Genomic DNA, 113849 nt, shown 5'->3' on the forward strand with positions numbered 1-113849 from the left:
ACGCTGCCGGCGGTGCGCGAGCACCATGTCGACGTCGTGCCGCCGGTCTGGTTCTACGGTGGGCTGCCGGCCATCGCGCGCTTCGCCGAACTGATGACCGATCTCTCCAAGCGGGATTGCCCCCGTGGCTGATGCGAAACTGGCCGGATCGGGCTTGGCTGAATCAGGCTTGGCCGCCCCCGCGCCGCGCCGCTCGCGGATCGGCGGAACATGGCTCCTCATCGGCGCGGTGGCCCTCGTGGCCGGGCTCCTCACCCTGCGCATGCTCACGGCCGACATGCCGCTCGGCCTCGCGCTGAAAGCCCTGTGGAGTCCCGACTGGACCGACATCGCGCAGGTCATCCTGCATGAGAGCGTGCTGCCGCGGATCGTCACCGCATGGCTCGCCGGCGCCGCCCTCGCTTTGTCGGGGCTGGTGCTGCAGCAGGTGCTGCGCAATCCCCTCGCCTCGCCCTCGACGCTGGGCATCTCGGCCGGGGCACAGCTCGCCTTGGCCCTGGCCTCCCTGTTCGCGCCCGGCCTCTTCTCGCAGGGCCGGGAGGCCGTGGCGCTCACCGGCTCCGCCCTGGCGGTGCTGGCGGTCTTCGCGTTGGGGCGTGCCAAGGGCTTCGCGCCCCTGGGGCTGCTGCTGGCCGGGCTGGTGGTCGAGCTTTATTGCGGGGCGATCCAGACCCTCCTCGTCATCCTGCACCAGGAGCGGCTGTTCGGCCTGTTCGTCTGGGGTGCGGGCTCGCTCGCCATGAACGATTGGAGCGCGCCGGCCTATCTCGCGCCCCGCCTCGCCGTCGCCGCCCTTCTGGTGGCGCTGATGGCGAGGCCGCTCGCATTGCTCGACCTCGACGAGGCGAACGCGAAGAGCCTCGGGCTCTCCCTCGGCCGGGTCCGGTTCCTCGCCGTGGCCGTTGCGGTGGCGCTCGGCGGCTTCGTGGTGGCGGGGGTGGGCGTCATCGGTTTCGTGGGGTTCGCCGCGCCGATCCTGGTCCGCCTCACCGGCACGCGCACGCTGCGCGCCCGTCTCATCGCCGCGCCACTGCTCGGGGCGGCCCTGATCTGGCTCACCGATTCCGTGGTCCTGGCGCTCGCCCCCATCGCACAGGTGCCGACTGGGGCGCTGGCCTCCCTCGTCGGCGTGCCGATGCTGCTCTGGCTGCTGCCGCGCCTGCGCGGCGTCGGCGCGCTGCATCGCCCGGAGGGCGGCGCCTCGGCCCGGCTCACGCGGCCCTGGCGCCTGATCCTGGCCGGTGCGGTGTCGCTGGCCCTCCTCGTCTTCGTCGCGCTGACCCTCGGCCGCGACCCGGCCGGCTGGCACTGGAGCCTCGGGGCCGGGCTCGAAGAACTACTCCCCTGGCGCCTGCCCCGTATCGCCGCCTCGCTCGCCGCCGGCGCGATGCTGGCCATCGCCGGCACCCTGCTGCAGCGGCTCACCGGCAATCCCCTGGCGAGCCCCGAAGTGCTCGGGATCAGTTCCGGGGCCGCCCTCGGCCTCGTCGTCGTCACGATCGTCCTCGGAACGCCGGACCGGATGGCGCTGCTCGGCGCCGGCAGCCTCGGGGCCCTCGCGACCCTCCTGGCCATCGCGAGCCTCGCCCGCCGTGCCGACACCGTGCCCGAGCAGATGCTGCTGGCCGGCATCGGCCTCACCACCGGGTTCGGCGCCCTCCTCACCATCCTGATGATCAGCGGCGATCCCTCCGTGGTGATGCTGCTGGGGTGGACGGCGGGGTCCACGGCGCGGGTGGCGCCGGAGGATGCCGTCGCTGCCATCGCCATCCTCGTCCTCGGGGCCGCCTGCCTTCCCGCCCTGACCCGCTGGCTCGAGCTGCTTCCCCTCGGCGCTCCGACGGGCCGCTCGCTGGGGCTCGGCCTGCGCCGCAGCCGTCTCGTCATCCTGGCCTTGGCGGCGATCCTCACCACCGCGGCGACCCTGGTGGCGGGGCCGTTGAGCTTCGTCGGCCTCGTCGGGCCGCAGGTGGCGCGCTTGGCGGGCCTGACCCGGGCCGCGCCGCAACTCGCCGGTGCGGCCATCGCAGGGGCGCTGATCATGGTCGCGGCGGATTTCGTCGGACGGATGGCGTTCTTCCCCTACCAGCTCCCCGCCGGATTGGTGGCGACCCTCGTCGGCGGGCCGTTCCTGATGTGGCTGCTGGCCCGCCGTTGATCGTCTTTCGACAAGTTTTTTACGGCGCTTGAATTGAATTGTTCCAAAGAAGGGTTGTGTTTCTTAGGCAACGCCGCCGCAACTTTTGTCATTAAATCTCAACTTTGACTTGCTGACAAAGACGCTGTGTGGATTCGTCTTGTCGAGACCCGATCTTGTTTTTGAATCGTTCTACGCGATGCATCGACAAGGAAATCTCGTTCTTTACCAATCAGGTCTGCGCCGTATTTCCGACGATCAAGGTCTTCCCTATGTCTGATGGCATGTTGCTCTCTTCTGGCACGTTCTCTCACAAAGCCGTGAGTGGCATGCGCTGCCTCGCCGGCGTCTCGACCGTGGCGCTGCTCGCCATGGTTCCCGCCCTGTGGAGCGGGGAAGCCTTCGCCCAAGCCGCTTCGGGCGGCACGGCGGCGGTGCAGCTCGATACCTTGTCGGTGCAGGGCTCCGGCGCGGGTGTCGGCAGCGGCAGCACCAATGACAGCATCGTCGCGGCGAATTCCTACGTCGTGACGCGCAGCTCGTCCGGCACCAAGACCAACGCCAACCTGCGGGAGATTCCGCAATCGATCTCGGTGGTGACGCAGAAGCAGCTCGAGGATCGCGGCGCGCAGAACCTCGCCGATGCGCTCGCCTACACGGCCGGCGTCGTTTCCTCGCCTCAGGGCGAAGATGGCCGCTTCGACCAGCTCATCATCCGCGGCTTCGACCAGACCATCCGTGGCGTCTACCGCGACGGCCTGCGCCTGCCCGTCACCAGCTTCTCCGGCTTCCCGCAGGAGCCCTACGGGATCGAGCGCATCGACGTCCTGCGCGGGCCGACCTCGGGTCTCTACGGCCTGAACGATCCGGGCGGGCTCGTGAACTTCGTCAGCAAGAAGCCCCTCGACGTGCCTTTGCGCGAGATCTACGGCTCTTACGGCACCTACAACCGCAAGCAGTTCGGCTTCGACCTGAGCGGCCCGGCCAATCCCGAAAAGACCATCCTCTACCGGATCACCGGCTTCCTGCGGAACGGTGGCACCCAGGCCGATTACGTCGATCTCGACCGGGTCTACATCGCCCCGGCCGTCACCTTCCGGCCGTCGGCCGATACCAGCCTGACGCTTCTGGGCAATTACCAGAAGGATGTCTCGGGCGATAAGTACCGCTTGATCCCGCAATACTACACCAACGGGTCGAACCCGCTGAAGGCCAACCTGCGCGACCGCTTCCTCGGCGAGCCCGATTTCAGCCGGTTCAAGTCCGAGCGCGCCATGGCCGGCTACGAGTTCTCGCACCGCTTCGACAACGAATGGACCGTGCGCCAGAATCTGCGCTACGCCCATGCCAGCACCAACTACAACAGCATCTACCCGACCGGGCTGAACAATACGGCTTCACCCTCGCTCATCAACCGTTCGGCCCAGACCTGGCTGGAGGATTACGGCGTCTTCACCGTCGATACCCAGATCCAGCACGAGCACGTGTTCGACTGGTTCAAGAACACCGCCCTGCTCGGCATCGATTACAGCAACATCCAGAACAAGAGCGACCAGAGGGGCGGCCCGACCCAGGCCTTCTTCGATCCCAACTTCCTGCTCGGCGCCCCGGCGCCAGCGCTGGTCGGGCCGATCGACGTCCTCAACCCGACCTATGGCTCGGCCGTCGCCCCCCTGCAGAGGACGCTGTTGAGCCGGCTGTCGCAGGAGCAGACCGGCATCTACGCCCAGGATCAGGTGAAGTTCGGCAACGGTTTCCTGTTCAGCGCCAACGCCCGCTACGATTGGGTGAAGACGCGGACGGATGTGCAGAACCCCGCCCTCGATGCCGTGCGTACGACGCTGAACAGTATCGGCGTCGCAAACGCCATCCCGACCAATTTCGGGGTCACCCAGAATGCGGAATCGTATAGCGGCCGCGTCGGGCTGTCGTATCTCTTCGACAACGGCCTGACGCCCTACGTCGCGGCCGCGCGCTCGTTCAACGTGCTGCCGTTCTACATCCAGTCGAGCACGCCGAGCCCGATTGTCCCCATTGCCCCGGCCACCTACTCGATCGGCCCCGCCAAGCCCGAGATCGGGGAGACGGTCGAGGGCGGTATCAAGTTCCAGCCGCCCGGATCGAACAGCACGTTCCTCCTGTCGTATTTCGACACGAAGAAAACCAATGCGCTGACCTTCGATCCGACCGATCCGCTGCAGCAGGCCTATTACCAGACCGGCGAGATCGCGGTGAACGGCGTCGAGGTCGAGGCCACCGTGGAACTGGCCGAAGGGTTCCGCCTACTGAGCTCGCTCACCGCCCTCAACGCGCGGGTGACCAAGGATACGCCCCCGGACGCGCGGTTCGCGAGCACAGTCGGTAATCGTCCCATTCAAGTTCCGAACATCGTGATCTCGAACTGGGCCGACTATACCGTCCAGACTGGCGTGTTCCGTGGTCTCGGCTTCGGCTTCGGCGTTCGTTACATCGGCGACACGTTCGGCGATGCCGCCAACACCATCCGCGTGCCGGATTACTTCCTGATGGATGCGTCGATCCGCTATACCTACGACAACTGGCGCTTCCAGGTGGCCGCCAACAACCTCGCCGACCGGGTCTATGTCGGCACCTGCGCCCAACTCGGATATGTCGGCTGCAATTACGGCGACGGCCGCCGTATCACCGGCTCCGTCACCTACCGCTGGTAGGCGATACGCATCCGATGAGATCGGCCCCGGATCGAACGGTCCGGGGCTTTTCTTTTGGGCTGTTGCCGTCACGTCGTTGACGCGGTCTCTCGCCCTCGACTAGCCTGACGATGACGGTTCCCCTTCGGGGGATCAAAAGGGAACGCGGTGAGGGTCTTGAGCCCGATGCCGCGGCTGCCCCCGCAACTGTAAGCGGCGAGCCCATCATCAACACGTCACTGGAGGCTCCGGCTTCTGGGAAGACGATGAGAGGGCGTCGACCCGCGAGCCAGGAGACCTGCCGTCAGTCGTGGTCACACGCGAAACGCATCGGGCGGGGTGTCCTGGTGGGGTGTCGGGACCTGCGCTCGCGTGGGGATCGGCTTCGTTCGCGGTGACGTGCCACTGCGCTGAGCCGCGCCTGCCGTTCGCCCGCGATGCCCGATCGTCCCTGTTCCTTCCGTTACAGAATCGCTCCACAGCTTGCCCTCGGCGAGACCGTTTGGTCCTCCGCGCAGGCATTTTGCCCGGTTCGACGTATTGTAACGTTATAACATACGATCTAGCAGAAGGGGCGCGGCATTCGGCCAGCGATCACTCCGGTTTGCCCAAACGAACATGCCCACACAGGTCACCCACCGCGCCCCCGGGCGGATCTCGCCGGCCCGCGCCACCGCTTTCATCGCGTCACTCCTCGGCTCGACCCTGCTCGCGGGCGAGGTCCGGGGCCAGGATTCCATCGGCCAGAATGCCGTCACCCTCGACCAGCTCACCGTGGAGGGGAGCGGGGTCAGCCTGACTCGCGCCAACCCGGTCGGGCTCAACCTCTCGACCCCCTCCCGCAGCGCCAGTCGCCTCGGCCTGACGCCGCTGGAGACGCCCGCCAGCATCGATGTCATCAGCGGCGAGACCGCGCGCATCCGGGGCCAGAACACGGTGGTCGAGGCGGTGACGCAGAACGCCACCGGCATCACCACCATCGCGTCGCCCGGCAACGGCAACGGCGCCTTCTCCAGCCGGGGCTTCGCCGGCCCGAACTCGATCCAGCAGCTCTATGACGGCACGCGGCTGTTCGTGGGCGCCGGCACGGTGACCTTCCCGTTCGATACCTGGAACGTGGAGCGGATCGAGGTGCTACGCGGCCCGGCCTCCGTGCTCTATGGCGACGGCGCCATCGGCGGCGTGGTCAACGTGGTCTCGAAGAAGCCGAGCTTCACGCCGATCCATGCCGCCCGTGCCGCCACCGGGTCGGACGGGCTCGCGCGCCTCGCCGTCGATCTCGGCGGTCCAATCGGCGATGCGGTGGCCTACCGCCTCAATGTCAGCGGCAACCGCGACGGCGGCTGGACCAGCCCGAATGGGGATTTCCGCAACCTCGCGGTCTCGGGCGCGCTGCTGTTCCAGCTCAACCCCGATCTCGCCGTCACCCTCAGCCACGATCTCGGCTACCAGGAGCCCGCGCGCTACTGGGGCACGCCGCTGGTCAATGGCCGGATCGTCCAGTCCCTGCGCAACAACAACTACAATGTCGACGGCGCGAAGATCGTCTGGGCCGATAACTGGACCCAACTCAAGACCGAGTGGACGCCGAGCGCCGACATCACCATCCGCAACACCGCCTACCGGCTGCAGAGCCGTCGCCACTGGCTCGATGTCGAGCAGTACCGGTTCAATAGCGGTACGGGACGGATCGACAGGTCCGACTACCTCGAAATCTACCACAACCAGGAGCAGGTCGGGAACCGCTTCGACGCGGCCTTCAAGGGCAACCTGTTCGGCTTCCGCAACGAGTTCGCCATTGGGTTCGACGTCAACCACGTGGATTTCCGCCACACCAACAACTTCTCCAGCGCGGGCGGCGGCCTCGTCACCAGCGTCGATCCGTTCACCTACGATCCGGGCCTGTTCCCGGCCAATGGCCGCGCCAGCCCGGCCTATGCCACCAGCACCAACCAGGCCTCGGTCTTCGCCGAGAACCGGCTGATCCTCAGCGACCAACTCTCCTTCCTCACCGGAATGCGTTTCGACGCGCCGACCCTGCACCGGCGCAACCTCGCCACCGGCGACACCTTCGCGCGCTCGTTCGAGGCCCTGAGCTACCGGTTCGGCCTCGTCTACAACCCGACGCCGGATTCGGCCCTCTACGTGCAATACGCCACCGCCACCGATCCGGTGGGGAGCCTCATCAGCCTGTCGCAAACGAACGCCAATTTCGACCTCTCCACCGGCGAACAGGTCGAGGTCGGGGCCAAGGGCCTCGCGCTGAACGGCGCCCTCGAATGGACGGTGGCGGGCTACCGCATCGTCAAGGACAACCTGATCTCGGCGGTGCCGGGCCAGCCCAATGTCTCGACCCAGGTCGGCCGGCAATCCTCGCACGGGGTGGAGGGGGCGCTCGCCCTGCGCCTGCCCGACGGCTGGCGCATCGACGCCAACCTCGCCCTGCTCCACGCGCAATACGACGAGTTCCGGGAAGGGGCGGCGTCCTATGCGGGCAACCAGCCCAAAGACGTGCCCGAGCGCGTCGCCAATGTCTGGCTCAATTGGGCCTTCGCCCGCGACTGGGAGGCGCGGATCGGGCTGCAGAATGTCGGCCGGGTCTTCAGCGACTTCTCCAACACCGCGCCGCGGCCCGACTACACCCTGGCCCATCTCGGCCTCGACCATCAGGTCACCCCGGCCTCGCGCCTGAGCCTTCGCGTCTACAATCTGTTCGATACAACCTACGCGATCAGCGGCAACGCCGTGGACGGGATCGGCACCAACTGGATCCTCGGGCGCCCGCGCTCGTTCGAGGTCGCCTACAGCGTCGCGTGGTGAGCCTGTTCAAGCAGGGCAAGCGGTGGCTGGTCCTCGGCCATCGCTGGCTGGGCATCGGAACCGGGCTGCTCTTCGCCCTCTGGATCGGCTCCGGGCTGGTGATGCTCTATGTGCCGTTCCCGAGCTTGACGGAGACGGAGCGCCTCGCGCGTCTTCGCCCGATGGCGTGGGAGGCGGTCGCGGTCTCGCCGGACGAGGCGCTGACCGCCGCCGGGCTGCATGGCATGCCCCGCAGCCTCGATCTGGAGATGCGTGGCGACGAGCCGATCTACCGGATGTCGTCCGGCGACGGCCGCCGCATTACGCTCTCCGCGCGAACCGGTACGCTGGCGGGTCCGGTCGATGCCGAGGCGGCCCGGCGCCTCACCGGGGCCGGTCCCGGCGCGTCCGTGGAGGAGGTCGCGCGTGACCAATGGACGGTGACGGCGCGCTACGATCCCCTGCGGCCCTTCCACAAGGTCGCGTTGAACGACGCGGCCGGCACCGAACTCTACGTTTCGGAAAGGACGGGAGGAATCGTGCTCGACACGACGCGGTTCGAGCGTGGCTGGAACTGGGTCGGCGCCGTCACCCACTGGGTCTATCTCACGCCGCTGCGCGCCCGCGCCGACCTCTGGCGCGATGTGGTGCTCTGGGTCTCCGGCATCGCCGCCTTCACGGCGCTCACCGGCCTCGTCCTGGGGATCTGGCGCCTGCGCGTGAGGCGGCGCTACGCGCGAGGGCGCGTCACGCCCTATCGCGGGATGGCGCGCTGGCACCATTTCGCCGGGCTTATCGGCGGGATCGGCCTCACCACCTTCATCCTCAGCGGCTGGCTCTCGATGAACCCGAACCGCTGGTTCACCTCCCTCGCGCCGCCCGCCGACCTGCGCGAGGCCTATGCCGGTGCGGACAACCCGATCGGCCTCACGACCGGGAGCCTACGCGCGTTGGCCGCCGATGCACCCCTCGGCCTGCATCTCGCGCGGATCGGCGGACACTGGGGCGCGACGGGGCTCGACCGTGCCGCCATGCGGGCGATCGGAGACGCACCCTCAACCGCCTGGATCGCGGCGGCGGCGGGTCTCGCGATGTCGGGTGCGAGGCTGGAGGGCGTCGAGCGCCTGGATTCCCACGACCTCTACTGGTCGCCGCTCACGAGCGGGACGCTCCCCATCCTGCGCCTGCGCTTTGCCGATCCCGCCGCGACTTGGCTGCAAGTCGACCCGCAGAGCGGCGAGATCCTCAACCGGCTCGACCGCTCGGGCCGCGTCAACCGCTGGCTGTTCACGGCGCTCCACCGCCTCGACCTGCCGGTCCTCGTCGGCCACCCGCCCGCCAGGGACGCGGCACAATGGCTGCTCAACCTGCTCGCCGGAACCCTCGTGATGACAGGGCTCGTCATCGGCTGGCGGCGGCTCGTAAGCGGCCCGAAGGCCGACGCGCATTCCCCTCTCCCCGCCCGCGGGGAGAGGGCCGCGACGGCCCCGTCGTCGGCGCGGCGAGGCGGCAGCCGAGGGTGAGGGGGCTTATCCGAAGGAGCCACCCCCGGAGATACCCCCTCACCCTCGCCCTAACGGGCTCACGTCGCCTCCCGACGAGGGGAGGACGACGTCCTCTCCCCGCCCGCGGGGAGAGGGGGAACCCCGCCTCTTTTGAATAGGGACGTGCCCTCAGACTGTTGGACTCGAAGGCCGGCGCGCATTCCCTCTCCCCGTACGCGGGGAGAGGGCCGCGTCTCCCCCTCGTTGGGGAGCGCGGCGAGGCGGCAGCCGAGGGTGAGGGGGCTTGGCCGAAGGAGCCGCATCCGGAGATACCCCCTCACCCTCGCCCTGCCGGGCTCACGCCGCCTCCCGGCAAGGGGAGGACGACGTCCTCTCCCCGCCCGGCGGGGAGAGGGGGGGGCGCGTTCCCTATTGCTGCTGGGCCTGCTGCGATTGGCGCATGAAGCTGTCGGGCGTGCCGGTGCCGTCCGAGACGAAGCGGATGTCGCGTGGTTCGCGGCGGGGCGTGTCGACGGAGAGGAACACCATCGGCTCCTCCAGGATCTCCGGCACCGAATGCACCACGCCGCGCTGGAACATCACCAGCTTGCCCGGCCCAACCTCGACGGCGGGTTCGTCGGCGAACTTCATCATGCAGCGGCCGGAAAGAACGTAGAGATACTCGTCGCAGGAGGCGTGGCTGTGTGGCGGCGTCGGCGAATAGACCCGGAACACCCGCGCGCTCGCCGCCGGAACGTCGACGAAGCGATGGTCGGCCACCATGGTGGAACAGGCCTCCGGCAGGGTCGCCACGGCGGCGGCGACGTCGAACACCGCATGGGCGGCCGTGCTGGAATGTGTCGGGTCCTTGTCCATCGCGTGTCCTGGGGCTGTCCATCTGATTGCCGGCGCAGGATACCCACTTTTCGCGCCCGCCCCAACGACGATGCCGCGATGCGCCCCAGGAAGACGGGCCCGCCCCCTCAGGCGGCCCGCACGGTCGCGAGGAAGCGGGCGACGTCGGTGCCGAGGCGGTCCGCCTGGCGGGACAGTTCGGCGGCGGCCGAAAGCACCTGGCTCGCCGCCGCGCCGGTCTCCTCGGAGGCCTGGGCGACGCCGCCGATATTCGCGGTCACTTCGCTCGTTCCGCTCGAGGCTTCCGCGACGTTGCGGACGATTTCCTGGGTCGCCGCGCCCTGCTGCTCCACCGCCGCCGCGATGCTGGTCGCCACGACGTCGATTTCGCGGATGCGAGCGGTGATGTCGCCGATGGCGCTGACCGCCTCGCCGGTCGCCCCCTGGATCAGGCCGATCTGCCGGCCGATCTCGTCGGTGGCCCGTGCGGTCTGGTTGGCGAGTTCCTTGACCTCCGCGGCGACCACCGCGAAGCCGCGACCGGCCTCGCCGGCCCGCGCCGCCTCGATCGTGGCGTTGAGCGCCAGAAGATTGGTCTGGCCGGCGATCTGCGAGATCAGCACGACCACGTCGCCGATGCGGGAGACCGAGCCGTCGAGCGCCTGGACGAGGTCGGCCGTCCGGTTCGCTTCGCTGACCGCCCGGCGGGCGAGCTCGGCCGAGCCGTCGACCTGCCGGCTGATCTCGCTCACCGAGGTGCCGAGTTCCTCGGCCGCCGCCGCCACGGTGCCGACATTGGCCGCCGCCTCCTCGGCCGCCGCGGCGACGCTGGTGGATTGGGCCGCCGTCTGCGTCGCCGTGGCGCTCATGCTGCGGGCGGTGGCCTGAAGCTCGGTCGCCGAGGACGAGACCGTGGCGACGATGCCGCCCACCGCCGCTTCGAGTTCGTCGGCGAGGCTGAGCACGGCCTGCCGCTGCCGGGCCGCCACCGAGGCCGCCAGACGCTCCTGCTCGGCGCGATGCAGCCGGCGCTCGACGACGCTGTCGCGGAAGGCTTCCGCCGCCTTCGACAAGGCCCTGACCTCGCGCGGGCCGCCCTGGGGCACGGCGACATCCTCGTCTCCCCGGCCGATCGCATCGAGCACCGAGGCCATCCGGGTCAGCGGCCGGGCGATGGCTCCGCCCAGCCCGAAGGCGAGGCCCACCGAGAGCAGGAACGTGGCGAGGCCGGCGACCAGCCAGGCCAGTAGCGCGCTCTCCGCCCCCGTCCGGTTCGCAGCGGCGGCGGCGACCAGATCGGCGCTCAGGCGGTCCTCGACCCCCTTCAGGCCGTCGATCCGCTTCGACGCGAGCTGGAACCAGAGCGGCGCGTCGCGGAAGGACAGCGTTTCGCCCAAAGCCGTATCCAGCGCGAGGTTGCGCAGGCGCGCCGTCTCACGGGAGGCCTCGGAGGCCTCCACCGCGTCGAGCAGAGCCGCCTGGTCAGCCTCCGCTCCGGCGCGGAATCGCGCCTCGGCGGAGCTCTGTCCGCCACCCAGGCCGGCGAGCCGGACGAGGGCCTGCTGGTCGAGGCGACCCGCCGAGAAGGCGGCGGCCCCCGCCGCGCGCTCCTGGCCCGCCTGCTCCTTCAGGGTGAGGAAGGCCGAATAGGCCGAGGCCCGCCCCGCGATGGCGGCATTGCCGACGAGACCCGCCATCTCGCGGACGATGGCGAGCCCTTCCGAGACCAGTCCGGTATAGAAGGCGGCGGCTTGCGGCCCGGTCAGTTCCAGCGCGTCGATGCGACGGCGCTGGTCCGCCAGCCGGGCCAGATCCTGTTCGAGCGCCTGCCGGTGGCGTCCGAAGGCCGGATCGTCCAGGGCCGCTTTCACGTCGCGGATGCCGGCATCGGTCCGGCCGCGCTGGGCCGCGAGTTCGGGCGCGAACTGGCTCCCCGTCGAGCCGATGAACAGGCTCGACGCGCCGCGCTCGCGCTGGACCTCGTGCAGGAAGGCGCTGATCCGCGTGGCGAGGCTGGCCAGCGCCTCGACGCGGATCATCTCGTTGCGCTGCGTCGCCCGGTCAGAGACCGCGATCGCCGTCACGGCTCCGAAGGCGAGACAGGGTGCCAGGGCGACCGCAACGATGCGGGCGCGGAGCGTATTGAACCATCTGGAAGACATGCTGGCACCCTGATCTGCCGAGATGGCTCGATCCACTCGGCGAGAACGCATAAATAATGTTAAAGAATGTTATATACTTGAGGAATGAGTGTGGTCGATTGTGTGGAGACCGGTGCGTGCAAGCCTCCAAGTCGCACAACTGGTCCACTCCCCCTTGTGCGGGTTGATTTCCTGCGGAAAATACTTGGCGGTTGGCTTCCTGGCCGGATGTCGATCGCCTCGGGATAAGGCCGACACCGTCGTCAGGTCGTCCCTCCTCTCGGCTTCAGCGCCTCGGCCATCCGTCTCACCGCCGGTATGACGGCACGCTCCGGCACGCAGGCATAGCCGAGAAGCAGCCCCTGCTCGGCGCGCGCCGGATCGGCGAAATGCGGCGAGAGCGCCGTCGTGGCGATGCCGGCACGCGCGCAGGCTTCCACCGCCGTGAGATCGTCGAAGGCCGCCCCGGCCGGGGGCCGAGCCACCAGATGCATGCCGCCGTCGCGGGGCGGCACCTCCAGCAGCCCGCCGAGGAGGTCGCGGCCTGCCGCGACGAGGGCGGCCTGTCGCTGCCCGTAGAGACGCCGCGTCCGGCGCAGATGCGCGCCGAAATGGCCCTCGTCGATGAAGCGGGCGAGCGCGCCCTGTCCGAGGATCGAGGCGAAGCCTCCGCTGCCCGTGAGGGCGCGGCGGACGGGCTCCACCAGGGTTTCCGGCAGGACGAGGTAGCTCATCTGCAGGGCCGGCATGAGCACCTTGGAGACGCTGCCGACATAGAGAACGCGTCCGGCCCGGTCGAGGGCGTGGAGCGGCGCCAGCGGCCGCCCGGCATAGCGGTACTCGCCGTCGTAATCGTCCTCGACGATCCAGCCACCCTGCGCCTCCGCCCAGGCGAGGAGGGCGAGGCGGTTCTCCAGGCTCATTGTGGCGCCGAGGGGATGACCCTGGGCCGGCGTCACCACCGCCAGCCGCGCTCCGGGATCGATGGACCGCGCCCGCGCGATCGAGAATCCCGCCGCGTCGCAGGGCACCGGGACCGTGCGCAGGCCGGCGGCGTGCAGGGCGTGCGCGAGACCGGGAAAGCCGGGCTCCTCCATATACGCCGCCTCGCCGGGCTCGAGCAGAAGTTCGGCCAGGAGGCGGAGGCTCTGGCGGATGCTGCTCGTGACGATCACCGCCTCCTCGTGACAGGCGACCCCGCGCCCGGCCGACAGATAGGCGGCCAGGGCTCGGCGCAGGCGCGGCTCGCCCAGGGGATGGAGCAGGCTGGGAGGACCGGCCCGCCACTCGGCCTGGAGCAGGCGCGCCCAGGTTTCACGTGGAAACGCATCGAGGGCGGGACGGCCGAGGGCGAAGGCGTCGGGGATCGGAGGGGCGTCGCCCCGTGCCGAGGCCATGGCGGCCCCGCGGCGCGAGAGCACTGCCGTCGCGGGCGAGGGGCGGGCGGGGGAGCCCGGATTGCGTGGGACCAGGAGATCGTCGGGCAGGGTCTCGGCGACGCGGGTGCCGGAGCCCGCACGCGTGGTGAGGTAGCCCTCGGCCACGAGCTGCTCGATGGCGAGGAGGATCGTGCCGCGTGCGCAGCCGAGATCCTCCGCGAGACTGCGGGAGGAGGGCAGGCGCTCTCCCGGCGGCAGGCGGCCCGACAGGATCGCGTCGCGCACGGCCTTCCGCACGCGCCCGTGCAGGCTCGTCTCCACTCGACGGGGCCCGCCGGCCGGCGGCGGATCGAGGGCGAGCTGGAGAGGAAGGGGAGGGCGGCGCCGGGTCGTCGTCGAACTGGTCCAGTCGGGATGCGGAAACTGGATCTTCCGCATGATCCGCTTCACGTCAACAGAGGCGGCGAACATCACGCCCCGCCGAGGATCATCATGTACGAGCCGCCCCATTTCCGGAGCGACGATCTCGAAGCCCAGGCCGCCCTCATCCGCGCCTGTCCGCTCGGCCTGCTGGTGAGCACTGGAGCCGGCGGGCTGATGGCCAACCCGGTCCCGTTCCTGCTCGACCGCGAGGCCGGGGAGTCGGGCACGCTCCGGGCGCATCTCGCCCGCGCCAACCCGCACTGGCGCGACCTCGACGGGCTCGCCGAATGCCTCGTCGTGTTCCAGGGGCCCGACCGCTACGTCACGCCCTCCTGGTACGCGACGAAGCGCGAGACGGGGAAGGTCGTGCCGACCTGGAACTACGCCACCGTGCAGGCACGGGGCCGCCCGCGCGTCATCGAGGACGAGGCCTGGCTGCGCCGGCAGATCGACGACCTGACGCGGATGCGCGAGGCCGGACGGGACGCGCCCTGGTCGGTGGCGGACGCGCCGCCGGCCTTCACGGCGGCGCAGATCAGGGGGATCGTCGGCATCGAGATTCCGATTGCGCGGCTCACCGGCAAATGGAAGGTCAGCCAGAACCGCTCGGAGGCGGACCGCGCCGGCGTCGCGGCGGGCTTGCGCCGGGATGCGGGCGGCGACGACGCCATGGCGGATCTCGTCGACAGAATGGGACAGCGGGCATGAGCGAGCGCGTGAACCGTTACGGCCAGCCGATCGGCCCCGCCCTGCCGGAATGGAGCCCGCCGCCGCCCCCGCCGCGCGAGGCGTTGCAGGGCCGGTTCTGCCGGATCGAGCCCCTCGACGCCGAGCGCCATGCGGGCGACCTCTTCGGCGCCCTGGCGTACGACCCGGCGCGCTGGACCTACCTGCCCGGAGAGCCCCCGGCGGACGAGGCGGAGTATCGCGCGCGACTGGTCGAGATCGCCCGGAGCCGTGACCCGATGCATCATGCCATCCTGGACGCCGCCACCGGCCGCGCCCTCGGTCTGGCGGCCTATCTCAGGATCGAGCCGGCCCATGGCTGTATCGAGGTCGGCCATCTCCAGTTCGGCCCCGGCCTCGCCCGGAACCCCGCCGCCACCGAGGCGATGGCCCTGATGATGGCCCGCGCCTTCGACCTCGGATATCGCCGCTACGAGTGGAAATGCGACAGCCTCAACGCGCCCTCCCGCGCGGCGGCTCTGCGCTACGGCTTCACCTTCGAGGGCATCTTCCGCAACGCCATCGTCACCAAGGGCCGCTCCCGCGACACGGCCTGGTTCGCGGTGACCGATGCGGACTGGCCCCGCCTGCGGGAGGCCTTCGCCGCCTGGCTCGCCCCGGAGAATTTCGACGATGCGGGGCGCCAGAGGCGGAGCCTCGCGGCCCTGCGGGGGGGAAGCCCCTGAAGGCTCCCGTCGATCGCCATCGAGAGATCCAAAACCTCGCGGGTGACGCCAGCCGGCTCCCTCCGAAGGCCGGACATCGAACCGCATCCACATCCCGGCCGGTTCCACCCGCTCGAACCGGTCCAAAGCCGACCGGCCCGTCATTAACCCCTCGTTGAAGAAGTGCACCCTACGGTTGAGGAAGATCAGGCTGATTCCCCATCCGAGGAGGCGAGATTGATCAATACCGATGTCAATCGCTACGGCGCAACCCAGATCACGCTGGCGCAAGCGCTACGGAGCGAGCCGGCGGATCCTGCCAAGACCCCTGTTCCGAGCGGGGGCGAAACACGAGCCGCGGGGCCTGCCGTGGTGCTCTCGCTTTCACCCGCGGCGAAAGCCGCAATGGACCGCCTGAATGGCGATGGCGGTGCGAACGCGACGATCGTATCGAGATTGAATGAAGCGGGTCGTATGCCGCTTATGTCAGCACTGGCGGACGACTCCAATGCTTTCGAGAAGGCCCTTGAAGAGGCTGGAAACGCAAGAGAGGCTGTTATAACGAAATATTTTGATCTATTTAAGCAAAAAATGCACGATGACGCTGAGTTTGCCCCAGTATTTTCAGCGAGATCTCAACTTTCCGAAAAAGAAGAAAAATATAATAAATTGCTCACTATAAAACCTGTGCCGGCGGTTGTTCTAGAGGGTAAGGAGAAAGAGGCCGTTCTAAAGCTGGCCAGCGATCGAGGACTCTCCATTGGAGGATACGATACGCTGGGGTTCGGTGACGAAAATTTTCTATATATGATTTATAAGGACGGGACGGTAACAAAGAACGACGGTGATACTCCAACGTCCGAGCAATTTAAGCAGCAAATCCTTGAATCGTTAAAAGAGCAGATCGACCTCGCGCAGATCGACACCACTGACTACGAGAAGCGCACTGCTGTCAGAGACAAGGAGCTTGCGGAACTCTCCGCTCTGGTGCGTGATAACATGCCCGGCAGAAACTGAGATCGGTCCGGCAAGCGTTGCTTGCCGGACCGGAAGGTCGGGTGATTACCCGAAAAGATCATACAAATTGAGGATCTGCGTCGAGTCCTTGTTTGCGATGTAATCGACGCTGTCGGCCGAACTGAACCACGCGTTGACGACGACAGCATGGCTCAAATCTGCATCGTCCTGGGCGGCAAAGATCAAGTCGTTGCCATTCCGCAGGAAGTCCAGCGTACCGAGATCCGTTACGTTGCTGAACAGCAAGAGGTCGAGGGCTCCGGACGAGTCGTCGATGATAGTGAGTCCGACGCCATCATAGGAGAAGCTGTCGTCGCCTGAACCGCCGTAAAGGGTGACCGAGCCGGATGACGTGTCCAACAATGCGTCGTTGTCCGCTCCTCCATCGGCCTCGCCGCTTGCCGTATCGGCGAAGATGATCAGGTCGGTTCCGGCTTCACCGAGGATGAGGTTCAGGCCGGACGTGTCCGAGATCGTGTCGGCCCCCGAGCCTGCCGCAACCTGATCGTCGCCCGCGCCGCCGTGGATCGTATCGTGCTATCCACCGGGAGCATATGCGAGGAACGAAACCCAATAAGGGCCGCGGGACAGTCGACGTGCCGTCCATGTCCTCGAGACAATCCGGATCACTTCATCTTCGCTGGACGTGACCCGCCGCATTCCAAGGTCAATCCAGTCATCGAGAGGCTATTCATTGTCCAGCCTGCGTGATTAACGTCGGTGAAAACCAACATAATATACGAAATGGAATGTCATTCTGGCTGCATCATATGTTGTTGCGCCACAAATCGATTTTGGCTCGGATATCTATTAGTTAGGCACATCGTTCCACGGGCTTGAAATCCTTCCTGCGCTTTAGGGAGACGTTCCATGAGAGCACTGGTTTGGCACGGGACTCAGGATATCCGCTGCGATACGGTTCCGGATCCCAAGATCGAAGATGATCGAGATGCGATCATCAAGGTAACCGCTTGCGCGATCTGCGGTTCGGACCTGCACCTCTACGACCATTTCATGCCCGGCATGGAGAAGGGCGACGTCATGGGCCACGAGTTCATGGGCGAGGTCGTCGAGACAGGCAAAGGCGTCAACGGTGCGCTCAGAAAAGGTGAGCGCATCGTCGTGCCCTTCACGATCATCTGCGGCGAGTGCGACCAGTGCAAGCGCGGTTACTTCTCCGTCTGCGAGCGCACGAATCGCAACAAGGACATCGCCGACAAGGTTTTCGGGCACACCACCGCGGGCTTGTTCGGGTACACCCATCTCACCGGTGGTTACCAGGGCGGCCAAGCCGAATACGTCCGCGTGCCGTTCGCCGATAAGACGCACATCAAGGTGCCCGAGAATCTCAGCGACGAGCAGGTGCTGTTTCTCGGTGATATCTTCCCCACCGGCTGGCAAGCGGCGGTGCAGGCCGATATCCAGCCGACCGATACGGTTGCAATCTGGGGTGCCGGCCCCGTCGGTCAGATGGCGCTGCGCTCCGCCCTTCTCCTCGGGGCCAGACAGGTAGTCTGTATCGACAGCGTACCCGAGCGCCTCGAGATGGCGCGCGCCGGCGGTGCGATCACCATCGACAATAGCCAGGAAAGCACGGTCGAACGATTGAACGAGCTGACGAGCGGCAAGGGCCCGGAGAAGTGCATCGATGCCGTCGGCATGGAAGCGCATTCCCCCCGCGCCCTCGAACACGCCTACGACCGGCTGAAGCAGGCGGTGATGCTGGAGAGCGACCGCGCTGCAGTGCTGCGCGAGATGATCTACGTCTGTCGGCCCGCCGGAATCCTCTCGATTCCGGGCGTCTATGGTGGGCTCGTCGACAAGATGCCGATGGGAGCCCTGATGAACAAGGGTCTGACCATCCGCACCGGCCAGACCCACGTGAATCGGTGGACGGACGACCTCGTCAAGCGCATCGACGACGGGCAGATCGATCCCTCCTTCGTCATCACTCACCGGGCCAAGCTCGAACAAGGACCGGAGATGTACAAGACCTTCCGTGACAAGAAGGACAACTGCATCAAGGTGGTGCTCAGACCCTGATTGTGTCCCCGGCCCGTCTTGTTGACCGGGCTGGCTTGGCCCCACTGCGGCAGGGAGGACGTCCGCATGTCTCACCGCGACCAGAACCGCGCTTCCGGGCGCTCGACTCTGCCGAGTTATCTCGTCTCGGAGCCGCGTCGAAGACCCGATCCCGGGACGAGGGAACTCACCCGTGGGTTGGGTTGGTTCTCTGTCGGTCTTGGGCTGACCGAAGTGGTGTGTGCCGACGCCCTGGCTCGCTGGCTCGGGATGCCGCGCGTCGCTCCGGTCATCCGAGCCTACGGTGTGCGTGAACTCGTGCAGGGTGCCGGGATCCTGGGCTCGCATGATCCGACCCCTTGGGTGTCGGCCCGCGTCGCAGGAGACGCCCTCGATGTCGCTACGGTTCTGCCCGGGCTCGATCCGCAGAATTCGCGCAAGGACAACGTGTTGATCGCCCTTGTGGCACTCGTCGGCGTCACGGCCGTCGATGTGATCTGTGCGCGGAGCCTTTCGGAAGCACCCCTTGCCCCGTCCGACAAGGTCCGGCGAGATTACCGCCGCCGGAGCGGCTTCCCACGGCGTCCCGAGGCGATGCGGGGCGCGGCCCGTGACTTCAAGCCGCCACCCGACATCATCGGCCCCGAGGCGATGCGTCCCTGGGCGCTCACGAACGCCTGAACCCGTCCTACGGTCTACGGAATGCTGCCGCTCCGGGTCGAACGCAGCCCCGAGGGGCGGAGAACACGCACACGGTCACGCCCAACCACAGGTTCCTCCGTCACCCTGCTGACGGGCAAACAGCTCCCCCCAACCTCCACCCTGAAACGAGTTGATCTCGGCTGCAATGTAAGGAAGAAGAGGGCTCATCTTTTCCGAGTGCAGGCTCCGGGTGTTCTCATGAAATACTTATTAGTATCCAATGAGAGCTTTGGCCTCACCATCATCCGGCGGGTTTGATCGTGGGCGAACATCACAAGCACGCGTCGGTCGGAGTCGCGCAGGCGATCTTCGATGGGATGCCGTCCGCCGACCGGGCGAAGGTCGAGGCGGAGGCCGCGACCAAGGGCGTGAGCGCCCTGGAGATCGTGCGCCTATCCCTCGACATTTTGATCTCCGATGCCAAACCGGCGACCGCTGGCGGCGGAACGGGTCCGGCGCAGTAAGGGCCGTCGCGTCATGGTTCGGCCACGGCCGATGACGGGCCGCTCAAAGAGTCTCGTCGCGGGGGTGCTCCTGCTGCTGGCGGCCCTGTCCGGCCCCGCGCGGGCGCAGCGGGTCGAGGACGGGTCCGACGTCGTCATCGGCAAGGCCGTGGCGGCGACGATTCTCGGCATGGTGGGGGAGCGTTTCGGCGCGCTCGACTCGAAGGTGACGGCGTTGCGCAAGGCGGAGGGCGGGTGGATCTGTGGCTCGGTCAACGTGAAGAACCGGGACGGGCTCTATATCGGCGAGCGCGGCTTCGTGGCCGATCCGTCGAGCGCGTTCTTCGGCCGCGTCCCGGAGGGGCCGGAACTCCTCAACCCGCGCGCCGAGGGGTTCCAGGCCCTGGAGCGGACCAGGCAGCTGTATTTCACGATGTGCCTGGACTGAGAGCCCTTTTTAGGTGATTTTCCAAAGCTTCACCTCATCCTGAGGTGCCGCGGAGCGGCCTCGAAGGAGGGCTCCAGGGAACGCTTCGGTATCTGGAGGGCTCCTTCGAGGCCCTTCGCCGAAGCGAAGGGCACCTCAGGATGAGGTGGTCGGGTCGGACGATCGACTTTGGCGGACGACCGACATCAGCATGCACATCCGCTGAGACATTCGATCAAACCGGCTCGGTCATGGTACATCCCGAATCCGTCGGGACCGGCGACACCAAAGCCGGGCCTCGCCGTTATCCCCCCATGATGATGGACACGCCCCGCCTCGGTTTCTGCTGCAATTTCGTGCTCGACGACGATCCCGCCAGTTTCAAGACGCTGAAGGCCGCCCGCGAGGCGACGCTTCACATGAACCTGTCTCACACCACCATGAGTCATCTCGACAAGCTCGCGCCGTCGGCGCGGCGGGCCAAGCTCGAGAGCCTCGCCCGACACAACCTCGCGGCGCTGGAACGGCAGATCGCCTGGGTGGCGGCGCGGCCGCCCCTGGAGCGCCTGCTGCGGATGGCGAGCAACGTCCTGCCCGGCTACACCCACGAGGTCGCGCGGGCGATCTATGCAGAGCCCGAGATGGTCGCCCTCGTGGAAGCCGGTCTCGCGCGGGTCGGCGAGCGCGCGCGGGAGGGCGGCGTCCGCCTCAGCTTCCATCCCGGGCCGTTCTGCGTCATCGCCTCACGCAACCCCAATGCCGAGCGCAACGGCATCTCCGAACTCGAATACCATGCCGAGCTGATGGCGATGATGGGGTATGGCGCGGGCTGGCACCCGCATGGCGCCCATATCAACATCCATGTGGGCGCCCGCGACCCCGGCATCGACGGGTTTCGCGCCAGCCTGCCCAAGCTCTCGCAGACCGCGCGCGACCTGCTGACGGTGGAGAACGACGAGAACGCTTTCGGCCTCGACACCGTGCTGGACCTGGCCGACCGCGTTCCGGTGGTGCTCGACCTGCACCACCACTGGGTCCAGAGCGGCGGCGTCTATATCGAGCCCGATGACGAGCGGATCGCCCGCATCCGCGCCTCCTGGCGCGGCGTGCGCCCGATCGCCCATATCAGCCTCTCGCGCGAGGCTTTGCTGGAGGGGCACGACCCGGACACGCTGCCCGATTACGCCGCTCTGGTGGGAGCCGGGCACAATTGGCGCGACATCGCGGCCCATTCGCACCTGATGGGCAACCGGGCGCTCAACGCCCTCGTGGCCCGGCACCTCGCCTGGGCCGATTTCGAGATCGAGGCGAAGGGCAAGAACCTTGCCTCCACCGGGATCGCCGCCGAGATCGGGCAAGTGGAGGGCTTTGCGGGCGCCAGCGCTGCGGCCTGAGGCGAGGCCTCGCCGCGCGGGGATTTGGCTCGTCCCATACCAGACCTCGATGAGCTTGACTCATCGAGGTCTGCCCGCGCGACGGCGCGGCGGCGGTCGTCCGCCGGATCTCACTGATCCTGACCTATAGGTCAGGATCAGTGAGGCTTGGTATCAGCGGCGCGTCGGCTTCTGCATCTTGACGACGGTGCTCTTGGGGCGGCCGATCGGCTTCAGGGGAGCCTTGGCCTCCAGGGCGGCGCGGGCGAGGTCCTGGGGGCGCGGCGCGCCGTTCGCGATCCGCATCAGGGCTTCGGCCATCTCCTCGATGGTCTGGGCCGCCTCGCCCTCCAGCGTCTCCTCCGCCCGGATGCCGGGAAGTTCGGGCGCGATCTCCTCGGCGGCTTCGCGCAATTGTTCGATCAATTCGGCCGGCGAGTAACGGGAGGGAGGTGCATATGCCATTCCGCGACCATGGCAGCAGCCGGCGGCCTCGACAACCGGCCCAACGGACCAAGGGTCGATCTCACGGGAAGGGCGGGTTTGCCGTGGACGGTCCCGGGCCGGGATCGCAGACTCACGGTTTCCGTCGGTCGAATTCTGATGTCGAGGGCCTGATCACAGATTCGCTTCGGGCGGCAAAAGGATGTCGGCGGCGCGGCGGCACGCGGATAGTCCGACTCCCACCCGATCTCGCCGGAGAAGCCGACATGGGGTGTCGCCCGAAGCGGTTCTCCGGCCGGGTTGCGACGCTTTTACGCTCCACGGACCACCGACGTGCATTTCGGTTGCCTCATCAAGGACTTCATGCCTAACGTCGTTGCTTCGACGGGTTGGGTGACGAAGGATTTGGCTCGTTGGGTGCAGATGACACGACGGCTGAACCGGGCCTGCCGTACTTCTGCCTGACGACGTCGGGCTTGCCACCCGGAGAGGCCTTCGAGCGATGGCGCACGCTCCTTGCGCCGATGTACGAGGTCAGTCCGACGACGCGCTCCGCCGTCCTGCCTTTCGGCACCAACATCGCGTACCCGATCGACGACCTCGTCGCTCATCGCACCCTGCTCTCGACCCAGCGGCTCCAGCGCGATCGCCGACGTGTCGATGCCGGGTCCGACCAGTACACCGTCCAACTCTACAGGTCCGGCCGATTTCAGGGCACCGTCGCGGGTAAAGCGATCGCGGCCTCGGCCGGCACCGTGACCTTCATCGGCCGCCGTCACCTGCTCGATGGCATGCTCGACCGCGCCGATACGACCGGCATCGTCGTCCCCTGCGCCCGCCTCCATGGGTTGCCGCTGGAAGATCATGAGATGCTCTTCGATGCGGCCCGCAACCGGTTGCTCTCCGCCCGCATTCTGGACCTCTACCGTCGCTTGCCGACCACGCGCCTCGACGACGCCCCGGCTCTCGCCGTCGAGTTCGTCGGCTTCCTGCGCCGCCTGCTCGATCCCTCGCGGGCCAAGGACGTGCTCGAAGGCCGCGACCTCGATGGCGGCCTGATGGCGCTGGCCAGAATGATCGTGCAGGAAAACCTGTCCCGGTCCGACCTGTCGCCCGCCTTCATCGGCGGACAGATGCGGGTCTCGCGGGCCACGCTCTATCGGCTGTTCGAGCCGGAAGGGGGCGTGATGCACTTCGTGCAAGGCGAGCGCCTGAAGGCCATGCGCGACGCGCTGGCCGATCCGATGGAGACGCGCACCCTTGCCCGTCTGGCCGAGGTCTTCGGCTTCAGCAGTGCCTCGCAGCTCAGCCGCAGCTTCCGCAACCGCTTCGGCGCGCCGCCTCAGGCCTGGCGGGGCGAGCGTCGGGTGGTCCAGCAGACCAGCGGTCAGGGGACGGTGCAGCACGTCTGGAAGTGGCTGCGCGAAACGCGATGAGCTCCTCACCCGGGTGTGCCGACGAGTTCGACCGCGTAAGACGGCGGCCGCATCCCCCTCGCACCGGTCCGGCCTTCGGTTAGGCCCCGGCGGATACCCTGGACGATGCCCGCCGAGGGCGTTTCGTGCCCGGAAGCAGGTTGGCAGAAATCCATTCCTCACGGACAGGAGCCCCGTCCGGGTTGACGTGTGCCCTCTTATGTAACATCGTTTGCTACATGAGACGCGATAGCCGCCTGTCCGGCATTCTCCACGTATTGCTCCACATGGCCGAGGAGCCGGGCCCGGTGACCTCCGAGGTGCTGGCCGCCGCCATGCAGACCAATCCGGTCGTCGTGCGCCGCATCATGGCCGGACTGCGCGAGGCGGGCTTCGTCCGGTCCGAGCGCGGGCACGGTGGTGGCTGGACGATCGCGCGCGAACTGCACGAGATCACCCTTCGCGACATCTACGTCGCGCTCGGTTCGCCCGCACTCCTCGCCATCGGCAACCGCACGGAATCGCCGGGCTGCCTCGTCGAGCAGGCCGTGAACGCCGCCCTCGATACGGGCTTCCGCGAGGCCGAAGCGCTGCTGCTGGAGCAGTTCGGCCGCGTCACCCTCGCGGCCCTCAGTGCCGATTTCCACGCCCGTCTCGCCGCACGGGGCGGCACCCTCACCCTGGAGCAGGCCCATGGCATTTGACGTGATCATCGTGGGGGGCAGCTTCGCCGGCTTGTCGGCGGCGACCTATATCGCCCGCGGGCGACGCTCGGTCTGCGTGATCGATACGGGCAACCCGCGGAACCGCTTCGCGGCGGCCTCCCACGGCTTCTTCGGTCAGGACGGAAGCGACCCCCGGGCGATGATCGCGCAGGCGCGCGCGCAGCTCGCGGGGTACCCTCAGGTGACGTTCGTGGCGGGGGAGGTGGTGGACGCCCGCGTGGGCCAGGACTTCGCCATCGTCCTGGCGGGTGGAGAGACCCTGCACGCCGCCCGCCTCGTTCTCGCTCACGGTATCTCGGACGTTCTGCCGGACCTGCCCGGCCTTGCCGAGCGCTGGGGCAAGAGCGTCCTCCACTGCCCCTATTGTCATGGCTATGAATTCGCGGAGCGGAAGCTGGGGGTGCTCGCGCTATCGCCGATGTCCGCCCACCAGGCTTTGCTGATCGCCGAATGGGGGCCGACGACACTCTACCTCAACGGCGGTGATAGGCCCGATGAGGCAACGCATACCCGGCTCGTCCAACGGGGCATCGAGATCGAGCCGGCTCCGCTGGTCGCTCTCACGGGCGACGGCGATACGTTGTCGGGTGTGCGGCTCGTGGACGGCCGAACGGTCGCGGTCGATGCCCTCTATCTCGCACCGCGTTCACGCTTGAACAGCCCGCTCGCGGAACGTCTGGGTTGCGCGCTGGACGAGGGACCGTTCGGTCCGGTCATCCGCACGGATTCCAGCAAACTGACGACGGTGGCGGGTGTCTACGCTGCGGGCGACATCGCCCGCGCCCCCCATAGCGTGAGTTGGTCCGTGGCGGACGGTGTGACGGCGGGCGTTTCCGTGCACCAGTCCCTCGTCTTCGCAAGCCTGGCTGCCTGACCCCGTGCGGATGCTGTCGCACCTGCTTTTCACCTAACCCCGCCGTAGAGCGGACGGACGGGTTCCGATCCATGCCAGCCATGGAGACCGCCGTTCCAAACTGGAAAAGAACAACACGGTCACTCCATTGCGTGGATAGCCAGAGACCCTCTCGGCGAGGAGCTTTCAGCGCAAAGGGTGGGTCCTGGTTCGCCGCATGTGGGCTTTTCGCTCTCTGGGCATCGATCCGGCCCTTCACGCCAGCCCATCGTCATGGCCCCCGAGAAACCGAGCTGCCGGGAAACCGAGGGGAGCTAAAGGTCCTGAGCGGGACCGGTCGGGGCGGCGCGTGTCGTCCGCTCGCTCGGTCGCCGGTCCTCCGCTTTGGCCGCGCCAAGGGCTTGCTGCACGGTGGAGGACACGCGGTCAATTCGAGAAAAGACCGCGACGATGCGGCGGTCTTAAGCGAACCTTTGCCTTGTTCTGGCCTCTGGGGGTAGGAGACGTCGCGTTCCGAGGGGCGATCACCCGTGACCATACGGCCTCAACCATACCACGACGGCTCCGCGACAGAGGCGTCCCCCCTCGATGGCGCCGCCGTTCCGGAACGGCTGAGCCCGAAGGAACAGGGGGTGCTCAGCCTTGCCCTGCGCAAGGGAAGCGGCAACCCGGTCGACGATCTCCTCGCCGCCTCCGAGGCTCCCTCGCGCCAGATGGCGCTCCCGCTCTGGCTGCTGCTGGTCGGGCGCGACGCGGTTCACAAGCGGTGGGGCATCGTGACGGGGGCGGGGCTCGTCTGGACGGCGTTCGGCCTCGCGCTCGTGATCGACGCCTTCGACGGGGCCCTCCACATTCCCGACCGCTGGTTCGGTCTCCTCCTCGTGTTCGAGGCGGTGGGCTCGTTCGTCCGCGGCCTCGTCGCCACCGGCGCCGCGCGTCGGCTGCGCCTGCTCAAGGCGGTGCTCCTCCTCGTGGTGGCGGTGCTGACGATGCTGGCCTCGCCCGCGAGCACGTTCCTGCTCGCGATGCTGTTCGGGGCCGCCTTCCTGTTCGATGGCCTGTCGCGCTTCGCGCTCTCGAATGTGCTGCGCTTTCCGGGCTGGCGCCTGTCGGCGGCGCACGGGCTGTTGGGAGTCGCCCTCGGCATCGTCACGCTGCAACCCTGGCCCACTTGGTACGCCGGCACGGTCGGGTTCTGCATCGGGGCCTTCCTGATCCTGAGCGGGATCAAGGTGGCGATCCTCGGGCTGCGGTTGCGTCGCCCTCCCGTGGCGCCTGAACAAAACTTGGCTCCCGAGTCGCACTTAGTTCCTGAGCCGCCTTTGGCCGGGACCGGCCCGGAAGCGCTGACCGTCCATGTCTGGACGCCGACCGGAACGGCGTCGATCCCGGTCCGGCAGCGCCTGGTGCATCGCTACGTCATCTCGGTGAACGGGCACGGCCACATCTCCACCGGCCATGCCGCCCTGGAGCTCGGCGAGCCGGGCGAGGAGGGGGCGCTCTATGTGAGCCACTACCCCGCCGTGGAGATCGACCGCTCGCCCGACCATCTCCGCGCGACCCTGCGCGCCGGCCCGGAAAACGACGTGCCGGGCCGCTTCCTGCCGAGCTACCGCGAGGAGGCGGACGATTGGTGTGAGGCCACCGTGACGGTCACCCTCCACGGAATCGACGGTGCGCGCCTGAGGCGCTTCTGGGCCGCCTATCGTCGCGACACGACCTACAACCTCGTCGCGCGGAACTGCTCGACGACGGTGGCCTGTGCCCTCGACGCCGCCGTCGAGGGCGCGTTCAACCGGAACGGCAAGCCGTGGCGCACCCTCGCCCAGGCGGCGATGAGCCCGGAATTCTGGGCGGCCGCGCTCCTGCGCAACGGTGCGGGCGCGATGACATGGACGCCGGGTCTCGTGCTCGATTATTCGCGGGCGCTCAGCGCCCTGATCGATCCCGTCTCGCCGGTCCAGGCGATCGGCTGGAACGGCGTGAAGCGGCGGCTCCTGCGCAACTGGCGCGCCGAGGCGGTGGCGCGGATGCGGAGCCTCGCCCGACGGCGCTCGCCGGCGTCATAGGCCGGCGGAGGGCAGTGGGTCGGTCTGACATCCGATGGGGACGACCAGGCCCCGGAAGGTTCGGGCGACCCTGGCGCGATGGGGATATGCAGATCCCCATGGTACCCAGCCACAGCGTCGCCGTTTCAGCGTGCCGGAGCGACAAGAACCGCTTCCGCCGGTCGGTGACGACGGCCGGGTTCCATTCCTGCCGCTCGACGACCTCCACGTCGTCCGCCGCCATGGCACCGGCCGCCGGCCTTTCTCACGCACACGTCCTGGCGAACCGTATCGTATCAGGACGCGGATCAACGATGGCGGGTGGATAGAGCCGGCGCTTCCGCGTTTTTCCGTGGTGTCGTTGATTAGGTGGTCGAAGTCTGACGGACGGTACCCGTCCTGAGCGTCCGAGATGAGTGGGAAGCGGACGGTTCATCCACCCACAGTTAAAGACTTTCGCAACAGGAACGCATCCGCATCGCTACCCGGTTGACCCGGTCGAAGCGTCTGCTAATGATTTTCCATGAATCATATCAGGCGATGGAGAGCGGTATGACCAAGAGCGTGCGCATGAAGCCCATCATTAAGACCACCCGGAGCAAGGCAGTGGCCGTGAGGCCACAGGCGTCTATGCAAGTCCTGACGGACCAGTTCGGCATTGAAGTGGAGGACAAGTTCAAGATATCCGGCTCGTCGGGGTTTGTGAACGTCCACGTAGAGAAATCCGATGGCAGGGTTGTCTCTCACAAATTCAAGGCCAACAAGAATTTCCGGCAGATGACTGTCTACAACAAAAGCAATGTCGACGCGAATGAAAGGCGCGAAATCGTGGCGCAGCTCGATAGGGATGGGCATTCGCAAGCCGCCATCGCGGACCAGCTCGGCGTCTCTCAACCAACCATCTCTTTGGATTTAAAGAGGCTGAAGGCGGAGAAGAGACTCGGCTAATTTCTACTAGATAGATCATGAGAAAATTACGTCAGATTATTTGGGGCCTTGTTCAGATATCTACTGGCACAATGTGGGCGGTAATACTTGCGCGTCCACGCCCGTAGCTATGCCGTCAGCTGCACGCGGTATCGAGGCTCAGAACGCCTAGCAAATTAAACGCACCCGCAATCGCAAAGATAAGAGCAACGTAGGGTTGGGCAACGGTGCCCCGTCATGCTAGTTTGCCTGAAACTAGAGGGACCTCATGACCGTGCTGACAATTCCGGCTGCCCGTGTGAAACAGGGCGATCTTGTTCTGTATGCGACATCAATCAAAGTCAAAGATCTGACGCAAGATAAATTCTATTCGGTCGAAACGCTCGATCCCGACAATACTGACGATACCGGCTATCAGCGCCTCTTGAATACCACGCGGGCAAAGCGATTGGCCGACTACATCGTCAAAGGCCAGAACAGCCAGGACGCATTCCTTCCAACATCCATTCTCTTGGCGACGGACAAGTCGCTGCCGTTCGACCCTAAGACCAACACGATCACCATTGATACCGCTGCGGTAGGCCCGTTCAGCGTCGTGGATGGCCAGCACCGCGTCGAGGGGCTGAAGATGGCTGCGTTGAGGGATACTCGCGTCCTCGAATTCGAGGTGCCGGTTAATATCGCGGTCAACCTCTCGCGCATTGCGCAGATGTGCCACTTCCTGATCGTCAACACAACACAGAAGAGCGTCGATAAATCCGTCGAACAGCGCATCATTGCCCGTCTAACCGATGCCATCAACATTGAGGAGCTGCCGAGCCTACCTAAGTGGATCTCAAACATTGTCGAGCGCGGCGAGGTTGATAAGGCCGTCAAGATGGTTGCTTACTTGAATGAAACGCCCGACTCGCCTTGGTTCGGCAAAATCCTAATGGCGAACGACACATCGGATACCGCGACCGTCAATCAAAGGTCATTCGTTACGGCGATCGTCAAGTATGTCCTCACAGCCAACAACCCACTCTCGGTCATCAACGATTTCGAAAAAGAGAAAAAGATTTTTGCCAATTACTGGAGAGCGATTTCATCGGTAATCGATGATGAGAATGCAACAGTACTTTACAAATACAACGGTGTCGATCTGTTCTGCCGATTTTCCATTCCGTTCTTTATGAAACTACAGGAGCAGGGCAAGTACACCGTTCCATTTATGACATCGATGCTGTCCAAATGCTTCGATAACGTTGAGGGCGATTATGCTGGAGTTGGCCATTCCGAATGGTGGGCGAAGGGCGGAAAAGCTAGTTATCTTAATTCTGGCGCGATAAATATTGTTACTCAGGAGTTGGCGAAGGCGCTTCACAAGCAATCCATGGTTGGCGAGATCGAGATATGAAGGTTCATATTCTCAATCCGGCCCCGACTGTTCGTGAAGCCTTCCGCAGGGATAGGGAGCACTTCATCCCCGACTGTGCGGGTTGCTACGCGCTGACCACGTTCACGCAGGATGTTCTCTATGTGGGTCTTGCCACGAGCTTGCGTCGCCGGTTCGGTCAGCATCTCGACAGTCCTGAAAAGACCGCCATCACGCCACTTGGTCGGGCAATCTTGTTCTGGTGGCTCAAGACACCCGATACGAATAAAGTCGAGAGAACGTGGATGAACATACATATGATCGAGGAGGCGTCGCTGCCATTCCTTAATAAGGCCTACTCGCCGATCTCAACATAACCATCGATCAATCCACTCATTCAAATGATCGAAAGGGCTCCATTCTAGGCGTCCGCTGATTTGCATCATGGAACGGTTGGGGCGACCGTCTGCCATGGGTCGAAAGCGGACCCTGCGGCAAGTACCAAACGTCAGATGTTCCCCACTAGATCGATGTAGCCCGGTTCAAGTTGTTGTTCCAAGGCTTTACCTCATCCTCAGGCGCCCGCGTTAGCGGGCCTCGAAGGAGCCCTCCAGACACCGAAGCGATCCCTGGATGCCTCCTTCGAGGCCGCTACGCGGCACCTCAGGATGAGGTTAAGATCCTGGACAAGCAAATAAAAATAGGCCCTCGGCATAGGCATCGAGGCTGAAGATGCGTCTGTGCAAGTCCATGCCGAACAACTGAGATTGCGCATCATCGGCCTATACCCTTGGCTCGGATGACAGGGAGAGCCGTGTGGTCCCGCGGCCTGGCCCTTCGCCTCAGTGCGCCGGGCGGGTCGCGGCCAGCGCGCGGGAGATCGCCAGCATCACCGCCAGCGTGTCCTCTTCGTCCTGCTCGGCGCCGTGATCGCTGAGCTTGACGATCACGGTGCCGGTCTGGCGGTTGATGTAGATGTACTGGCCATAGACGCCGATGGCGGAGATGTCGTCGTCGCCCTCCGGCACGTGCCACCATTGCGCAGAGTAGGGCCAGCCGTCGACATCCCTGCGGGCCGGGGTCTCGATCCGCTCGATCCAGCGCGGGGGAACGATGTTCGTGCCGCCGACGCGGCCATGGTCGGCCACCATCAGCCCCAGGCGGGCGAAGTCCCGCGCCACGGCGTTGATGCAGCAGAAGGCCTTCTCCGTTCCCCCCGGCCGGTCGAGATTCCAGGTCGCGTTCGCCTCCGCGCCCATGGGCTTCCAGATCGCGTCCGAGAGGAGGTCGGCCAGGGGCTTCTTCTGAACCTCCGCGAGGATCAGGCCGAGGATTTCGGTGTCGATGCTACGGTATTGGCCGGTGCTGCCGGGCTTCGACGACAGGGTGGCGTGGTCGCGCACGAAATCGCGGATGTCGCGGGTGAGGTACATGCCGGCGGTCCCCACCAGGGGGTTCCACGGGTCGTAATTCTCCGGCACCGCGAGTCCGCTCGTCATGTCGAGGAGGTCGCGGACGGTGATGCGGCCGAAGGCCGGCTCGCCCCGCAGATACGGCAGCAGGGTCGCCACATGGTCCGTTTCGGCGAGCTTGCCCTCGGCGATCGTCTGCCCGACCAGCAGTGAGACCACCGATTTCGCCACCGACCAGGACGGGAACAGCGTCGCCGGCCCCGAACCGGGGCGGTACCATTCATGGACGAGGACGCCGTCCTGGGTCACCAGCAGGGCGTTGGTGTGGGTCGCCTCCAGCATCTGCGCCAGAGGAACATTGTGTCCCTTCCAGGGGACGTGGCCGAGAATCGCGCGGGGCCGGGCGGGCAGAGCGCGGGACGAGCGTCCGGCCGCCACCGCGCGGCTCGCGAACCAGGTGCCCACCGAGGAAGGCTCGACGATGGCGAGGGCCGCCAAGGTGACCGGGTTCGGCACGCCGAGCAGCGGCCCGATGGCGGCAGCCATCCCACCCAGCATCCCGGCGCAGATCAGCGTCCCGGCGAGCCAAGGCCGACGGAAGCGGGGCCGGAGGCGGTGCAATCTCGACATGACGCTCGGTACACCTCTTGGCCGGCCCCGGCCGCCGGCGGAGCCCTGTCCTTCAGTGAGGCGCGGTCTGGCCCGAGGCGAGGATCGTCACCCCGACGGCGATCACCGCGATCCCGATCATCATCGGCAGGGTGATCGGCTCCTGGAACAGGAGCGCGCCGCCGACCGCCGCGCCGACCATGCCGACCCCGGCCCAGATCGCGTAGACGATCCCGATCGGCAGCATGTTCATGCTGTTCGACATCAGCCAGAACGCCGTGCCGTAGCCCAGCACCACGACGATGGTCGGCAGCGGCTTGGTCAGGCCGTCGGCGGCCTTGAGGGCGAGGGTCGCCGTCACCTCGGCGCTGATGGCGAAGGCAAGGAGGAGGTAGGGGTTCATCTGCGAGGCGTCCGTGCGGGGGCAGGCTGAAAGCGGAATCCGTGGCCATCCGCATGGCGATGTCCGCGTCATGTCCGAGGCCGGCGGCGGAATCGCGCGGTACGGCCACGGATTTCAAAAGCACGGGGGCCGTTAATTTCGCGTGTCGGATGGCGCACGAAGGCCCGTCCGATGGCGGTCGAAACCGGGTGCGCGTGGCGGTGACGGTCTGCCGTTTTGGCACAACTGGTCCGGGCGGCCCGCGCCGAATTGGAAAGTCTGCCCGTCGATCGAGTCTTGCTCCGCTCGGGGTCTCACTGCACAGATTGGTCACAGACTGCGCGCGATTCTCCCTGGCCTTCCGGGACGGGAGAATCCGTGAGGAGCGTTCCGGCATGATCATCGTCACCACCGAAACCATTCCGGGTTGTACGGTCCGCGAAGTGCGAGGCCCCTGTTTCGGCGCCGTGGTCCGCAGCCGGGGCGCGGTCGGAAATTTCAGTGCCGGCCTGCGCTCCCTCGTCGGGGGCGAGGTCGGCGAATACAGCCGGTTGATCGAGGAAGCGCGCGGCCAGGCCATCGACCGCATGGCGCAGAACGCTGCTCAGCTCGGCGCGAACGCCGTCCTTACGATGCGATTCGACTCCTCCGAAACCGACCAGAACATGATGGAGGTCGTCGCCTACGGCACCGCCGCCATCGTCGAGCGCAACGCCTGACCACCGCATCCCGGCAGGTCGGGACGCTCACCCCTATCGCCTTGACAAACCTCGGGTTTCTGGCGGTCAGGCCCCATCACGTTCCTCTTCTCCAACCACGGAATCCGACACGATGCGCACGACCCTGACCGCATGTCTCTTCATCGCCCTCACGGGTGCGGCCCTTGCCCAGCAGGTGAACGAGCCGCCGATCCAGAGCCCGCAGGACGCCGCCTGCCGCGAGCAGGCCAGGGCGCAGGTGTTCAGCGCCGCCAACCCGAGCAATCTCAGCCTCTACGACCTCGGTTCGCAGATCTATCACGCCTGCATGGCCAGCTATCACACCACCGGCCCGAACCCGGACCGCAAGGAGCGCCGTTTCTGACACCGCACGCTTTCCGCGATTCCGGCCGCCTCCCGTTCACTTCCGAAGGATCTCCGCAGCATGCCGATGCCTGACCAAGAGATCCATGGCGGGCGGGAGACGAGCCGTCGCTCCGGCTTTCTCGTCCTCGCCGTGCTGCTGGCGCTCGCAGGTTCGGCGACGGCCGTGTCCGCCGCGCAGCCCTCGGCGAAGCTCTGCACGACCGAGAACTCCACTCCCGAGACGGCGGAATGCATGGAGAAAGCCCTGGAGGGCGCCGACAAGGCGCTGAACGCAGCCTACCGGAAGGCGCTCTCGGTGATCGACGCGGACGATAGCGGCAAGGATGCCAAGGCCAAGACGGAGTGGAAGGCGCAACTCGCCGCGGCGCAGCGTGCCTGGATCGCGTTCCGCGACGCCGATTGCGGGGCTCTGATCGTCAGCGAGTGGAACAGTGGCAGCGGGACCACAACGGCGACCTACGCGTGCCTCTACGACAAGACCGTCCAGCGGACTGGCGACATCCTGAGCCGCTACCCGCTTCACTGAATCCGGGCCGACCTTTCGCTCAGCGATAATCGGTGGGCGTGAGGCCGTGCCGGGCCATCTTGTCGTAGAGGGTCTTGCGCGGCGTGCCGAGGGATTCGGCGGCGATGCGGACGTCGCCGCCGGCCATGATCAGCTCCTCGCGGATCAGGCCTCGCTCGAACCGGTCGACCTGCTCGGCCAGGGTTCCGGTGCTGGCGGCCTCCGGTGAGGGCGAGTCGTGCTGGCCGAGGCCGAGGGCGTGACGCTCGGCGAAATGGCCGAGCTCGCGCACGTTGCCGGGCCAGTCGTGCCGGCGCAGGTGCTCCCGCACGGCCGGCGTGATCGGCGCGGGCTCGCGGCCGAAGCGCAAAGCGGCGCGGGTGAGAAACTCCTGGAACAGCAGCATCACGTCCTCGCGCCGCTCGCGCAGGGGCGGAATCGCGATCGTGATGACGTTGAGGCGGTGGTAGAGGTCGTCGCGGAAGGTGCCCTGCGCCGCCGCCTGGCCGAGATCGACCTTGGTCGCGGCCACCACGCGCATGTCGATGGCGCGGATCTCGTTGCTGCCCAACGGCTCCACCGCCCGCTCCTGCAGGACGCGCAGGAGTTTCACCTGCAGGCCCAATGGCATGCTCTCGATCTCGTCGAGGAACAGCGTGCCGCCCTGAGCGTGCTCGATCCGGCCGACCCGGCGCTTGAGGGCGCCGGTGAAGGCACCGGCCTCATGGCCGAAGAGTTCGCTCTCGACGACGCTGTCGGGTAGCGCGCCGCAATTCATCGCCACGAAGTTCCGGCTCGCGCGCCGGCTCCAGCGGTGCAGGGCGCTCGCCACCACCTCCTTGCCCGAGCCGGTCTCGCCGAAGACGAGAACGTCCACATCGGCATCGGCGACATCCCGCACGAGACGGCGCAGGCGCACCATCTCCGGGGAAATGCCGAGGAAGGCCGGGTCCTCCTCCACCGCCGCGTCCAGCCGGGCGCGCAGGGTGCGGTTCTCGAGAACGAGCCGGCGCCGTTCCAGAGCGCGGCGCGCCGAGGCGACGAGGGATTCGGCCGGGTAGGGTTTGGACAGGAAATCGTAGGCCCCGTCGCGCATGGCGCTCACCGCCATACGGATGTCGCCATGCCCGGTGATCAGGATGACCGGCAGTTCCGGATCGATGGCCTTGATCCGCCCGAACAGAGCAATGCCGTCGAGATCGGGCAGGCGCACGTCGGTAACCACAAGGCCGGGCGGATCGGCGAGGATGGCGGCCAGCGCAGGTCCGGCGGCCCCGAAGGTCTCCACCGTGAACCCATCGAGCTCAAGGCTCTGGCGGTTGGCGCGGCAGACATCCGCCTCGTCGTCGATGAAGACGACCCGTTCGGCCGACCCGCCCGCACCCTCTTCAACGCTCACGATGTCGTCTCCACGGGGGCTTTGGCCAGTTCCATCCGGAACACCGCCCCGCCGGCCGGATCGTCCAGGGCGTTCAGGCTGCCGCCGCAATCCTCGACGATTCCGCGGGCGATGGCGAGCCCGAGCCCGAGCCCATCGGACTTGGTGGTGAAGAAGGCGTCGAAGAGCTGGGCCCGAATGGCCTCAGGCAAGCCCGGCCCGGTATCGCGCACCTCGACCGCCACACGCTCCCCGGGCAGGTTCCGAACCAGGATGGAGACCCGTGGATCGGTGCTCCCCGCCGACGCGTCGAGGGCGTTCTGGAGCAGGTTGACCACGACCTGTTCGAGGCGCGGCCCGTCACCGAGAACGCAGAGGCCAGGGGCCGGCGTCTCCGCCGTGAGCGCGATCCCGGCCGCCTTCGCCCGTGCTTCCACCAGTTCCAGGCTGTTGGCGAGGATATCGGCGAGGGGCACGGGCTCGCGCCGGGGCGATGAACGCCGGGCGAAACCCTTGAGCTGCCGCGTCAGGCCGCCGATCCGGTCGGTGAGGCGGCCGATGGCGAAAGCGTTCTCCGCCGCTTCCTCACCCCGGCCCCGTCGGACCAGGATCGCCGCGTTGTCGGCGTAGGAGCGGATGGCGGCCAGCGGCTGATTGATCTCGTGCGCCATGCTGGCGGCGAACTGGCCCAAGGCCGCGAGCCGCCCGGCCTGAGCGAGTTCTCGGCCGAGGCGTTCGCGCTCGGCTTCCGCCTGCCGTCGCTCCTCCTCCGCCCTCCGTCGCTCTTCGATTTCCAGCCGGAGCATCCTGTTGGCGTCGGTGAGTTCCATCGTCCGCTCACGGACGCTCCTCTCCAACTCTTCCCGGCGCGTCGCGGCTTGAGCGAGGCGCTGGCGTGTCCGTCGCCGGCGGCCCGCCACGGTCGCGATCCCAATACAGGCCAGCCCGGTGCCGAGGGCGGCGATGATCCAGGCCTGCACCCGCTCGCGGTCCACGGCAGAACCCACCGGCGTCAGGGTATGGAGTCGCCAGTCGGTGCCTGGAATGGGGGCGTCGAGGGCCAGGGCGGTTCGCGCCGGCCGCGACCCCTGCCCGACGCGGACGAGGTCCTGCATCCCCCCGACGGGGTGGAGCGGAAGCGCCGTGAGCGGGGCGTCGCCGAATTCCAACGCCGCGCGGATGCGCTTTCGCTCGTCCTCGCCGACCTCGCGGAGGGTCGCGAAGTTCCACGTGGGATCACTCGCCACGAGGACGATGCCCCTTGCATCCGCCACGAACACCCCATCCCCCGATTGCCGCCACGCGGCCTCGACGTCGTGGAATTCGATCTTCACCACCACCACGCCGCCGGATTCGTCGATCCGCCGCGAGAGGTAGAGGCCCGCCCGGCCGCTCACCGTACCCAGGGCGAATTGCGATCCGGCGCCGCCGGTCATCGCCTGCCGAAAGTAGGGCCTGAAAGCATAGTCCCGGCCGAGAAAGCTGCGCTCCGACCCTGCATTGCTCGCAGCTACCGTGATCCCATCGGAGCGGATGACGTAGATCACCGCCGCGCCCGTGGCCGCCGCGATCTGAGCGAGCCGTCTGTTGACCCTGGTGACCAAGGGCTGCCCCGGCTCAGGACCCGCGACTGCTGCGATCTCAGGATCCGCGGCCAGGGCCAGCGGAAGCGAGGCCTGCTTCTGCATTTCGGCCCTCAACGCGCTGACCTGCAGCGCCAGGGCGGCCTGGGCCGTACGGCGAAGGTCCGTCAGCGCCCAGCGCTCGGCCGCCCGCCCAGCGAGCCATGCCCCAACGAGAACCAGGATCAGGCAGGCGACCGGAACGAGGGTGCGATGCCACCGCGCGCGCCATCGCGGTTCGGTTCCGCCGCGGAAAGAAGAATTCTGATTCACGTGCTTCGCATCAGTGCGATTTCCCGGACGGAATTTGGCGACTGAGTGCGGGATTTCGCACTGGGGCCGCGAATGGGAACCTCGCCGACAAGAGAAATATGTCTGGAATCAATGTCTTAACGAAATATTTCAGGAGTTCCCAAGCTGGCACGCGGGTTGCCATTCCTAGACCGAAACGCAGGCCTGCGCTGTTCGCAGGGCTGCAAGCCGAAGGGGCGAGTGTCCCGACGCCAAGACCAAGAGACGACGATGCCCGGACAGAACCGGCGCACCGATCCGACCCAGTTTTATCTATCTCCAGGGAGAAGCCCGCCATGGCCACCATACCGTCTCCGCTGACCGCGCCGCATGCGCCGGCAAAGCCGAAGCCCCTCTATCGCACGCTGTATTTCCAGGTGCTGGTCGCCGTGGCGATCGGCATCACCCTCGGCCACTTCTATCCGCAGGTCGGCGCGGACATGAAGCCGCTCGGTGACGCCTTCATCAAGCTCGTCAAGATGATCATCGCGCCGGTGATCTTCCTCACGGTCGTCTCCGGCATCGCCGGCATGACCAACCTGGAGAAGGTCGGCCGCGTCGGTGGCAAGGCGCTCATCTACTTCATCACCTTCTCGACCCTGGCCCTCATCGTCGGCCTGATCGTGGCGAACCTCGTCCAGCCGGGCGCAGGCATGCATATCGATCCGAAGACCCTCGATCCGAAGTCGATCGCGATGTACGCCGACAAGGCGAAGACGCAGTCGATCACCGACTTCCTCATGAACATCATCCCGACCACGGCGGTGGGTGCGTTCTCGGGCGGTGAAATCCTTCAGGTCCTGTTCTTCTCGGTGCTGTTCGGCTTCGGCCTCGCCTTCCTGGGTGATCGCGGCAAGCCGGTCCTCGACATCATCAAGGTGCTGTCGGAAGCCATCTTCGGCGTCGTCAACATCATCATGAAGGTCGCCCCCATCGGTGCCTTCGGCGCCATGGCCTTCACCATCGGCAAATACGGCATCGCCTCGCTCGCCAACCTCGCCTACCTCGTCGGCGCCTTCTACCTGACCTCGGCGATCTTCGTGCTCGGCGTGCTCGGCCTCGTCGCCCGCTATAACGGCTTCTCGATCATCAAGCTCATCCGCTACATCAAGGAAGAGCTGATGCTGGTGCTCGGCACCTCGTCCTCCGAGTCGGCCCTGCCTTCGCTGCTCGAGAAGATGGAGCGCGCCGGCTGCTCGAAGCCCGTCGTCGGCCTCGTGGTCCCCACCGGCTACTCGTTCAACCTCGACGGCACCAACATCTACATGACCATGGCGGCGCTCTTCATCGCGCAGGCCACGGACACGCCGCTCACCTATGGCGAGCAGGGCCTCCTGCTCCTCGTGGCCATGCTCTCCTCCAAGGGTGCGGCCGGCGTCACCGGTTCGGGCTTCATCACCCTGGCGGCGACCCTCGCGGTGGTCCCCTCCGTGCCCGTCGTCGGCATGGCGCTGATCCTCGGCGTCGACCGGTTCATGTCCGAGTGCCGCGCGCTCACCAACTTCATCGGCAACGCCGTGGCCTGCATCGTGGTCGCCCGCTGGGAAGGTGAAGTGGACGAGGTCAGACTCGCGGCGGCGCTGGGCGGCAACCCGATGCCTCTGGCAGCCGAGATGCCGGTTCTCCAGGCTGCGGAGTAACACCCGTACCGACTTCGAGCCGGGTGGCGATCCAGCCGGCTCGAAGTCGATCCGAAAGGGGCTGCCGGACCGCGATGGCCCGGCAGCCCCTTTCGCGTCGAGCATGGCCTCGGCTCCTCGATGCGATGGGTCACCCGAGGCCATTCCAGACGAGACACGTGCCAGAGATCGCCAGAAGCCCGTCCATCATGAACCGGAACGTCTCCGGGGCGAGGCGAAGCACGAAGGGCTTTGCCACGAACGCCCCCACCATGAGAGCCGCGCCCACGGCAAGGCCTCTGACGAAAACCGCGACCGGCAACGCGCCGGTTCCCTGGAAGGTCAGGGTCTTGGTCAGGTAGATTGCCAGCGACGCAGCGGCCTCCGTGCCGATGAACGCACCCTTGGTCAGGCCGTAGCCGATGAAGACCGGAACCGAGGCCGGGCCGGTCGAGGCGACGATGCCCGTCAGGAAGCCGATAACTGCTCCTGCAACAGCCAGGTGGGGGAGCTGCACTCTGACGAGGCGGTCGGCCAGCCAGCGGCGTCCGGGGATCATCGCCAGAAGGAACGCGCCGATCGCCAGATCGACGGCACGCGGCGGCAGGACCAGCATCGTGCGGGCGCCGAGCATGGCCGCCGGAATTCCAGTCGCCGCATAAGCGGCGACGGCCCGCCAGTCGACCTCTCGCCACCATGCCAGGATGCGGGAGAGGTTCGCCATCACGGCTGCGACCGCCATGATCGGGATGGCTTCCTTGGGCCCGTAGACATACGCGAGCACCGGCACCAGCATGATCGAGGAGCCGGTACCGATGATGCCGCTGACGACGCCCGCCACGAGGCCGATGGAGAGGATGAGAAGCAGACCCATCGGACGATTGTGCCCGGCCGAACCGGAAGTCCCTAGGGGCAATGCCTGACGTTGGATAACCTCGGCCTGCGAGCCTTTGCCGACGGAGGCCGGCTCGGACACTTTCCCGCCAGCGAACGTTCCCCTGCCTCATGCTGACCAGTCGGACCGATCTTGCCGATCTTGGCACCTTCCTCGCCATCGCTCGTCATCTGAGCTTCCGGCGCGCGGGGCTAGAACTCGGTGTCAGTGCCTCCGCGCTCAGCCATGCCCTCAAGGCGATGGAGGCTCGCCTCGGCGTGCGGCTGATCAACCGCACCAGCCGGAGCGTCACCCTGACCGCAACGGGCGAAGAGCTTCTGGCGTCGCTCGATGCACCCTTCGCGGCGATCGGTTCGGCGCTCGATGGACTCAACCGCCACCGGGAGCCAGGGAACGCCGCGGGGCGCATTCGTCTCAATGTGCTCGAACATGCGAGCACGCTGCTGCTCGCGCCCGTGCTGCCCGTCTTCAGCGAGCGCCATCCGCAGATCGAGATCGACGTCCGCGTCTCCAACGATCTGCTCGACATCGTGGAGGCCGGGGCCGATGCGGGCATCCGATATGGCGGCACCGTCGCTCAGGATATGATTGCCCAGCGCCTGTCGGCCGACCTGCGCTGGGCGGTGGTCGGCGCACCCTGCTATCTGGATCGGCATGGAACGCCGGAGCATCCACACGACCTGTTGGCGCATCGGTGCCTGCGCATCCGCCTCGGTGACGAACGGCTCTACGGTTGGGAGTTCGAACGGGCCGGTGAGCCGCTCGCGCTCGATGTGCCCGGCGCCGTGACCATCGACAACACGCACTTCGCGCTGTCCCTCGCGACGGCAGGCGGGGGGCTGGCCTACCTCCCCGAACCATGCGTCAGGTCGCCGGTCAGTCGCGGTGAACTGCGCGTCGTTCTGATGGATTGGGCCCCCGCGGGAGCCGGCTTCCACATTTACTATCCGGGACGTCGCCAGTTGCCGACCGGCCTGCGGCTCCTCATCGATCTGGTTCGCGAGCTTAGGCCGCTCGGTCTGTAGGCGCGATGTCGCCCAGCGATGAGCCATGCTCATCGGTCCGTTGAAGCAATGGCGGGTCATCGGAGTGACGCTGTGAGCCTACTTCTCGCCGATCGGTGAGCGGTAGGGCTCGCCTTCACGGCCAGCCAGAGGCTTCCGACATGCTCACCACGCACCGTTTCACCGAAAAGGTCGTTTTCGTCACCGGTGCCGCCAGCGGCATCGGACGTGCCGCCGCCCTCGCTTTCGCGGCGGAGGGCGCTCGTGTGGCGATTGCCGACCGGAGTGAGGAGACCCTGGAACACTTGCGGGCCGAGATTGAAGCGGTCGGCGGAGAAGTACTGGCGATCCGTTGCGACGTGTCTCTACCGGAAGAGGTGGAAGCGGCGATTGCCCGAACCGTCGAACGCTTCGGACGCCTCGACTGCGCCTTCAACAATGCCGGAGTCGAGAACAGGGCCACGCCGGTCCACGAGATCGAACTCGACGAATGGGACCGCATCCTCGGCATCAACCTGAGGGGGACCTTCCTCTGCATGAAGTACGAGCTGGCGCAGATGGTACGCCAGGGCGGCGGCGTGGTGGTCAACACTTCCTCTGGTGCCGGCATCCGCGGTGTCGCGGGCGGCGCGGCCTATGCCGCTTCCAAACACGCCATCATCGGTCTGACCCGCTCGGCGGCACTGGACTATGCCAGGAAGAACATACGGGTGAACGCTATCCTGCCCGGCAACATCCAAACGCCGATGATGGACCGTTTCACGGGAGGCGACGTTCAGAAAGCGATCGACCTCGAACCGGTAGGGCGTCTCGGCAAGCCGGAGGAGATCGCGGAAGCGGTGCTCTGGATGTGCTCGGACCTCGGTGGGTTCGTGACCGGAGCCGCCACGGTGATCGACGGTGGCTGGTCGCTTTGACGGTCGATCCGGTGGAAACGGAGGAGCAGGCGAATGGACATTACACGCAGCGGGTCGCGACCGTCCGGCAGGGGACCGTCCGAATGGTTTACCGGGACCGTGCGGATCGACCCTCTTTTCTCCGCGCCCGAGCCGGCGCGGGTCGCCGGAGCGAGCGTGACATTCGAGCCGGGCGCCCGCACCGCCTGGCATACGCATCCGCTCGGCCAGACGCTCATCGTCACCTTCGGGGCAGGCTGGGTTCAGCGGGAGGGCGGCCCGATCGAGGCTGTCGCGCCGGGCGATGTCGTCTGGTTCAAGCCGGATGAAAAACACTGGCACGGGGCAACGGCAACGATGGCCCTGACGCATATCGCGATCCAGGAGCAACTCGATGGCCGGGCGGTGACGTGGTTGGAACAGGTCACCGACGAACACTATCGCGGGGTTTGACGCTCGCGCCAGGGCCGCCCCTCGACGGGCGGGTGCGGAGGCTCTCGTCCCGACGGGGCCTCATGTGGAGGGCGTCAGGGTGAAGACGTGGTCCGCTCCGGCAATGGTGGCCGGGCGGTGGGCGACGATGATCCGGGTCATGCGCAGGTCGCGCAAAGCCTCGGCAATGACGGCTTCCGTCGCTTCGTCGAGATGGCTCGTCGCCTCGTCGAGGAACAGGATCTCCGGTTTGCGATAGAGGGCGCGGGCCAGGATGACCCGCTGCTTCTGGCCGCCCGAGAGCGTCGAGCCCATATCGCCCACCAGGGTCTCGAACCCCATCGGGGTGCGCTTGATGTCGGCGAGGATCGCCGCGCGCGCGGCACATTCCTCGATCCAGCCCGCATCGGGCCGCTCGTCGAAACTGGCGATGTTCTCCGCGATGGAACCGGCGAAGAGGCCATCGCTCTGCATCACGCCCGCGATCCGGCGGCGATAGGTGGCCGCCCCGAGGGTGCGGATCTCCTGCCCGTCGACGAGGACGCGCCCCTCGCTCGCCGGCAACAGGCCCATCATGATCTTCATCAATGAGGTCTTGCCCGAACCCGAGGGGCCGGTGATGGCGAAGCTCGTCCCCGCCGTCACGTCGAGCCTGAGATCGCGGAAGATCCAGGGCTCGTCCGCGCCGTAGCGCAGGGCGAGCTCCTTCACGGCGACACTCCCCGTCCCCTCCGCCGCCCGGATCACCGCCGGGGCGGCCGGTTCCAGGGTGGAGCCGGAACCCTCCTCGGGCTCGCTCATGACGATGTCCGACAACCGGTCGGTCTGGACATTGAGCATGCGCAACTGGAAGCCCGACTGGATCAGGTTGCCGATCCGCTGCGAGAACTGGTCGCGATAGGCAAGGAAGGCCACCAACATGCCGAGCGTCATCGACTGGTCGATGACCGCCCGCGCGCCGAGCACGAGCAGGAGCAGCCGGTCGAGACCGAACAGCAGCTCATTGGCCCGCCCGAAGATCAGATCGAGGCGCTGGAGCCGCAGCCGCGCATTCAGCGAGGTCACGAAGTGGTTCATCCAGGTGCCGCGCCGGCGCTCGCGCAGGTCGAGGAGCTTCACGCTCGCCATGCCGCGCACTGTCTCGATGAAGTGGCTCTGCTGGCGCGCTTCGGCGACGATCGCTTCCTCGGTGCCCTCGCGGTAGGAAGCGTAGGCGGCGATCCGCAGCGCCGCGGCGAGCGCCGTCGAGGCGACGACCACGAGGGAAAGCCAGCCGCCATAGACCACCAGCATGGCGAGCATGCCGATGGACATGATGCCGTCGAGCACGGCCTGGACGAGATCGGTGGTGAGCCCCTTCTGGATCGTCGCAAGGGAGCCGAAGCGCGAGATCACGTCGCCCACGTGCCGCTTCTCGAAATAGTCCAGTGGCAGGCGCGAGAGGTGGTCGAACAGGCTGCCCGACCATTGGTAGTTCAGCTTGGTACCGGTGAACATGATCGCCCAGGTCCGCGCCACCGAGAGGACGAGCTGGACGACGAGCAGCAGGGCGAGCCCCACCGCCACCACCAGCAACAGGTCGAGATCGGCGTTGACGATGACCTCGTCGATGACGATCTGCGAAGCGATCGGCATCAGGATCGCGACGAGCTCGATGCCGAGGGACAGGGCTAGGATCTGGGCGAGGGCCGGGCGGATGCCGCCCATCGTCCGGAACAGGTCGCCCAGCGCAAGTCCGCGCCGGCGCTTCTCGTGCACGAAGCTGGTGGTCGGGCTCGCCTCCAGGGCGACGCCCGTGAACTCGCGCGACGCCTCCGCGAAGGTGAGCTTGCGCCGCCCCCGGGCGGGATCGTGGATGACGATCCCCCTGCCGTTCACGGCGGTGAGCACGACGAAGTGGTTGAGCCCCCAATGCAGGATGCACGGCGTCTTGAGCTTGGGCAGATCCTTCAGCTCGGCCCGCAAGGCCCGGGTGGCGAGGCCCATCGAGCCCGCCAGATCGATGAGGTTGCGCAGGGTCATCCCCTTGAGCGACAGGGCATGCCGGCGGCGCAGGGCGCCGAGATCCACATGTCGGCCGTGGTAGCCCAGCACCATGCCGAGGCAGGCCATGCCGCATTCGGCAGCCTCCGCCTGGAGCAGGACGGGCACGCGCCGGCCGAAGCCGAACTGGAGGGTGCTGAGCAGGCTCACGCTTTCATCCGCCCCGGGTCACGAGATCGACGCTGCGCTTGACCCGATAGAGCGGGTCGAGAAGCCAGCGGTAGAGGGGGCGCTTCTCCAGGGCGATGTCGGCCTCGACCCGCATCCCGGCTTCCAGACGGCGGCTCTCGCCATAGGCGATCACGCTGTTCTCGTCCGGCCGCACGATGATGCGGTAGATGCCGTCGCCGTTCTTCGCTTTGGCGCCGGCGGCTTCCGGCAGGTCGGCGGCCTCCAGGGGCGCGCGGGTCACCTCCGTGACGGTGCCGCGATAGAGGCCGAAGCGCTGGAAGGGAAAGGCCGCGTAGCGCAGCATCACGGCCTCCCCCGTATCGATGAAGCCGATGGCTGAGGATTCCACGAACAGGTTCGCCTGGAGCCGGCCCTCGCTCGGCAGCAGGGTGAGCAGCGTGGCGCCCGCTGCCACGCCTTGGCCGGCCTGGACCCGGATGGAGGTGAGGATGCCCTTTTCCGGCGCCCGCACCTCGATGGCCCGGCGTGCCTCGCTCTCGGCCCGCTGCTGCTCCAATTGGGCGGCGGTGCGGTCCATCTCGGCGAGGTCGCGGGCGAGCTTGTCGTCGAAGGTAGCGAGCGTCGCCTGCAACTCTCCGACCTTGCCCATGAGCTGCAGACGCGAGTTGCGGAACTGGGCAAGCTGGGAACTCGCCTGCAGGTAGAGGTAATTCTGGTTCTGGAGGTCGGCCGAGCGGGCAAAGCCGTCGCTCACTGCCTTGGCCAGGACATCGACCCGCTCCTTCAGCGGCGGCACCAGCTTTTCCTGCAGCTGGACCTGTTCCTCCAATTGCCGCGACTGGGATTGAAGGTTGTCGATCTGCTCGGCGAGCGAGCGCTTCTCGGTGGCCGCCATGGCCGACCGCAACCGAGATTGCGCCTCGATCGTCTCCTTCTGCCGGGCCAGCTGATCGATGATGCGCTGTTGGGTCGGACCGTTGGCCGACACGGCGTCGAGGTCCAGGGTGTAGAGCAGCTGGCCCTGAACGACCCTGTCGCCCTCCTTCACCCCCGAGACGCTGACGCGTCCTGCCACCGGGCTTGCCACGGTGATGAGACCGACATCCGGCGTGAGCATGCCGAAGGCGTGGATGCGCCGCGTATAAGTGCCGAAGACGACGTAGAGGAGCGCGGCGATCGTGATCAGGATCGTGATCGCAGTCATCAGCCGGATCGAGAGCGGCTGAACGATCTGGGCCTCGCCCAGCCAGGAATCCCGCCGCGCCTGGGCGACCTCTGCGCGGAAAAGCGGCGACGTCATCGGGTCCGGTGGTTTTCCTGGTCGAGAGACGGCGTGCTTCGGCTCTGTGGCTTCATATGCACGAACGACGCGACGGGCCTACTGGCCCGCCGCGCTTATTCACCGATCGGAAGGATGCGGAGAGTTCGTGGCGTGGTTCAATGGCCGCCGAGAAGACCGCCGACCGCGCCAAGAAGGCCACCGACGAGACCGCTGACCAATCCGCCTACCTGACCGACCACGCCGGAGACGGCGCCGAGTTCGCTGGAGAGGTCCAGTTCCAGGCCGAGGGAGAGGCCGCCGCCGACGGCGTCGAGTTCCTTGGCGTCGAGTTCGCGGATGGTGTCGAGGTTCTGGGTCATGTCATAGCTCCGGTATGAGGCCGCGCGTTCGTTTCGCGCCGGGCCTGGAGAAATCAGGACGCTGGTTCGAAGGCAGCGTTACTTGCCGCCGAGCAGTCCGCCGACAACGCCGCCTACGGCACCGAGAAGGCCGCCTACGAGACCGCTTACCAGCCCGCCGACCTGATCGACCGTGCCGGATACGGCACCGAGTTCGCTGGAGAGGTCGAGGTCAAGTCCCAGGGAGAGGCCGCCGCCGACAGCATCGAGCTCGGATGCTTCGAGGGGGCGAATAGTGTCATTGGCAGTCGACATATTTTCTCTCCAAGATGTGTTCGGCAGATCGATTGTTTTCTCGTCGTTCTATGTTTGAAAGCGTTCGGGATTGCTTTCTGTCATCCAGACTACACCTCTTGCCCGATCCATCAAGCCACTATCTCGACCCTTCGATCTTAGGGAGGAACGGATAGATCTATATTGGCGATTGATGATCTATATCTATATGCCTTCGGCGGCGGTGCATAATATCCTGTATCATATCGCCTGCGACAGGCGTTTTTGGCGATTGTTGATCGAAATCGGAGTCAAGGCTGGAATTTTGTGTTGCAGTCCATAAGTGTTGGAAACAAAAGAGCTTTTTTCAGAGAATTGACATTTTGTCGCATGTGAATCGAAGAGACGGGCTCGGCTTGACTGTGGGGAAAATGCTTCTCCCAATGTTGGGGGCGATAGACGCAATGATCTCACGATCCTTCAAAATCAGGTGTACCGGATGAAGAATTCAATCGAGGCCTGAGCAAACGCTCCGCTTGTTCCATAATGCGTGCATGCCGCCATGAGTCGTTTCGATGGACGAAGCAAAAGGACAAGATGCGTCCAATTAGTGGAGTTCTAAACAAGCGGCTCTGTTTGCATCGGTTCGTTGCGTGTCATATCTCTGCATCCGAGGCTGCGACGTGTTGGACAGTGACAGATCGATTTTCTTCGAAATGACACACCACATTGCCGAAGTCTCCTTTGCCTGTTGCCGGAATATCCTGCGGCAGAGCTGGGAAGTTCTGACGCTTCGGTAAGGCACAATCCATTGAACGGGCTGCAGCACGAGGGTTTCACATGCACCATGAAATCGTGAATGCGGGTTGAGCGGAGTGAGTTCGGTTGCACGCTCGAACTCGATGGCGAGATCGAGGCAGTGCTCCAGACCAGTACGGGGCTCGGCTGGGCCGGTATCGGGTTCTGCGACCTGATGCTCGGTAGCCATGGGACGGCGTCCATCGTCCAGCAAGGCATCCATTTCGCCCTCTCGTTGGCCCCGCAAAGCCAGCACTTCCTGTGGTCCGGGCAGAGCTATCATTTCTCCGAGGACAACATCGTGGTCCTCGAGCCGGGGGCGACCGTGATCGAGAACTGGACCGGTGCGTTTCGCACCATGGTCCTCAAGCTGGCTCCAGAGGCCGTCGAGCGCATTACCGATCTGTCCCTGGCCAAGACGCGCATCCGGACGCAGTTCTTCCCGTCGCGCTCTCAAGTCGCCGCGGGCCATCTCCTGCAGGCAGTCTCGGCCGACCTCGAGACCGGCTGCGCCAACGGTCCTCTGTTGGTAGAAAGCGTATCGGCGACGCTGCTGCAGCTGTTCTCAGGCACCGATGCGCCTCCACACCGCAATGGCCCGACCCTGACTTCGACGCAGGCCGCCATCCTTCGAGAGCTGATTCTCACCCACCTCACCGAACCGCTGAGCCTGCAGTACCTCGCGGATGCGGTCGGTATCAGCGTCGGTCATCTGGTCCGCGCTTTCCGTACGTCATTCGGGGTGACGCCCTACCAGTTCATCCTGCGCGAGCGGGTGAACCGTGCGCAGGACCTTATCGCCACCGGAACGATGAGTCTGAGCGAGATTGTCCCCCTGGCGGGGTTCAGCGATGCGAGCCAGATGTCGAAGACGTTCCGCCGTCTCACGGGACAACCGCCGCGCGCTTTCGTGCGCCGTGCGCGCGACAGCCGGTCCGCCGATGCGGTTGCCGATTAGGTCGGGCGTAGAACCCGCCTCTCCCGGTTGCGTGCCACTGTTCCGGGATGTGGCATCCGTGATGCCGAATCGCATGGGCTATCCGACCTGACGCTGCGCATCCCCGCCCATCGGCGTGGATCCCGAAACACGAATCCTCGCTGTGCTCGCGGGAAAGCTGAGCTTACCGGGCCTTCAGCACCATCCGGCAGGCTGCGGGAAGGGCCGCCATGGTCATCGGCGGTCTGGGTTTCGCCGGCTTCGTGGATTTCGGCGGGTTCAGCACGGCGTCGCTGAACCAGTATGCGAGCTCCTCTCCGCAGCCGTCGCCGGATGGCGGCGGCGCTTGGTCTCCGCATTGGTCGTCCCCAGCCGGGCAGGAGAGGCGGATATGGTAGTGGTAATTGTGCCCGTACATCGGGCGCACCTTGTTGAGCCAGGAGCGGTCGCCCCCCGCCTCCCGGCACAAAGCCTTCTTGATCGCCGGGTTGACGAAGAGGCGCGCGACTTCGGGCTGTTGGGCCGTGAGGCGGATCAGCTTGAGGTGCTCCTGCGTCCAGACCTGCGGGTCGATGTCGAGGCGGTCCGCGCGGACCACGTTGGTGGCAGAGGTCTCCTCACGCTCCGCGCGGGTCATGCGGTGGTCGGGCATGGGCGTGAGCCAGACATCGGCGTCGAGGCCGAGCTGATGCGAGGCGTGGCCCGTGAGCATCGGGCCGCCACGAGGCTGGGACATGTCGCCCACGAGAAGCCCGTTCCATCCGACGCGAGGAGCCTTGGCGGCTAGGCGCTCAATGAAATCCACGAGATGCGGTGTGCCCCACATCCGATTCCGGGAGAGGCGCATGACTTGCCAGGTCGGTCCGTCATTGGGCAGGGCCTCGCCGCCGGAAAAGCATCCCTTCGCATAAGAGCCATAGGGTCGGGCGGGGCCGGGTGCCGGTGTCGTCGCCCGCCCGAACAGGGCTCTGGCCGGCGTCGACGGCGCATCGGGATCGGCCAGGGGTGGAAGGGGCTTGGGGTTTACGCTGCCCCTATCCTGGGCCTGTGCGGCCCCTCCACACAAGAGGAAGGCGAGGGCCGCGAGGCGGAATGGACGAGAGGTCAGGTGCATGGTGCCAACCTAGTCTATCGGCCGTCGGGCCGTCGAGAGCTCTCGACTATTCCGCCGGTGCGACCGCGATCTTGATCGAATCCGATTTCGCACCACTGACGACGACGAGAATAGGAGTGGTGCCAAACTGGAACCGGACGCTCTTCGAGACACCCGGACATCCGGGCCGCATCGTGCTCGCCACGGGCTTGCGCGTCGTCGCGCCGTCCTGGCTCACGTCGATCCAGGCATTGTCCGACAACGTCACCTGATACAGGCCGGGCGTGACGACGGGTGGGATACGCAAGCTGCCGCCGAACGTGCCGGGCTTCGGTTCCCGCGAAGGCGTCAAGGGAAGATCGGCTCCCGCGACCGGCTTGAGCGCCAGAACGGCGCCCGGCATTTCCGCGGAGAGGGTCGCGCCGGAATCGAGCCGGGGGAGGGAGGGCGCCTCGAACCAGGCCTGCTCCCGCAGGATCGGCCAGTCGAACGTGGTACAGGCGGCAGGATCGGCATCCTGCTGCGCCCATGCCCGGTCGGCCGCGAGGCCCGCACCGGATGCGAGCACCAATCCGGCGATGATGGGGAGCATTCTGCGCATGGCCACTGTCCTGTGAACGGTCGAGGCCCCCTCGATCGTGGAAACGGTTGCGCCGCCGGAAAGGTTTCCCGCAGAGATGTTCTTCGGGAAGGCGCCTATCCGAAGGGTCAGGCCAAGCGCCACGCCCCCTTGCTGGGCGGGGCCGACGCGGGGGTCACCCCTCGTCCGGTTCTTCTACATCCTCGGACAAGGTTCGGCGCACGCCCCAGCCGCGCAACGTCTCGTTGAGCTCGTCGAGGACGAAATGGCGGGCGCTGTCGCGGTCGTAGCCCTCTTCGAGATAGGATTCGTATTCGGTGAAGACGTGGCGGGCGAAGGCGACGAGGGCGAGCCATGCCGCGGTCTCGGGGCTCGCATTCCGCAGGCCAGGACTGGCCAGCGCCCGGGCAAGGACGGAATCCGTCTCGAAGGCGGGAAGGCGCGGAGCAAGGATCCGAAGCGCTTCACCGACGGCTTCCGCGCGGGTCATCAAGCCGACTCCCGGGACGTTCCTACTTGTCGTGATGCCCGGCGGCGATCCGATCCGTCAGGGCCATCAGGATACCGGAGACGACGAAGACCATGTGGAGACCGACGAGCCAGTACAGCTCTCGGTCCGGCGTCGCCTTGATGTCCATGAAGGCTTTCAGCAGTGAGATCGCCGAGATAGCGACGATCGAAGACATCAGCTTCAGCTTCAGTCCGGTGAAGTCGATCGTCCCCATCCATTCGGGCCAGTCCTTATGGTCCGTATGATCGATCTTCGAGACGAAGTTCTCGTATCCCGAAAACATCACGATGATGAGCAAGGATGCGGTGAAGGACAGATCGACCAGAGTCAGCACGCCGAGAATGATCTGTGACTCAGTGGCGCTCCACATGTGCAAGACGAAGTGGGCGAGTTCCTGCAGCAGCTTGACCAGCAGCACGACGATGCCGATGCCCAGTGCGGCATAGAAGGGCGCCAGCAGCCAGCGACACGCGAAAAGTACGCGTTCGAAAACCTGTTCGACCATCTGTCCCAAAACCCCCGTCCGACCGGGTGGGGGTTTGCCATGTACCGCCAAGCTCGACAAGGTTCGCGCTTGGATAAGCCGGGCGCCTCAGGCGGCGATCCCGGTTCCAACCGGACAGGTCACGCCGGTGCCGCCGACACCGCAATAGCCAGCCGGGTTCTTGGCAAGGTATTGCTGATGGTAGCCCTCGGCGAAGTAGAACGTATCGAGGGGGACGATCTCCGTCGTGATCTCGCCGAACCCGCGTGCCTTCAACGCCTCTCCGTAGGCCTCCCGAACGCGTCGGGCGGTCTCGGCCTGCTCCTCGTTTGCCGTGTAAATTCCCGAACGGTACTGCGTGCCGACATCGTTGCCCTGGCGCATGCCCTGGGTTGGGTCATGGCTCTCGAAGAACGTCTTGAGCACTGCCTCCAGGGGGCGCACGGCCGGATCGTAGACGACGAGGACAACCTCGTTATGGCCGGTCATGCCCGAGCAGACCTCCTCGTAAGTCGGGTTGGGCGTGAAGCCGCCAGCGTACCCCACCGCCGTCACGACGATTCCGTCCGGCAATTGCCAGAACTTGCGCTCGGTGCCCCAGAAGCAGCCGAGTCCCAGGACGATCTGCTCGGTTCCCTCCGGATAAGGGCCTTTCAGCGGATTGCCGTTGACGAAATGGGTCTCGGTGGTGGGAATCGGCGTCGACCGGCCGGGCAACGCATCGGTGGCGCTCGGCATCTCGGGACGCTTGCGGAAGAACTGGAGCATCGGGGGCCTCCATGAGAGGGCGGGATGTCCCCTATATGGGGTGCCGGCCCCGTTCCTGAATGCCCCGTGTCGAAACGGCCATGCCGCCGGACGTCGATGTCAGGGCCGGCTGAGGAAGCCGATCGGCTCGCGGGGCGGCTGGCCGAGCCAGAGCAGGAAAGCCCCCAGGCCGAGGCCGAGGAGGCAGGCGGGGGCCAGGGTCAGCGGCAGGACGAGGGCTTGCCAAAGCCATGGCGCCACGCTCTCCACCGCGCCCTGAAGCGCGCTTCCGCGCTCCTTGAACAGTGTCATCAGCAGGTCGCTCAGGCTGGTGACGCGCACGCCGTTATTGGCGATCGAACGCGCGCCATCATAGACGAGGCCGACAAAGCCCGCCGCGAGGACGACGTATCCGAGGAGGCGGCTGAGAAAGCGGAGCATCGCGGCTTGCACACAAGCCGGCTCCCATGCCGGCCCTGCGGGATTACGGGCCGCCGTCGCGAGGCGCAAGGTGTCCGAGGCGCACGCCGTCCCGGCAATGAGTGCGCGAGGACTGCCATTGCGCCCCGAGACGCCTCCGTGGCACAGCCCGGCCCAGACATTTCCAGCGGACCAGCGCTTTGCCGACCGAACCCGAAACTCCCACCGAACTGGTGATCTTCGATTGCGACGGCGTGCTGGTCGATAGCGAGCCCCTGAGTCTCGGGACGCTGACTGCCGGGCTCAATCGGATCGGAGTGGTCATCGATGTGGATACGGTGAGGGAGCGCTTCGCCGGCACATCCATGACGTCGATCATGGGGCATATCGAGCGCGATTACGGGATCGCCGCGCCCGACGGCTTCGTCGAGGCGGTGAAAGCCGAAACCCTTCGCGCCTTCGACCGCGACCTGCGCGCCATGGAGGGGATCGCGCTGGCGGTGCGGGCGCTGGAGCTTCCGAGCTGCGTCGCGTCCAGCAGCGATCCGGCGCGGCTCGCCCATTCGCTCGGCCTCACCGGCCTGTTGCCCCTGTTTGAGGGCCGTATCTTCTCGGCGACCATGGTCTCCCGCGGCAAGCCGGCTCCCGACCTGTTCCTCCTTGCCGCTGCCGAGATGGGCTTCGCTCCTGGCCGATGCCTCGTGGTGGAGGATAGCGTGCCTGGCGTCACGGCGGCGCGCGCCGCGGGGATGCGCGTCCTGGGCTTCACCGGCGGAGGGCATTGGCTGCACGATTCCACGGGAGCGGACCTGATCGCGGCCGGTGCTGAACGGGTCTACGGGCATCATCGCGACCTTGCCGGCCTGATCGGGCGCGTGGCCGCCGCGTCCGCTTGACCGCGGCGCACTCCAAAAAACCACCCTCCGAAGAAATCGCCTGCGCTTCGTGGGTCCAGGCGTCACTCCTGCCACAAGACTGCATGCATTCGGAAGATGCATCCGTTGACGAAGCGACGTGTTGCTCTCATTTTAGAGGTGCGGTTCCAGACCGGATGGCTTGGTCCGCCGCGGTGATTTGAAGTGTGTAGCTTGCGCCGCGTCATCAAACGCTAAAGCACTGCGGAGCGCTCGCGCCTCGTGGTCCTTCATCGAAAGGATGACTTGCCGTGATTGATCGACCCTCGTTCCAAAGTCTCTTTTGTGCCTGCTCCCGCTGTCGAAGCTGACCCACCCGTCAGATCCGATTGCTTTCAGCAGATGGCCGTTAGGCCGTGCCAGGAGACTTCGACACCATGCCCCACTTTCACCAGGACGACGCCCACAGGGCGTTGAACCGATTGCACACGCCTGATGCCCGGGCGGATCATCTCGAGGCCCGTGCCCGTAACCGCCTTCATACCGCCCCGCCGCCACGGGTGATCGAAATCGGCGACGTGACGGCCGGAATCGCCGTGCCCGAACGGGGCGGCGTCCGGTTCTTCTCGTCCGGCCGTGATTTCGACCCCCTCGACGGGCTCGTCTTCGCCAGCGTCGAGAAGGCCGCCAAGGCGGCTCGGGACCGTTTCGCGGCTCGTCGCGCGCCGCGCAGGCAGGCCGCCTCGCCCCGCCTCGATCCTGTCCGGGCCGACGCGGGCTTCGACATCCATCGGACCGCGTACGGGCGCTGAGCTTTCGCTCCCCTCGAAGGCGGCCGTTCCGGCGCGGACGCCCGTCCCGGAACGGCCCTCTCACCCCTCGCCGGTTTTGCTAGGCGGGGTTGTGGCCTTGAGGCGCCTCCGGCGTTCGGCTCGGGCGAGTTCGGCCGCATTGGCAAATCCCGTCGCCATGGCGATATCTGCCGAGCTCAGCGCGCTCTCGCGGCGGAGCTGATGGGCCCGGTCGAGCCGCAGGGCGAGATAATGCTGGTGAAGACTGATGCCGATCCGGTTTCTGAAGAGTAGCTCGAGCTGACGGATCGACACGCGGGCGAGATCGGCCAGTCCCTGCCGCGAGAGCGGCGTTTCCAGATTGGCTTCCATCGCGGCGAGGACCCGGAGCAGCCGCGGGTCGCGCACCCCGATCCGCAGGCGGAGGTCCATCCTCTGCGGACTCAGGCCCTCCCGAATCTGGTTGTGCAAAAACCAGTCGCTGACGCCGTTGGCGAGGCCCGGACCGTGGTCGCGCTCGATCAGGTTGAGCATCAGGTCGAGAGCGGCGATGCCGCCCGAGCAGGTGATCCGATCGTCCTGGATCTCGAAGAGGGAGCGCACGACCTCGATATCCGGATAGCGCTCCTCGAAAGCGGGAACATGCTCCCAGTGGAGCGTGCAACGGCGCCCCCTCAGCAGACCCGCACGGGCGAGCAGGTAAGGCCCTCCGGAAATGCCGCCGAGCGTGATCCCCCGCCGGGCGAGATGGCGAAGCCAAGCGGTCAGGGCTGGGTCGTCGAAGGCGGCGGGATTTCCACCCGCGCAGACGAAGACACGGTCGGCGTCGAGCTTGGTGTCGCCGACATCGACATCCGGCAGGATCGCAATTCCGTTGGAAGCCTGGACGGCGCCTCCGCCCGGCGCCGCATGCCACCAGCGGTAGACTTCGCTTTCCAGAAGGGTGTTGGCCGCCCGCATGGGCTCGACCGCGGCCGCGTAGGACATGAGCGGAAAGCCCGGCAGCAAGATGAAGCCGACAGTCAGCGGCGCCGGCTTTTCCGATGCCGTGGCGTCAAGGGCAAGATCGGGCAAGATTCGGGGACTTTGGCGCTAGAGGACGGCCGTTCATTTCTGCGCAAATTGTCCGAATGACGTCGTAAAATGCAAGGGGCGTTAGCCGGCGATACGCTACTCAAGGTGACACACGCCGCAACCAGCCCCGGAGCATGTCCCGCCATGCGCTATTCCCTCCTCAGTGTCCTGGGTCAGGCCCTGCGTGGCCAGCGTGATTGGAAGCCCCAATGGCGCGATGCCGCGCCCAAGGCCGAGTATGATGTCGTCATCGTCGGTGGCGGCGGTCACGGTCTCGCGACCGCCTATTACCTCGCTAAGGAGCACGGCATCACCAACGTGGCCGTGCTGGAGAAGAGCCATGTCGGCTCCGGCAATGTCGGGCGCAACACCACCATCGTCCGCTCGAACTACGGACTTGCCGGCAACATCCCGTTCTACGAACGGTCGATGAAGCTCTGGGAGGGGCTGGAGCAGGACATCAACTACAACGCCATGGTGAGCCAGCGCGGCGTGCTGAATCTCTACCATTCGGATGCGCAGCGTGATGCCTATGCCCGGCGCGGCAACGCCATGCGGATGGCGGGTATCGATGCCGAACTCCTCGACCGCGAGGGGGTTCGGGGAATGGTGCCGTTCATCGATTTCGACAATGCGCGCTTTCCCGTGAAGGGCGGTCTCCTGCAGCGTCGGGGCGGCACCGTGCGCCACGACGCCGTGGCCTGGGGCTATGCCCGCGCGGCCAGCGACCGGGGCGTCGATATCGTCCAGAACTGCGCCGTCACCGGCATCCGCCGCGAGAACGGGCGGGTGGTCGGGGTCGAGACGAGCCGTGGCTTCATTCGGGCGAAGAAGGTCGCGCTCTCGGTGGCGGGCTCGACATCGCTGCTGGCCTCCATGGCCGATCTGCGCCTGCCGATCGAGAGCCACGTGCTCCAGGCCTTCGTCAGCGAGGGCGTGAAGCCTCTCATCGACACGGTGATGACCTTCGGGGCCGGCCATTTCTACGTCAGCCAGTCGGACAAGGGCGGCCTCGTCTTCGGCGGCGACATCGACGGCTACAATTCCTACGCCCAGCGCGGCAACCTCGCGACGATCGAGGACGTGATGGAGGGCGGCATGGCCCTGTGGCCGGGCCTCGGGCGCCTGCGCCTGCTGCGGCACTGGGGCGGGATCATGGACATGTCCATGGACGGCAGTCCGATCATCGACCGCACTCCGATCGATGGCCTCTATCTCAATGCGGGCTGGTGTTACGGCGGCTTCAAGGCGACCCCGGCGGCAGGCTTCTGCTTTGCCCATCTCATCGCCCGCGACACGTCCCATGAGGACGCCGCCGCCTACCGACTCGACCGCTTCGCCACCGGCCATCTCATCGACGAGAAGGGCATGGGCGCCCAGCCGAACCTCCATTGAGCGCGGATCTGGATTGAGGGAACGACGATCATGCGTATCCGATGCCCCCATTGCGGGCCCCGCGACAACGGCGAGTTCAGCTATCTCGGCGACGCCGCGCCGATCCGGCCCGACGGCATGGAGGTGCCGCCCGCCGCCATGCACGACTACGTCTACCTGCGCGACAACCCGGCCGGCCCCCATCGCGAGCTCTGGTATCACGGCGCCGGCTGCCGCTCCTGGCTCGTGGTCGATCGAGATACGCGCACCCACGAGATCACCGGGGTGTCCTCCGCCCGCGATGTCGCGCTGAACCGTCGGACAGGAGAGGTCGCATGACCACGCTCACCCTTCGGGATACCGCCTCCCCCAGCGGCGCCTCCCCGGCAACGGCCGTTGGGCAGGGCTTTCGTACCGCGACCGGCGGCATGATCGACCGGCGCCGCCCCCTGGACTTCACCTTCGACGGCCAGCGCTACAGCGGCTTCCAGGGTGATACCCTGGCCTCGGCGCTGTTGGCCAACGGGGTGCGCCTCGTGGGCCGGTCGTTCAAGTATCACCGCCCTCGCGGCATCCTCACCGCCGGTTCGGAGGAGCCGAACGCCCTCGTAGAACTGCGCTCGGGCGCACGGCGTGAACCGAACACCCGCGCCACCGTGGCCGAACTCTACGAGGGTCTGGAGGCGTCGAGCCAAAATCGCTGGCCGTCGCTGAAATACGATGCCCTCTCGGTCAACGCCCTGGCGGCGCCGGTTTTCGCGGCGGGCTTCTACTACAAGACATTCATGTGGCCGGCTGCTCTGTGGGAGAAGCTCTACGAGCCGATGATCCGCCGCGCCGCCGGCCTCGGCCGGGCCGCCCATGCGCCGGATCCCGACACCTACGACAAGGCCTTCGCCTTCTGCGACGTGCTGGTCATCGGGGCAGGACCGGCTGGGCTTGCGGCGGCCCTGGCCGCCGGACGCTCGGGCGCGCGCGTCATCCTCGTCGACGAGGATCACCGGACGGGGGGACGCCTCCTCGCCGACCGGCGCGAGATCGCCGGGCGATCCGGTGCGGATTGGGTGGCGGATGCCCTCGCCGAACTGGAATCCATGCCGGAGGTGCGCATCCTTCCCCGGACCACCCTGTTCGGGGTCTACGATCACGGTGCCTATGGGGCGGTCGAGCGCGTCGGCGATCATCTCGCCGTGCCCTCCGCTCATGCGCCGCGCCAGCGCATGTGGCGGATCACGGCAAAGCAGGCCATCCTCGCCGCCGGAGCCATCGAACGCCCGCACGTCTTCGGCGGCAACGACCGGCCCGGCGTGATGCTGGCCGGCGCGGTGCGGACCTACCTCAACCGATACGGTGTACTGCCGGGCCGGGCCGTCGCGATCTTCACCTCGGGCGATGACGGCTGGCGCACCGTGGCCGATGTCGCTGCGGCGGGTGGACAGGTGGTGGCCGTGATCGATTCCCGCGCATCGGTGCCGGCCGAGCTGCGCCGGGCGGCCGAGGCCGTCGGCGCGCAGGTGATCTGTGATGGCTACGTCACCGGTACGAAGGGGCATCTCGGCCTAGAGGCGATCGAGGTGGTGGACACCTATGGCAGCCGCCAGACCATCGCCAGCGACTGCCTCGCCATGGCCAATGGCTGGAATCCGATCGTGCATCTCGATTCGCATCTGTCGCGGCGACCGGTCTGGGACGAGGCGATCCACGCCTTCGTGCCGGGTGCGCTTCCTTCGGGCATGGTGGCCGTCGGGGCGGCGGGCGGGGCCTTCACCCTCGCCTCCTGCCTGGAGACCGGCGGCCGGGCCGGTGCGGAGGCCGCCTCAGCCTGCGGATTCGCCAGCGCCGCGCCCGAGACCCCGAAGACCGATCCCGAGAGCATCGCCCATACGCCGCTGTGGCGCGTGCCGGTCTCAAGGGGCAAGGCCTTCGTCGATTTCCAGAACGACGTGGCCGCCTCCGATGTGGAGCTCGCCCATCGCGAGGGCTTCCGTGCGGTGGAGCTGCTGAAACGCTACACCACCCTCGGCATGGCCACCGACCAGGGCAAGACCTCGAACCTCGCCGGGCTCGGCATCATGGCGGAGCTCACCGGCCAGCCGGTCGCGAGCGTCGGCACCACGATGTTCCGGCCGCCCTTCACCCCCGTCGCCATCGGCGCTTTCGCCGGGCATCACCGGGGCAAGGATTTCCGCGCGACCCGGCATGTCCCATCGCATGCCTGGTGCGAGGAGCAGGGCGCGGTCTTCGTGGAGACCGGCCTGTGGCTTCGTCCGGCCTATTTCCCCAAGGCCGGCGAGAGCGACTGGCTGGAAACGGTCAATCGCGAGGTGAATACCGTGCGCGCCCATGTCGGCATCTGCGATGTGACGACGTTGGGCAAGATCGACATCCAGGGCCGGGACGCCCTCGCTCTCATCGAGCGGGTCTGCGCCAATCCGTTCGGCACGCTGCCCGTGGGCAAGGCGCGCTACGCCGTACTTCTACGTGAGGACGGCTTCGTCCTGGACGACGGCACCATCGCACGGTTGGGCGAGAGCCATTTCGTGATGACGGCCTCTACGGCCAACGCCGCCAAGGTCATGCAGCACTTGGAATTCTGCCACCAATGGCTGTGGCCTGAACTCGACGTGCAGATGGTTTCGGTGAGCGAGCAGTGGGCGCAATACGCAGTGGCCGGCCCACGTGCCCGCGACACGTTGCAGGGCATCGTCGATCCCGGTTTCGACCTATCGAACGAGGCTTTCCCCTTCCTGGCCTGCGCCGACATCACGGTCGGAGGGAGCATCCCCGCGCGTTTGTTCCGCATCTCGTTCTCCGGTGAACTCGCCTACGAACTCGCGGTGCCGGCGGCCTATGGCGACGCCGCCTGGCGTGCGGTCATGGCGGCCGGCTCGGCCCACGGCATCACCGCCTACGGCTCGGAGGCGCTCTCGGTGATGCGCATCGAGAAGGGCCACGCCGCTGGCGCCGAGATCAACGGCCAGACGACGGCGCGCGACATCGGCCTTGGCGGCATGCTCGCCAAGAAAAAGGACTATATCGGCCGGCTGATGAAGGAGCGCCCAGCCCTCGTCGATCCCGAACGGCCGATCCTCGTGGGGTTCCGCCCGGTCGATCGCAGCCAGCGCCTACGCGCGGGGGCGCGGTTCCTCGCCGTCGGCGCCGCCCCGAGCCTCGCGGCCGATGAAGGCGTCATGACCTCCGTCGCCTATTCGCCGAGCCTCGGGCACTGGATCGGGCTCGGGTTGATCCGACGTGGCGCCGAGCGCCATGGCACACGGGTTCGCGCCTACGATCCGGTGCGCGACGGGGATGTCGAAGTCGAGATCTGCTCACCGGTCTTCGTCGACCCGAAAGAGGAGAAGCTGCGTGTCTGATGTTATCGAGACGACATGGCGGCCGAGGAGCGCCTGGGCGGGGATCGCGCCGGTCGGTCGGCACGGCCGCCCGGGCGGCGAGCCCGGTCTCACCCTGACCCTGCGCGACGAATTCGGGCTTGCCACCGTGATCGCGGTGAAGGGCCGGACCGACGCCCTGCAGCAGGTTCTGGGCGAGCGCTTCGGCTGGTCGCTGCCCGATACGGGGACTGCCAGTCTCACCGGAGAGCGGGGATTGGTCTGGTCCGGACCGGATCAATGGCTCGCTCTCTTCGAGACGCGCCAGGAGATGGCGGGCCTCGGCGAGGCGTTGCAGGGTATTGCCGCGGTCACCGACCAGAGCGACGCCCGCGCGATCGTCCGCGTGTCCGGGCCGGACGCCCGGGCGTTCCTCGCCAAAGGCCTCGCCATCGACCTTCATCCCCGTGCCTTCCAGCCGGGGCAGGTGGCCGTCACCGCCCTTGCGCATATGAGCGCGCAGATCTGGCAGCGGGACGCTTCCCCCACCTACGACCTCGCCGTGGCGCGCAGCTTCGCCGGCAGCGTCTGGTCGTGGTTGAGCCATGCCGCCGCTGAGTTCGGCTACGACGTTCGCAACGCGGCGCCGTGAGCGGAGCCGGCTGTTCCCCGGCCGGATGCTTCAGCTGCGCGGGTAGATGATGACGGACAGGTAGGTCATCGGGGTCTTGATCAGTTTGGCTGGCCCGTGCGAGGCCGCCGAATCGAACAGGAGCGAGTCCCCCGGCTGCAACGTGTAATCGTGCTTGTCATGGCGATAGATGACTTCGCCGGTCAGCATGTAGATGAACTCGGTGCCGCCATGCCGAAACTCCGTATAGGACTCGGCATCGTTCTCCAGGGTGATGAGATAGGGCTCGACGACGATCTCGCCGCGCAGGCCCGCTCCGAGCAGTTCGTAGAGATGTCCGGCCTTCGTGCCGCGCCGTTCGATGACGACGCCCTGTCCGCGCTTGACGAAGGAGCAGTCGCGGCTCTCCTCGAAGGCCGAGAACAACACGGTGATGGGCACGTTCAACGCCTTTGCAACAGCATTGATCGACGACAGCGACGGCGAAATCTGCCCGTTCTCCATTTTGGAGATCATGCCGGGTGATATCCCGGCCGCCGTGCCGAGATCAGCTACAGAGAGGTCGCGCTCGCGCCGGAACAGGCGGATCTGGTGGCCGAGTGCCCGCTCGAGTGTGCGCTTGTCGTCGACCGGTGCGTTAGAGGCGGTGTTCAGCATCCGGTTTCTGATCTCGCCCTCATCGCAACACGCATCGAGCACGACGCGGGGCTCAGGAGCCATCATGTCGGCACAGGATTCACGTCTAACACCGGAATACCGCATCGAACAGATTGCGCGATTGCCGGTGAGGCGATCCGACTCATGATTGTCGATGGCAGAATCTGTGCGGTTGGTTCCTTTGCCCGACACATCAGCCGATCAGGCGCGCCGAACCGCGAAACCCGTCCGTGTAGAAAAGATGGTGTGCGAGCGGACGCGTTGCTTCGGAGAAGACGTCCAGCCTGCCTCGAGTGAAGGCGGGCGCCCGTTTCCGGACGATCGCCCACACAGGCCGTGGGTCAGGATGTCGAAGTGATTGGGCGTGACGTGGAACCATAGGATGTCACCGCACGCAGGCGCGCGATCCGGTAAGCATCGGGGATCGAGAGGGCCCAGACGAACACGCCTGCTGCGTGACGACCGATCACATCCACATCCGGCGACGCGAATTTCGTGGTCAGCCACGCTCCCACCAGAGTGAAGAACGCGAAGCCCAATCCGCGTTGTGCCTGCCCGAGGAGCACATGGCCCATGCCCGGCAGCAGGATGGCGGCCGCGAGGACCAGATAGGGGTTAGGCTGCGGCGCGTGCAGGGGCATCTTCGGATCCATGGACTGCATCTTCTCCGGTAAGGCTCCGGACGAGGCAGGTTGCTTGGGCGAGCAGAGGCCGCAACTGCTCCGGACCGATCTGCGTCATGGGGAAACGGTTCTCGCGCAGGAGCAGGTAGGCACCGCGTTCGCCCTGGCAGAGCTGGCTGACGATCCGGATCCCCCGAGGCGTGAGCAGCACTTCCTTCACGCGTGGCTCGGCGAGAATGGTCGCGATTGTGCCGGAGGCACGGGCAAGGACGGGCCCGGCACCGAGCGATCCCCGCACCAGCGTCTCGCCCGGCCAGCCTTCCGGCACATCGTAGCGCGCCGGGAGATTGTCCGCCGGGGCATAGAATTCGGCACCCACCACGCGCCTGAGGATGTCGATCGTGCCGCGAACGCCTGTCGCATGATGCACCGAGACGCTGAGCCAGAGCTGCGGCAGGCGCCGGAAGGCAAGGGCTTCCGGGATGACCCTGATCTCGACCGGCATGCCCAGGAACCGGCCCGTGAGGGTTCCGAAGCCCGTCGGGTCGCGGCCATGGACCGGCTTCGCCAGAAGGTCTTCGCAGGGTCGGAGCATTCCGGCCCGTTCCGCCGAGGCCGTCCGGCCGCGCCGGTAGAGCGCGTAGCCGGCGGCACCCAGCATCGGGAGGACGAGGAGGTCGATCATTCCGCCCTCAATAGCCGCGCGGCTTTGGCCAGTGCATCGTGAACTGGTCGCCGCGCCTGACATACTTGTAGCGGTGCAGCACGAACCAGGCGGAGGCGATGATGTAGAAGGTCATCATCGCAACGAGCTGCGTCCCGTAGCCGAGGAACACCGCGACGTAGGTGACGCTGCACAGAAGCAGAAGCAGAAGGCACGGCAGCGGATGGAGCGGATGGACGTAGCCTCTCTGAATGGTGCCGAGAGGCCATTTCCGACGGAACAGGACGATGGAGAGCGCCATCAGCGTGTAGCCGAGCAGCCCGGACAGGATCGAGAAGGTGATGGTCTGGTCGAGCGGCGTCGAGACCGCGAACATGATCGCCACCGGCACGAAGAAGACGATCGACCGGTAGGGTGTGTGGTAGGCGGGGTGCACCGCACCGAACCAGGCCGGCATGTAACGGTCGCGCCCCATGGCGAACCAGGCCCGCGAGGCGTCGTTGATGCAGCCATTGGCCGAGGCGACGGTGGCGAACAGGGTGCCGAAGAACAGAAACACTTCGAGCCAGCGATTCCCCGTGAGACGCCCGGCATCGTAGAGCGGCGTCACGGCCTGGCCGAGATATTCCCAGGGCATCAGCCCAGAGCAGACGTACCAAGTGGCCGTCGCGGCGATCAGGAGGGTCATCATCCCCGTCATGGTGCCCAGCGGCAGGGCACGGGCGGGCGAGCGCACCTCCTCCGCGGCCTGCGTCGTTCCCTCGATGCCGAGGTAGAACCACAGGCCGAAATGCATGGCGGCGAGGATGCCGAGATTCCCGTAGGGCAGGCCGACCAAGAGGGCATCGTGCTGCAGCACTGCGCCCGGCGCCCAGGGTTGGGTCGCCACGAAGAGCACCACGATGGCGAGGAAGGCAGCGGCCGTGATCAGCAGGTTCATCGTCAACGATGCGAGCACGCCGCGATAGTTCAGGAAGGCGAGGGCCACGATGGTGAGCACCATGAACGCGCGCTTGTCGACGGTGCCCGCGACGCCGAGATTGGCCATGAACGCTTCGATCAGATCCCCGGTCACGATGGCGTTCGAGACCTCGAGCATCGTGTAGGCCATCACGAGGTAGAGGCCGACATTGAAGGCCGCGAGCGGCCCGATGATGTGCTTGGCCTGCGCGTACTGGCCGCCCGCGGCGGCCACCGTGGAGGTAATCTCAGAATCGATCATGGCCACGCAGGTGTAGAGGATCCCGGCGAGCCAGCAGGCGGTCAGCGCCGCGACCGGCCCCCCCTTCCCGACGGCGAAGTTCCAACCCATGAACTCGCCCACCAGCACGATCCCGACGCCGAGCGCCCAAACATGGCCGGGCCCGAGCACGCGCAAGAGCGCGATCTTCCTGGCGGGCACAGCGGCCGATACTGACGACACGTCTGGCAGCGAGACTTTCGGGGTCTGGAATCCAGGCGGAGTGGCGATCTGAACATCCTGCATCACGACCTCGCTGCCTGTTCGCCGACATCGGCATCCACGATCTCGCCCTCCTCGGACGAGAGAAGGTAGTCCTCTCCGAAGGCTCGGTTGGTGCGCACCAGATCGACGGCCATCCAGAGCGCAAGGGCTCCGGCGATCGCCCAGGCACTCCAGTTCATGATCTCGACCATGACGGATATCCTCGTAGGAAATGAACGGGCTGACTGTGACCGCGGCCAATGAGGCTCAGCGAGGCTCTACTGTCTTACTCGGGTCATCGTCGCCGAAGCGCTCGGCGATGACTTCGCGGTACTCGTGTTCGGAGTAGCGGAACATGAAGACGAAGTAGGCCACGATGATCAGCGCCGTGAATGCCAGGGCCGTCCAGTTGAAGTTATAGTCGAATCGGGTCCCGATGATCGTCGCGGCCTTCTCTGGCGCGATGCCCAGCTTCTCCCACTGAGCCGCCATGACCGCGTTCTGTCCCAGTGATTCCCAGGATGGATTCGGATATTCCGTCGTGGTCGTGCCGCCGCCGGCCAGCTTGAGCCAAAGCGGCAGGTAGAGTGTGATGAACACAAGAATGAGCATCAGGATCGCATCGAAAATCTGCCCGATGATCGACTGACTCGGCGGCTCGTAGGGAACCTTTTTCATTCGGTTGCTCCTTTGTGCTGCCGCGCTTTGCGGATCTGGTCGAGATAATAGATGTCGGTGCCGTAGATTGCGGACTTGTCTTCACTGTAGTGACGGATCATCGCGAAGGTGGATGCTGTGTTGAGGAAGAGCACAATGGCGCCAAGGATCGCCATCGGGATGAGCAGGTTGGCACTCTCGAAAGCTTTCCACATGCTCCAGAACGTGAAGGCATAGATCAGCCAGACCGCGACCACGGCGAACGCTGCGGCTGCGCTGTCGCGTCTGAACATGGTTGAGATGCGGGGATCCTGATTCACGGCATGTCCTCGTTCGCAAATTTTCTTTTTGAGAACCCAGGGTTCCTTTCTGGAAAGATCCTGCCGAGAATAGGCCCTTGTCAATGCCTAAATTGGTGGCGCAGTGCACGCATATTGAACTTTCTTGCCTGTCCCTTGAGAGAGTCAACTGTTTCTCAGCCGTCGCTTGATGGTGGAGAGGGGTGGGCGGTGACCTCGTCACTCGCTCGCGAGCCATCACTTTCTCTTATGATGAAGGGACACATTCTCCGTTCGTCAGGACTTGACGGCCTCACGCTTTTCGCGAAACCCTATTTCTTGAAGGGAATTTTTCGTCGTTCCGGCGAGCAGGTGTTCTCGTCGCTACAGGTCGCGTCGGACCTATTTGACGAGGATAGGCGTATCGTAACGACGCCTTGTTCTCAGCGATACAGTTCTTCAGAGCGGTAAACTTGCAGGGCGCTGTGGTGGCCAGGCGAATCTCGCTGCGAGCATTTGTCCTTTTCGCAACGTGCCTCACAGAAAGGCGCCTCTGTTCGGGCGACAGATGATCGGTCACCCCGATATTTCCCCGGAAGAATTTTTTGTGACCGATAGTTGACGGGTCGGTTGGAATGTGAGAGCAACGATCAACATGCTCGGTGGAAGCGGGAAAGTGCGATGTGCGGTATAGTCGGGTTGTACTTGAAGAACTCAAAGCTTGAGCCGCAGCTTGGCTCGCTTCTGTCCAAGATGCTCGCGACCATGACGGATCGCGGTCCCGATAGTGCTGGCTTCGCCGTTTACGGATCGGACAGTGACGGCGTGAAGCTCACCCTTCGTGGTGCGGATCAGGCAGCGCTGCGGAAGGCGATCTCCGGTCTGGAAGAGGCTCTCACATTCACCTTCGACAAGATTGAACGCGACACTCATACCGTCATTTCCGTGCCCGCCGAGCGCGAGGGGCGGATCCGCGCGTGGCTCAAGAAGGAGGCGCCCGGCATCGACGTGGTCAGCGCCGGCCGGCGCATGGAGATCTACAAGGAGGTCGGGCTACCGGCCTCCGTGGCCGAGCGGTTCGATCTCGCCGGCATGACCGGCACCCACGGGATCGGTCATACGCGCATGGCCACGGAGAGCGCGGTCACCACCAATGGCGCGCACCCGTTCTCTACCGGCATCGACGAATGCCTGGTCCATAACGGCTCGCTGTCGAACCACAACGACATGCGCCGCCGCCTCGAGCGCGAGGGCCTCACCTTCGCTACCAAGAACGACACCGAGGTCGCCGCCGGCTACCTCAGCTGGCGCATGCGCGAGGGGGCGTCCCTCCAGCAGGCCCTGGAATCGAGCCTGTCGGATCTCGACGGTTTCTTCACTTTCGTGGTCGGGACCGAGACGGGCTTCGCCGTCGTGCGCGATCCGATCGCCTGCAAGCCTGCGGTGATGGCCGAGACCGACGATTACGTGGCGTTCGGCTCCGAATACCGGGCCCTCGTGGGTCTGCCCGGCATCGCCTCCGCCCGCGTCTTCGAACCCGAACCCGCCAAGGTCTACGCCTGGGAGCGTCACTGATGTCGTCCTACGATCTCAACCAGGCGCCTCTGCGCGACCTCAACCGGGCGCTGCATGCCCTACGTCCCGACACCAACGAGACCCATTGGACCATCACCGGCCCGGACGGCCGCCACGCCATAGCGGTGGGCCTCGATGCGCCGATCTCCGTCGAGATCGAGGGGAATGTCGGCTATTACTGCGCCGGCATGAATAAGCTCGCCAGCGTCGTGATCAACGGCAATGCGGGCGTGGGTGTCGCCGAGAACATGATGTCGGGCTTCGTCCATGTGCGCGGCGACGCCAGCCAATCGGCCGGCGCAACGGCTCATGGCGGCCTGCTGGTGATCGACGGCAATGCAGGCGCGCGCTGCGGCATCTCGATGAAGGGCGTCGATATCGTCGTGAAGGGCTCGATCGGCCACATGTCGGCCTTCATGGCCCAGGCCGGAACCCTGACCGTTCTGGGCGATGCCGGCGAGGCGCTGGGCGATTCCCTCTACGAAGCGCGGCTCTACGTGCGCGGCTCGGTCAAGAGTCTGGGTGCCGATTGCATCGAGAAAGAGATGCGCGACGAGCACCGCGAACAGCTTTTCGCCAAGCTCAAGGCCGCCGGACTGGCGGGCGAGGTGAGCCCGTCGGAATTCCGGCGCTACGGCTCCGCGCGCCGCCTCTATCATTTCAACGTCGACAACGCCGGAGCCTACTGATGGCCGAGACTCCCAAGGACCCGACCCTCAAGGATCCGACCCTTAAGGATGCGCGCCCCTTGCCGCGCACCAAGCCCCGCTTTTCGGCGACCTATACGCCCGACGTGATGTCCGAGATCCGCCGCGCCGCCGCAACCGGCATCTATGACATCCGGGGGGCCGGGGCGAAGCGCAAGCTGCCGCATTTCGACGACCTCCTGTTCCTCGGCGCCTCCATCAGTCGCTACCCGCTGGAGGGGTACCGCGAACGCTGTGGCACCGAGGTGGTGCTGGGCGCGCGTTTCGCTTCGAAGCCGATCCACCTCAAGACACCGATCACCATCGCTGGAATGAGCTTCGGCTCGCTCTCCGCCCAGGCCAAGGAAGCCCTCGGGCGCGGAGCCACGCTCGCCGGCACCTCGACCACCACCGGCGACGGCGGCATGACGCAGGAGGAGCGCGGGCATTCTCAGACGTTGGTCTATCAGTACCTGCCCTCGCGCTACGGCATGAACCCGGACGACCTGCGGAAGGCGGACGCGATCGAGATCGTCATCGGCCAGGGCGCCAAGCCCGGCGGCGGCGGCATGCTGCTCGGCCAGAAGATCACCGAGCGTGTCGCGGGCATGCGCTGCCTGCCCCCGGGCGTCGACCAGCGCTCGGCCTGCCGCCACCCGGACTGGACCGGGCCGGACGATCTCGAGATCAAGATCGAGGAACTGCGCGAGATCACCGATGGTGAGAAGCCGATCTACGTGAAGGTCGGCGCCTCGCGGCCCTATTACGACACAGCGCTCGCCGCCAAGTCCGGCGCCGACGTGGTTGTCCTCGACGGCATGCAGGGCGGGACAGCCGCGACGCAGGACGTGTTCATCGAGCATGTGGGCATTCCGATCCTGGCGGCGATCCGCCCCGCGGTGCAGGCGCTGCAGGATCTCGGTCTGCACCGGAAGGTGCAACTCGTCGTCTCGGGCGGTGTCCGCTCTGGAGCCGATGTGGCCAAGGCTCTGGCCCTGGGCGCGGATGCCGTCGCCATCGGCACGGCGGCGCTTATCGCCCTCGGCGACAACGATCCACGCTGGGAGGCCGATTACCAGGCCCTCGGCACCACCGCCGGCGCTTATGACGACTGGCACGAGGGCAAGGATCCCGCCGGCATCACGACGCAGGATCCCGAACTGGCCAAGCGCCTCGATCCGGTTCTGGCTGGCCGGCGTCTCGCCAATTACCTCGCGGTGATGACGCTGGAAGCGCAGACCATCGCGCGTGCCTGCGGCAAGAGCCACCTGCACAACCTCGAACCCGAAGACCTCGTGGCGCTCACCATCGAGGCTGCCGCCATGGCGCAGGTTCCGATGGCCGGCACCAGCTGGATTCCCGGAAAGACCGGCTTCTGACCACGCAAGGCCGCCCCTGAAGGGCGGCCTTTTCTCCACCGCATGGCCGCGATCGGCCGCACGACGCAACGCAGGGTGACGCCATGACCCCGGATCTCGAAGCCGTCGCAAAAGAGCGTGGCATCAAGTATTTCCTCGTATCCTACACGGACCTGTTCGGAACCCAGCGCGCCAAGCTCGTCCCGGCCGCCGCCATCGCCAGCACCTGTCGGAACGGCGCGGGGTTCGCAGGCTTCGCCACATGGCTCGACATGAGCCCGGCCGATGCCGACCTCCTGGCCGTCCCCGATGCGGCGGGCCTGATTCAGTTACCCTGGAAGCCGGAGGTCGGCTGGTTGCCCGCCGATCTCGTCATGGGTGGCAAGCCCGTGGAGCAGGGGCCGCGCAACATCCTCAAGCGTCTCATCAAGGACGCGGCGCGGGACGGCCTTCAGATGAAGACCGGCGTCGAGTGCGAGTTCTTCCTGATCACGCCCGACGGTTCCGAACCCGCCGATATGGCCGACCGGCAGATGAAGCCCTGTTACGACCAGTCGGCCCTCATGCGCCGCTACGACGTGATCACCGAGATCTGCGATGCGATGCTGACCCTCGGGTGGAAGCCGTACCAGAACGACCATGAGGACGCGAACGGCCAGTTCGAGATGAACTGGGACTACGACGACGCCCTCATCACGGCCGACCGGCACGCTTTCTTCAAGTACATGACCCGCTCGATCGCCGAGAAGCACGGACTTCGGGCGACCTTCATGCCCAAGCCCTTCATGGACCTGACCGGCTCCGGCTGCCACGCCCACGTCTCACTGTGGAACGGGGAGCGCAACGTCTTCTCCGATCCGTCGGACGAGATCGGGATGTCGCGGGAGGGCTACCACTTCATCGGCGGCCTGATTCACTCGGCCGATGCGCTCGCTGCCATCACCAACCCTTGCGTCAATTCCTACAAGCGCATCAACGCCCCGCGCACCACATCCGGCGCGACCTGGGCCCCCAATACGGTGACCTATACGGGTAACAACCGCACCCACATGATCCGCATCCCCGATGGCGGGCGCTTCGAGTTCCGTCTCGCCGACGGCGCCGCGAACCCTTACCTGCTCCAGGCAGGTCTCCTCGCTGCCGGCCTCGACGGCCTGCGCAACCGGCGCGATCCGGGCAAGCGGCTCGACATCAACATGTACACGGACGGTCACATGGTCGAGGGCGTCAAGCGCCTGCCGCTCAACATGCTCGACGCCATGCGGGCGCTCGAACAGTCGGACGTCCTCGCTCAATCCCTCGGCAGCTTCGTGCCCAGCTATCTCAAGCTCAAGACCGAGGAATGGAACGCCTATTCGCGCCATCTGACGCAGTGGGAGCGCGACACCACGCTCGACTGCTGACGGAAGGCTCCCGGCCGGTTTCCGGGAGCCCATGAGTGCGAGGTGTCGTTTCGCTCCTCGCCCCAACCGTCGTCCGAGAGCGGCCGTCCTGCGCCGCTTTCGACCTGGATCGCTCTTGATGATAAGCATGGTGAGGGACATATCGCAGCCGGTTGCCCGTCTTGGAATTTCGGCGCATGAACCGGCGGATCTCGGCTTTTCGGTCCGAATAAGACGAATGCGGGCAGGAAAGCTCTGTGGACCACGACGACAACAGTGCGGGCATCGAGGCCCACCGTCGTGCGGCCCTCGCACGCTATGGCATCCTCGATACCGAGGCCGAGGCTGATTTCGACGATATCGTGAAAGCGGCGTCGGCGGCCTGCAATGTGCCGATCTCGTTGATTTCCCTGCTCGATGGCGAACGGCAATGGTTCAAGGCCGAGACCGGTTTCGGCCAGAGGGAGACTCCGATCTCTTCCTCGATCTGCCGCTATGCCGTCCGTGAACAGGACGCGGTGTTCGAGATTTCCGACACGACCCGCGACGAGCGGACCGCCACGAACCCGCTTGTTACCGGCGATTCGCACGTTCGCTTCTATGCTGGCGTACCGCTGCAGACGGCGGACGGCGTGACCCTCGGAACGCTGTGCGTCCTCGACACCAAGCCGAACAGCCTCACCCCAGCGCAGATGCTCATCCTGCGCACGCTGGCCAAGCAGGTGATGGCCCTCCTCGATCTACGGCGGGCCCTACAGGACCGGCGCGAGAGCGACCGGCTCAACAAGGCGATCCTGGAGAGCGCTGTCGATTACGGCATCATCTCGATGGACCTGTCCGGCCAGGTCACGAGCTGGAACACCGGGGCGGAGCGCGTCCTCGGCTGGACCGAGGCGGAGATGTGCGGCGAGTACGCCCATGTCTTCTTCACAGTGGAGGACATCGAGAACGGCTTGCCCGAGCAGGAGATGGGCGCGGCGCTGATGCATGGCCGGGCCAGCGACGAGCGCTGGCACAAGCGGAAGGATGGGTCCCTGTTCTGGGGGCTCGGCGAGATGATGCCGCTGAGGAACGAAGACGGGAATCCCGAGGGCTTCATCAAGATCCTGCGGGATCGCACGGAACAGCGTCTCGCGAGCCAGAAGCAGCACAACGACACCGAGTTCATGCGCAGCGTCCTGGCCTCCTCGGCCGATTGCATCAAGGTCCTGGACCTCGACACGAGGCTCACCTTCATGAGCGAAGGCGGGATGCGCGTGATGGAAGTCAGCGACTTCAACGCGATTAAGAACTGTCCCTGGCCCGATTTCTGGCAAGATCAAGGTCACATCCAGGCTCGGGAGGCTGTCGCTGCCGCCAAGGCCGGGCGCACGGGCCATTTCCAGGGCCTCGCCAACACCATGGCGGGAAATCTCCGGTGGTGGGATGTGCAGGTTACGCCGATCCTCGACGCCGAAGGGCAGCCGGAGCGTTTGCTGTCGGTCTCGCGCGACATCACCGTCCAAAAGAATGCCGAGCAGCTGATCAGCGCCAGCGAGGCACGCTGGCGCGGCCTGTTTACCAGCATGCAGGAAGGCTTCTTTCTTGCCGAGCTTATCCGCGACGCGGCGGGACGGCCGCTGGATTACCGATTCCTGGAGATCAACCAGGCTTTTGCTCGGCAATCGGGCCTTCCCGATGACAGTGTCGGCCGGACCATCCGCGAACTCGTGCCCGATATCGAGCAATGGGTGATCGACCGCTATGCGACCGTCGTCGATACGGGCGAGCCAACCCTGTTCGAGATCACGGTCGCCGCTCTCGACCGCAGCTTCGAGGTTCGAGCTGGCCATGAGAGCGACCAGCGCTTCAGTTGTCTCTTTCTCGATGTCACCGAACGCGCACAGAACGAGACCCGCCGCCTCGCCATCGCGGAACTCGGTGACCGCCTTCGCCATCTGAGCGATCCTGTCACGATCTCCTTCACCGCGGCCGAGATCGTTGGCCGTACCCTCGGACTGTCCCATGCCGGCTACGGCGCGGTGGACCAGGATCGCGAGACCATCCTCATCGGCCGGGGCTGGTCCGCCCAGAATATTCCCCGTATCGACGGACTTCATCACTTCCGGGAATACGGCTCGTACATCGATGAGCTGAAGACCGGCGGGACAGTCCTGATTGAGGATGTCACCTCAGATCCGCGAACGGTGGCGGATGCAGCCTCGCTCATCCCCATTAGCATCCGATCGCTCTTGAACTTGCCCGTCATGGAGCACGGACGTTTCATGGCCTTGCTGTACGCGGCCAAGGACGTGCCCCATGCCTGGACGACCGAGGAAATCGGTTTCGTCCGCAACGTCGCCGACCGGACCCGCGCTGCGATCGCGCGGATCGAGGCGGAAGCGCAGCAGCGCGTGCTCAACCTCGAACTCAGCCATCGCATGAAGAACATGCTGGCGATGGTGCAATCCATCGCCACGCAGACCATGCGCAACGCCACCGACATCGCCACCGCGAAGGACGTGCTGGCGGGTCGTCTGATCGCTCTCGGCAAATCCCACGACCTGCTCCTCGGCGGCTCGCTCGGCGATACGCCCCTCAAGACGCTGATCGAGAGCACGCTGGAGCCTCACAAGGACAAGCCGGACCGGTTCGCCGTTCGTGGGCCCGCGCTGAATGTCGGCGCCAAGGCCGCGATGTCGCTCGCTCTCATCCTCCACGAACTCGCGACGAACGCAGCCAAATACGGCGCGCTCTCCGCCGCGAAGGGAAGCATCACCATCCTCTGGGAGATCCGCCCGCATGAGAGCGACGGCAGCGACCGGGTGCTGCTGCGCTGGGTCGAAGCCGGCGGGCCTCCCGTGCAGCCGCCGACGCGGACGGGGTTCGGCACGCGGCTGATATCGCGCGGCTTGGCCGGCAATTTCGGCGGTGAGGTTTCCCTCGATTACCGCATGTCCGGCGTGGTCTGCACGCTCGAAGCTTCATTGAAGGGTTTGCAAGCCGTCGATACCCCGCCCGATTTCCACTAGGCGGCCGGCATCGCGCACCGACGCGCGCTGGGAGGTTGGAACCGGGGGTCAGTCTGCCCGGATTTGATTGCGCCCCGCCCCATTCGAGTGGGGCGTGCAACTGCAACCGAACGATCCGGCTTCGGTCTTCCGCTGCGACGTCTCGCAGGTCAGGAGATGCTGCAACAGCGTCTCCAGGTCGTCCTTCTGGTAGGGCTTCTGCATCACCGGGACGGTGCGATAGGCGGGCTCGACACCGGCCGCCCCGTAGCCTGTGGCGAAGAGGAATGGGATGCAGCGCTCGAACAGCTTGTCGGCTACGGGATAACTGCGCGCGTCGCCGAGATTCACGTCCAGGACAGCGAGATCGAATGTCTCCGCTTGCAGGTTCCTCAACGCCTGTTCGAGGCGCATGGCGATCACGACCTCGCAGCCGAGATCGAGCAGCATGTCCTCGGCGAGCATCGCCACCAGGCTTTCGTCTTCCACCAGCAGGACGCGGCGCCCCTCGAGCATGCTCATGAGCCCTGTCGCCCCGTCACGATCTCCTGCCCATGCCAGCCCAAGGCCGTCAGGGGGATATCGAGGCGACAGACAACTCCGGTTGGCGCGAAATCGATCGCGGCGTTGCCGTCGAACTCCAAGGGCAATTGTCGCTCGACAAGACGGGAACCGAAACCCCTGCGCGTCGGGGGAGCCACTTCCGGGCCACCCGTCTCCGTCCAGGTCAGGGAAAGGCGCTCGCGCGCCCCATCGGATTTCAGCGTCCAAACGACGGTGACCCTGCCCTCGGGCACGGAAAGAGCACCGAACTTGGCGGCGTTCGTCATCAGTTCGTGCAACGCCATGGCCAGTGTCACGGCTACCTTGGGATGAAGACGGGTATCCGGGCCGGTGATCTGGAACCGGTTCGCGTCGGCCTCCGCCACCGCGTGGGGCGCGATCGCCCGCTCGACGACGCCGATGAGGCTGGCGCTCTCCCAGTTGGATTCGGTCAGGACGTTGTGAGCGTTCGACAAGGCCGTGACACGAGCGTCGAATACGGCGCGGGCCGGCTGGTCGGAAATGGCGCGGAAGGTCTGCGCCGCGATGGACTGGACGGTGGCCAGCGTGTTCTTCACCCGATGGTTCAGCTCGTTGGTCAGCAGCCTCTGCCGCTCGGCTGCCGCCTTCTCCTCGGTGATGTCGCGGACCTCGATGATCGTGCCGATAATTTTGGCGGCGTCGTCACGGATCGGGCTCGCGGTGAACCCGACAGGGTAGAAATGACCGTCCTTGTGGACGAACACCTCTTCGCCGCGTTCTTGGTTGTTCTCCGGGAAGGCACGGTCGATGGCGCATTCCTCCAGCGGGAACGGGCGGCCGTCGGGATAGGTGTGGTGGACGATGTCGTGAAGCGGGCAATCGCGCGCGAGCACTTCCCCGACGGTGAAGCCGGTAAGCAGTTCGGCGGCGCGGTTCATGTAGACGCAGTGCTGCCTGTCATCCATCAGGAAGATGGCCACCGACGCATTGTTCAGCACTGCGTTCAGACGGCGCTCGGTCTCGTGCAGCTGCGAGCCGCGGCGCAACGTCGGCAGGGATGTCGATGCTTCGGCGGAGGACAGGAAGGGCGGCCGGGTCGGCACGGAGCGGGCTCTCTGCGAAGATGGGCGACACCCGATGGTGCGCCGCAAGATCTTAACGGGTTCGCCATGGTCCGGCGAGGGGTATCCGGCTATCCTCGAAATCCTTGAAATCCTCGAAAACCTCAAGGGACGACAGGCGAAAGTGCGAGGAGCGAGGGTTTGTTCCGCCCAACCGCATTCGGTTGCACAGTCGATGTGCGCATGGGCAGGTGAGCCCCCGTTTGAGCCTCTGCCGAAGCCGGAACTTGCCGGAATGTCACTTTGCCAGGGCGACGTCGTGCCGATGCGAGACCGCAGGCTCGGAGCATGATGGATTTCGTCAATTTCCTCTATGGCGCGCCGATCTGGCAGATGGCCTGCATCATCAGCTCCATCTCCGTGGGTGGCACGGTGTTGGCCCTCCTGATGGTCGACAGGGTTTGGAAGAAGGATCGTCGGCGGTCCCACAACGATATCGCCGGCTTCTTCATCGCCGTCGTCGGTGTCATCCACGCGATCTCGATCTCTTCCCTGGCGATCACCGTCATGACGCGGAAGGACCGTGCCGAAACCCTCGTTTTCGAGGAGGCCGATAAAGTCGCGAGACTGGCGCGGGAGGTGACGACCCTTCCCGAACCGAACCGTGCTGCCATGCCTGCTCATCTGGCGACTGACGTTCAGGTGGTGATCGAGGAGGAGTGGCCCCAGTCGAGTCGGGCGGAGCGGGCCGTCGCGGGAACTCGGGTGCTGCACCGCCTATGGCTCGAAGCTGCGGCGCTGCCGCTGAAGGATCTGGCGGACGTTCTCACGGTGAAGGACTTTCGCAAGCACATCGACGATCTCTACGATCTCCATCGCGGACGAAGCGATCTGGCCATCAATGGCGTCGACCGGATCGTCTGGGCCGTCGTGCTTCTCGGCTCGATCTCGATGATCGCTTTCGCTGTCCTGTTCGGCGTCGAAAATTTCGCGGCTCATCTCTTGATGAGCTGCCTCCTGTCCTTCTCCATCGCTCTGGCCATGACGATGATCGTCGCCATCGACTGGCCGTATTATGGCTACGATTCCATCTCGGAGGACCTTTTCCTCGAACTGAGATCGGGATTGAGAGAGGGGTCGGCCCCCTGACGCTCACGATGCGGATCGGAGTGGACGGACGCCATGCCGCAAGCCCGGTGGGGGATTAAGCCCTTGATCGGGAGGGCACGCGCCCGAGTTCGGGCTGATGCCAAATCGTCCCGCTTCCAATACCACCGCCGGTGCCCCGGTCATTCCGGGTCTGGGTACCGGCGGCCCATCCACGTTGGTCTGCCTGCATTTCCTCGGCGGAAGCGCGCGGGAATGGGAACCGGTCGCAGCCTGTCTCGATGGCGTCGTTCGTCTGGTCGCGCTCGACCTGCCGGGGTTCGGAGATGCGGCTGACGTCCCGGGCTACACGGTGGATGCGATGGCGGATTATGTGGCCGCCCGCATTACGGCCGCCGATCCCGGAGACAGATGGTATCTCGCCGGCCATAGCATGGGTGCCAAGGTGGCCCTGGCCCTCGCCCGGCGCGCCGAGGACGGGGCGCCGGATCTGGCTGGGCTCGCTGGGCTGGTCCTGCTCGGCGGTTCGCCACCGAGTCCAGAGCCGATGTCCGACGACAAGCGGCAGGAGATGTTGGACTGGATTTCCGCGGATGCGGAGACCCGCCGGCGCAAGGCAGGAGAGTTCATCGACCAGAATACCGGTGCGCGCCTCAACGAACCGCGTCGAACCCGGGCGATCGAGGATGTGCTGCGTGCTGCTCCCGCCGCCTGGACGGCATGGCTTCGCGACGGCTCCCGAGAGGATTGGAGCCGCCGGATCGGCATCCTGCGCATACCGGCCGTGGTCGTGGGCGGAACCGAGGATGCCGATCTCGGCGTTACAGCGCAGGAGGCACTGACGCTTCCTCACCTGGCATCCGGCCGGCTCGTTGCCCTCGACGGTGCCGGACATCTCCTGCCCCTGGAGCGACCGGAGGCGGTGGCCGAGCTCATTACAGATCTCGTCGCGGAGGGGGCGGCGCGACGGTCTACCTCACCGGAGGTGCCGCAGCCCTACCGCGCGCTGATCAATTCCGACCGGGTGAACAGCCGTCTGAGGGCGGCGCTCATCGCCCGCGCCGAGCCCGATGCTTCGGAGTACCGGTCCACATGGTTCGACCCGATGGAACTCGCCCTCCTTCGCGCCGTCCTCGACCGGGTGCTCCCGCAGGACGATGCCGGCCGGATCGACATTGCTGCATGGATCGAGGCCCGGCTCGCTGCTGGAACCGGGGATGGTTGGCGCTTCGCCAAGCTGCCGGAGGACGGCGAGGCTTACCGTGTCGCGCTGAGCACGCTCGATGCCGCCGCGAGATCCGTCCACGAGACGGGCTTCCTGTCCCTCGGCGGGGCCGATCAGGACGCCCTCCTGCAAGCGGCCTCAGCCGGCGAGCGGCTCTCGCCCGAAGGGCCGACGCAGGGGTTCGACGCCGAAAGAATGAGCCTGTGGTTCGAGGATCTGCGCAGTGACGCGGTACGGATCTATCTGGCCCATCCCGCCAGCCTCGCGCGGATCGGCTTCGGCGGGATCGGTGCGGGTGGTGACGACACCGATCGTATGCCCGGCTTCGTACGGGTGGGGATCGGTGACCCTGAACCATGGGAATCTGCCGCCCTGGGTAAGACCGGCGGGGAGATCGGTCTGTGAAGCTCGATGCGATGCGTCGCTACGCAACCGATGACATCGTCGATGTGGTCGTCATCGGCACGGGGGCGGGCGGCGCGCCCGTGCTCGCCCGTCTCGCAGCGGCAGGGCTCACCGTCGTCGCCCTGGAGGCGGGGCCGAATTTCGATCCTACGCAGTTCGCGTTCGACGAAACGCTCGCGGATGAGATCTACTGGACCGAGGAGCGCCTCAGCGGCGGTTCGACACCGGAGGCCTTCGGCGCCAACAACAGCGGGACCGGGGTTGGTGGCTCCACCCTGCATTGGGGGGCTTTCACGCCGCGCGCCGACGAGCGCGACCTGCGTCTTCACTCCGAGACCGGGATGGGCGTGGATTGGCCGCTCGATTACGACGACCTGCTACCATTCTATGAGCGCGTCGAGGCGTTTATCGGCGTGTCCGGCTCCTCCCAGTACCCCTGGGATCCCGGCCGGCGCTATCCTCTCTCACCGGTCCCGCGCAACGCGCCGGCGCAGGTGATGGGCCAAGCCTGCGACCGGCTCGGCATTCGAACCGCCGACTCGCCTGCCGCCGTCGTCTCGCGCGACTTCTCCCAGGAGGGCGGCGGCCTGCGCCGGGGCTGCATCAGCTGCGGCTACTGCCACCAGGGCTGTCGCACCGGCGCCAAGACCAGCATGGATGTGACCTACCTGCCGCATGCGGTCTCCAATGGCGTGGAAATCCGTCCCGATTGTCGCGTGCACGGGCTCGAGCGTGACCGCGAGGGCCGGATCACGTCGGTGATCTACCGGCATGGCGGCATCGATCATCGGCAGCGTTGCGCGGCGGTCTACCTCTGCGCCGGGGCCGTGGAGACGCCCCGGCTCCTCCTGCATCTCGGGCTCGCCAACGGCAGCGGCCAGGTCGGCCGCAACTATATGGGCCATGTGGCGACCCAGGTCTGGGGGACGTTCGAGGCCGAGATGCGGATGAACCGGGGCTATCCCTCGTCGCTCATCAGCGAGGACATGGTCCGGCCCGATGATGCGGATTTCGCCGGCGGCTACCTGATGCAGAGTCTCGGCGTCCTGCCGGTCACCTGGGGCAACTCGGTGGCGCGGGGGCGCGGCTTGTGGGGGCGGGCGCTGACCGAACATCTCAATCGTTACAACCACATGGCGGGCATCGGGATCAACGGTGAGACCCTGCCCTGCGACGCCAACGTGCTGGTCCTCGCCGACGAGGTGGACGCGTTCGGGATGCGCAAGGCGCAGATCGATTTCGGCTATTCCTCCAACGAGGACCGGCTGAACGCCCATGCGACGCGGACCATGAAGGCGATCTGGGAAGCCGCCGGCGCCACCGACATCTGGGTGCTGGAGCGCGTCGCGCACACGATCGGCACCTGCCGGATGGGCATGGATGGCGACAGCGCCGTGGTCGATCCCCATGGCCGGAGCTTCGAGATTCCGAACCTCTGGATCAGCGATGGATCGACCTTCCCGAGTTCGCTGGCCGCCAACCCGGCCTTGACCATCATGGCGCTGGCCCTGCGCTCGGCCGAGGCGTTCCTCGGGCATCCCTCCTGACGATTCATCAGGAACGCCACCGCCATGCCCCGGTTGGATTCACCGCAACGCGACGAGGTTTCAAGCGCCATGACCACGAAGATCTCCACGACGAATGCCCGCGCGGATGCGCATGGCGAAATCCGCCTCGCCAAGGGTGAGCGGGTCGCCATGCGGATGTGGCGTCACGAGCCGCCGACGGACGACAAGCCGAGCGCCAGCCGGCCCTACGAGACGGTGGGATACGTCATTTCCGGCCGCGCCGAACTCACGGTCGGCGGCGAGACGGTGACCCTGGAGCCGGGCGATTCCTGGCTCGTCCCGGCCGAGGCCGAGCACACCTACACGATCCTCGAAGAGTTCACGGCGGTCGAGGCCACCGCTCCGCCGGCCGCGTAGCCTTTCATACCCGCCGCACCCAAGGCGGCGACGTGAGACCAGACATCAGAAGGGCCGGATCGATCGCGATCCGGCCCTTTTCGATATTCCGTTCCCGAAGAGAGACCCGCCCTACGCGCCGCCCCATTGCATGGTCAGGCCGCCATCCACCACGAGGGTATGGCCGGTGACGTAATCGGCGTCGTCCGAGGCGAGGTAGAGGATCGCCTTGGCGATCTCGTCGGGCTGGCCGGCGCGGTGCCACGGGATGCGTTCCAGGGAGGCTTCGAGCTTCTCCGGGTTCTCGAACCGGTCGCTGGTCATCGGCGTCTCGATCAGGCCGGGGGCGACGTTGTTGACGTTGATCTTGTCCTCGGCGAGCTCGCGCGACAGGCTCCGGCAGAGCGAGCCGACACCGGCCTTCGACATGCCGTAGGGCGCGCTTTCCGGCGTCGGCAGGTGCTGGGCCACCGACGAGACGATGACGATCTTCCCCCGCCCGCCATTGGCCCGCCGGACCTTGATGAAGGCACGGGCACAGAAAACCGGCCCCATCAGGTTGACCCGCAGGATCTGTTCGAGCTTGCCGTTATCCATCTCGGCCACCGGCATGCCGCTCATGGCCTGACCGGCATTGTTGACGAGGATGTCGAGAACGCCGAACTCGGCGGCCACCTTGGCGAAGGTCGCATCGACGGAGGCCGGGTCGCCGACATCATCTTGGATCACCAGGCATCTGCGCCCGGCGGCCTCGACCCGGCGCGCGGTCTCCCGCGCGCCGTCCGCGTCGGTGTTGTAAGTGATCGCCACGTCCGCGCCTTCGCGTGCGAACAACTCGGCCGCAGCCTGTCCGATACCGGAATCCGCCCCGGTGATCAGAGCGCGTTTGCCCTGCAACTTCATGTCGGTCCCATCCGTGCGAGAAGGGGTGCGCGGCCATTGCGTGGCCGGCGATCACCCGTGATCTTCAGGACAATGGGCCGAGGAAAACGCGGTTCCCGGGATGCGGCATCGGCGGGGAGGGACGTCCCTCCCCGGGCTCAGGTGATGACGCTGGGCTCGCTGCGCCCCGTGATGCCGGCGATGTCGGCGATGTCGCGCGCCGCCTGGACGACCGGGGCGAGGACGACATCCGGCGTCAGGTCGAGCCGGTCCGGGTCGCTCTCGTAGCGCTCGATATAGACCCTCAGCGTCGCCCCCGCCGTGCCGGTGCCGGAGAGGCGGTAGACCACGCGCGCATCCTCGGCGAAGCTGATGCGGATGCCCTGCTGCGCCGTCACGGAGCCGTCGACCGGGTCGACATAGCGAAAGTCATCCGCCGTGGAGACGGTGAGATCGCCGATCCGGCGGCCGGGCAGGCTCGCGACCTGCGCGCGCAACCCCTCCATGAGACGGTTGGCGCTCTCGGACTCGATCTCCTCGTAATCGTGGCGGGTGTAGTAATCGCGGCCGAACGAGGCCCAATGCTCGCGCACAATGGCGTCGGCGCGCTTGCCCGTCGCCGCCAGGATGTTCAGCCACAGCAGCACGGCCCAGAGCCCGTCCTTCTCGCGGACGTGGTTCGAGCCGGTGCCGGCGCTCTCCTCGCCGCAGAGGGTGATGAGGCCGGCATCGAGCAGGGTGCCGAAGAACTTCCACCCCGTCGGCGTCTCGTAGGCGGGAATGCCGAGCGACGCGGCGACCCGGTCGGCGGCACGGCTCGTGGGCATCGAACGGGCGATGCCAGCGAGGCCGGAGGCGTAGCCCGGCGCGCGATGGGCATGGGCGGAAAGGATCGCCAGGCTGTCGCTCGGGGTGACGAAGAGGCCGGGCGCCACGATCATGTTGCGGTCGCCGTCCCCGTCCGAGGCCGCGCCGAAATCCGGCGCGTCCGCGCTCAGCATCAGCTCGTAGAGCTCGTGGGCATGGACCGGGTTGGGGTCGGGGTGGTGGCCGCCGAAATCCTCCTCCGGCGTGCCGTTCACCACCGTGCCGGGAGGGGCACCGAGGGCGCCTTCCAGGATTGCGGTAGCGTAGGGGCCGGTCACCGCGCTCATGGCATCGAACCGCATGCGGAAGCCGGAGGCGAACAGGCGGCGGATCGCGTCGAAATCGATGAGTTCCTGCATCAGGGCCGCGTAATCGGCCACCGGGTCGATGATGGACACGACCATGCCGTCGATCCGAGCCTCGCCCACAATGTCGAGGTCGAGATCCGGCACGTCGGCGATGCGATACTCGGTGATCGCCTTCGTGCGCTCGTAAATGGCGGCGGTGACGGATTCCGGGGCCGGACCGCCATTGGCGGCGTTGAACTTGATCCCGAAATCTCCGTCCGGGCCTCCGGGATTGTGGCTCGCCGAGAGGACGATGCCGCCGATCGCGCTGTGCTTTCGGATGACGCAGGAGGCCGCCGGCGTGGAGAGGAGACCACCCTGGCCGACGAGAACCCGGGCGAAGCCGTTGGCGGCGGCGAGCTTGAGGGTCGTCTGCACCACCTCGCGGTTGAAGAAGCGGCCATCGCCGCCCACGACCAGGGTCGCGCCCTCGCGGTCGGGGATGATGTCGAAGATGGATTGGACGAAATTCTCGACGTAGCGGGGCTGCTGGAAGACGGGGACCTTCTTGCGAAGGCCCGACGTCCCGGGCTTCTGGTCAGAGAATGGCGAAGTCGGCACGTGCCTCGAAGTCATCCGCGAAAGCCCCTCGTTGTCGGCGGGGACAACACAACGGCTGGTCCGTTCCGGTCAACCACCCTGAATGGGTCGAGACGGAAACTTTCTTCGGAATCGTCTCGTCGCGCCTCCTTTGCCACGAAGGCGGGCGACGTCCCGTCGCGTCATCGCTTGGTGTTCGTCGCGACACCTTCGGAGAACGGGACCGCCAGAACGGTTTCGCCCGCTTCGTCGATGATTTCGAACGAGCGATCCAGAGCGTCGCTCAGGGTGGAGCCGCTGACGAGGGCGTTGGCGACGATCTGCTTGATGCCGATCATGACCTCGTCGCGCAGGTCGTCCAGGCCGTCGAACTCGTCTCCGTCCGGATCGAGATGGAGCCCGTCGCGATCGCGCAGGTTCAGAAAGTATCGCGGCATGCCGGTCTCCTACCGTAACGGCCAAGCCTAGACTGGGTGCGCCATGCGGCTGCCGCAAGGGAGATCGGGCAGGAAACCGCAGGCAAGAAACCGCAGGCAATAAACCGCGGGCAAGAAACTGCACGCAAAGAACCACAGGCAGGAAACCGGACGCAGCCCCCGCCTTTGGGGGCGGCGAGCCTGCTCAGAACATGGTCTGCCCATCCACCCGAAGGTAGCCGGCCTTGAATTCGGCAAGAGACCTCAGCCTGGGCCAGTCCAGGACCTTCAGGTTCTTGCCCTTGAGTTCGATCAGCCCCCGCCGTCTCAGCTCCTGCAGCGAGCGGTTGACGTGGACGGTCGTCATTCCCGTCGTGTCCGCCAGTTCGTGCTGCGTCATGGGGAGATCGCAGCTATCCTCCGTGGCCAGGCCGACAGCCCGCAGCCGGACGAGGAACTCGCAGAAGAGATGCGCGATCCGCTCCAGAGCCGACCGGCAGCCGATATTCACCAGCCATTCGCGCAACGTCGCCTCGTCGATCAGGGCGGAGATGCGCATCGCCCGGGCGATCGCCGGATGGTTCTCGGTGATCTCTCTCAGGGTCGTGGCGGAAACGCGTGCGACCTTGCAGGGGGATAGGGTCGCGATCGTATGGTCGAGCCGGTTCAGCAGGGCGATGTCGAGATCGCAGGTATCGCCCGGAACGAGATAGGCCGTGATCTGTCGGGCGCCGTTGGCGCGTTGCTTGAACCGGCAACCGATCCCTTCGGTGATGAAGATGATATCGCTCGGCGGCTCGCCTTCGCGGACGAGGTTGGTGCGGGCGGGAACGTCGCGGGCGACGGACGCGAGCCGATGAAGCGCGTCCCTATCGGCGTCGCTCAGTTCCACGAAGCCTTCCAGCTTCTGGATCAGAGGATTGAACACGCTATCCGCCGTATTCGAGAATCTATTCCGCGACAATGGTCGATATCTCTATGCGATCAACATCGGCTTTCGCCAAAAGTAGCATTCTTCGAAACGCGCTTTCAATGATCTATGACAATTGAAGGACGCGAACCGCGATTATCTTAAGATAATCGCTCTCGTACTAAAGTCGTAGTCATGCCCCGGTTCGACGCAAGGTTCGAGCCGGACGGGCGCCGCCCCCACCTCCTGCTGTGACTGATCGATTCCCGAAACCGTGGATCGTCAAGGCGAAAGGGGCTTGCTCGACCGCCAGATCCATGGGGATGATCATTTGCCGCATGCTCTCGTCTTCTTTGACTATACGTCCTCGCAAAAGTGCCAAAAGCTCCTGGTGGGCCACATGACCGTAAAGACGGCTCCGATAGCAGCTGTAGGGAAGGTGAGGCATCGATCGCGAAAGTTCTAGTTCAGGCCACGGGGCGAGCGCCTCGATCATATCGAAGACGAGATGTCGATTCTAGGACGGTGATACGCAAAAGGAAGACGGTGAATAAGGTCGGCCAGACGCTTGGTACGGATCATGACCATCGCCGGGGATGAGATCGACGTTCATCGAAGCCTGAACACGTTGGGGGCGGTCCAGGGATCAACTCTCCGCGGCATCCTCGGCGATGAGGCGGCGGTACTCCGCCTCCGGTATGCCGTAGCTTTCGCCCGCGATGAGCTTGAGCTTGTCGCGATTGACGATCTCGATGTGAGACCTCCGGGCCCGGACCGTGCCGGCGCCTTCGAGGATATGGATCGTCGTCGTCACCCCGGGGCGATGGACGCCGAGCATGACGGACAGGAATTCGTGCGTGATGGGAAACTCATCGCCCGAGACACGGTCGTGGCACATCAGCAGCCAACGAGCCAGCCGTTCTTCCAAAGTATAAGAACCGTGCGACAAGGCTGTCTGGGCGGTGAGAAGCTGAAAGATGTGAGCATAGCGCATCATCAACTTGCGGAAGGCAGGTCTTTCCTCGACCAAGCTGCGGAACGAGGCCTTGTCCACCTGCAGCGCTTCGCCGTCGATCTGCATGAAGGTTTCGTGGGGCGTGGATTCCACGTCGAACAGCAGCGGTAGGCCGCTGGCTCCCTCCGAGCCGATGATCCCCACCTCGATGCGCCTGCCTTCGCGGGTGCCGACCACCACCGAGGCGACGCCGCTCTCGATGAAACGCATATGGGTCAAGGGCTGGCCGGGTTGGATGAGGACGTCCTTCCGCTTCAGCGTGACCGGCTCGAGAACGGTTTCGATGGCCGCATAATCGTCGGGGTGCATCCGGGAGAGAAGGCTGTTGCGAACGTGTTTTTGAGAAGGAATGACCATGCAATTGCCCCGAAGAGTCGGCGTCCGGTTTACGCGCCGCTCATCAACCCCAAACGCCGAACGTACCATAGCAACTGCGTCACGGGTCCAACAAATGATAGGCGGTGATTTGTGGATTATGAGCGTTTTTGGCGTTCTTTGTGCGTAATTCGACATTCGGCATGATCGAGTCCCTGTCTCGGGATCTCTGACGCGCCCGATCGAGACGATCGGCATCCTTGGCCGCTCGCCTCGATTTCCTTTTCCGGCCGGGCGGGACGAAGGGATTGCGGGTCCGAATACGCTTTCGGGCGATGCCGCCCGGAGGGATCATGTTGCTGCCGGGCGAGATTCCGTCATCGCGGCGCGGGAATTGCAGCCGTGGTTTCACGGGGCGAGCAAGGACTGGTTTCCAGCCGCGTCACGGATGATGGGAGATTCGTTTCGGCCGTCGGGCATGCGGATTGTCACGTCGACCGGCGTGCCGTGGCCCTCGGATTCATGGCCTTGGATTCACGCCCTCGGATTCATGGCCTCGGATTCTTGCATGGCCTGCATGAGGAATGTCGAATTGTCATGGCTCTGCGATAAGCTTAACCGTTTGAAGCCTCTGGGGTTAAGTCGCCGCAGATACATGTCTATGGCCGAAAGATCATAGATCCGACTTTTGAAACGGAGATGTCAGTGCCTAATTTTCTCAAAGCACTCGTCATGACGGTGATTGCTTTTGTTTCGATTTACTATCTGACCGGTAATTCGACGATGGCAGTGGCGCTATCTCTCATCCCTCTCCTGCTCGGCCTGGTGGGAGTGATGCATGGGTTTGCCTATAGTTTTGCTGCACTCTGCCTGGTCTGTGCGGTAGCCTGGTCGGTTGCTCCCCAGGAGACCAAGACGATGGTACGGGCCGAGGTGGAGAAGACCGGCGTCAAGATCACCGCAAAGTAGCGCCGATCGGGCCGGGCGAGGGGATGCGGGACGGGGGGCCTCGGTGCCCCCCCTCCGATGCCGTCGCCGGCGCGTCGCTTGCCCTCGCTTTGGCGCGTTCGACACTGTTCTGGTAGGGTCACCGCAGGGCTCGCGTGCGAGATCGGTGCGGGATGGGTTCGATGCCGGGGGAAGAGGGCAGGGGCGGGGCGGCCACGCGTCTTTTGATCGTCGACGACCATCCGCTGTTCCGCGATGCGTTGGCGAGCGCCGTCAAGCTCGCCTTTCCCGAAGCGGCGATCGCGGAGGCCGAGGGGATCGTCAGCGCCATGGCGGCCCTGACGGCCGACAGCCGAATCGATCTCGTGCTGCTGGACCTGTCGATGCAGGGCGTCGTCGGATTCGACGGCCTGATCTCGATCCGCTCCCGTTTCCCGCGCGTTCCGATCCTCGTCGTGTCCGGCCTGGAAGATCCGCGCATCATGCGCGAGGCGCTGCGGCACGGCGCGGCCGGGTTCGTGCCGAAGGCGGTCGACAAGGCGACGCTGACCCGTGCCATCGCGGACGTTCTGGGTGGAGGCCTGTCGATTCCGGCGGCGCTCTCCGGGCCCGCGGCGGATCTGGCCCCTCCGGCGACGCAGCTCGCGGAGCGGATCGCCCGCCTGACGCCGCAGCAATTACGGGTCCTCCTGATGATCCGGCAGGGAAAGCTGAACAAGCAGATCGCGCACGAGCTTCAGGTCGGGGATTCCACCGTCAAGGCGCATGTCTCCGAGATCCTGCGCAAGCTCGACGTCATCAGCCGCACCCAGATCGTGATCGAGACGGCCCTGCTCGACTTCGACCAGATCCGCGCCCCGCAGGCGGGGTGAGCGCGGGTCGCCGCTCCTCGGCCGAACCGCGCCGTCCCGGGGCCGATACTCACGGGAATGTGCCCGGGGGCGGGCGAAGGGCAGGGGGCCGGACGTTGCATCCATGGCGGGCATGGCCGATGACGGAGCGTGGTGCGACGACCGACGGCACGGGGCGCGTCGCCACACCGATCGCGGCCACGCTCCGGTCCGTCGCGATCCCATCCCCCTCCATCCGTTGAAGCGAGTGCGATCATGAAGAACTCGACGTTGCGGCTCGTCCTGCTTGCCGGGATGCTCACCGGATTGCCCATGACGGACGCCTCCGCCGCCGTGGGTGGCCGTATCGGCGCCTGCAAGCAGGAGCTGAAGGCCAAGGGCCTAAAGGGCGACGAGCGCAAGACGTTCATGAAGTCCTGCAAGGACGATGCGCGCAAGGCGTGCAAGGAGGAGGCGAAATCCGCCGGCTCGGACAAGGCCGACCGGCATGCCTTCATCAAGTCCTGCCTGAAGGGCGACGACGCCTCCGGAGCGACCACCGCCCCCACGGCCCCCGCAGCAAATGCGCCTGCCCCGAATGTACCCGCCCCGACGGCGCCCGGCTCGACCGTGCGCTCCGGCATGATACCGGAGGCGACGCCCCCGGCTCCTAAGCCCTGAAGCGCCAGACGCTGCTGCGCTTGATCTCCGCATCCTCGAGGGAGCGGCTCACCGGCACCTCGTAGGTCGCGAGGATGTCGAGCCGGTCCCTCGGCAGGTAGGAACGGCCGGGATCGCCGATGAGGATGGTGGCGCCCTGCTCATGCAGGGCCGCCAGCCAGTCGGTGACCCGGCCGGCGATGTCGCTCTCGTAGAAGATGTCCGCGACGAGGATCGTCGTGACGCCGAGATCGGCCGGCCGCGAACCGATGAGGTCGTCGAGGACGGGCGTGATCCGTTCGCCGACGCCGTTGGCTTCGGCATTGAGGCCGATGGCCGCGATGGCGAAGGCGTCGAGGTCGCTCGCCGTCGCATGGGTGGCGCCGGCCAGCGTCGCCGCGATCGCCACCAACCCGGAGCCGGAGGCGAAATCGAGGATCCGCTGTCCGGCCACGAGGTCCGGGCGGTCGAGGATATGCCGGGCCAGGGCTTGCCCGCCCGCCCAGGCGAAGGCCCAGAACGGCGGCGGCAGGCCGATGGAATCGAGCTCGTCCTCCGTCTTCTGCCAGAGATCGGTGGCCTCGTCGGCCACATGCAGCACGATCTCCGGTGCGTGGGGGACGGGCAGAAGCCGCGTATTGGCGCGGATGAAGCGAAGTGGATCGACCGAGGGTGTCATGAGCGGATGAGATCCGCGTAGAGGCCCGTTACCGCCTGCATCACCGCATCCTCTGTGAAGCCGCCCTCGACCACGCGTCGCCGCGCGGCCTCGCCCATCCGCGCCACGAGGAGCGGATCGGCGGCGAGCCGGACCATGGCGGCAGCGAGGCTCCGCGCATCGTCCGGCGGGACCAGCATGCCCTCGATTCCCTCGCGAACCAGCGTCCGGCAGCCGGGCACGTCGGTGGTGAGAAGGGCTCGCCCGCAGGACGCCGCCTCCAGCAACATGCGCGGCAGGCCTTCGCCGCCCCGGGAGGGCAGGCATCCGACATGGTGCTCCGCCCAGACGGCGCTCACATCGCGAGTCGGGCCATGCCAGGTGATGCCGTCCCGGCTCCAGGAACGCAGGGTCTCTTGCGGGATCGCCCTTCGGTTCGAGGCGTCGGGGGCACCGTAGAGGGAGAGCTCCACCGCCGCGCCCTCAGCGCGAGCGAGGCGCGTCGCCTCCACGGCTGTGTCGATGCCCTTCGACCACAGCATCCGCGCCACGACGGCGATGCGCAGGGGCGGGGAGGGCGGTTGCGGGGTCTCTGCGAGCGAGGCCGGGTCGATGCCGGCCCCGCCGACGATGGTGACGGCCGTGTCGGCTGGATCGAGGCCGAGGGCGATGGCGTCGTCCGGGTTTTCGAACAGGAACCGAGTCTGTTTCGAGGCGAGCGGTCCACGGATCAGCTGGCGCAGGGCAATGCGGGCCATGCGTCCCGCGACGTCGGCGCGCGCGCCCATCAGGCCGAGCCCGGTCAGGGCATAGACCCGGCCTGAGATGCCCGCCATCGCCGCCGCCGTCCCGCCGACGAGGATCGAGCGCAGCGCGATGCAATGGACGATATCCGCCTTCAGCGCCTTCAGGATCGCCGCGAGCTGGCCCGCCGCATAACCCGCCGCCATGGGGTTGAGGCTGGAGCGCTCGGCCTCCAGCTCGACCACACGCGCCCCCGTCGCCTCGATCACCGCCCGGTGGTCGCGCACGCGGGTCACCACCGCCACGGACAGGCCCATCGCCACGGCGGCCCGCGCCATGGGAAGGAAGTGCGAGGCGAAGAACCAGTCCTCGGTGACGACGAAGACGATCCGCTTCATCGGCGCGGAGGAGGGCGAAGGGGACGTGGCCATGAGAGAGGCTGTAGCACGCCGCCGCTCCGGGGCGAGGCGAATGGCAGGAGTGTTATGGCAAGAGGGAGACAGGTTGAACGAGGACGTGCCTGTCAGGCATCGCCCCGGCGAGACATCGCGCCGCCGCCCCGGTTCGGAACGCCGCCCGTGCCCGGCCGGTTGACGGTTCCTGACGATCGACGGGAGGCGGGTGATGGCGATGGATCGCGAAGAGGACGGCGTTGTCGCCGATCCGCGGGATGCGGCCATCGAGGCAGGCCTGACCTATGTCGATGCCGACCGTCCGGGGCTCACGCGCCGCAGGAGCGGAACTGGGTTCTCCTATCGCGATGCCAAGGGCAAGCCCGTCCGCGACCCTAAGATCCTGAAGCGGGTCCGGTCCCTGGCGGTCCCGCCGGCCTATACCGATGTCTGGATCTGCCCCCGCGCCGACGGCCATATCCAGGCCACGGGACGGGACGCCAAAGGGCGGAAGCAATACCGCTATCACCCTGATTTCCGGCAGGCGCGCGACTCGACCAAGTTCGAGCACATCATGGCCTTCGCCGACGCCCTGCCCGCCATCCGGGCGCGGGTGGAGGAGGATATGAGCCGTCGCGGGTTGTCCCGCGAGAAGGTGCTCGCCACCATCGTCCACCTCCTTGAGGCGACGCTGATCCGTGTCGGCAACGACGATTACGCCCGGACCAACAAGAGCTACGGCCTCACCACCCTGCGCGATCCCCATGTGACCGTCGCTGGCGCGGAGCTGACGTTCCGCTTCAAGGGCAAGAGCGGCAAGATGTGGAACCTGTCGGTGAAGGACCGGCGCGTGGCCCGCATCGTGAAATCCTGCCAGGACCTGCCGGGCCAGGAACTGTTCCAGTATATCGACGACGCGGGCGAGACGCGCGACGTCACCTCGGCCGACGTGAACGCCTATCTTCGCGAGATCACCGGGCAGGAGATCACCGCCAAGGATTTTCGGACCTGGGCCGGCACGGTGCTGGCCGCCCTGGCCCTCCAGGAATTCGAGGCGTTCGACAGCGCGGCCAAGGCCAAGAAGAACCTGCGCGCGGCCATCGAGAGCGTATCGGCGCGGCTCGGCAACACGCCGACGATCTGCCGCAAATGCTACATCCACCCCGAAATTCTCGACGGTTATCTGGAGGGCGCGCTGCTGATCCAGGTGGCGGATGCGGTGAAGGACGAGTTGCGGGACGATATCGCCCGGTTGAAGCCCGAAGAGGCGGCGGTTCTCGGATTGCTGCGGGCGCGGCTCGAAAAGGCGAAGGGCACCGTCTCGGTCAAGACGAAGGTGCCGGCCAAGGTAAAGGCCAAGAGTTCGACGCAAGCTAAGAGTTCGACGAAGGCCAAGGCCATGGGGGCTGCGACGGGCGAAGTGACGTCGCGCAAGCGACGTTCCGGCTCGGTGAAGCCCGAGGCCCGAGCGACGGCATAGGCGGGGACCGGACATCGCATGACCGAAATCTACCGGACGGTACCCGCCCTGAACGTCCGCGATGAGTGGGAAGTCGAGGCTGAGCCCAGCCTCGTTCCGGTGCGCTGCGCTTGGCGACGCGCTTTGCAAGCCGATTGATGCTGGGAGCGTCTCGGGATGGTCACGCCTGATTGTAACCAACGGCATCGCAGCGGTTTTAGCTGACTTGGGGGTCCACACGGCCTAGAGCGCTCTCCGCCGAAGTGGGTGCCGGTTCGGCGAAAAAGAGCGCGGCAGAACAAAGGCCTGGAGATGTGCCCCGACCCAACGTGGTCGGGCGCAGCTCTAGCCAGACCTGCCCGGCGTGAGCACCGGCGGCACCGGTTATGGTACGCTCCAACCGTCTGGCTCAATAAGCCGTGGCCCCATCACGCCATGTCGACATCAGCTTTCACCGCCTTGAAAAGCCTATTCGTCCGGTGTGGCATAGAATACGAGTCGTAGATGTCGATCCTCATCCACTACAAAGGACGAGTGGTCGAAAACGACTTGACCGATCCCGTCGATTAGAAAGATGCGCCGCCCCTCACAGCGCCCGTGGACGTCATGGCGGTTCCACAAAGCCTTGAATGGAGCCGAAACTTGTTCGAGCGTCTCTACCAACGCAATCATGTCGTCGTCGTCCGGCGCTCGCGCGAAGTCGCGCCGGAAGCTGGCAAGGACTTGTGGCGCTTGAGCATGCCAGTCGACGATACGTCCATTAAGGGCGTCGTCGGCAAACAGCATCCAGAGCATGTTGCGTTCCGCCGGATCGCGGATTTCGAAACCGAACAACCGGTCCGCCGCCGAATTCCAGCCGATCACGTCCCAGCGCAGATTGAGGACGTAGGCTGGACGCAGCGTTAAATCGTCCAGTAGACGGCGCACCAGGGGCGGCAACACGCAGGAGGTCTGCCCCGGCACTGCCGGGGGGCGCTGATGCGCAAGAAGAAACAGATGACGACGCTCGATCTCGTCGAGTTTGAGAACGCGCGATACGCTGTCGAGGAAGGCCGATGAGACCTGGATGGCGCGGCCCTGTTCTAGCCAAGTATACCAACTCAAGCCGACGCCTGCGAGCGCGGCAACTTCCTCCCGACGCAGCCCTGGAGTGCGACGCCGTTTGCCGGCAGGCAGTCCCACTTCGAGCGGCGACAGCGTCTCCCGCCGCTGACGCAAAAAGTCCGCCAGCTCTAGCCGTGTGCGATCCAGGCGGCACGCTATGCTGCTACTCATAGTAACCCCATAAATAACTCCATAGTAACAGTTTAAGTGGCGTGCGAAGCCATCGCAACAATGATGGAGCCGCCATGTCCACCGAACCCCACCCTGTCATCTCTCCTGCTCGTCACCCTTCGGTCGTGGCGCTCGTCACCCTCTTGCTCGGAGGCTTCATCACTGTTTTCGACCTCTTCGTGGTCAATGTCGCGATCCCGTCGATACAGACCGATCTCGGTGCCGGTTTTGCCGAGATCGGCTTGATCATAGCGGGTTACGAACTGGCCTTCGGGGTCTTGCTGATCGCGGGTGCCCGGCTCGGCGATCGGCATGGGCGACGGCGACTGTTTTCGCTGGGCATGATCGGCTTCGCCCTGACGTCTTTGCTCTGCGGTCTCGCGCCCGATGCCACGAGCCTGATCGTCGCCCGCTTCCTTCAGGGCGCAACGGGCGCACTGCTGTTTCCGCAAATCTATGCGCTGCTACGCGTGATGTACGATGAGGCCGGCCGACGCCGGGCCTTCAGCGTGTTGGGTATGTCACTGGGGTTGGCCGCGATCGCGGGACAGGTTCTCGGCGGCCTCATCGTGGAAAGCGATCTGTTCGGACTGGGTTGGCGCGTCATATTTCTTGTCAATCTGCCGATTTGCTTGGCTGCCGCGCTGTTGATCCAGACTCTCACAGAGTCGCACTCTTTCCAGGCCATGCGTGTCGACTGGGCTGGCATCGCTCTGGCCACGGCCGGACTATTGCTGCTGCTCCTCCCGCTTCTCGAAGGGCCAAGTAACGGCTGGCCATTCTGGACCTGGGCCAGCATGGCGATCTCGGTGATACTGCTCGTCGCCTTTCTGCGCTGGGAGCGTGGCGTTGCCCGACGTGGCGGGGATCCGGCGATCGACCTGCGGCTGTTTCAGAATGCCGGCTTCTCGATCGGATCGTTGGTGGTGCTGCTCATCTATTCCACCGCGACGTCCCTGTTTCTGTGTTTCGCGCTGTTGGTGCAATCGGGCCTCGGGCTTACGCCGCTGGAAGCCGGAATGGTGTTCGCTCCGGCCAGTATCGGCTTCGTTGCCGCCTCGCTCGTGGCTCCGTGGCTGGTGTCGCGCATCGGCGACATGGGAATCGTCGCGGGCGCACTGACCTATGCCGCCGGCATAGGCTGGCTCGCAGGAACCGCCTCGGGACTGGATAGCAAGGCCGACGCATTCGCTTTGGTGCCGCCGCTCATCCTGTTTGGATTCGGGCAAGGACTGTCGATGACGCCCTTGCTCAATCTGGTTCTCGGCTATGTCGAGGAACGCCATGCCGGGATGGCGGCTGGATTCATTTCGACCATGCAGCAAGTTGGGGGAGCCTTCGGCGTCTCGATTGTCGGCATCTTCTTCATGACGATCCTCAATAGGGATGCCGGCGAGGGCATGGCGCGCTTCGCGCGCTATGCCGACGCATTCTCAGGTGCCATGATCTACAACGTGGCAGCCATCCTGATTGCGTCGGCGCTGATCTGCTGGATCGTCCGGAAGAGAGCGATCTAATATGGATCGATGGCGAAAGCCCCCATTGGCGTGGCTCCGGCGCAGCCGAAAGCGCGTCCCGCAGGGCGACGTCATATTCTCTGCTCAGTGGCGCAACCTGCGAGCTTGGCGAATGGCAACTATCGCCCACCGATATACTTGAAATAGACTGGAGAACTTCCATCCGTCCTGGCCGTATCTCACTGCCTTACTGGGCGGCCTGTAAACGGGCGTTCCCGATTTCTGCAAACTGACGAAACCAGCCGTCACGTCCCTCCGTGAAGGTGGTGTCCGGGCTTCGGCTCGGTCGGTCGAGCCCAGGATTCGGCGCGGATTGATCGCCGGGATCATTGCTCGTCGATCGAAGCTCCCAGGCTTTTCATGATCTTCGTCAACTCGTCGGAATGCTCCTTGCCGCCGTCCGGTGACCTTCCGTCGGTGACGAGAAGGTTCCGCTCCTCCTCCGGTCGCGGTACGACCGAAAGGTAGAGCAGGACGGTCGGTTTGCCCTCGTATGTCGCGGGAAAGTCCGATTTCTCGATGACGAAGTGGGAGTATTCTTTTTCTTCCTGCTTGGGATGGCCGCTGAGCGCGACACCCTACCCCTGGAAGTACTTCTCGTGCTCGGACATCAGCTTGTCGTATTGCTTAGACTTGTAGGGAGAAGACCCAGGCACCAAGGGCTGCGTGGAAGCTTGGCAACGATTGGAGCACCTCGGGATCGCCGTGTTTCGAGATGATGGGGGTTCCACTGCGGTTAAATAAACGACGCTGAAAGCGGGCTGCTCCCAGCGGCGGTCACCCAACGGCGGATTTTTACCGCTGGCATCGACGCGAAAGCGCCCGTTCGGCGAATCCGGTCCTGCCTGCGTCTGGCGGGATTTTCTTCGGGGGCGCGGGTACGGCCGACGCGGCGAGCCGTCCCGTCACGCTTCCTCAGTGTCGCGCCATCGCTTCGATGATGGTCGAGCGGCCGTGCAGGCCGGTCTCGCTTTTGCCTTTCTCGGACTTGCCCTTGTCGCCTTTGCCCTGGCGCGGCATCTCGCTTTCGACGACGGGGGCCAGACCCAGTTGCCGTGCGAGGCAGACGAGGTCCTTCAGCCGGCCCGTCTGGGTCTTGCGACGAAGGTTGAGGCGATGCGTCTCCACGGTGCGGACGCTGAGGCTGAGGCGTCGCGCCACCTCCTTGTTGCTGAAACCGGCACTGAGAAACCGCAGGATTTCCGCCTCGCGGGGGGTGAGCCCTTCCCCGGCATCCGCCGCATCGGACGTTTCGACATTGGAGGTCGGGGCGTCCGCCTTGCCCGCCTGGGCCAAGCGGACGATGGTGGCGCTGATCTCCCGCGGGGTCGCCGATTGGGCGACCACCGCATCGATACCGGCCACGAGCAGATGGCGCAGGGTGTCGGCGGGCAGGCTCTGGAAGGCCGCCAGCACGCGCAGCCTCGGATGATTCTTCAGCGCGGTGATCCGGGCGAGGTCGGCCTCGCTTGCGTTCTCCCGCAGGAAGACCAGGGCGACGACGCTCTCGATTCCCGGACCGTCGAGCGGCAGATCGGCCTCGCTCACCGTATGCAGGCTGGGCTCATGCTCCAGGAAGGCCCTCAGGACAGGCCCGAGCCCCACGGGTTCGTCGACGATCAAAACTCCAACGGCCTGGTTCATGCCGCTCCCCCTTCTGTCCCATCGCGATACATCGCGCCCGGGCTGGTCAAGAGCGGTTCAAATCCCATTCCATCCGTTTATTCGGCGCGATTCCGCGTCGCGCGATGAATACAAGGACGCATATCGCGAAAACAGCCGCGAAAATCGCCTTATCTCGGTTAACGCGGGCGAATGCATGCTGGCCGACCGACCAAGCCTGTCCCTATCAGGAACAGCCCGGTCCGAAATGGGATCGGCTCATTCCATGCCTCACTGACACCGACCCATAGGTTGGGGGGCAGTGAGATCCGGGATCAGCCTGCCCGGGCGAGGACGAGGTCGGAGGCGGCGGAAATCACGCGGTTGCGGCCCGTGGTCTTGGCCTCGTAGAGGGCGATGTCGGCGCGTTTGATCATGGCCTCGATCGTGTCGCCCTCGCTCCATTGGCTGACCCCGAAGCTGCAGGTCAGCCGGATCGGCGTGCGTGCCCCACGGATACGCATGCCTTCGACGAGGCGGCGCAGGCGTGACGCGAGAGCCTCGGCATCGGCCACCGGCCGGTGCGGAAGCACGATGCCGAACTCCTCGCCTCCGAGCCGCCCGACGATGCCTTCCTCCGCGATAGTCTTGCTGACGTTCTGGATCGCCGCATCGCCGACATCGTGGCCGTACTCGTCGTTGATGCGCTTGAAATGGTCGATATCCACCAGGATCGCCGACATGTCGCCGTGGTTGCCGACGCGGTCGGCGGCGTCCCGCACCCGCTGGAGGAAGGCGCGCCGATTGAGGAGACCGGTGAGCGGATCGGTCTCGGCAAGGCGAATCAGCTCGCTTTGCATGGTCGTCAGCCGTTCCGCGGCACGCATGCGGGCATGCAGTTCCTCGGCGCCGGGCGGTTTCTCGATGAAATCGTCCGCTCCGCTGTCGAGGGCCTCGGCCAGATTGCGGGAGTTGCGGGCCGAAGACATGGTGATCACGTAGAGAGGACGATTGGTCTCGGCGATCAGGCGCGCCGACCAGCACAGTTCGAGCCCGCTCAAAGGGCGGACTTCCAGGCTCGTGATCAAGACTCGCACAGTCGTCGTGTAAGTCACGAAGTCGAGTGCTGCCTGAGAATCGGTAAAGACATCGACCGTATGGCCTTGCGGCTCCAGAAGTCCGGCGACGACCTTCAGGACAACACGGCTCGTGTCGACGATGACAATGTGCATGGCGTTGGTCACTCGCCCGATTTCTAGCGCTGTGTTTCAGCATGGCAGCTACAGATTAACATGTTGCCAAGACGGCATGCCCACATGAGTCCATCCGAGGCCTCGGCAGGCGGATGCCCTGCATCGCCCCCTGCGGGAGGGCGTCGCAAGGCGGATCACCGACGCTCCGTCATCCCCGGTTGAATGCCGCGCCTCCGACTGGTAGCTAACGCGTCGGGCCGGCGTAGCACAGCGGTAGTGCAGCGGTTTTGTAAACCGAAGGTCGGGAGTTCAATCCTCTCCGCCGGCACCACGCTTTCGTGTGTAAGCGCAATAGGTTACGCTGTCTGACGGACTTAGGCTGGCCGGGTCTCACACGGCGGCCTCCCACATAGCACTTCAGATGGCGCATCCCCGGAAGGATCCCGGCACGGGAGCCTGTCACTTGCGGCGAAGGCCCCACAGGATTGTGTCTCCCGTATCAAAGGGACGCGAGTCATTCTTCACATCGATGAAAAGCCTGTGGCCGTCACTGCTGGCGCAGTGGTCCAGGTGTCCCTCCGAACCAAGGATGTTGCGGAGGCGAAGCGACGCCACAGCGAGGCTGATGCCGAACTCAAGCGCTATTGGGAAACCGTCCGGATCGGGCCACAGCCGCTGACGCATAGAGGAGTGACGGCGCCGACAGGCGAAATGTACGCCGCAGGGATGCAATGTCTCGGTGACGACAGAAGCCGATACCTCCTTAGGGTGGTCGAGGAAGCCGATCGGGTTGGGAGCGATCTCAAAACGGATCACATCAATTTCGAGACCCTGCGCGACGCCTTCCTAAGCACTCTCGAGGAGGCTGGAACACCGGCAGAGTGGGCCAAGTTCGACGATCTCCGTGCCATCCCGATGGTGACGCTAGAGCTGCGCCCGACCACGTTGGGTCGGGACACATCTCTAAGCCTCTGTTTGCCGCGCTCTTTTTCGCCGAACCGGCATCCACTTCGGCGGAGAGCGCTCTAGAGGCCGCGTTCGGAGCTCAAGCGGACGCACTTCTGCAGCAAAAATCGCTTGTGACGGATGTAGCCAGTCGAGTTCTTCTGATGCGGGAGCTTTGTCGAGCAACGCGCCAAGCTGCAGACAGCGGCTTTCGAAACGCCAGCGGAGATTATAGTGTGGATAAGACACTTGCTCGCTTCCCTGCCTGGGATAGCGGCCCTCGTCGTCGGGTGAAGAGGCGGTCTGTTACAATCAGCGACATTTTTTCGGCCTGGGAGGCAGGGCCAAAACAGGAAGTTCAGCCTGCGACAGTCAAACGCTATCGCAGCATATTTGGATTCCTTTCTTCATATTTCGGAGACCGTGACGTCAATTCCTTATCAGATGATGACGTTCATGAATGGGCAACTCATCGCCGCGACAAGCAAGGCGTCACCGCGCGATCAATTAACCGGAATGATTTATCCGCCGTAAAAGCTGTGTTCGGATGGGCCACAACCCGTTACGCAAGGCGCTTGCTGCAACAAAACCCAGCTAGCAACGTGCGTTTGACTGAACAAAAGTTCGATATCATGCAGCAAACTCACCTAAAATCGTTGAGGGCAATGCGATGCGATTGGCTGATTGAATCCGACCTTATGGAACAAATGCCCCAGGAAGCTACGGCACGGTCAAGTGCCGTGACGCCGGCTAACGATTCACGATGGGCGTGAAGCTTGCGAGACTGGGCTATGGCCCCGACCGCCTGTGTACTCCTCCACGCCCGAAGCTGGATCTCCAGCACCCAAGCCGCAAAAGCTGGGGAAGCATCCGAAAGCCGCCGAAACCGAAGCGCAGCCTGATAAGCCAGTGTCCAATCAGGACGATGATCTGTAGCGGCGGACGGGGAGGTCGACCGTGTCTTTTCCTCAGCGATCGCCTTCAGCCGTTAGCCAGGAAGGGCGTCACGCCCGTGATCGTGGCGACCCAAGCAGCGCCAATCCTTACCCCTTGGACACTGAGGAACATGCCACCTGGAAACGGGGTTGGGAAATGCCCGACAGGGAGATTGGGCAGGAGAAGGCCAAGGGCGATCAGGAGTGAGAGTTTGGCCTGTCACCTGTCAAAACAATCTGGCTAGGTTTTTCCACGCCTTGGGTTTGCCCCACCCTCAAGCCCACCACTGAACGAACGAGCTGCAGCACGTCGCAGCGCAGTTGATCGTTCTCGATGGTGGCATAGGTACGAAGCGGATCGACAGCGCCGGCCTCGCGGAAGAAGCCGAAGGCATCGTTGTGCTCCTCGGCTTCATGATCGCCGAACAGGGTAGACATCGGCACTTCGAGGAACTGGGCGATCTGCTGCAGCCGGCCGCTGCTGACGCGGTTCGCTCCTTTTTCGTACTTCTGGATCTGCTGGAACGTGACGCCGACGTGCTGGCCTAGATCAGTCTGCGACAATCCCTTCGCCTTTCGCAGCGTTGCGGTGCGTAGGCCGACGGTACGATCAACGTCTGTCGTGGATTTTACAGTCACAGTGGCCACCCACTATATTAAGTAATGATTAAGTATGATGGCATTCCATATGGGGGCCACTGCGTATTTGTCTTTGCAACATAGGGAATCGGCACTCAGCTGATACGCTGTAAATCCCCAGTGTTGCAAGATCGCACTATCGCTGCTGGCGCATTCAGGGCTCTGTGTCGTTCAAATTCATCGCACGGGCCAACGACTTCCATGTTCAAGAAGCTTCTCCTCACCACTGCGGCCACCGCTCTCCTGGCTGGCGCCGCTTCGGCCGCCGACCTTCCGCGTCGCGCTGCACCGCCGGTCTTCGTGCCGGTGCCGGTGTTCACCTGGACGGGTGCCTACTTCGGTATCAACGCCGGTTACGGCTTCGACGCCGGCAGCAACAGCGACCGCTACGCCCTGCCGGGTGGTTCGGTGCTGAACTCCTTCACCCGCACCCCGGTGGTCGTCTCCACCAACGGCGGCAACGATCTCGAAGGCTTCGTCGGCGGTGGTCAGGTCGGCTACAACTACCAGTTCACCCCGGGTTCGGGCGTGGTCGTCGGTCTTGAGGCGGACGCCCAGTACACCGACTTCGGCAACAAGAGCCGCACCGTGACCGGCACCATCAGCCCTGTCGCCGGCGCTCTCAACAGCCCCGTCGGTGTCCGCGTCCCGGGCAACGAGATGAACTTCTTCGGCACCGTCCGCGGTCGCCTCGGCTACGCGTTCGATCGCGTCCTGTTCTACGGCACCGGCGGCTTTGCCTATGGCGACGGTGGCACGGGTGGCGACGACTTCCGCACCGGCTACACCGCTGGTGGTGGTTTCGAGTACGCGATGCCTACCGACTCGTTCTTCAACTTCTTCAAGTCGTCCGCAGTGACGCTGAAGGTCGAAGGCCTGTACGTGAACCTCGAGAACGAAGGCCGGGCCGGCAATCGCTCGGTGTTCAACCCAGCCACCAACGTTCTTACGCTCAGCCGTTCGGTCACCGCTCGTGAGAGCGAGTTCGCCGTCGTCCGCGCTGGCCTGAACTACAAGTTCGGATCTTACTAAGGCGCTTCGCCTTATATCCTCTGACTGAGCATCCCCAGCCCGATCCAGCCGGCCGCTCGGCCAACAGACGCCCTAGGAGCTTCTCCTGGGGCGTTTTTCGTATGTGCATCAATCCTGGTCATGCCGATGAGTGGATGTGGCTGGCCAGTAGGGCCGATGCGCGCATCGCGATGGCTTGGGTTGGCTCGCACACACTCTCGCCGAACTTTAGGAGGATCGTGGCGGTGGTGCAGGCCCTATGCCGCTGCACGCCGGAGTGAGCAAGCCTATGATCAAAATCCTGACGGCGATCCTGTCGGTCATCGTGGTCCTGGCGCTGGGCGCCTGCCTCACGGTTGTGACGCTTCCGTTCCGAGCCGTCCGTGGCCTGGTGCGCAGCCGAGCCGTGCCTGCATAGAGAAGCGAATCTTTCTCCCGCACCTTAACGGTTTGTTGCCAACGTCCGGTTAGGAAGTCTCAATCTTTTGAGGATCTTCCCATGCGCGTGCTGCTGATTGAGGACGACGCTTCGATCGCCGCGAGCATCGAACTGATGCTCAAGTCGGAGAGCTTCAACACCTACACGACGGATCTCGGCGAGGAAGGTATCGACCTCGGCAAGCTCTACGACTACGACATCATCCTGCTCGACCTCACCCTTCCCGACATGTCGGGCTACGAGGTGCTCCGCAATCTGCGCGTGGCGAAGGTCAAGACACCGATCCTGATCCTCTCTGGCATGGCCAGCATCGAGGACAAGGTGAAGGGCCTTGGCTTCGGAGCCGACGATTACCTCACAAAGCCGTTCCATAAGGACGAACTCGTCGCCCGCATCCACGCGATCGTCCGCCGCTCGAAGGGCCATGCCCAATCGGTCATCACCACCGGTGACCTGACGGTGAACCTCGACGAGAAGATGGTGGCCATTGCCGGCAACCGGGTGAACCTCACCGGCAAGGAGTACCAGATCCTTGAACTCCTCGCTTTGCGCAAGGGCACGACCCTTACGAAAGAGATGTTCCTCAACCACCTCTATGGCGGCATGGATGAGCCCGAGTTGAAGATCATCGACGTCTTCATCTGCAAGCTGCGCAAGAAGCTCGCGAACGCTTCCTCCGGTAAGAACTACATCGAGACCGTCTGGGGACGTGGCTACGTGCTCCACGATGGCGTAGCCGAGATGCAGGCTTTGGCCGGTTAGGGTCTCTCATCCGCGTTTTGTGAGCAGGCTTCAAAACCATTGCGCGTCAAGCGGCTGCGTCTGGCCGCCGATGGGGCCGAGTAGGTCCGGGAACTGTGCCGCCTCCGGTTGGGCCTGCGCGGCCGGTGTTTCGCCCATGGTCGCAGATCCACCGCCCATGATCGCCTGTAGGAAACTCGCGGCACTGAACGAGTGAGCTGCCCGAGCTTCCGTTGGCATCGGCCTCGGTGTCACCGGCCCGGTCGAAGCTGGCGCACTCGATACACCGAATGTTTGCTGTGAAAGTCTACGGGGCCGTTCGGCAGTTCGTCTTCACCGACGGAAACGTCCGCGCCATCGAGGGAAGGATCTGCAGGAGCGCTTTGCCGGCCACGAGGAGAAGACCCGCTCGCTGGGCGGAAGGAGCGGAGTGGTGGCTCGCAAACATGCTTGATCCACGATCGAACTCCTCATGGAGGCGCTTGCCCGCCTCGGGGCTGCGTTATCGACGCGCGGGTGGCGGCGCGCTTCGCACGATGAGGCCCAACCGCGCCTTCGCCAAGAACGGGCTTGGAGTAATTTAGCAGGCGATCCTGCCACCTGAGGCTTTAACTGGTCGGTAGCAGCATTGCTCCTCGACGCAACCTATGATCGGCGGGGCGGCATTGACGCCGAGAGGATCAGGGCGCCGATGCGGGACAATGCCGATGTGATCGAACGGGTGCCGGAGTTGAAGCCGATCCGCTCACCTACCCTGTATATGGGGCAATTCGCATCTAGCTCTAAGCCCGCGGCCGAGAGCCTTAACCTATGCATGCAAGACAGAATCGAGTTGCTGCCTGGCGCAACGCATTGGCTGCACCATGAGAAGGGTAGGACGCTAACGATGCGCCTATGACCTTTCTCAGCCAGTAGACGCCCTTCGTGTACCCCTCAGCGAGGCCCGCTGACCGAAAACAACCTGAACTGCTACCGCGTGTTGCGAGGAGATCTTTATTCACTTGCTAGTACATGCGTCCGTGCTGCTGTGCGACAGTAGCTTGACCGATGCTTGCTGCGGAACTCTCCTCCAGTCCTTCCCGTTTGCGTAACCCACAGAGAGAAACAACTTCTGACGGGCGCAATATGGTAGGAACTGACGAGCTTCGTTTTGGACCACTTAGCCGTAGCTGCGCGCATCTGTGTGTCGACATGCAGCGTATGTTCGCTGAGCAAACCGATTGGTGCACGCCCTGGATGCCTCGCGTTCTGCCGAAGGTGGTGCAGATCGTCGAGGCTCATCCCAAAGAGACCCTGTTCACTCGTTTCGTGCCAGCTCAAATGCCGGGCAATGGGGAAGGAACGTGGAAGCGCTACTACGAGCGCTGGTCTTCCATGACGATTGCGCACCTCGGAGTAGACAGGGTCAACCTTGTCCCAGAGCTTAGCCGTTTCGTGCCGCCTGCCGAGATGATCGACAAGCACGTCTACTCGCCATGGTTGGGCACAGACCTGCACGAACGTTTGCGCGGGCGGGGCATCGACACGCTCGTGATTACAGGTGGTGAGACGGACGTGTGCGTGCTTAGTGCCGTGTTAGGCGCTGTCGATCGCGGCTACCGCATTGTCGTCGTCACAGACGGGCTCTGCAGCTCTTCGGACGAGGCGCATGATGCGATGCTCACCCTCTACCATGGCCGATATGGCCAGCAGGTCGAGACCGTCACGACTGATACCCTGCTTCGGGGGTGGGTGTAAGGAAGCGGGCTCGTGATAGCTCGGAGACCATGCGATGCGTTCTCTGGTCTTGCTTATCGGCCATAGCAAGACTTGGCCGCAATAGGCCTGATACTTCCTCTGCCCTCACATCCTAGATGTGCATATCAGGTGAGACATCCATGCTGCACGTTGTACTGCTCGGCGACTCTGTTTTTGATAACTCTGCTTACGTGGGCGGAGCGCCGGATGTGGTAGAGCAACTGCGAACAGTTCTGCCTGAGGGCTCACAGTCCACATTGCTGGCCGTCGATGGTCACGTGATCACGGACGTGCCGCGCCAGCTGAGCCGGCTTCCAGACAGCGCGACCCACCTCGTGGTGAGTGTGGGTGGTAATGACGCGCTGAGAGCGTCCGGTGTGATCGAGCGTCCCACCCGATCAGTGGCTGAGGCTCTCTACCTGTTGGCTGAAGTAAGAGAACGCTTTCAGACCGCGTACAGCGCCATGCTGGACACGGTCCTGGCGGCGGCACGCCCTACGGCACTCTGCACGATCTACGACCCACGCTATCCAGACCCTCAACGACGACGGCTGATCACGACAGCCCTCGCGCTGCTGAACGACGTAATCACGCGCGAGGCCTTCACGCGTGATCTCTCGCTGGTCGACCTGCGCGTTCTGTGCAACGAGGACGCTGACTTTGCCAACCCCATCGAGCCGTCGGTCAAAGGCGGGCAGAAGATTGCCAAGGCTATCGCGGCCTTTCTTCATGCGCGTCCTGAGATGCAAGGTGCCAGGGCCTTCGCCAGATAGCGGCGGATGCACAAAGCCCCTATCGCTAGCTTCGCCCGACCCCATGGACCCGAGATGCCGCACCATCCGATCCAAATTCTACTACCCCTCTCCGATAGCTAAGGCCACGGCTTTCCCGGCTCCGATTACACGTGCGTGAGATCGGAACTTACCAAGCAGTTCGGCGGGCTGACGGCGTTTACGCGTAGTCCGGCTGAGGGTCTTCGGGCTCATGTGCGGCCGGGCGAATTCACGCCGAAGGCAGGCAATCTCAACCACCTAACCGGATGGAGACTACCTATGTGCATGCGCGATTGATCAATTTGAATTTGGCTAAAGATGATATGAGGCGTCACCTAACTTGGGTGTCCTCCTCACTGCGGCGGCAGCGGCGATGGGATAGAGATGAAGTAAATCGCGTATGCCACCAGCGCTGCGAACAAGATACCTGCCGCAATCAAGCCGAAGCGGTTACTTTTGACCGGTGACGGTTTTTTATCGATGGGAGCCATTGAACCTCCTGTTTCGCTAAAAGAACCCCGTTTTTGAAGTTTGGTTCAGTATCTCTTGAACATACTAGGTGATTCACGGATGCTCGTGTTCGGAACGGGCGGCCTCGAACTGGGCTGTGTGGACGGATTAATATCCTTGGGCTGTCGCTCTGATGGGCGACACGGCAGACAGCGTCGAGGATTACCGTAACCGCCTGGAGGGCCGCCTTCGTGCACTCGCCCGGACGCAGGCGCTGCTCACTCGAACAGCCAATGCCGGCGTGGATCTGGCCACCCTGGTCCGCGAAGAGATCGGGGGCCAGGTTGAGCACGACGACCAGTACCGTCTCTCCGGACCGGAACTCCTACTTGTTCCAAAGGCCGCGGAAGTCCTCACGCTGGCCGTCCATGAACTGGCGACCAATGCCCTGAAGTATGGGGCTCTGGCTGAGCCGCATGGCCGGGTCATCATCGCCTGGACGGGATTATTGTGAGGCACTCTCTCGTTAGCTCGCCTAGCGAACGTCTGCTTCCGGCGACCATTGGGAGTTGCGTCTTCGACTAGGTTGGGTCGGGACCCGTCCGTCCGCTCCAAGACCGGGCTGGGTGGATTTGCGACTGTCAGCTTCCACGAGGCGGAGGTCACGGAGAGGGCGTATCGGAGCTGTCGGATCTCGGCAGCCCGAATCTTCGGCACGTGGGTGCGAAGCTATCGCAGGGCTTTGCAGAACTCAGCTGCGAGCCCATCAAACGCGGCGTGCAGGAAGGAGTCCAGCGGCTGATCTCCGCCCACCTGGATCCAGTCCTCAATGGCCAGGCGCATGGCGCCGAGCGAGGCCATCGCGAGGAGGCGTAAGGGCGTGCTGCGATCGGGACTCGGCCACCGCTCGACAAGCGTCGCATACAGGGCCTGCTCATGCAGGCCGTAGGTTGCCTGCTTACGCACCCTGAGGGTTTCGCTGGACCGCAGGACGCGGTCGATGCTGATGAACTCCTGGGTCCGGAAGCCTGCGGATAGCGTCAGCATCGCATCGCGGACCGCATCCACCGGCACCTTGTCGGAAGGCTGGGCCAGGATCGCCTTGTGCAGGGATGCGCTGAACCCCCGCATCTGCCAATCCAGCAGGATCTCCTCCTTCGACTTAAAGTAGTAGAAGAAAGTCCGACGCGAGATGCCGGCCGCCTCGGCGATGGCATCCAGCGTCGTCGCCTCGTAGCCGTTCCGGCTGAACAGCTTAAGGCCTGTCTCCGCGATCCTCTCCAGCGTCTCCTGACGCTTACGCGCGCGCAGGCCACTCGGCTTTGATGACACGATTTCCATACCGGCGTTTTCGCATGCGATTTCGCACATACAAAACTGCACTCAGTGCGAATATATCTTTGCACCGAGTGCGATTTAGCGTGTGGGGCGGGAAAGACCTGGATGTCTGGCTGGACGTTGAAAGACCTTCCTTCCCAGTCGGGACGGGTTGCCATCGTGACGGGGACAAGTGGCCTCGGCTTCGAGAATGCGCTCGCACTCACGCGGGGCGGGAGCGAGGTTATTATCGCTGGGCGCAACTCGGACAAGGGCGGACAAGCCATCAAGTTGATACGGCAGAAGTCGCCTGACGCGAGGGTTCGCTTCGAAATCCTCGACCTGGCAAGCCTCGCTTCGATTGCTGCCTTCGCTCAGCGCATGGCGGGCGATCTCAACGGCGTCGACTTACTGATCAACAATGCCGCAGTGATGAATCCGCCGGTGCGCAAGGTCTCTGGCGACGGCTTCGAGTTGCAGTTCGCCACGAACTACCTCGGACACTTCGCGCTCACCGCGCATCTGCTGCCGTTGCTGCGCCGGGGGCGCACACCCCGCGTGGTCACGTTGTCCAGCGTGGCGGCCCGTAGCGGCCGCATCGACTTCGACGACCTGCAGACGGAGCGCACCTATCGCCCGATGGCGGCCTACGCTCAGTCCAAGCTCGCCTGCCTGATGTTCGCGCTCGAACTTCAGCGCCGCAGCGAAGCGAACGGCTGGGGGGTCACCAGCCTTGCGGCGCATCCCGGGATCTCGCGGACAGACCTGTTGCCGAACGGCTCAGGTCGCTGGAGCTTCGCCGGCATCATGCGGACCTACATGTGGTTCCTGTTCCAGCCGGCAGCGCAGGGGGCATTGCCGACCCTGTATGCCGCGTCCTCGCCATTTGCTTTGAGCGGGGGGTACTACGGTCCGACGCGACTGGGTGAGACCCGCGGCGCGCCGGGGCCCGCCGCCATTCCGGTCCAAGCTCGGGACGAGGCCGTTGCGGCTCGGTTATGGGCCGAGTCCGAACGTCTGTCCGGCGCGGTGTTCCAATAGATCCCGGTCGTCGGACGGACCTTCCCGATCATACGTAGCGAAGCGAAGGAGCCGACGGATACCTGGGCGTCCCACTGCTCGGCCAAACGGTGACCCTCCGTCGGGCCCAGTAAGTCGCCTCGACCGGCCTAATTCCCAAGATCCCATGCCCGTGGCCTTCCTCGGCCATTCCAGAGCAGCTCCCACTTGGATGGAAACGATGTCGAACGGCTCGCTCACGTTCTGGATCGTCATCGCCGCCGCCAGTGCCGCATTCGGTGCCTTGTACGGCATCCTGTTCCACGAGGGGCCGGCCGTACTCGGCGTTACGTATGGGACATGCATCGGCGTCCTCGCCATCGCCTACGAGCGCGGTGCCCTGTTCCCGCGGTACACGACCTGCCTCCGGCGCCTGCCCTCTCTGGCCTACTTCGCCGCGGCGGAGATGAGCTTGCTCCTCGTGATCATCATAGGAATGGGCGTGATGGGCATCGTGGTCCGAGCCTTAGGCCTGACGGACAAGAGCTTGGCGGAGGTCGTGATACCTCGGCCCCAGGCTGTCATCTACGCGATGGCTGTGTCGGCGCTCCTGATCGGCGTGTTGCGCATGCGCGACCTCATCGGCCGCAGCACATTCACCAACCTGATCCTCGGTCGCTATCATCGCCCGCGCAGCGAGGAGCGCATCTTCCTGTTCCTCGATCTCGTCGGCTCGACCGCCTATGCGGAGAAGCACGGGGACTTCGCGGCGCAGGAACTGCTGAAGGACGTGTTCGAGACGATTGCCGAACCGGTTCGCCGACATCGCGGTCAGATCGACGACTACATTGGCGATCAGGTGATCATCTCCTGGCCACTGATGCGCGGCATCGAGCGGGCCAGATGCATCGAATGCATCTTCGCGATCCAACGAATGCTCCGCGATGACCGCGACCGATGGACTAGGAGATTCGGACTCGTCCCGGAACTCCGCGCGGCGCTCCATGGCGGCAGTGTCGTCACGGCCGAGATAGGGATCGACCGGCACAAGATCGCCTACTTCGGCGACGTCATGAACGCAACCGCCCGACTGGAAGGTCTGTGCCGGCAGACAAGCCGGTCCGTGCTCGTCTCGGAAGCCGTGCTCTGCAGGATTCCCGTGCTTCCAGACGGCATCGAGGCGGAGGCCTTGGGGCAGCATGTTCTGAGGGGGCGTAGCGGGGAGATGGTCGTCCACGCGCTTAGCGAACGGCGGAAATTCTCGGTCGTTGGCGAGGTCGTCGGTCAACCCCATCATGGGCGCGGGGTTGCGGCGTCCCATCGCTTGTCTTGAACGGGCGTACCGTAAGCGCCGCTGGATGACGGATAGAGCGCTCTCCGCCGAAGTGGATGCCGGTTCGGCGAAAAAGAGCGCGGCAAAACAGAGGCTTAGAGATGTGTCCCAACCCAACGTGGTCGGGCGCAGCTCTAGATGTCCATCCCGACCCCGAATGCTTCCGACGAAGGCCACAAGGCTCCCGCCCGATCGACCTGCCGTCAAACACCGTGAGACGTTCATGCCCATCACCGCCGATGTCCCGCAACGCACGGACGCCTTCCCGGCATCGACCAATCGTAGCCTCAGCCGCCGCCGCTTCGGCACGATGGCCCTGGCGTCGGGTGCCGCAGCCTGGCTCTCGTCCCTGTCGGCCCAGGCGCTGCCGGCATCCGAGGAAGCCCGGGTCATCGACTTCGAATGGGTCGATCCGACACGCGACCGCGCGGTGCCGGCGCGGCTCTACTGGCCAGCCTCCGCGACCCGGAAGGGACCGATCCCGCTCATCGTCTTCTCCCATGGGCTCGGCGGTTCGCGAAAAGGCTACAGCTACCTCGGCGAGGGGTGGTCGGCGCGCGGGATCGCGAGCCTGCACATCCAGCACGTCGGCAGCGACCAGACGCTTTGGGAGGGCAACCCGATACTGCTCCTCGACCGTCTCGATGGGGCAGCGGACGAGCAGGAAGCCATAGAGCGGACGCGGGACGTGAGCTTCGGCCTCGACCGCCTGCTCCATCGTGACAATCCCTTCCAAGCCGCCATCGACAGGAAACGCGTTGTCGCGGCCGGTCACTCATACGGGGCGAACACGACCCTGATCCTGACCGGCGCTCAGGTGATCCGCAACGGGAAGCCCATCGGGGGCCGGGACCCACGCTTCACGGCGAGTATCGTGATCTCAGCCCCGCCCTTCTACGGCGAGGCCGACCTCGCGGCAGTTCTCGCTTCTGCGGATGTCCCCTCCCTCCACGTGACCACGACCGAGGACACGATCCGCATCCCCGGCCGTTACTCCCCGGTGCAGGACCGCATCGACGTCTTCAACGCCATCCCTACGGCACGAAAGGCCCTCGTCGTGTTCCAGGGCGGTTCGCATAGCGTCTTCACCGATCGATCCCTTAGGAACGGCGGGCCGCTGAACCCTCTGGTGAAGCGTGCGACGATGGAAGCCGGCATAGCCTTCCTCGACCTCGTTCATCGCTCCGATCCCGCTCCAATGGAGGAATGGAACGTGACCTGGAAGCCGATCCTGGCCGCTGCACCGGTGCCTTTTCCGGCCCCGACGAGACAAGCGGACCGTAGACGTCGCGCCTGAGGTTCGAACCACATCATGGCTCAATGAAGCGGCCGGCGCGACCTAATCCCACGGCTGGCGGACGCTACGGCATTGATAGGTTCGAACTCATATGCGTTGCCGTCTACGTACTTTCATGCACCCACTTCGAGACGTCCGCCCAGCCCCTCGTGACCGTCATGATCTGCCGCCATGCCGGGACGCGGCGAGGCCGCTATCCCGTCCTGCTCTCGCCACTACTGCCCCGGCTTAATAGCCCGAATGATCCGGTGTGGAAAAAGGCAATACAGCTGATCTGGCGATCCGCCTACGTCGCGCGGAACGACGGCATACCAGGACCGTTCGTTCCATTGCAGCGTGCTACGGGCGAACCCGCCTGCTGATGCTGCTGGCCACTTTGATCGGACACCTGCCATGGCTCAGAGCCGCGACTTCGCACGTCCCGCTGCTCTCATGACGTTGGGAGCCGCGGCTCTCGGTCTTACCGCCGTTGTGGTGAGTGCGAGAGCACGACAGGCGGAGCGGGACAACCCGCCGACCGGCCGAATCATCGACGTTGATGGCCTTCAAGTTCACTATGCCGAGGTGGGCGACGGCGAACCTCTGGTGCTCCTGCACGGCAACGGCAGCATGCTCCAAGATTTTATGTCGAGCGGCTTCGTCCAGGCAGCAGCCAAGCGCTATCGCGTCATCGCCTTTGATCGACCGGGCTATGGTTATACCGAGCGACCCCGCAGCACCATCTGGACACCCTCCGCCCAGGCAGATCTACTTCGCACGGCGCTGCAGCAAATTGGGGTCTCGCACTCCCTCGTGCTGGGCCACTCCTGGGGTGCCTCTGTCGCCATCGCCCTCGCGCTCGACCACCCGGACATGGTCCGGGGCCTTATCCTAGAGAGCGGGTACTACTACGGTTCAGTCCGTGCGGACGTCGTACTGATGTCCGGTCCCGCCTTGCCGCTCATCGGCGACATCCTGCGCTACACCGTTTCGCCTCCCGTCGCTCGTCTTCTCTGGCCGTCGATGATCCGGAAGCTGTTCAGCCCTGCACCGGTGGCCGCCACGTTCGAAGGCGTCCCCTCCGAAATGGCAATCCGTCCCTCACAGTTGCGGGCCAGCGCGGCCGAGTCTGCATTGATGATCCCAGACGCGCTGGCGGTCCAAAACCGCTACGCCGAACTCTCAATGCCGGTGGCCATTGTCGCCGGAGCTGGGGACAAGATGGTGGATCTTGCCACTCAAGCCGTGCGCCTGCATCGCGTGCTACAGAATAGCAGCCTGCATGTCGTGCAGGATTGCGGTCATATGGTGCACCATACCGCTCCCGGTGAAGTGATGTCAGCTGTGGAGACAGTTGCCCAGGCGGTCGAAGCGGCGCCGCGCCTCAAAACCGATGGGTAGCGGTTAGAGCGCGTTCCAGCAGGGAACAGGCGGCGGCTATCGATGCAGGAACGGTAGTCCAATGGGGTCGACTTGGTAGGTTAAGATTGTGGAGACGCAGTCGAATCCTTCCCACTGGTTAGACCGATGGCCTGCTATCTCCGCAAGGCCGTACGACCCGTTTAATGAGCTGCACCATGCTGCTGGAGTGGCGCCCTTTGGCTCACGAGATCCTCGTCTTGCTTCCGCCAACTTGGGCCAAAGTCCCTGGAAAAATTCGCGAACGCTGGCGGCAAAAGTATGCCTCGGCCTTATGCAGCAAACTTGCCTAAATGCGCTGAAGGCAACGGTTAGACGGATGCCTTCTCAGCCTTCGCGCCTTCCGGTCTCTCTTGCCTTTCCTTTTAGGGAAGGTTGCAACCGGCCGCTCGTCCTCGCCACGCTCCTTGATTGAGAATGCGCAGCAAGGCATTCCAGGAGACCGGACCGTGCGGCGCCTGACCGACATGCTCCGGCGGTTGGTCGAGAAAGCAATGGCGGCGGATGTTCGGCTCGCTTCTTTCATTGGGATCGGTTGCCCCGGAGAGATCCGCTCGGACGGCACCATCGCCTGCGGTACGCAGAACCTTCCGGGTGACTGGAAGGCGGACGGCTTCCACCTCCCGGAACGCGTTCGCTCTGCCCTGCCGGTCATTGCTGGCGCCGAAACCGTCATCGTTTTGCACAACGATGCGGTGGTCCAGGGCTTGAGCGAATTGCCTTACATGCGTGATGTTCAGCGCTAGGGCATCCTGACCATCGGCACAGGTCTGGGCAACGCCCGCTTCACCTGGGCTCAAGACGAGTAGGGTTCGACCCCCAACATACACTCTGCAGCCTTCCGAGCACTGAGAACGGCGTTTTCCTCAGGCCGATCGACCGTCTATGGCGCATTATAGCGATCACCGGCCTGGGCGCGCGAAGCGTAGCGGACGCGAAGCACCCTGTGAAGAAAGAACAGCTAGCGAGCGCGTTTGAATGAGATGCTTATTCCCAGGATATCATCATTATAGTGAGCGCCTCGGGCGAATATATGGGGTGGCGGCATGCTCGAACACTGTGGCACGACAAGAAACGCCTCGGCGGACCACCTCAATGACGAGCGCCAAATCCTTCCGTAGCATCGCCATCCTCCGGACCGTTTTCCTCCCGCTCCAACCTGCAGTAATCGACCAGTAAACGCTGAAAGGGAGCGAGGTCGGTCGCCTCAAGGTAAGTGTTCTCACGTTTGATGGCCGCACGACATTTGGCGATCTCTTGGTCCGCCTCCCGGTCGACATCCGCCGTCTGCGCAGAGCTCAATGTCTGCAGCGATCCCAATCCCATTCGATCAGCAATTGCTACGCGAATCTCGTCACGCTTGGCCACCAGCTTGTTCACGATGCTCTACCTCCGCGCCATGACAGGCTTCTTCCCAGGTAACTGCAAGATGCCAAATATGGCTCCCAGCGGATCAACATCTTTATGCGGGCAGGCATTTCCTTAGGCGGCTCAAGTGAATTCGCCTCCTTTGATATTGAAACTGGCGATGCGCTCAAGATGCATGATTGAAGTTCCGCCTTTCCTCGAATCCAGGCGTTGCAGTATGCGGCCTTGAAGGCTGAAATCGGGTCAGTATCCTTTGTCGACAAGAGCCTACGCTTCGGTCCGCTCAAGGGCTACGCTTGCGGCCGCCAGTGCGACCCCGTCGAATCACTTCCGGCCAATGCTCTGTATTGCAAGGTCGGTCTGAGTAGGGTCGGGACTTGCTGGTCTTCTCTACTGCCGGAGCGGGTAGTTTGCGGGCATGCAGCTTTCAGAAAGGAAAGTGCTGGAATCTGCGGCCTGCAGCCCTGTTCGACCGAGCGTTCAGTCCCTACCGCTCCTGGCGAAGGCCCCGAGCGAGACGCGCGCCACCTCTCGCAGGGCCTCGCGATTGGCCCCCGACGACGCGATGACGCCCATGCCAGAGGCCACCGTCGACAGGAATCGCGCCAGTGCCGCAGGATCCGCGTCCTCCGGCAGATCGCCGTCGGCCTTTGCCTGAATGAAACGCCCGAGGAGTTCCGTCTCCGACTCGGCCCGGCGCGAGGCCAGCTCGAACGGGATGTTCTCCGAGCCGGCGCCGCAGGCGAGTCCGCCCTGGACGAGAAGGCAGCCGGGCGGATTGGCCGGGTCGGTATGGCTCTCGGCGATGCTGCTCAGGAAGCGCTCGGCCACGTCGCGCGCCGTGGCGCCGGCGAGCACGTAGCGCATGTGCTCCGACCGCCGCAGCGCGTAGCGATCGAGGGCGGCCTTGAGGAGGCCCTCTTTGCTGCCGAAGGCTGCGTAGAGGCTCGGCGCCTTGATGCCCATCGCCTTCGTCAGCATGGCGAGGCTGGCGCCGTCGTAGCCGTGACGCCAGAACACCTCCATCGCCTCGTCGAGGGCTTTGTCCCTATCGAAGGACCTGGGTCGCCCCATCACCATTGTCAGCTGACTCCAACTTTTATAACGAGTGGTAGATAAGTCTCTTGACGCCCGCCGTCCATGCCGACATGTGTAGCGAACTCTACAGATGTCGGAGTCGGCCGTGAACCCTTCGCCTCACGCTTCCCCTACCCGTTCCGGTTTTCGGCGCAGCCTCGCGGCCGGTGTTGCCTTCGCTCTTCTGGCGGGCGCCTTCGTTCAAACCCTCCCCAGCCTGACGGCGCACGGAACGGAGGCGGTCGCCGCACCGGCGCCGGCCGAGCCCGCGACGCCGGTGCCCGTCGCCACCGTCGCGCCTCGCCCGGTCGTGCTGTGGGACGAGTTCTCCGGCCGACTCGAAGCGGTTGACCGGGTCGACGTCCGGGCACGTGTTGGCGGAGCGATCCAGGCGACGCACTTCACCGAGGGCGAACTCGTCAGGCCCGGCGACCTGCTGGTGACCATCGACCCCGCACCCTACGCCACCGAAGTCCATCGCCTGGAGGCACAGGCCGCCGGCGCCGAGGCGCGTCTCGCCCTGACCGCAAGCGACTTCGAGCGTGGACAGCGGCTTTCCGACCAGCGCATCGTCACGGCCCGCGATCTCGATGTCCGCGCCAACGCGTTCAAGGAAGCCAAGGCGAGCCTCGACGCTGCCAAGGCGACGCTGGAGGCCGCCCGGCTCAACCTCAGCTACACGGAGGTGAGGGCCGCAGTCGGCGGACGCGTTGGACGCCGTGAGATCACGCCGGGGAACCTCGTCGCCACTGGCGCGGGCGCTGCTGTGCTGACCACCCTCGTCTCCGTCGATCCCGTCTATGCCAGCTTCGACGCAGATGAGACCGTCGTCCTCAAGGCCCTGGCCTCACTGGCTGACCCCTCGGGCAAGCGCGGCAGCCTCGACCGCATCCCGGTCGAGATGCTCACCGCCGACGGGGCGCGGGCGCGTGGGCACCTCCAGTTCATCGACAACAAGGTCGATGCGCGAAGCGGCACCATCCGGGTCCGCGCAAGCTTCGGCAACAGCGACGGACATCTCATCCCGGGTCAGTTCGCTCGCATGCGCCTCGGCCAGGCCGCACCCGAGACACTGCTGCTCGTGGACGAGCGGGCGGTCGGCACGGATCAGGACAAGAAGTTCGTGCTCGTTGTGGGGGCCGACGACCGCGCAGAGTTCCGTGCCGTCACCCTCGGCCGGTCCGTTGACGGACTGCGCGTCGTGAACTCCGGCCTGTCAGGCGGCGAGCGCATCGTCGTCAACGGCCTTCAGCGGCTCCGGCCCGGCATGCTCCTCCGGCCCGAGCCGGTCGCCATGGGCGCGCGGCCGCAGGACTCCGCAACGGCTCCGCGCCGAGTCGCGCAGAACTGACGGGCGGCGCAGGCCGCTCTTCCCGATCGGACTTCTACCCGGCGGCCGCCATGCGACCGCTCTCTCTCCCCGTGCGCCCAGGAGGGCGGCATGAACCTCTCGAAATTCTTCATCGACCGGCCGATCTTCGCAGGCGTGCTCTCGGTGCTCATGTTCATCCTGGGCCTGATCTCGCTCTTCGCGATGCCGATCTCCGAGTATCCGGACGTGGTGCCACCCTCGGTCGTCGTGCGCGCGACCTTCCCAGGCGCTAACCCCAAGGTCATCGTCGAGACGGTGGCGACGCCGATCGAGGAGCAGATCAACGGCGTCGAGGGCATGCTTTACATGTCGAGCCAGGCCACGACCGACGGCATCATGACGCTCACCGTCACGTTCCGTCTCGGCACTGACCCCGACAAGGCCCAGCAGCTCGTACAGAACCGCGTCTCGCAGGCCGAGCCGCGCCTGCCGGCCATCGTGCGCCAGCTCGGCATCGTCACGGTGAAGTCCTCGCCGGACCTGACCATGGTGGTGCACCTCGTCTCGCCCAACGGGCGCTACGACATGACCTACCTGCGCAACTACGCGGTGCTGAACATCAAGGACCGGCTCGCCCGCCTCGACGGCGTCGGGCAGGTGCAGCTTTTCGGCTCTGGCGACTATTCGATGCGCATCTGGCTCGACCCGCAGAAGGTTGCCGAGCACGGGCTGTCGGCCGGCGACGTCGTGCGCGAGATCCAGGCGCAGAACGTGGAGGCGGCGGCCGGTGTCATTGGCGCCTCGCCGGCAATCCCGGGACTCGACCTCCAGCTTTCCCTCAACGCCGACGGGCGGCTTACCACTGAGGAGCAGTTCGGCGACATCGTCGTAAAGACCGGGGAGAGCGGTGAGATCACCCGCCTGCGCGACGTCGCCCGGATCGAGCTCGGAGCTTCCGACTACGCCCTGCGCTCCCTTCTCGACAACAAGTCCGCCGTCGCCCTGCCGATCTCCCAGTCGCCCGGCTCGAACGCGATTCAGATCTCCGACGAGGTCCGCCGGACCATGGCGGAGATCAAGCAGAACATGCCCGAGGGCGTCGACTACGAGATCGTCTATGATCCGACGCAGTTCGTGCGCGCCTCCATCGAGGCCGTGATCCACACTCTGCTGGAGGCCATCGCCCTCGTCGTCCTCGTGGTGATCCTGTTCCTGCAGACCTGGCGCGCTTCGATCATCCCGCTTCTCGCCGTGCCGGTCTCCATCGTCGGCACCTTCGCGGTGATGCACGTCTTCGGCTTCTCCATCAATGCGCTCAGCCTGTTCGGCCTCGTGCTCGCCATCGGCATCGTGGTCGACGACGCCATCGTGGTCGTCGAGAACGTCGAGCGGAACATCGAGAGCGGCCTGTCGCCGCGAGACGCCAGCTATCAGGCCATGCGCGAGGTCTCCGGACCCATCATCGCCATCGCCCTCGTGCTCGTGGCGGTATTCGTGCCGCTCGCCTTCATCAGCGGCCTGACGGGCCAGTTCTACAAGCAGTTCGCCCTCACCATCGCTATCTCGACCGTCATCTCGGCCGTCAATTCGCTGACCCTGTCGCCGGCTCTCTCGGCGCTGCTGCTGAAAGACCACCACGCCCCCAAGGACCGCCTGACCCGCATCCTCGACGGGATGCTCGGCTGGTTTTTCCGGCGCTTCAACCGCGTCTTCGGGCGGGCCTCGGACGGGTACGGGCGAGGCGTCGGTTTCGTCGTCTCCCGCAAGGCGACAATGATGGTGCTCTACCTCGTCCTCGTCGGTTTGACCGTGGTGCTGTTCCGCCAGATCCCCGGCGGCTTCGTGCCGGGCCAGGACAAGCAGTACCTCGTCGGCTTCGCGCAGCTGCCGGACGGCGCGACCCTCGACCGGACCGAGGACGTGATCCGCCGTATGAGCGAGATTGCCCTGAAGGAGCCCGGCGTCGAAAGCGCTGTCGCCTTCCCAGGCCTCTCCATCAACGGCTTCACCAACAGTTCGAACTCAGGGATTGTGTTCTCCACCCTGAAGCCATTCGAGGAGCGCCGCTCGCCGGCCCTGAACGGCGGTGCCATCGCCCAGTCGCTCAACAAGAAG

General features: G+C 65.3%; 107 protein-coding genes, 1 tRNA gene, 1 pseudogene and 1 riboswitch (2 of these 110 only partly in view). Of the genes and pseudogenes, 63 read left to right on the forward strand and 46 right to left on the reverse strand.

The features are described from left to right. The 5 genes from IPV08_RS03985 to IPV08_RS04005 form a co-directional block, all read left to right on the forward strand. Nucleotides 1–132, forward strand: the 3' portion of a protein-coding gene (locus IPV08_RS03985; RefSeq protein WP_246747773.1) for an ABC transporter substrate-binding protein. It extends 684 nt beyond the left edge of the window; 132 of the gene's 816 nt are visible here — the last part of the coding sequence; its start codon lies beyond the left edge, outside the window; its stop codon occupies nucleotides 130–132. After that, nucleotides 125–2158 carry a Fe(3+)-hydroxamate ABC transporter permease FhuB gene (fhuB, locus tag IPV08_RS03990; protein WP_348646069.1) on the forward strand — a complete coding sequence of 678 codons (2034 nt, stop codon included), beginning with the start codon at nucleotides 125–127 and terminating at the stop codon, nucleotides 2156–2158. Before IPV08_RS03985 ends, fhuB begins: the two co-directional genes overlap by 8 nt. A gap of 263 nt (nucleotides 2159–2421) precedes the next feature. Beyond that, a complete protein-coding gene (locus IPV08_RS03995; protein WP_246747774.1) occupies nucleotides 2422–4827 on the forward strand; it encodes a TonB-dependent siderophore receptor in 2406 nt (801 codons plus the stop codon). A gap of 97 nt (nucleotides 4828–4924) precedes the next feature. After that, nucleotides 4925–5127: riboswitch (cobalamin riboswitch) on the forward strand. Nucleotides 5128–5424: 297 nt separating this feature from the next. Next, complete coding sequence (locus IPV08_RS04000) at nucleotides 5425–7626, forward strand: TonB-dependent receptor (RefSeq protein ID WP_207410861.1); 2202 nt, start codon at nucleotides 5425–5427, stop codon at nucleotides 7624–7626. Continuing rightward, complete coding sequence (locus tag IPV08_RS04005; protein ID WP_207410862.1) at nucleotides 7620–9128, forward strand: PepSY domain-containing protein; 1509 nt, start codon at nucleotides 7620–7622, stop codon at nucleotides 9126–9128. Before IPV08_RS04000 ends, IPV08_RS04005 begins: the two co-directional genes overlap by 7 nt. Before the next feature lie 390 nt (nucleotides 9129–9518). On the opposite strand, the gene IPV08_RS04010 is transcribed toward IPV08_RS04005, so the two are convergent. From IPV08_RS04010 to IPV08_RS04020, 3 genes are all read right to left on the reverse strand, one after another. Further along, the gene (locus IPV08_RS04010) at nucleotides 9519–9965 is read right to left on the reverse strand and encodes a cupin domain-containing protein (RefSeq protein WP_056428555.1); all 447 of its coding nucleotides are present in this window, start codon (nucleotides 9963–9965) and stop codon (nucleotides 9519–9521) included. A 107-nt stretch (nucleotides 9966–10072) separates the two neighbouring features. Next, the gene (locus IPV08_RS04015; RefSeq protein ID WP_207410863.1) at nucleotides 10073–12106 is read right to left on the reverse strand and encodes a nitrate- and nitrite sensing domain-containing protein; all 2034 of its coding nucleotides are present in this window, start codon (nucleotides 12104–12106) and stop codon (nucleotides 10073–10075) included. 242 nt (nucleotides 12107–12348) lie between these two features. Next, entirely contained in the window at nucleotides 12349–13902 is a 1554-nt protein-coding gene (locus IPV08_RS04020) for a PLP-dependent aminotransferase family protein (RefSeq protein ID WP_246747775.1), read from the reverse strand. A gap of 54 nt (nucleotides 13903–13956) precedes the next feature. Here IPV08_RS04020 and IPV08_RS04025 point away from each other — a divergent pair, with 54 nt between their 5' ends. The 3 genes from IPV08_RS04025 to IPV08_RS04035 all read left to right on the forward strand — a co-directional run bounded on the left by IPV08_RS04025 (nucleotide 13957) and on the right by IPV08_RS04035 (nucleotide 16295). Further along, nucleotides 13957–14595: an FMN-binding negative transcriptional regulator gene (locus IPV08_RS04025; protein WP_207410865.1), complete on the forward strand. Its 639-nt coding sequence runs from the start codon at nucleotides 13957–13959 to the stop codon at nucleotides 14593–14595. Beyond that, nucleotides 14592–15299, forward strand: coding sequence for a GNAT family protein (locus IPV08_RS04030; protein WP_207410866.1), 708 nt, complete (start codon nucleotides 14592–14594; stop codon nucleotides 15297–15299). Before IPV08_RS04025 ends, IPV08_RS04030 begins: the two co-directional genes overlap by 4 nt. Nucleotides 15300–15515: 216 nt before the next feature. Then, nucleotides 15516–16295, forward strand: a complete 780-nt coding sequence (locus IPV08_RS04035) for a hypothetical protein (protein ID WP_207410867.1) — start codon at nucleotides 15516–15518, stop codon at nucleotides 16293–16295. A 45-nt stretch (nucleotides 16296–16340) separates the two neighbouring features. Here IPV08_RS04035 and IPV08_RS24425 read toward each other — a convergent pair whose 3' ends face one another. Continuing rightward, entirely contained in the window at nucleotides 16341–16655 is a 315-nt protein-coding gene (locus IPV08_RS24425; protein WP_246747776.1) for a hypothetical protein, read from the reverse strand. A gap of 510 nt (nucleotides 16656–17165) precedes the next feature. Between IPV08_RS24425 and IPV08_RS04045 the strand changes: the two genes are divergently transcribed. The 5 genes from IPV08_RS04045 to IPV08_RS04065 all read left to right on the forward strand — a co-directional run bounded on the left by IPV08_RS04045 (nucleotide 17166) and on the right by IPV08_RS04065 (nucleotide 21283). Continuing rightward, nucleotides 17166–18338 carry a zinc-dependent alcohol dehydrogenase gene (locus IPV08_RS04045; protein WP_207410868.1) on the forward strand — a complete coding sequence of 391 codons (1173 nt, stop codon included), beginning with the start codon at nucleotides 17166–17168 and terminating at the stop codon, nucleotides 18336–18338. A 66-nt stretch (nucleotides 18339–18404) separates the two neighbouring features. Continuing rightward, complete coding sequence (locus tag IPV08_RS04050) at nucleotides 18405–18998, forward strand: cyclase dehydrase (protein WP_207410869.1); 594 nt, start codon at nucleotides 18405–18407, stop codon at nucleotides 18996–18998. Nucleotides 18999–19279: 281 nt separating this feature from the next. Further along, nucleotides 19280–19483, forward strand: coding sequence for a hypothetical protein (locus tag IPV08_RS04055; RefSeq protein ID WP_207410870.1), 204 nt, complete (start codon nucleotides 19280–19282; stop codon nucleotides 19481–19483). 31 nt (nucleotides 19484–19514) lie between these two features. Beyond that, on the forward strand, nucleotides 19515–19910 hold the full coding sequence (locus IPV08_RS04060) for a hypothetical protein (protein ID WP_207410871.1): 396 nt from the start codon (nucleotides 19515–19517) through the stop codon (nucleotides 19908–19910). Between the two features lie 293 nt (nucleotides 19911–20203). Beyond that, complete coding sequence (locus IPV08_RS04065; RefSeq protein WP_207410872.1) at nucleotides 20204–21283, forward strand: UV damage endonuclease UvsE; 1080 nt, start codon at nucleotides 20204–20206, stop codon at nucleotides 21281–21283. 153 nt (nucleotides 21284–21436) lie between these two features. On the opposite strand, the gene IPV08_RS04070 is transcribed toward IPV08_RS04065, so the two are convergent. Beyond that, nucleotides 21437–21727: a hypothetical protein gene (locus IPV08_RS04070; protein ID WP_056428532.1), complete on the reverse strand. Its 291-nt coding sequence runs from the start codon at nucleotides 21725–21727 to the stop codon at nucleotides 21437–21439. Between the two features lie 392 nt (nucleotides 21728–22119). Here IPV08_RS04070 and IPV08_RS04075 point away from each other — a divergent pair, with 392 nt between their 5' ends. The 7 genes from IPV08_RS04075 to IPV08_RS04105 all read left to right on the forward strand — a co-directional run bounded on the left by IPV08_RS04075 (nucleotide 22120) and on the right by IPV08_RS04105 (nucleotide 29405). After that, entirely contained in the window at nucleotides 22120–23142 is a 1023-nt protein-coding gene (locus tag IPV08_RS04075) for a helix-turn-helix domain-containing protein (protein ID WP_246747777.1), read from the forward strand. A 218-nt stretch (nucleotides 23143–23360) separates the two neighbouring features. After that, nucleotides 23361–23825 (forward strand): Rrf2 family transcriptional regulator, encoded by a 465-nt coding sequence (locus tag IPV08_RS04080; RefSeq protein WP_056428528.1) that lies wholly within the window; start codon nucleotides 23361–23363, stop codon nucleotides 23823–23825. After that, nucleotides 23815–24720 (forward strand): NAD(P)/FAD-dependent oxidoreductase, encoded by a 906-nt coding sequence (locus IPV08_RS04085; RefSeq protein WP_207410873.1) that lies wholly within the window; start codon nucleotides 23815–23817, stop codon nucleotides 24718–24720. Before IPV08_RS04080 ends, IPV08_RS04085 begins: the two co-directional genes overlap by 11 nt. Before the next feature lie 509 nt (nucleotides 24721–25229). Next, complete coding sequence (locus IPV08_RS04090) at nucleotides 25230–26768, forward strand: DUF4105 domain-containing protein (protein ID WP_348646070.1); 1539 nt, start codon at nucleotides 25230–25232, stop codon at nucleotides 26766–26768. Nucleotides 26769–27299: 531 nt separating this feature from the next. After that, complete coding sequence (locus tag IPV08_RS04095; RefSeq protein WP_207410874.1) at nucleotides 27300–27695, forward strand: winged helix-turn-helix domain-containing protein; 396 nt, start codon at nucleotides 27300–27302, stop codon at nucleotides 27693–27695. Nucleotides 27696–27942: 247 nt separating this feature from the next. Continuing rightward, nucleotides 27943–29070, forward strand: a complete 1128-nt coding sequence (locus tag IPV08_RS04100; RefSeq protein WP_207410875.1) for a DGQHR domain-containing protein — start codon at nucleotides 27943–27945, stop codon at nucleotides 29068–29070. After that, nucleotides 29067–29405 (forward strand): GIY-YIG nuclease family protein, encoded by a 339-nt coding sequence (locus tag IPV08_RS04105; protein WP_207410876.1) that lies wholly within the window; start codon nucleotides 29067–29069, stop codon nucleotides 29403–29405. The genes IPV08_RS04100 and IPV08_RS04105 overlap by 4 nt, the downstream gene beginning before the upstream one ends. Before the next feature lie 465 nt (nucleotides 29406–29870). Here IPV08_RS04105 and IPV08_RS04110 read toward each other — a convergent pair whose 3' ends face one another. Together IPV08_RS04110 and IPV08_RS04115 are read right to left on the reverse strand one after the other, a co-directional pair. Beyond that, entirely contained in the window at nucleotides 29871–31070 is a 1200-nt protein-coding gene (locus IPV08_RS04110) for a serine hydrolase (RefSeq protein WP_207410877.1), read from the reverse strand. A 52-nt stretch (nucleotides 31071–31122) separates the two neighbouring features. Further along, nucleotides 31123–31452 (reverse strand): multidrug efflux SMR transporter, encoded by a 330-nt coding sequence (locus IPV08_RS04115; RefSeq protein WP_056428514.1) that lies wholly within the window; start codon nucleotides 31450–31452, stop codon nucleotides 31123–31125. Between the two features lie 374 nt (nucleotides 31453–31826). Here IPV08_RS04115 and IPV08_RS04120 point away from each other — a divergent pair, with 374 nt between their 5' ends. The 3 genes from IPV08_RS04120 to IPV08_RS04130 all read left to right on the forward strand — a co-directional run bounded on the left by IPV08_RS04120 (nucleotide 31827) and on the right by IPV08_RS04130 (nucleotide 33042). Then, nucleotides 31827–32150, forward strand: coding sequence for a YbjQ family protein (locus IPV08_RS04120; RefSeq protein ID WP_056428511.1), 324 nt, complete (start codon nucleotides 31827–31829; stop codon nucleotides 32148–32150). 112 nt (nucleotides 32151–32262) lie between these two features. Further along, complete coding sequence (locus tag IPV08_RS04125; protein ID WP_056428507.1) at nucleotides 32263–32514, forward strand: hypothetical protein; 252 nt, start codon at nucleotides 32263–32265, stop codon at nucleotides 32512–32514. A 60-nt stretch (nucleotides 32515–32574) separates the two neighbouring features. Beyond that, nucleotides 32575–33042: a lysozyme inhibitor LprI family protein gene (locus IPV08_RS04130; protein WP_246747778.1), complete on the forward strand. Its 468-nt coding sequence runs from the start codon at nucleotides 32575–32577 to the stop codon at nucleotides 33040–33042. 19 nt (nucleotides 33043–33061) lie between these two features. On the opposite strand, the gene IPV08_RS04135 is transcribed toward IPV08_RS04130, so the two are convergent. Continuing rightward, nucleotides 33062–34420, reverse strand: a complete 1359-nt coding sequence (locus tag IPV08_RS04135) for a sigma 54-interacting transcriptional regulator (protein ID WP_207410878.1) — start codon at nucleotides 34418–34420, stop codon at nucleotides 33062–33064. After that, nucleotides 34417–36210 (reverse strand): ATP-binding protein, encoded by a 1794-nt coding sequence (locus IPV08_RS04140; protein ID WP_210348211.1) that lies wholly within the window; start codon nucleotides 36208–36210, stop codon nucleotides 34417–34419. Before IPV08_RS04140 ends, IPV08_RS04135 begins: the two co-directional genes overlap by 4 nt. A gap of 398 nt (nucleotides 36211–36608) precedes the next feature. On the opposite strand from IPV08_RS04140, the gene IPV08_RS04145 reads away from it, so the two are divergent. Continuing rightward, complete coding sequence (locus IPV08_RS04145) at nucleotides 36609–37952, forward strand: dicarboxylate/amino acid:cation symporter (protein ID WP_056428498.1); 1344 nt, start codon at nucleotides 36609–36611, stop codon at nucleotides 37950–37952. Nucleotides 37953–38082: 130 nt separating this feature from the next. Here the strand turns inward: IPV08_RS04145 and IPV08_RS04150 are convergent, their stop codons facing one another. Then, complete coding sequence (locus IPV08_RS04150; protein ID WP_207410880.1) at nucleotides 38083–38805, reverse strand: sulfite exporter TauE/SafE family protein; 723 nt, start codon at nucleotides 38803–38805, stop codon at nucleotides 38083–38085. A gap of 131 nt (nucleotides 38806–38936) precedes the next feature. Between IPV08_RS04150 and IPV08_RS04155 the strand changes: the two genes are divergently transcribed. From IPV08_RS04155 to IPV08_RS04165, 3 genes are all read left to right on the forward strand, one after another. After that, a complete protein-coding gene (locus IPV08_RS04155) occupies nucleotides 38937–39851 on the forward strand; it encodes a LysR family transcriptional regulator (protein WP_207410881.1) in 915 nt (304 codons plus the stop codon). A gap of 140 nt (nucleotides 39852–39991) precedes the next feature. After that, nucleotides 39992–40747, forward strand: coding sequence for a glucose 1-dehydrogenase (locus IPV08_RS04160; RefSeq protein WP_207410882.1), 756 nt, complete (start codon nucleotides 39992–39994; stop codon nucleotides 40745–40747). Between the two features lie 33 nt (nucleotides 40748–40780). Next, nucleotides 40781–41179, forward strand: coding sequence for a cupin domain-containing protein (locus IPV08_RS04165; protein WP_207410883.1), 399 nt, complete (start codon nucleotides 40781–40783; stop codon nucleotides 41177–41179). 60 nt (nucleotides 41180–41239) lie between these two features. On the opposite strand, the gene IPV08_RS04170 is transcribed toward IPV08_RS04165, so the two are convergent. From IPV08_RS04170 to IPV08_RS04185, 4 genes are all read right to left on the reverse strand, one after another. Beyond that, nucleotides 41240–43351: a cysteine peptidase family C39 domain-containing protein gene (locus IPV08_RS04170; protein WP_207410884.1), complete on the reverse strand. Its 2112-nt coding sequence runs from the start codon at nucleotides 43349–43351 to the stop codon at nucleotides 41240–41242. 4 nt (nucleotides 43352–43355) lie between these two features. Continuing rightward, complete coding sequence (locus IPV08_RS04175; RefSeq protein ID WP_207410885.1) at nucleotides 43356–44633, reverse strand: HlyD family efflux transporter periplasmic adaptor subunit; 1278 nt, start codon at nucleotides 44631–44633, stop codon at nucleotides 43356–43358. A gap of 137 nt (nucleotides 44634–44770) precedes the next feature. Continuing rightward, nucleotides 44771–44974: a hypothetical protein gene (locus IPV08_RS04180; protein ID WP_056428480.1), complete on the reverse strand. Its 204-nt coding sequence runs from the start codon at nucleotides 44972–44974 to the stop codon at nucleotides 44771–44773. A gap of 78 nt (nucleotides 44975–45052) precedes the next feature. Next, complete coding sequence (locus IPV08_RS04185; RefSeq protein WP_056428477.1) at nucleotides 45053–45268, reverse strand: hypothetical protein; 216 nt, start codon at nucleotides 45266–45268, stop codon at nucleotides 45053–45055. Between the two features lie 817 nt (nucleotides 45269–46085). On the opposite strand from IPV08_RS04185, the gene IPV08_RS04190 reads away from it, so the two are divergent. Beyond that, a complete protein-coding gene (locus IPV08_RS04190) occupies nucleotides 46086–46982 on the forward strand; it encodes an AraC family transcriptional regulator (protein ID WP_056428474.1) in 897 nt (298 codons plus the stop codon). A gap of 163 nt (nucleotides 46983–47145) precedes the next feature. On the opposite strand, the gene mepA is transcribed toward IPV08_RS04190, so the two are convergent. The 6 genes from mepA to IPV08_RS04220 form a co-directional block, all read right to left on the reverse strand. Continuing rightward, a complete protein-coding gene (gene mepA / locus IPV08_RS04195) occupies nucleotides 47146–48075 on the reverse strand; it encodes a penicillin-insensitive murein endopeptidase (RefSeq protein ID WP_207410886.1) in 930 nt (309 codons plus the stop codon). Nucleotides 48076–48121: 46 nt separating this feature from the next. Further along, the gene (locus IPV08_RS04200) at nucleotides 48122–48655 is read right to left on the reverse strand and encodes a hypothetical protein (RefSeq protein WP_056428471.1); all 534 of its coding nucleotides are present in this window, start codon (nucleotides 48653–48655) and stop codon (nucleotides 48122–48124) included. A gap of 154 nt (nucleotides 48656–48809) precedes the next feature. Further along, nucleotides 48810–49124 carry a DUF2293 domain-containing protein gene (locus IPV08_RS04205; RefSeq protein ID WP_207410887.1) on the reverse strand — a complete coding sequence of 105 codons (315 nt, stop codon included), beginning with the start codon at nucleotides 49122–49124 and terminating at the stop codon, nucleotides 48810–48812. Nucleotides 49125–49146: 22 nt separating this feature from the next. Next, nucleotides 49147–49650, reverse strand: coding sequence for a TIGR00645 family protein (locus tag IPV08_RS04210; protein ID WP_207410888.1), 504 nt, complete (start codon nucleotides 49648–49650; stop codon nucleotides 49147–49149). A gap of 87 nt (nucleotides 49651–49737) precedes the next feature. Next, nucleotides 49738–50397: a peptide-methionine (S)-S-oxide reductase MsrA gene (gene msrA / locus IPV08_RS04215; RefSeq protein ID WP_207410889.1), complete on the reverse strand. Its 660-nt coding sequence runs from the start codon at nucleotides 50395–50397 to the stop codon at nucleotides 49738–49740. A gap of 99 nt (nucleotides 50398–50496) precedes the next feature. Continuing rightward, entirely contained in the window at nucleotides 50497–50817 is a 321-nt protein-coding gene (locus IPV08_RS04220) for a hypothetical protein (protein WP_056428459.1), read from the reverse strand. A 179-nt stretch (nucleotides 50818–50996) separates the two neighbouring features. Here IPV08_RS04220 and IPV08_RS04225 point away from each other — a divergent pair, with 179 nt between their 5' ends. Next, nucleotides 50997–51692: an HAD family hydrolase gene (locus IPV08_RS04225; RefSeq protein WP_207410890.1), complete on the forward strand. Its 696-nt coding sequence runs from the start codon at nucleotides 50997–50999 to the stop codon at nucleotides 51690–51692. A gap of 515 nt (nucleotides 51693–52207) precedes the next feature. Beyond that, nucleotides 52208–52462 (forward strand): annotated as a pseudogene (locus tag IPV08_RS04230) (hypothetical protein); the annotation flags it as partial. A gap of 60 nt (nucleotides 52463–52522) precedes the next feature. Here IPV08_RS04230 and IPV08_RS04235 read toward each other — a convergent pair. Next, the gene (locus IPV08_RS04235; protein ID WP_246747779.1) at nucleotides 52523–53428 is read right to left on the reverse strand and encodes a GlxA family transcriptional regulator; all 906 of its coding nucleotides are present in this window, start codon (nucleotides 53426–53428) and stop codon (nucleotides 52523–52525) included. Between the two features lie 231 nt (nucleotides 53429–53659). Here IPV08_RS04235 and IPV08_RS04240 point away from each other — a divergent pair, with 231 nt between their 5' ends. The 4 genes from IPV08_RS04240 to IPV08_RS04255 are packed head-to-tail and all read left to right on the forward strand — an operon-like array spanning nucleotide 53660 to nucleotide 58873. Next, nucleotides 53660–54910, forward strand: a complete 1251-nt coding sequence (locus IPV08_RS04240) for a sarcosine oxidase subunit beta family protein (protein WP_207410891.1) — start codon at nucleotides 53660–53662, stop codon at nucleotides 54908–54910. Nucleotides 54911–54940: 30 nt separating this feature from the next. Continuing rightward, nucleotides 54941–55228: a sarcosine oxidase subunit delta gene (locus IPV08_RS04245; RefSeq protein WP_207410892.1), complete on the forward strand. Its 288-nt coding sequence runs from the start codon at nucleotides 54941–54943 to the stop codon at nucleotides 55226–55228. Next, nucleotides 55225–58263: a sarcosine oxidase subunit alpha family protein gene (locus IPV08_RS04250; RefSeq protein WP_207410893.1), complete on the forward strand. Its 3039-nt coding sequence runs from the start codon at nucleotides 55225–55227 to the stop codon at nucleotides 58261–58263. The genes IPV08_RS04245 and IPV08_RS04250 overlap by 4 nt, the downstream gene beginning before the upstream one ends. Continuing rightward, a complete protein-coding gene (locus IPV08_RS04255) occupies nucleotides 58256–58873 on the forward strand; it encodes a sarcosine oxidase subunit gamma family protein (protein ID WP_207410894.1) in 618 nt (205 codons plus the stop codon). Before IPV08_RS04250 ends, IPV08_RS04255 begins: the two co-directional genes overlap by 8 nt. Nucleotides 58874–58903: 30 nt before the next feature. Here IPV08_RS04255 and IPV08_RS04260 read toward each other — a convergent pair whose 3' ends face one another. The 7 genes from IPV08_RS04260 to IPV08_RS04290 all read right to left on the reverse strand — a co-directional run bounded on the left by IPV08_RS04260 (nucleotide 58904) and on the right by IPV08_RS04290 (nucleotide 63217). Next, a complete protein-coding gene (locus IPV08_RS04260; RefSeq protein ID WP_056454447.1) occupies nucleotides 58904–59509 on the reverse strand; it encodes an XRE family transcriptional regulator in 606 nt (201 codons plus the stop codon). A 341-nt stretch (nucleotides 59510–59850) separates the two neighbouring features. Beyond that, nucleotides 59851–60150 carry a hypothetical protein gene (locus IPV08_RS04265; RefSeq protein ID WP_207410895.1) on the reverse strand — a complete coding sequence of 100 codons (300 nt, stop codon included), beginning with the start codon at nucleotides 60148–60150 and terminating at the stop codon, nucleotides 59851–59853. After that, a complete protein-coding gene (locus tag IPV08_RS04270) occupies nucleotides 60125–60817 on the reverse strand; it encodes a hypothetical protein (protein WP_207410896.1) in 693 nt (230 codons plus the stop codon). Before IPV08_RS04270 ends, IPV08_RS04265 begins: the two co-directional genes overlap by 26 nt. A gap of 7 nt (nucleotides 60818–60824) precedes the next feature. Beyond that, complete coding sequence (locus tag IPV08_RS04275; RefSeq protein ID WP_056428714.1) at nucleotides 60825–62228, reverse strand: amino acid permease; 1404 nt, start codon at nucleotides 62226–62228, stop codon at nucleotides 60825–60827. A 53-nt stretch (nucleotides 62229–62281) separates the two neighbouring features. Then, on the reverse strand, nucleotides 62282–62452 hold the full coding sequence (locus tag IPV08_RS04280; RefSeq protein WP_200919106.1) for a hypothetical protein: 171 nt from the start codon (nucleotides 62450–62452) through the stop codon (nucleotides 62282–62284). Between the two features lie 55 nt (nucleotides 62453–62507). Beyond that, nucleotides 62508–62918: a hypothetical protein gene (locus tag IPV08_RS04285; RefSeq protein WP_207410897.1), complete on the reverse strand. Its 411-nt coding sequence runs from the start codon at nucleotides 62916–62918 to the stop codon at nucleotides 62508–62510. After that, entirely contained in the window at nucleotides 62915–63217 is a 303-nt protein-coding gene (locus tag IPV08_RS04290; protein WP_348646071.1) for a hypothetical protein, read from the reverse strand. Before IPV08_RS04290 ends, IPV08_RS04285 begins: the two co-directional genes overlap by 4 nt. A gap of 639 nt (nucleotides 63218–63856) precedes the next feature. Here IPV08_RS04290 and IPV08_RS04295 point away from each other — a divergent pair. From IPV08_RS04295 to IPV08_RS04315, 5 genes are all read left to right on the forward strand, one after another. Beyond that, nucleotides 63857–64750 carry a glutamine amidotransferase family protein gene (locus IPV08_RS04295; RefSeq protein WP_056454435.1) on the forward strand — a complete coding sequence of 298 codons (894 nt, stop codon included), beginning with the start codon at nucleotides 63857–63859 and terminating at the stop codon, nucleotides 64748–64750. Continuing rightward, the gene (locus tag IPV08_RS04300; protein WP_207410898.1) at nucleotides 64750–65439 is read left to right on the forward strand and encodes a protein glxC; all 690 of its coding nucleotides are present in this window, start codon (nucleotides 64750–64752) and stop codon (nucleotides 65437–65439) included. Before IPV08_RS04295 ends, IPV08_RS04300 begins: the two co-directional genes overlap by 1 nt. After that, nucleotides 65439–66815 carry an FMN-binding glutamate synthase family protein gene (locus tag IPV08_RS04305; RefSeq protein WP_082470585.1) on the forward strand — a complete coding sequence of 459 codons (1377 nt, stop codon included), beginning with the start codon at nucleotides 65439–65441 and terminating at the stop codon, nucleotides 66813–66815. The genes IPV08_RS04300 and IPV08_RS04305 overlap by 1 nt, the downstream gene beginning before the upstream one ends. A gap of 83 nt (nucleotides 66816–66898) precedes the next feature. Beyond that, the gene (gene glnT / locus IPV08_RS04310) at nucleotides 66899–68197 is read left to right on the forward strand and encodes a type III glutamate--ammonia ligase (protein ID WP_207410899.1); all 1299 of its coding nucleotides are present in this window, start codon (nucleotides 66899–66901) and stop codon (nucleotides 68195–68197) included. 236 nt (nucleotides 68198–68433) lie between these two features. Next, nucleotides 68434–71187, forward strand: a complete 2754-nt coding sequence (locus IPV08_RS04315) for a PAS domain-containing protein (RefSeq protein ID WP_207410900.1) — start codon at nucleotides 68434–68436, stop codon at nucleotides 71185–71187. A 48-nt stretch (nucleotides 71188–71235) separates the two neighbouring features. Here IPV08_RS04315 and IPV08_RS04320 read toward each other — a convergent pair whose 3' ends face one another. Both IPV08_RS04320 and IPV08_RS04325 read right to left on the reverse strand, forming a co-directional pair. Then, the gene (locus IPV08_RS04320; RefSeq protein WP_207410901.1) at nucleotides 71236–71688 is read right to left on the reverse strand and encodes a response regulator; all 453 of its coding nucleotides are present in this window, start codon (nucleotides 71686–71688) and stop codon (nucleotides 71236–71238) included. Further along, nucleotides 71685–72794, reverse strand: a complete 1110-nt coding sequence (locus tag IPV08_RS04325; RefSeq protein ID WP_207410902.1) for an HWE histidine kinase domain-containing protein — start codon at nucleotides 72792–72794, stop codon at nucleotides 71685–71687. The genes IPV08_RS04320 and IPV08_RS04325 overlap by 4 nt, the downstream gene beginning before the upstream one ends. A gap of 306 nt (nucleotides 72795–73100) precedes the next feature. On the opposite strand from IPV08_RS04325, the gene IPV08_RS04330 reads away from it, so the two are divergent. From IPV08_RS04330 to IPV08_RS04345, 4 genes are all read left to right on the forward strand, one after another. Further along, on the forward strand, nucleotides 73101–73901 hold the full coding sequence (locus IPV08_RS04330; RefSeq protein WP_207410903.1) for a DUF4239 domain-containing protein: 801 nt from the start codon (nucleotides 73101–73103) through the stop codon (nucleotides 73899–73901). 97 nt (nucleotides 73902–73998) lie between these two features. After that, nucleotides 73999–75489 carry an alpha/beta hydrolase gene (locus IPV08_RS04335; RefSeq protein ID WP_207410904.1) on the forward strand — a complete coding sequence of 497 codons (1491 nt, stop codon included), beginning with the start codon at nucleotides 73999–74001 and terminating at the stop codon, nucleotides 75487–75489. After that, nucleotides 75486–77036: a GMC oxidoreductase gene (locus IPV08_RS04340; RefSeq protein WP_207410905.1), complete on the forward strand. Its 1551-nt coding sequence runs from the start codon at nucleotides 75486–75488 to the stop codon at nucleotides 77034–77036. The genes IPV08_RS04335 and IPV08_RS04340 overlap by 4 nt, the downstream gene beginning before the upstream one ends. A gap of 69 nt (nucleotides 77037–77105) precedes the next feature. Next, entirely contained in the window at nucleotides 77106–77414 is a 309-nt protein-coding gene (locus tag IPV08_RS04345) for a cupin domain-containing protein (protein WP_056428392.1), read from the forward strand. A 111-nt stretch (nucleotides 77415–77525) separates the two neighbouring features. Here IPV08_RS04345 and IPV08_RS04350 read toward each other — a convergent pair whose 3' ends face one another. The 5 genes from IPV08_RS04350 to IPV08_RS04370 all read right to left on the reverse strand — a co-directional run bounded on the left by IPV08_RS04350 (nucleotide 77526) and on the right by IPV08_RS04370 (nucleotide 82883). Next, the gene (locus tag IPV08_RS04350; protein WP_207410906.1) at nucleotides 77526–78296 is read right to left on the reverse strand and encodes a glucose 1-dehydrogenase; all 771 of its coding nucleotides are present in this window, start codon (nucleotides 78294–78296) and stop codon (nucleotides 77526–77528) included. A 137-nt stretch (nucleotides 78297–78433) separates the two neighbouring features. Next, nucleotides 78434–80065, reverse strand: coding sequence for an alpha-D-glucose phosphate-specific phosphoglucomutase (locus tag IPV08_RS04355; protein WP_207410907.1), 1632 nt, complete (start codon nucleotides 80063–80065; stop codon nucleotides 78434–78436). 146 nt (nucleotides 80066–80211) lie between these two features. Next, nucleotides 80212–80466 (reverse strand): hypothetical protein, encoded by a 255-nt coding sequence (locus IPV08_RS04360; RefSeq protein ID WP_207410908.1) that lies wholly within the window; start codon nucleotides 80464–80466, stop codon nucleotides 80212–80214. 184 nt (nucleotides 80467–80650) lie between these two features. Next, complete coding sequence (locus IPV08_RS04365; RefSeq protein ID WP_244478163.1) at nucleotides 80651–81373, reverse strand: Crp/Fnr family transcriptional regulator; 723 nt, start codon at nucleotides 81371–81373, stop codon at nucleotides 80651–80653. A 628-nt stretch (nucleotides 81374–82001) separates the two neighbouring features. Continuing rightward, a complete protein-coding gene (locus tag IPV08_RS04370; protein ID WP_246747780.1) occupies nucleotides 82002–82883 on the reverse strand; it encodes a Crp/Fnr family transcriptional regulator in 882 nt (293 codons plus the stop codon). Between the two features lie 507 nt (nucleotides 82884–83390). Between IPV08_RS04370 and IPV08_RS04375 the strand changes: the two genes are divergently transcribed. The 3 genes from IPV08_RS04375 to IPV08_RS04385 all read left to right on the forward strand — a co-directional run bounded on the left by IPV08_RS04375 (nucleotide 83391) and on the right by IPV08_RS04385 (nucleotide 85144). Further along, nucleotides 83391–83654, forward strand: a complete 264-nt coding sequence (locus tag IPV08_RS04375; RefSeq protein WP_207410909.1) for a hypothetical protein — start codon at nucleotides 83391–83393, stop codon at nucleotides 83652–83654. A gap of 161 nt (nucleotides 83655–83815) precedes the next feature. Continuing rightward, nucleotides 83816–84505, forward strand: coding sequence for a response regulator transcription factor (locus tag IPV08_RS04380; RefSeq protein WP_207410910.1), 690 nt, complete (start codon nucleotides 83816–83818; stop codon nucleotides 84503–84505). Nucleotides 84506–84739: 234 nt separating this feature from the next. Further along, a complete protein-coding gene (locus tag IPV08_RS04385) occupies nucleotides 84740–85144 on the forward strand; it encodes a PsiF family protein (RefSeq protein WP_207410911.1) in 405 nt (134 codons plus the stop codon). On the opposite strand, the gene IPV08_RS04390 is transcribed toward IPV08_RS04385, so the two are convergent. Beyond that, entirely contained in the window at nucleotides 85134–85802 is a 669-nt protein-coding gene (locus IPV08_RS04390; protein WP_056428371.1) for a methyltransferase, read from the reverse strand. The two genes, IPV08_RS04385 and IPV08_RS04390, sit on opposite strands and share 11 nt — an antisense overlap. Then, nucleotides 85799–86956 (reverse strand): glycosyltransferase family 4 protein, encoded by a 1158-nt coding sequence (locus tag IPV08_RS04395; protein WP_207410912.1) that lies wholly within the window; start codon nucleotides 86954–86956, stop codon nucleotides 85799–85801. The genes IPV08_RS04390 and IPV08_RS04395 overlap by 4 nt, the downstream gene beginning before the upstream one ends. 199 nt (nucleotides 86957–87155) lie before the next feature. On the opposite strand from IPV08_RS04395, the gene IPV08_RS04400 reads away from it, so the two are divergent. After that, a complete protein-coding gene (locus IPV08_RS04400) occupies nucleotides 87156–88397 on the forward strand; it encodes a DNA topoisomerase IB (RefSeq protein WP_210348215.1) in 1242 nt (413 codons plus the stop codon). Nucleotides 88398–88844: 447 nt separating this feature from the next. On the opposite strand, the gene IPV08_RS04405 is transcribed toward IPV08_RS04400, so the two are convergent. After that, entirely contained in the window at nucleotides 88845–89651 is an 807-nt protein-coding gene (locus IPV08_RS04405; protein WP_207410914.1) for a helix-turn-helix transcriptional regulator, read from the reverse strand. Between the two features lie 74 nt (nucleotides 89652–89725). Between IPV08_RS04405 and IPV08_RS04410 the strand changes: the two genes are divergently transcribed. Continuing rightward, the gene (locus IPV08_RS04410) at nucleotides 89726–91168 is read left to right on the forward strand and encodes an MFS transporter (RefSeq protein ID WP_207410915.1); all 1443 of its coding nucleotides are present in this window, start codon (nucleotides 89726–89728) and stop codon (nucleotides 91166–91168) included. 915 nt (nucleotides 91169–92083) lie between these two features. On the opposite strand, the gene IPV08_RS04415 is transcribed toward IPV08_RS04410, so the two are convergent. Together IPV08_RS04415 and IPV08_RS04420 are read right to left on the reverse strand one after the other, a co-directional pair. Then, entirely contained in the window at nucleotides 92084–92812 is a 729-nt protein-coding gene (locus tag IPV08_RS04415; protein WP_207410916.1) for a response regulator transcription factor, read from the reverse strand. A 293-nt stretch (nucleotides 92813–93105) separates the two neighbouring features. Beyond that, on the reverse strand, nucleotides 93106–94002 hold the full coding sequence (locus tag IPV08_RS04420) for a diguanylate cyclase (RefSeq protein ID WP_207410917.1): 897 nt from the start codon (nucleotides 94000–94002) through the stop codon (nucleotides 93106–93108). Between the two features lie 217 nt (nucleotides 94003–94219). On the opposite strand from IPV08_RS04420, the gene IPV08_RS04425 reads away from it, so the two are divergent. Beyond that, nucleotides 94220–94294: transfer RNA gene (locus tag IPV08_RS04425), tRNA-Thr, on the forward strand. A gap of 128 nt (nucleotides 94295–94422) precedes the next feature. Here the strand turns inward: IPV08_RS04425 and IPV08_RS04430 are convergent. Next, nucleotides 94423–94779 (reverse strand): hypothetical protein, encoded by a 357-nt coding sequence (locus IPV08_RS04430; RefSeq protein ID WP_207410918.1) that lies wholly within the window; start codon nucleotides 94777–94779, stop codon nucleotides 94423–94425. Nucleotides 94780–95144: 365 nt separating this feature from the next. On the opposite strand from IPV08_RS04430, the gene IPV08_RS04435 reads away from it, so the two are divergent. After that, complete coding sequence (locus tag IPV08_RS04435) at nucleotides 95145–95681, forward strand: site-specific integrase (protein ID WP_207410919.1); 537 nt, start codon at nucleotides 95145–95147, stop codon at nucleotides 95679–95681. Nucleotides 95682–96041: 360 nt separating this feature from the next. On the opposite strand, the gene IPV08_RS04440 is transcribed toward IPV08_RS04435, so the two are convergent. Further along, on the reverse strand, nucleotides 96042–96482 hold the full coding sequence (locus IPV08_RS04440) for a helix-turn-helix domain-containing protein (protein ID WP_207411015.1): 441 nt from the start codon (nucleotides 96480–96482) through the stop codon (nucleotides 96042–96044). 201 nt (nucleotides 96483–96683) lie between these two features. Between IPV08_RS04440 and IPV08_RS04445 the strand changes: the two genes are divergently transcribed. From IPV08_RS04445 to IPV08_RS04460, 5 genes are all read left to right on the forward strand, one after another. Beyond that, nucleotides 96684–97514: a porin family protein gene (locus IPV08_RS04445; protein ID WP_207410920.1), complete on the forward strand. Its 831-nt coding sequence runs from the start codon at nucleotides 96684–96686 to the stop codon at nucleotides 97512–97514. Between the two features lie 268 nt (nucleotides 97515–97782). After that, nucleotides 97783–97911, forward strand: coding sequence for a hypothetical protein (locus IPV08_RS24890; protein WP_280136556.1), 129 nt, complete (start codon nucleotides 97783–97785; stop codon nucleotides 97909–97911). A gap of 81 nt (nucleotides 97912–97992) precedes the next feature. Continuing rightward, nucleotides 97993–98694, forward strand: coding sequence for a response regulator transcription factor CtrA (locus IPV08_RS04450; RefSeq protein ID WP_056428356.1), 702 nt, complete (start codon nucleotides 97993–97995; stop codon nucleotides 98692–98694). 1104 nt (nucleotides 98695–99798) lie between these two features. After that, nucleotides 99799–100410 carry an isochorismatase family cysteine hydrolase gene (locus tag IPV08_RS04455; RefSeq protein WP_207410921.1) on the forward strand — a complete coding sequence of 204 codons (612 nt, stop codon included), beginning with the start codon at nucleotides 99799–99801 and terminating at the stop codon, nucleotides 100408–100410. Nucleotides 100411–100550: 140 nt separating this feature from the next. Then, nucleotides 100551–101183, forward strand: coding sequence for an SGNH/GDSL hydrolase family protein (locus tag IPV08_RS04460; protein WP_207410922.1), 633 nt, complete (start codon nucleotides 100551–100553; stop codon nucleotides 101181–101183). 353 nt (nucleotides 101184–101536) lie between these two features. Here IPV08_RS04460 and IPV08_RS04465 read toward each other — a convergent pair whose 3' ends face one another. Next, nucleotides 101537–101674 (reverse strand): hypothetical protein, encoded by a 138-nt coding sequence (locus IPV08_RS04465; RefSeq protein WP_156467779.1) that lies wholly within the window; start codon nucleotides 101672–101674, stop codon nucleotides 101537–101539. Between the two features lie 152 nt (nucleotides 101675–101826). Between IPV08_RS04465 and IPV08_RS04470 the strand changes: the two genes are divergently transcribed. Then, nucleotides 101827–102147, forward strand: a complete 321-nt coding sequence (locus IPV08_RS04470; RefSeq protein ID WP_207410923.1) for a sensor histidine kinase — start codon at nucleotides 101827–101829, stop codon at nucleotides 102145–102147. Between the two features lie 215 nt (nucleotides 102148–102362). On the opposite strand, the gene IPV08_RS04475 is transcribed toward IPV08_RS04470, so the two are convergent. After that, nucleotides 102363–103004 (reverse strand): TetR/AcrR family transcriptional regulator, encoded by a 642-nt coding sequence (locus tag IPV08_RS04475; RefSeq protein ID WP_246747782.1) that lies wholly within the window; start codon nucleotides 103002–103004, stop codon nucleotides 102363–102365. A gap of 72 nt (nucleotides 103005–103076) precedes the next feature. On the opposite strand from IPV08_RS04475, the gene IPV08_RS04480 reads away from it, so the two are divergent. The 5 genes from IPV08_RS04480 (at nucleotide 103077) to IPV08_RS04500 (ending at nucleotide 108723) form a co-directional block, all read left to right on the forward strand. Further along, nucleotides 103077–103991 (forward strand): SDR family oxidoreductase, encoded by a 915-nt coding sequence (locus IPV08_RS04480; protein ID WP_207410924.1) that lies wholly within the window; start codon nucleotides 103077–103079, stop codon nucleotides 103989–103991. 199 nt (nucleotides 103992–104190) lie between these two features. Then, entirely contained in the window at nucleotides 104191–105282 is a 1092-nt protein-coding gene (locus IPV08_RS04485; RefSeq protein ID WP_207410925.1) for an adenylate/guanylate cyclase domain-containing protein, read from the forward strand. Between the two features lie 223 nt (nucleotides 105283–105505). Next, complete coding sequence (locus tag IPV08_RS04490; RefSeq protein WP_246747783.1) at nucleotides 105506–106579, forward strand: acetylhydrolase; 1074 nt, start codon at nucleotides 105506–105508, stop codon at nucleotides 106577–106579. Nucleotides 106580–106972: 393 nt separating this feature from the next. Further along, nucleotides 106973–107959, forward strand: coding sequence for an alpha/beta hydrolase (locus tag IPV08_RS04495; protein ID WP_207410926.1), 987 nt, complete (start codon nucleotides 106973–106975; stop codon nucleotides 107957–107959). 467 nt (nucleotides 107960–108426) lie between these two features. Continuing rightward, nucleotides 108427–108723 (forward strand): hypothetical protein, encoded by a 297-nt coding sequence (locus IPV08_RS04500; protein WP_207410927.1) that lies wholly within the window; start codon nucleotides 108427–108429, stop codon nucleotides 108721–108723. A 346-nt stretch (nucleotides 108724–109069) separates the two neighbouring features. Here the strand turns inward: IPV08_RS04500 and IPV08_RS04505 are convergent, their stop codons facing one another. Both IPV08_RS04505 and IPV08_RS04510 read right to left on the reverse strand, forming a co-directional pair. Further along, entirely contained in the window at nucleotides 109070–109357 is a 288-nt protein-coding gene (locus IPV08_RS04505) for a hypothetical protein (RefSeq protein WP_207410928.1), read from the reverse strand. Between the two features lie 468 nt (nucleotides 109358–109825). Then, complete coding sequence (locus IPV08_RS04510; protein WP_207410929.1) at nucleotides 109826–110425, reverse strand: TetR/AcrR family transcriptional regulator; 600 nt, start codon at nucleotides 110423–110425, stop codon at nucleotides 109826–109828. Nucleotides 110426–110513: 88 nt separating this feature from the next. Between IPV08_RS04510 and IPV08_RS04515 the strand changes: the two genes are divergently transcribed. Continuing rightward, on the forward strand, nucleotides 110514–111773 hold the full coding sequence (locus IPV08_RS04515; protein ID WP_207410930.1) for an efflux RND transporter periplasmic adaptor subunit: 1260 nt from the start codon (nucleotides 110514–110516) through the stop codon (nucleotides 111771–111773). Nucleotides 111774–111863: 90 nt separating this feature from the next. After that, nucleotides 111864–113849, forward strand: partial view of a multidrug efflux RND transporter permease subunit gene (locus IPV08_RS04520; protein WP_207410931.1) — the 5' portion only. Its footprint extends 1209 nt past the window's final position; 1986 of the gene's 3195 nt are visible here — the first part of the coding sequence; the start codon lies at nucleotides 111864–111866; the stop codon falls past the right edge of the window.

It is taken from the genome of Methylobacterium sp. SD274 (assembly GCF_017355285.1).
GTDB lineage: Bacteria > Pseudomonadota > Alphaproteobacteria > Rhizobiales > Beijerinckiaceae > Methylobacterium.

Coding starts and splice junctions, on each gene's coding strand:
- IPV08_RS03995 (WP_246747774.1), top strand. CDS start 2,422: ATGTTGCTCTCTTCTGGCACGTTCTCTCACAAAGCCGTGAGTGGCATG.
- IPV08_RS04000 (WP_207410861.1), top strand. CDS start 5,425: ATGCCCACACAGGTCACCCACCGCGCCCCCGGGCGGATCTCGCCGGCC.
- IPV08_RS04010 (WP_056428555.1), bottom strand. CDS start 9,965: ATGGACAAGGACCCGACACATTCCAGCACGGCCGCCCATGCGGTGTTC.
- IPV08_RS04015 (WP_207410863.1), bottom strand. CDS start 12,106: ATGTCTTCCAGATGGTTCAATACGCTCCGCGCCCGCATCGTTGCGGTC.
- IPV08_RS04020 (WP_246747775.1), bottom strand. CDS start 13,902: ATGCGGAAGATCCAGTTTCCGCATCCCGACTGGACCAGTTCGACGACG.
- IPV08_RS04025 (WP_207410865.1), top strand. CDS start 13,957: ATGTACGAGCCGCCCCATTTCCGGAGCGACGATCTCGAAGCCCAGGCC.
- IPV08_RS04030 (WP_207410866.1), top strand. CDS start 14,592: ATGAGCGAGCGCGTGAACCGTTACGGCCAGCCGATCGGCCCCGCCCTG.
- IPV08_RS04045 (WP_207410868.1), top strand. CDS start 17,166: ATGAGAGCACTGGTTTGGCACGGGACTCAGGATATCCGCTGCGATACG.
- IPV08_RS04050 (WP_207410869.1), top strand. CDS start 18,405: ATGTCTCACCGCGACCAGAACCGCGCTTCCGGGCGCTCGACTCTGCCG.
- IPV08_RS04060 (WP_207410871.1), top strand. CDS start 19,515: ATGACGGGCCGCTCAAAGAGTCTCGTCGCGGGGGTGCTCCTGCTGCTG.
- IPV08_RS04065 (WP_207410872.1), top strand. CDS start 20,204: ATGATGATGGACACGCCCCGCCTCGGTTTCTGCTGCAATTTCGTGCTC.
- IPV08_RS04070 (WP_056428532.1), bottom strand. CDS start 21,727: ATGGCATATGCACCTCCCTCCCGTTACTCGCCGGCCGAATTGATCGAA.
- IPV08_RS04080 (WP_056428528.1), top strand. CDS start 23,361: ATGAGACGCGATAGCCGCCTGTCCGGCATTCTCCACGTATTGCTCCAC.
- IPV08_RS04085 (WP_207410873.1), top strand. CDS start 23,815: ATGGCATTTGACGTGATCATCGTGGGGGGCAGCTTCGCCGGCTTGTCG.
- IPV08_RS04095 (WP_207410874.1), top strand. CDS start 27,300: ATGACCAAGAGCGTGCGCATGAAGCCCATCATTAAGACCACCCGGAGC.
- IPV08_RS04100 (WP_207410875.1), top strand. CDS start 27,943: ATGACCGTGCTGACAATTCCGGCTGCCCGTGTGAAACAGGGCGATCTT.
- IPV08_RS04105 (WP_207410876.1), top strand. CDS start 29,067: ATGAAGGTTCATATTCTCAATCCGGCCCCGACTGTTCGTGAAGCCTTC.
- IPV08_RS04110 (WP_207410877.1), bottom strand. CDS start 31,070: ATGTCGAGATTGCACCGCCTCCGGCCCCGCTTCCGTCGGCCTTGGCTC.
- IPV08_RS04115 (WP_056428514.1), bottom strand. CDS start 31,452: ATGAACCCCTACCTCCTCCTTGCCTTCGCCATCAGCGCCGAGGTGACG.
- IPV08_RS04120 (WP_056428511.1), top strand. CDS start 31,827: ATGATCATCGTCACCACCGAAACCATTCCGGGTTGTACGGTCCGCGAA.
- IPV08_RS04125 (WP_056428507.1), top strand. CDS start 32,263: ATGCGCACGACCCTGACCGCATGTCTCTTCATCGCCCTCACGGGTGCG.
- IPV08_RS04130 (WP_246747778.1), top strand. CDS start 32,575: ATGCCGATGCCTGACCAAGAGATCCATGGCGGGCGGGAGACGAGCCGT.
- IPV08_RS04145 (WP_056428498.1), top strand. CDS start 36,609: ATGGCCACCATACCGTCTCCGCTGACCGCGCCGCATGCGCCGGCAAAG.
- IPV08_RS04150 (WP_207410880.1), bottom strand. CDS start 38,805: ATGGGTCTGCTTCTCATCCTCTCCATCGGCCTCGTGGCGGGCGTCGTC.
- IPV08_RS04155 (WP_207410881.1), top strand. CDS start 38,937: ATGCTGACCAGTCGGACCGATCTTGCCGATCTTGGCACCTTCCTCGCC.
- IPV08_RS04160 (WP_207410882.1), top strand. CDS start 39,992: ATGCTCACCACGCACCGTTTCACCGAAAAGGTCGTTTTCGTCACCGGT.
- IPV08_RS04165 (WP_207410883.1), top strand. CDS start 40,781: ATGGACATTACACGCAGCGGGTCGCGACCGTCCGGCAGGGGACCGTCC.
- IPV08_RS04175 (WP_207410885.1), bottom strand. CDS start 44,633: ATGACGTCGCCGCTTTTCCGCGCAGAGGTCGCCCAGGCGCGGCGGGAT.
- IPV08_RS04180 (WP_056428480.1), bottom strand. CDS start 44,974: ATGACCCAGAACCTCGACACCATCCGCGAACTCGACGCCAAGGAACTC.
- IPV08_RS04185 (WP_056428477.1), bottom strand. CDS start 45,268: ATGTCGACTGCCAATGACACTATTCGCCCCCTCGAAGCATCCGAGCTC.
- IPV08_RS04190 (WP_056428474.1), top strand. CDS start 46,086: ATGCGGGTTGAGCGGAGTGAGTTCGGTTGCACGCTCGAACTCGATGGC.
- mepA (WP_207410886.1), bottom strand. CDS start 48,075: ATGCACCTGACCTCTCGTCCATTCCGCCTCGCGGCCCTCGCCTTCCTC.
- IPV08_RS04200 (WP_056428471.1), bottom strand. CDS start 48,655: ATGCGCAGAATGCTCCCCATCATCGCCGGATTGGTGCTCGCATCCGGT.
- IPV08_RS04205 (WP_207410887.1), bottom strand. CDS start 49,124: ATGACCCGCGCGGAAGCCGTCGGTGAAGCGCTTCGGATCCTTGCTCCG.
- IPV08_RS04210 (WP_207410888.1), bottom strand. CDS start 49,650: ATGGTCGAACAGGTTTTCGAACGCGTACTTTTCGCGTGTCGCTGGCTG.
- msrA (WP_207410889.1), bottom strand. CDS start 50,397: ATGCTCCAGTTCTTCCGCAAGCGTCCCGAGATGCCGAGCGCCACCGAT.
- IPV08_RS04220 (WP_056428459.1), bottom strand. CDS start 50,817: ATGCTCCGCTTTCTCAGCCGCCTCCTCGGATACGTCGTCCTCGCGGCG.
- IPV08_RS04235 (WP_246747779.1), bottom strand. CDS start 53,428: ATGTCCTACGCGGCCGCGGTCGAGCCCATGCGGGCGGCCAACACCCTT.
- IPV08_RS04240 (WP_207410891.1), top strand. CDS start 53,660: ATGCGCTATTCCCTCCTCAGTGTCCTGGGTCAGGCCCTGCGTGGCCAG.
- IPV08_RS04245 (WP_207410892.1), top strand. CDS start 54,941: ATGCGTATCCGATGCCCCCATTGCGGGCCCCGCGACAACGGCGAGTTC.
- IPV08_RS04250 (WP_207410893.1), top strand. CDS start 55,225: ATGACCACGCTCACCCTTCGGGATACCGCCTCCCCCAGCGGCGCCTCC.
- IPV08_RS04260 (WP_056454447.1), bottom strand. CDS start 59,509: ATGCTGAACACCGCCTCTAACGCACCGGTCGACGACAAGCGCACACTC.
- IPV08_RS04265 (WP_207410895.1), bottom strand. CDS start 60,150: ATGCCCCTGCACGCGCCGCAGCCTAACCCCTATCTGGTCCTCGCGGCC.
- IPV08_RS04270 (WP_207410896.1), bottom strand. CDS start 60,817: ATGATCGACCTCCTCGTCCTCCCGATGCTGGGTGCCGCCGGCTACGCG.
- IPV08_RS04280 (WP_200919106.1), bottom strand. CDS start 62,452: ATGGTCGAGATCATGAACTGGAGTGCCTGGGCGATCGCCGGAGCCCTT.
- IPV08_RS04285 (WP_207410897.1), bottom strand. CDS start 62,918: ATGAAAAAGGTTCCCTACGAGCCGCCGAGTCAGTCGATCATCGGGCAG.
- IPV08_RS04295 (WP_056454435.1), top strand. CDS start 63,857: ATGTGCGGTATAGTCGGGTTGTACTTGAAGAACTCAAAGCTTGAGCCG.
- IPV08_RS04300 (WP_207410898.1), top strand. CDS start 64,750: ATGTCGTCCTACGATCTCAACCAGGCGCCTCTGCGCGACCTCAACCGG.
- IPV08_RS04305 (WP_082470585.1), top strand. CDS start 65,439: ATGGCCGAGACTCCCAAGGACCCGACCCTCAAGGATCCGACCCTTAAG.
- glnT (WP_207410899.1), top strand. CDS start 66,899: ATGACCCCGGATCTCGAAGCCGTCGCAAAAGAGCGTGGCATCAAGTAT.
- IPV08_RS04320 (WP_207410901.1), bottom strand. CDS start 71,688: ATGAGCATGCTCGAGGGGCGCCGCGTCCTGCTGGTGGAAGACGAAAGC.
- IPV08_RS04330 (WP_207410903.1), top strand. CDS start 73,101: ATGATGGATTTCGTCAATTTCCTCTATGGCGCGCCGATCTGGCAGATG.
- IPV08_RS04335 (WP_207410904.1), top strand. CDS start 73,999: ATGCCAAATCGTCCCGCTTCCAATACCACCGCCGGTGCCCCGGTCATT.
- IPV08_RS04345 (WP_056428392.1), top strand. CDS start 77,106: ATGACCACGAAGATCTCCACGACGAATGCCCGCGCGGATGCGCATGGC.
- IPV08_RS04350 (WP_207410906.1), bottom strand. CDS start 78,296: ATGAAGTTGCAGGGCAAACGCGCTCTGATCACCGGGGCGGATTCCGGT.
- IPV08_RS04355 (WP_207410907.1), bottom strand. CDS start 80,065: ATGACTTCGAGGCACGTGCCGACTTCGCCATTCTCTGACCAGAAGCCC.
- IPV08_RS04360 (WP_207410908.1), bottom strand. CDS start 80,466: ATGCCGCGATACTTTCTGAACCTGCGCGATCGCGACGGGCTCCATCTC.
- IPV08_RS04370 (WP_246747780.1), bottom strand. CDS start 82,883: ATGTCGAATTACGCACAAAGAACGCCAAAAACGCTCATAATCCACAAA.
- IPV08_RS04380 (WP_207410910.1), top strand. CDS start 83,816: ATGCCGGGGGAAGAGGGCAGGGGCGGGGCGGCCACGCGTCTTTTGATC.
- IPV08_RS04385 (WP_207410911.1), top strand. CDS start 84,740: ATGAAGAACTCGACGTTGCGGCTCGTCCTGCTTGCCGGGATGCTCACC.
- IPV08_RS04390 (WP_056428371.1), bottom strand. CDS start 85,802: ATGACACCCTCGGTCGATCCACTTCGCTTCATCCGCGCCAATACGCGG.
- IPV08_RS04395 (WP_207410912.1), bottom strand. CDS start 86,956: ATGGCCACGTCCCCTTCGCCCTCCTCCGCGCCGATGAAGCGGATCGTC.
- IPV08_RS04400 (WP_210348215.1), top strand. CDS start 87,156: ATGGATCGCGAAGAGGACGGCGTTGTCGCCGATCCGCGGGATGCGGCC.
- IPV08_RS04405 (WP_207410914.1), bottom strand. CDS start 89,651: ATGAGTAGCAGCATAGCGTGCCGCCTGGATCGCACACGGCTAGAGCTG.
- IPV08_RS04410 (WP_207410915.1), top strand. CDS start 89,726: ATGTCCACCGAACCCCACCCTGTCATCTCTCCTGCTCGTCACCCTTCG.
- IPV08_RS04415 (WP_207410916.1), bottom strand. CDS start 92,812: ATGAACCAGGCCGTTGGAGTTTTGATCGTCGACGAACCCGTGGGGCTC.
- IPV08_RS04420 (WP_207410917.1), bottom strand. CDS start 94,002: ATGCACATTGTCATCGTCGACACGAGCCGTGTTGTCCTGAAGGTCGTC.
- IPV08_RS04445 (WP_207410920.1), top strand. CDS start 96,684: ATGTTCAAGAAGCTTCTCCTCACCACTGCGGCCACCGCTCTCCTGGCT.
- IPV08_RS24890 (WP_280136556.1), top strand. CDS start 97,783: ATGATCAAAATCCTGACGGCGATCCTGTCGGTCATCGTGGTCCTGGCG.
- IPV08_RS04450 (WP_056428356.1), top strand. CDS start 97,993: ATGCGCGTGCTGCTGATTGAGGACGACGCTTCGATCGCCGCGAGCATC.
- IPV08_RS04455 (WP_207410921.1), top strand. CDS start 99,799: ATGGTAGGAACTGACGAGCTTCGTTTTGGACCACTTAGCCGTAGCTGC.
- IPV08_RS04460 (WP_207410922.1), top strand. CDS start 100,551: ATGCTGCACGTTGTACTGCTCGGCGACTCTGTTTTTGATAACTCTGCT.
- IPV08_RS04465 (WP_156467779.1), bottom strand. CDS start 101,674: ATGGCTCCCATCGATAAAAAACCGTCACCGGTCAAAAGTAACCGCTTC.
- IPV08_RS04470 (WP_207410923.1), top strand. CDS start 101,827: ATGGGCGACACGGCAGACAGCGTCGAGGATTACCGTAACCGCCTGGAG.
- IPV08_RS04475 (WP_246747782.1), bottom strand. CDS start 103,004: ATGTGCGAAATCGCATGCGAAAACGCCGGTATGGAAATCGTGTCATCA.
- IPV08_RS04480 (WP_207410924.1), top strand. CDS start 103,077: ATGTCTGGCTGGACGTTGAAAGACCTTCCTTCCCAGTCGGGACGGGTT.
- IPV08_RS04485 (WP_207410925.1), top strand. CDS start 104,191: ATGTCGAACGGCTCGCTCACGTTCTGGATCGTCATCGCCGCCGCCAGT.
- IPV08_RS04490 (WP_246747783.1), top strand. CDS start 105,506: ATGCCCATCACCGCCGATGTCCCGCAACGCACGGACGCCTTCCCGGCA.
- IPV08_RS04495 (WP_207410926.1), top strand. CDS start 106,973: ATGGCTCAGAGCCGCGACTTCGCACGTCCCGCTGCTCTCATGACGTTG.
- IPV08_RS04510 (WP_207410929.1), bottom strand. CDS start 110,425: ATGGTGATGGGGCGACCCAGGTCCTTCGATAGGGACAAAGCCCTCGAC.
- IPV08_RS04515 (WP_207410930.1), top strand. CDS start 110,514: ATGTCGGAGTCGGCCGTGAACCCTTCGCCTCACGCTTCCCCTACCCGT.